Annotated in this window: 109 protein-coding genes and 1 riboswitch (1 of these 110 only partly in view); of the genes, 70 read left to right on the top strand and 39 right to left on the bottom strand. The window is 73.6% G+C overall.

Annotated features, from left to right (window positions below):
• Both ACILQ5_RS08360 and ACILQ5_RS08355 read left to right on the top strand, forming a co-directional pair.
• Positions 1 to 859 carry the 3' portion of a methionine synthase gene (locus ACILQ5_RS08360; protein WP_395657527.1) on the top strand. 143 nt of this gene lie to the left of the window's left edge, so 859 of the gene's 1,002 nt are visible here — the last part of the coding sequence; the start codon falls outside the window, past its left edge; the stop codon is at positions 857 to 859.
• Between the two features lie 36 nt (positions 860 to 895).
• Positions 896 to 1,432: a type 1 glutamine amidotransferase domain-containing protein gene (locus ACILQ5_RS08355; protein ID WP_395657526.1), complete on the top strand. Its 537-nt coding sequence runs from the start codon at positions 896 to 898 to the stop codon at positions 1,430 to 1,432.
• A gap of 101 nt (positions 1,433 to 1,533) precedes the next feature.
• Here ACILQ5_RS08355 and ACILQ5_RS08350 read toward each other — a convergent pair whose 3' ends face one another.
• The gene (locus tag ACILQ5_RS08350) at positions 1,534 to 3,102 is read right to left on the bottom strand and encodes an MFS transporter (protein ID WP_395657525.1); all 1,569 of its coding nucleotides are present in this window, start codon (positions 3,100 to 3,102) and stop codon (positions 1,534 to 1,536) included.
• A 10-nt stretch (positions 3,103 to 3,112) separates the two neighbouring features.
• A complete protein-coding gene (locus tag ACILQ5_RS08345) occupies positions 3,113 to 3,724 on the bottom strand; it encodes a TetR/AcrR family transcriptional regulator (protein WP_395657524.1) in 612 nt (203 codons plus the stop codon).
• A 185-nt stretch (positions 3,725 to 3,909) separates the two neighbouring features.
• On the opposite strand from ACILQ5_RS08345, the gene ligA reads away from it, so the two are divergent.
• Positions 3,910 to 5,973: an NAD-dependent DNA ligase LigA gene (ligA, locus tag ACILQ5_RS08340; RefSeq protein ID WP_395657523.1), complete on the top strand. Its 2,064-nt coding sequence runs from the start codon at positions 3,910 to 3,912 to the stop codon at positions 5,971 to 5,973.
• Positions 5,974 to 6,083: 110 nt separating this feature from the next.
• Complete coding sequence (locus tag ACILQ5_RS08335) at positions 6,084 to 6,374, top strand: hypothetical protein (RefSeq protein ID WP_395657522.1); 291 nt, start codon at positions 6,084 to 6,086, stop codon at positions 6,372 to 6,374.
• Between the two features lie 11 nt (positions 6,375 to 6,385).
• On the opposite strand, the gene ACILQ5_RS08330 is transcribed toward ACILQ5_RS08335, so the two are convergent.
• From ACILQ5_RS08330 to ACILQ5_RS08310, 5 genes are all read right to left on the bottom strand, one after another.
• Entirely contained in the window at positions 6,386 to 6,883 is a 498-nt protein-coding gene (locus tag ACILQ5_RS08330; protein ID WP_395657521.1) for a DinB family protein, read from the bottom strand.
• A gap of 10 nt (positions 6,884 to 6,893) precedes the next feature.
• Positions 6,894 to 8,006 (bottom strand): WD40 repeat domain-containing protein, encoded by a 1,113-nt coding sequence (locus ACILQ5_RS08325; RefSeq protein ID WP_395657520.1) that lies wholly within the window; start codon positions 8,004 to 8,006, stop codon positions 6,894 to 6,896.
• Positions 7,999 to 8,517, bottom strand: coding sequence for a SigE family RNA polymerase sigma factor (locus ACILQ5_RS08320; RefSeq protein ID WP_395657519.1), 519 nt, complete (start codon positions 8,515 to 8,517; stop codon positions 7,999 to 8,001). Before ACILQ5_RS08320 ends, ACILQ5_RS08325 begins: the two co-directional genes overlap by 8 nt.
• 61 nt (positions 8,518 to 8,578) lie before the next feature.
• Positions 8,579 to 9,586 carry a B12-binding domain-containing protein gene (locus ACILQ5_RS08315; RefSeq protein WP_395657518.1) on the bottom strand — a complete coding sequence of 336 codons (1,008 nt, stop codon included), beginning with the start codon at positions 9,584 to 9,586 and terminating at the stop codon, positions 8,579 to 8,581.
• Positions 9,583 to 10,929 carry a PP2C family protein-serine/threonine phosphatase gene (locus tag ACILQ5_RS08310; RefSeq protein WP_395657517.1) on the bottom strand — a complete coding sequence of 449 codons (1,347 nt, stop codon included), beginning with the start codon at positions 10,927 to 10,929 and terminating at the stop codon, positions 9,583 to 9,585. The genes ACILQ5_RS08315 and ACILQ5_RS08310 overlap by 4 nt, the downstream gene beginning before the upstream one ends.
• A 104-nt stretch (positions 10,930 to 11,033) precedes the next feature.
• Here ACILQ5_RS08310 and gatC point away from each other — a divergent pair, with 104 nt between their 5' ends.
• The 8 genes from gatC (at position 11,034) to ACILQ5_RS08270 (ending at position 20,648) form a co-directional block, all read left to right on the top strand.
• Positions 11,034 to 11,333, top strand: coding sequence for an Asp-tRNA(Asn)/Glu-tRNA(Gln) amidotransferase subunit GatC (gene gatC, locus ACILQ5_RS08305; RefSeq protein WP_395657516.1), 300 nt, complete (start codon positions 11,034 to 11,036; stop codon positions 11,331 to 11,333).
• Complete coding sequence (gene gatA / locus ACILQ5_RS08300) at positions 11,330 to 12,856, top strand: Asp-tRNA(Asn)/Glu-tRNA(Gln) amidotransferase subunit GatA (protein ID WP_395657515.1); 1,527 nt, start codon at positions 11,330 to 11,332, stop codon at positions 12,854 to 12,856. The genes gatC and gatA overlap by 4 nt, the downstream gene beginning before the upstream one ends.
• Complete coding sequence (gene gatB, locus ACILQ5_RS08295; protein ID WP_395657514.1) at positions 12,853 to 14,346, top strand: Asp-tRNA(Asn)/Glu-tRNA(Gln) amidotransferase subunit GatB; 1,494 nt, start codon at positions 12,853 to 12,855, stop codon at positions 14,344 to 14,346. Before gatA ends, gatB begins: the two co-directional genes overlap by 4 nt.
• A gap of 52 nt (positions 14,347 to 14,398) precedes the next feature.
• Positions 14,399 to 14,518, top strand: a riboswitch (cobalamin riboswitch).
• Between the two features lie 36 nt (positions 14,519 to 14,554).
• Complete coding sequence (locus ACILQ5_RS08290) at positions 14,555 to 16,210, top strand: hypothetical protein (protein WP_395657513.1); 1,656 nt, start codon at positions 14,555 to 14,557, stop codon at positions 16,208 to 16,210.
• Position 16,211: 1 nt separating this feature from the next.
• On the top strand, positions 16,212 to 17,111 hold the full coding sequence (locus ACILQ5_RS08285; protein WP_395657512.1) for a hypothetical protein: 900 nt from the start codon (positions 16,212 to 16,214) through the stop codon (positions 17,109 to 17,111).
• Positions 17,108 to 18,196 carry an energy-coupling factor transporter transmembrane component T gene (locus tag ACILQ5_RS08280; RefSeq protein WP_395657511.1) on the top strand — a complete coding sequence of 363 codons (1,089 nt, stop codon included), beginning with the start codon at positions 17,108 to 17,110 and terminating at the stop codon, positions 18,194 to 18,196. Before ACILQ5_RS08285 ends, ACILQ5_RS08280 begins: the two co-directional genes overlap by 4 nt.
• A complete protein-coding gene (locus tag ACILQ5_RS08275) occupies positions 18,193 to 19,788 on the top strand; it encodes an ABC transporter ATP-binding protein (protein WP_395657510.1) in 1,596 nt (531 codons plus the stop codon). The genes ACILQ5_RS08280 and ACILQ5_RS08275 overlap by 4 nt, the downstream gene beginning before the upstream one ends.
• Positions 19,785 to 20,648: an ECF transporter S component gene (locus ACILQ5_RS08270; protein ID WP_395657509.1), complete on the top strand. Its 864-nt coding sequence runs from the start codon at positions 19,785 to 19,787 to the stop codon at positions 20,646 to 20,648. Before ACILQ5_RS08275 ends, ACILQ5_RS08270 begins: the two co-directional genes overlap by 4 nt.
• Here ACILQ5_RS08270 and ACILQ5_RS08265 read toward each other — a convergent pair.
• From ACILQ5_RS08265 to ACILQ5_RS08240, 6 genes are all read right to left on the bottom strand, one after another.
• Entirely contained in the window at positions 20,635 to 21,813 is a 1,179-nt protein-coding gene (locus tag ACILQ5_RS08265; RefSeq protein ID WP_395657508.1) for a PQQ-dependent sugar dehydrogenase, read from the bottom strand. The genes ACILQ5_RS08270 and ACILQ5_RS08265 overlap by 14 nt on opposite strands.
• Positions 21,813 to 22,727 (bottom strand): alpha/beta fold hydrolase, encoded by a 915-nt coding sequence (locus ACILQ5_RS08260; protein ID WP_395657507.1) that lies wholly within the window; start codon positions 22,725 to 22,727, stop codon positions 21,813 to 21,815. Before ACILQ5_RS08260 ends, ACILQ5_RS08265 begins: the two co-directional genes overlap by 1 nt.
• A gap of 93 nt (positions 22,728 to 22,820) precedes the next feature.
• On the bottom strand, positions 22,821 to 23,027 hold the full coding sequence (locus tag ACILQ5_RS08255) for a hypothetical protein (protein ID WP_395657506.1): 207 nt from the start codon (positions 23,025 to 23,027) through the stop codon (positions 22,821 to 22,823).
• Positions 23,028 to 23,152: 125 nt separating this feature from the next.
• Complete coding sequence (locus ACILQ5_RS08250) at positions 23,153 to 24,490, bottom strand: hypothetical protein (RefSeq protein ID WP_395657505.1); 1,338 nt, start codon at positions 24,488 to 24,490, stop codon at positions 23,153 to 23,155.
• Entirely contained in the window at positions 24,484 to 25,026 is a 543-nt protein-coding gene (locus ACILQ5_RS08245; protein ID WP_395657504.1) for a SigE family RNA polymerase sigma factor, read from the bottom strand. The genes ACILQ5_RS08250 and ACILQ5_RS08245 overlap by 7 nt, the downstream gene beginning before the upstream one ends.
• A 16-nt stretch (positions 25,027 to 25,042) precedes the next feature.
• The gene (locus ACILQ5_RS08240) at positions 25,043 to 25,921 is read right to left on the bottom strand and encodes an EamA family transporter (RefSeq protein ID WP_395657503.1); all 879 of its coding nucleotides are present in this window, start codon (positions 25,919 to 25,921) and stop codon (positions 25,043 to 25,045) included.
• A 45-nt stretch (positions 25,922 to 25,966) separates the two neighbouring features.
• On the opposite strand from ACILQ5_RS08240, the gene ACILQ5_RS08235 reads away from it, so the two are divergent.
• Both ACILQ5_RS08235 and ACILQ5_RS08230 read left to right on the top strand, forming a co-directional pair.
• Positions 25,967 to 27,055: a WD40/YVTN/BNR-like repeat-containing protein gene (locus ACILQ5_RS08235; protein ID WP_395657502.1), complete on the top strand. Its 1,089-nt coding sequence runs from the start codon at positions 25,967 to 25,969 to the stop codon at positions 27,053 to 27,055.
• Between the two features lie 15 nt (positions 27,056 to 27,070).
• Complete coding sequence (locus ACILQ5_RS08230) at positions 27,071 to 27,529, top strand: SRPBCC family protein (protein ID WP_395657501.1); 459 nt, start codon at positions 27,071 to 27,073, stop codon at positions 27,527 to 27,529.
• Positions 27,530 to 27,532: 3 nt separating this feature from the next.
• Here the strand turns inward: ACILQ5_RS08230 and ACILQ5_RS08225 are convergent, their stop codons facing one another.
• The 4 genes from ACILQ5_RS08225 to ACILQ5_RS08210 are packed head-to-tail and all read right to left on the bottom strand — an operon-like array spanning position 27,533 to position 33,054.
• On the bottom strand, positions 27,533 to 30,115 hold the full coding sequence (locus ACILQ5_RS08225) for a glycoside hydrolase family 65 protein (protein WP_395657500.1): 2,583 nt from the start codon (positions 30,113 to 30,115) through the stop codon (positions 27,533 to 27,535).
• The gene (locus ACILQ5_RS08220) at positions 30,112 to 30,852 is read right to left on the bottom strand and encodes an HAD family hydrolase (RefSeq protein WP_395657499.1); all 741 of its coding nucleotides are present in this window, start codon (positions 30,850 to 30,852) and stop codon (positions 30,112 to 30,114) included. Before ACILQ5_RS08220 ends, ACILQ5_RS08225 begins: the two co-directional genes overlap by 4 nt.
• Before the next feature lie 11 nt (positions 30,853 to 30,863).
• The gene (locus ACILQ5_RS08215) at positions 30,864 to 32,591 is read right to left on the bottom strand and encodes a hypothetical protein (protein WP_395657498.1); all 1,728 of its coding nucleotides are present in this window, start codon (positions 32,589 to 32,591) and stop codon (positions 30,864 to 30,866) included.
• A gap of 28 nt (positions 32,592 to 32,619) precedes the next feature.
• Positions 32,620 to 33,054: a hypothetical protein gene (locus ACILQ5_RS08210; protein ID WP_395657497.1), complete on the bottom strand. Its 435-nt coding sequence runs from the start codon at positions 33,052 to 33,054 to the stop codon at positions 32,620 to 32,622.
• A gap of 79 nt (positions 33,055 to 33,133) precedes the next feature.
• On the opposite strand from ACILQ5_RS08210, the gene ilvD reads away from it, so the two are divergent.
• Both ilvD and ACILQ5_RS08200 read left to right on the top strand, forming a co-directional pair.
• On the top strand, positions 33,134 to 34,816 hold the full coding sequence (ilvD, locus tag ACILQ5_RS08205; RefSeq protein WP_395657496.1) for a dihydroxy-acid dehydratase: 1,683 nt from the start codon (positions 33,134 to 33,136) through the stop codon (positions 34,814 to 34,816).
• A gap of 17 nt (positions 34,817 to 34,833) precedes the next feature.
• Positions 34,834 to 35,895 carry a hypothetical protein gene (locus ACILQ5_RS08200; RefSeq protein WP_395657495.1) on the top strand — a complete coding sequence of 354 codons (1,062 nt, stop codon included), beginning with the start codon at positions 34,834 to 34,836 and terminating at the stop codon, positions 35,893 to 35,895.
• On the opposite strand, the gene ACILQ5_RS08195 is transcribed toward ACILQ5_RS08200, so the two are convergent.
• Positions 35,882 to 36,778, bottom strand: a complete 897-nt coding sequence (locus ACILQ5_RS08195; protein WP_395657494.1) for an aldose 1-epimerase family protein — start codon at positions 36,776 to 36,778, stop codon at positions 35,882 to 35,884. The two genes, ACILQ5_RS08200 and ACILQ5_RS08195, sit on opposite strands and share 14 nt — an antisense overlap.
• Before the next feature lie 26 nt (positions 36,779 to 36,804).
• Here ACILQ5_RS08195 and xylB point away from each other — a divergent pair, with 26 nt between their 5' ends.
• Genes xylB through ACILQ5_RS08175 form a run of 4 tightly spaced genes read left to right on the top strand, consistent with a single transcriptional unit; the run spans position 36,805 to position 41,497 of the window.
• On the top strand, positions 36,805 to 38,214 hold the full coding sequence (gene xylB / locus ACILQ5_RS08190; protein ID WP_395657493.1) for a xylulokinase: 1,410 nt from the start codon (positions 36,805 to 36,807) through the stop codon (positions 38,212 to 38,214).
• Positions 38,211 to 39,437, top strand: coding sequence for a kynureninase (locus tag ACILQ5_RS08185; protein ID WP_395657492.1), 1,227 nt, complete (start codon positions 38,211 to 38,213; stop codon positions 39,435 to 39,437). The genes xylB and ACILQ5_RS08185 overlap by 4 nt, the downstream gene beginning before the upstream one ends.
• Before the next feature lie 3 nt (positions 39,438 to 39,440).
• Entirely contained in the window at positions 39,441 to 40,475 is a 1,035-nt protein-coding gene (locus ACILQ5_RS08180; protein ID WP_395657491.1) for a S66 peptidase family protein, read from the top strand.
• A gap of 17 nt (positions 40,476 to 40,492) precedes the next feature.
• A complete protein-coding gene (locus tag ACILQ5_RS08175; protein WP_395657490.1) occupies positions 40,493 to 41,497 on the top strand; it encodes a beta-ketoacyl-ACP synthase III in 1,005 nt (334 codons plus the stop codon).
• A gap of 10 nt (positions 41,498 to 41,507) precedes the next feature.
• Here the strand turns inward: ACILQ5_RS08175 and ACILQ5_RS08170 are convergent, their stop codons facing one another.
• Together ACILQ5_RS08170 and ACILQ5_RS08165 are read right to left on the bottom strand one after the other, a co-directional pair.
• Positions 41,508 to 41,855, bottom strand: a complete 348-nt coding sequence (locus tag ACILQ5_RS08170; RefSeq protein WP_395657489.1) for a UBP-type zinc finger domain-containing protein — start codon at positions 41,853 to 41,855, stop codon at positions 41,508 to 41,510.
• A complete protein-coding gene (locus tag ACILQ5_RS08165) occupies positions 41,852 to 42,838 on the bottom strand; it encodes a DMT family transporter (RefSeq protein ID WP_395657488.1) in 987 nt (328 codons plus the stop codon). The genes ACILQ5_RS08170 and ACILQ5_RS08165 overlap by 4 nt, the downstream gene beginning before the upstream one ends.
• Positions 42,839 to 43,043: 205 nt before the next feature.
• Between ACILQ5_RS08165 and ACILQ5_RS08160 the strand changes: the two genes are divergently transcribed.
• From ACILQ5_RS08160 to efeB, 12 genes are all read left to right on the top strand, one after another.
• A complete protein-coding gene (locus ACILQ5_RS08160; protein WP_395657487.1) occupies positions 43,044 to 44,030 on the top strand; it encodes a GlxA family transcriptional regulator in 987 nt (328 codons plus the stop codon).
• Between the two features lie 46 nt (positions 44,031 to 44,076).
• Positions 44,077 to 44,493, top strand: coding sequence for a VOC family protein (locus ACILQ5_RS08155; RefSeq protein ID WP_395657486.1), 417 nt, complete (start codon positions 44,077 to 44,079; stop codon positions 44,491 to 44,493).
• Positions 44,490 to 45,161 (top strand): 4a-hydroxytetrahydrobiopterin dehydratase, encoded by a 672-nt coding sequence (locus tag ACILQ5_RS08150; RefSeq protein ID WP_395657485.1) that lies wholly within the window; start codon positions 44,490 to 44,492, stop codon positions 45,159 to 45,161. Before ACILQ5_RS08155 ends, ACILQ5_RS08150 begins: the two co-directional genes overlap by 4 nt.
• Before the next feature lie 270 nt (positions 45,162 to 45,431).
• On the top strand, positions 45,432 to 47,189 hold the full coding sequence (locus tag ACILQ5_RS08145) for an acetolactate synthase large subunit (protein WP_407077005.1): 1,758 nt from the start codon (positions 45,432 to 45,434) through the stop codon (positions 47,187 to 47,189).
• Positions 47,186 to 47,740, top strand: coding sequence for an acetolactate synthase small subunit (gene ilvN / locus ACILQ5_RS08140; RefSeq protein ID WP_395657484.1), 555 nt, complete (start codon positions 47,186 to 47,188; stop codon positions 47,738 to 47,740). The genes ACILQ5_RS08145 and ilvN overlap by 4 nt, the downstream gene beginning before the upstream one ends.
• Before the next feature lie 26 nt (positions 47,741 to 47,766).
• Positions 47,767 to 48,795 (top strand): ketol-acid reductoisomerase, encoded by a 1,029-nt coding sequence (gene ilvC, locus ACILQ5_RS08135; protein WP_395657483.1) that lies wholly within the window; start codon positions 47,767 to 47,769, stop codon positions 48,793 to 48,795.
• A gap of 161 nt (positions 48,796 to 48,956) precedes the next feature.
• A complete protein-coding gene (locus ACILQ5_RS08130; RefSeq protein WP_395657482.1) occupies positions 48,957 to 50,618 on the top strand; it encodes an APC family permease in 1,662 nt (553 codons plus the stop codon).
• Between the two features lie 27 nt (positions 50,619 to 50,645).
• Positions 50,646 to 52,451 (top strand): sensor histidine kinase, encoded by a 1,806-nt coding sequence (locus ACILQ5_RS08125; RefSeq protein WP_395657481.1) that lies wholly within the window; start codon positions 50,646 to 50,648, stop codon positions 52,449 to 52,451.
• Positions 52,452 to 52,479: 28 nt separating this feature from the next.
• Positions 52,480 to 53,139 (top strand): DsbA family oxidoreductase, encoded by a 660-nt coding sequence (locus ACILQ5_RS08120; RefSeq protein WP_395657480.1) that lies wholly within the window; start codon positions 52,480 to 52,482, stop codon positions 53,137 to 53,139.
• Positions 53,140 to 53,192: 53 nt separating this feature from the next.
• Positions 53,193 to 54,056, top strand: coding sequence for an iron uptake transporter permease EfeU (gene efeU / locus ACILQ5_RS08115; protein WP_395657479.1), 864 nt, complete (start codon positions 53,193 to 53,195; stop codon positions 54,054 to 54,056).
• 32 nt (positions 54,057 to 54,088) lie between these two features.
• Positions 54,089 to 55,249 (top strand): iron uptake system protein EfeO, encoded by a 1,161-nt coding sequence (efeO, locus tag ACILQ5_RS08110; protein ID WP_395657478.1) that lies wholly within the window; start codon positions 54,089 to 54,091, stop codon positions 55,247 to 55,249.
• A complete protein-coding gene (efeB, locus tag ACILQ5_RS08105) occupies positions 55,246 to 56,511 on the top strand; it encodes an iron uptake transporter deferrochelatase/peroxidase subunit (protein WP_395657477.1) in 1,266 nt (421 codons plus the stop codon). The genes efeO and efeB overlap by 4 nt, the downstream gene beginning before the upstream one ends.
• Here the strand turns inward: efeB and ACILQ5_RS08100 are convergent.
• Positions 56,504 to 58,048 carry an ABC-F family ATP-binding cassette domain-containing protein gene (locus ACILQ5_RS08100; protein ID WP_395657476.1) on the bottom strand — a complete coding sequence of 515 codons (1,545 nt, stop codon included), beginning with the start codon at positions 58,046 to 58,048 and terminating at the stop codon, positions 56,504 to 56,506. The two genes, efeB and ACILQ5_RS08100, sit on opposite strands and share 8 nt — an antisense overlap.
• A gap of 209 nt (positions 58,049 to 58,257) precedes the next feature.
• Between ACILQ5_RS08100 and serA the strand changes: the two genes are divergently transcribed.
• The 4 genes from serA to ACILQ5_RS08080 all read left to right on the top strand — a co-directional run bounded on the left by serA (position 58,258) and on the right by ACILQ5_RS08080 (position 61,862).
• Positions 58,258 to 59,838, top strand: a complete 1,581-nt coding sequence (gene serA, locus ACILQ5_RS08095) for a phosphoglycerate dehydrogenase (protein ID WP_395657475.1) — start codon at positions 58,258 to 58,260, stop codon at positions 59,836 to 59,838.
• Between the two features lie 54 nt (positions 59,839 to 59,892).
• On the top strand, positions 59,893 to 60,531 hold the full coding sequence (locus tag ACILQ5_RS08090) for a hypothetical protein (RefSeq protein ID WP_395657474.1): 639 nt from the start codon (positions 59,893 to 59,895) through the stop codon (positions 60,529 to 60,531).
• 106 nt (positions 60,532 to 60,637) lie between these two features.
• Entirely contained in the window at positions 60,638 to 61,153 is a 516-nt protein-coding gene (locus ACILQ5_RS08085; RefSeq protein WP_395657473.1) for a SigE family RNA polymerase sigma factor, read from the top strand.
• A complete protein-coding gene (locus ACILQ5_RS08080; protein WP_395657472.1) occupies positions 61,143 to 61,862 on the top strand; it encodes a hypothetical protein in 720 nt (239 codons plus the stop codon). Before ACILQ5_RS08085 ends, ACILQ5_RS08080 begins: the two co-directional genes overlap by 11 nt.
• Here ACILQ5_RS08080 and ACILQ5_RS08075 read toward each other — a convergent pair.
• Entirely contained in the window at positions 61,843 to 62,427 is a 585-nt protein-coding gene (locus ACILQ5_RS08075) for a GNAT family N-acetyltransferase (RefSeq protein ID WP_395657471.1), read from the bottom strand. The two genes, ACILQ5_RS08080 and ACILQ5_RS08075, sit on opposite strands and share 20 nt — an antisense overlap.
• A 127-nt stretch (positions 62,428 to 62,554) precedes the next feature.
• On the opposite strand from ACILQ5_RS08075, the gene ACILQ5_RS08070 reads away from it, so the two are divergent.
• Positions 62,555 to 63,346, top strand: a complete 792-nt coding sequence (locus tag ACILQ5_RS08070; RefSeq protein ID WP_395657470.1) for a response regulator transcription factor — start codon at positions 62,555 to 62,557, stop codon at positions 63,344 to 63,346.
• Between the two features lie 113 nt (positions 63,347 to 63,459).
• Here the strand turns inward: ACILQ5_RS08070 and ACILQ5_RS08065 are convergent, their stop codons facing one another.
• Positions 63,460 to 64,221, bottom strand: a complete 762-nt coding sequence (locus ACILQ5_RS08065) for a hypothetical protein (RefSeq protein ID WP_395657469.1) — start codon at positions 64,219 to 64,221, stop codon at positions 63,460 to 63,462.
• 238 nt (positions 64,222 to 64,459) lie between these two features.
• Here ACILQ5_RS08065 and ACILQ5_RS08060 point away from each other — a divergent pair, with 238 nt between their 5' ends.
• The 3 genes from ACILQ5_RS08060 to ACILQ5_RS08050 are packed head-to-tail and all read left to right on the top strand — an operon-like array spanning position 64,460 to position 66,814.
• On the top strand, positions 64,460 to 65,821 hold the full coding sequence (locus ACILQ5_RS08060; protein WP_395657468.1) for a hypothetical protein: 1,362 nt from the start codon (positions 64,460 to 64,462) through the stop codon (positions 65,819 to 65,821).
• A 33-nt stretch (positions 65,822 to 65,854) separates the two neighbouring features.
• Positions 65,855 to 66,208, top strand: a complete 354-nt coding sequence (locus tag ACILQ5_RS08055; RefSeq protein ID WP_395657467.1) for an iron chaperone — start codon at positions 65,855 to 65,857, stop codon at positions 66,206 to 66,208.
• Between the two features lie 36 nt (positions 66,209 to 66,244).
• Positions 66,245 to 66,814: a dihydrofolate reductase family protein gene (locus tag ACILQ5_RS08050; RefSeq protein WP_395657466.1), complete on the top strand. Its 570-nt coding sequence runs from the start codon at positions 66,245 to 66,247 to the stop codon at positions 66,812 to 66,814.
• A gap of 4 nt (positions 66,815 to 66,818) precedes the next feature.
• Here ACILQ5_RS08050 and ACILQ5_RS08045 read toward each other — a convergent pair whose 3' ends face one another.
• Entirely contained in the window at positions 66,819 to 67,268 is a 450-nt protein-coding gene (locus tag ACILQ5_RS08045) for a YdeI/OmpD-associated family protein (protein WP_395657465.1), read from the bottom strand.
• Between the two features lie 76 nt (positions 67,269 to 67,344).
• On the opposite strand from ACILQ5_RS08045, the gene ACILQ5_RS08040 reads away from it, so the two are divergent.
• Positions 67,345 to 68,271, top strand: a complete 927-nt coding sequence (locus ACILQ5_RS08040; protein ID WP_395657464.1) for an NAD-dependent epimerase/dehydratase family protein — start codon at positions 67,345 to 67,347, stop codon at positions 68,269 to 68,271.
• Here ACILQ5_RS08040 and ACILQ5_RS08035 read toward each other — a convergent pair.
• The gene (locus tag ACILQ5_RS08035) at positions 68,253 to 68,816 is read right to left on the bottom strand and encodes a dihydrofolate reductase family protein (RefSeq protein ID WP_395657463.1); all 564 of its coding nucleotides are present in this window, start codon (positions 68,814 to 68,816) and stop codon (positions 68,253 to 68,255) included. The two genes, ACILQ5_RS08040 and ACILQ5_RS08035, sit on opposite strands and share 19 nt — an antisense overlap.
• A gap of 94 nt (positions 68,817 to 68,910) precedes the next feature.
• On the opposite strand from ACILQ5_RS08035, the gene ACILQ5_RS08030 reads away from it, so the two are divergent.
• Positions 68,911 to 69,372 carry an SRPBCC family protein gene (locus tag ACILQ5_RS08030; RefSeq protein ID WP_395657462.1) on the top strand — a complete coding sequence of 154 codons (462 nt, stop codon included), beginning with the start codon at positions 68,911 to 68,913 and terminating at the stop codon, positions 69,370 to 69,372.
• 36 nt (positions 69,373 to 69,408) lie between these two features.
• Here ACILQ5_RS08030 and ACILQ5_RS08025 read toward each other — a convergent pair whose 3' ends face one another.
• A complete protein-coding gene (locus tag ACILQ5_RS08025) occupies positions 69,409 to 69,762 on the bottom strand; it encodes an MmcQ/YjbR family DNA-binding protein (RefSeq protein ID WP_395657461.1) in 354 nt (117 codons plus the stop codon).
• A gap of 62 nt (positions 69,763 to 69,824) precedes the next feature.
• Here ACILQ5_RS08025 and ACILQ5_RS08020 point away from each other — a divergent pair, with 62 nt between their 5' ends.
• On the top strand, positions 69,825 to 70,133 hold the full coding sequence (locus tag ACILQ5_RS08020; protein WP_395657460.1) for a hypothetical protein: 309 nt from the start codon (positions 69,825 to 69,827) through the stop codon (positions 70,131 to 70,133).
• The gene (locus ACILQ5_RS08015; protein ID WP_395657459.1) at positions 70,133 to 71,170 is read left to right on the top strand and encodes an alcohol dehydrogenase catalytic domain-containing protein; all 1,038 of its coding nucleotides are present in this window, start codon (positions 70,133 to 70,135) and stop codon (positions 71,168 to 71,170) included. The genes ACILQ5_RS08020 and ACILQ5_RS08015 overlap by 1 nt, the downstream gene beginning before the upstream one ends.
• Before the next feature lie 2 nt (positions 71,171 to 71,172).
• Here ACILQ5_RS08015 and ACILQ5_RS08010 read toward each other — a convergent pair whose 3' ends face one another.
• The 4 genes from ACILQ5_RS08010 to ACILQ5_RS07995 all read right to left on the bottom strand — a co-directional run bounded on the left by ACILQ5_RS08010 (position 71,173) and on the right by ACILQ5_RS07995 (position 75,562).
• Positions 71,173 to 73,536, bottom strand: coding sequence for an ATP-binding cassette domain-containing protein (locus ACILQ5_RS08010; RefSeq protein WP_395657458.1), 2,364 nt, complete (start codon positions 73,534 to 73,536; stop codon positions 71,173 to 71,175).
• Positions 73,537 to 73,638: 102 nt separating this feature from the next.
• Complete coding sequence (locus tag ACILQ5_RS08005; protein WP_395657457.1) at positions 73,639 to 74,484, bottom strand: hypothetical protein; 846 nt, start codon at positions 74,482 to 74,484, stop codon at positions 73,639 to 73,641.
• The gene (locus ACILQ5_RS08000) at positions 74,484 to 75,122 is read right to left on the bottom strand and encodes a hypothetical protein (protein ID WP_395657456.1); all 639 of its coding nucleotides are present in this window, start codon (positions 75,120 to 75,122) and stop codon (positions 74,484 to 74,486) included. The genes ACILQ5_RS08005 and ACILQ5_RS08000 overlap by 1 nt, the downstream gene beginning before the upstream one ends.
• Before the next feature lie 80 nt (positions 75,123 to 75,202).
• A complete protein-coding gene (locus ACILQ5_RS07995; protein WP_395657455.1) occupies positions 75,203 to 75,562 on the bottom strand; it encodes a DUF2200 domain-containing protein in 360 nt (119 codons plus the stop codon).
• 38 nt (positions 75,563 to 75,600) lie between these two features.
• On the opposite strand from ACILQ5_RS07995, the gene ACILQ5_RS07990 reads away from it, so the two are divergent.
• A complete protein-coding gene (locus ACILQ5_RS07990; RefSeq protein WP_395657454.1) occupies positions 75,601 to 76,830 on the top strand; it encodes a hypothetical protein in 1,230 nt (409 codons plus the stop codon).
• Positions 76,831 to 76,854: 24 nt separating this feature from the next.
• Here the strand turns inward: ACILQ5_RS07990 and ACILQ5_RS07985 are convergent, their stop codons facing one another.
• Complete coding sequence (locus ACILQ5_RS07985; protein WP_395657453.1) at positions 76,855 to 78,288, bottom strand: PLP-dependent aminotransferase family protein; 1,434 nt, start codon at positions 78,286 to 78,288, stop codon at positions 76,855 to 76,857.
• A 60-nt stretch (positions 78,289 to 78,348) separates the two neighbouring features.
• Between ACILQ5_RS07985 and ACILQ5_RS07980 the strand changes: the two genes are divergently transcribed.
• Genes ACILQ5_RS07980 through ACILQ5_RS07930 form a run of 11 tightly spaced genes read left to right on the top strand, consistent with a single transcriptional unit; the run spans position 78,349 to position 91,378 of the window.
• On the top strand, positions 78,349 to 79,011 hold the full coding sequence (locus ACILQ5_RS07980; protein ID WP_395657452.1) for a YitT family protein: 663 nt from the start codon (positions 78,349 to 78,351) through the stop codon (positions 79,009 to 79,011).
• A gap of 53 nt (positions 79,012 to 79,064) precedes the next feature.
• Positions 79,065 to 80,315, top strand: a complete 1,251-nt coding sequence (locus ACILQ5_RS07975) for a toxic anion resistance protein (RefSeq protein ID WP_395657451.1) — start codon at positions 79,065 to 79,067, stop codon at positions 80,313 to 80,315.
• Between the two features lies 1 nt (position 80,316).
• Positions 80,317 to 80,829, top strand: a complete 513-nt coding sequence (locus ACILQ5_RS07970) for a hypothetical protein (protein ID WP_395657450.1) — start codon at positions 80,317 to 80,319, stop codon at positions 80,827 to 80,829.
• The gene (locus tag ACILQ5_RS07965) at positions 80,826 to 82,289 is read left to right on the top strand and encodes an AAA family ATPase (protein ID WP_395657449.1); all 1,464 of its coding nucleotides are present in this window, start codon (positions 80,826 to 80,828) and stop codon (positions 82,287 to 82,289) included. Before ACILQ5_RS07970 ends, ACILQ5_RS07965 begins: the two co-directional genes overlap by 4 nt.
• Positions 82,286 to 83,623, top strand: a complete 1,338-nt coding sequence (locus ACILQ5_RS07960; protein WP_395657448.1) for a hypothetical protein — start codon at positions 82,286 to 82,288, stop codon at positions 83,621 to 83,623. The genes ACILQ5_RS07965 and ACILQ5_RS07960 overlap by 4 nt, the downstream gene beginning before the upstream one ends.
• Positions 83,620 to 84,588: a glutamate ABC transporter substrate-binding protein gene (locus ACILQ5_RS07955; RefSeq protein WP_395657447.1), complete on the top strand. Its 969-nt coding sequence runs from the start codon at positions 83,620 to 83,622 to the stop codon at positions 84,586 to 84,588. Before ACILQ5_RS07960 ends, ACILQ5_RS07955 begins: the two co-directional genes overlap by 4 nt.
• A complete protein-coding gene (locus ACILQ5_RS07950; protein ID WP_395657446.1) occupies positions 84,585 to 85,733 on the top strand; it encodes a hypothetical protein in 1,149 nt (382 codons plus the stop codon). The genes ACILQ5_RS07955 and ACILQ5_RS07950 overlap by 4 nt, the downstream gene beginning before the upstream one ends.
• Positions 85,730 to 88,114: a tetratricopeptide repeat protein gene (locus tag ACILQ5_RS07945; protein ID WP_395657445.1), complete on the top strand. Its 2,385-nt coding sequence runs from the start codon at positions 85,730 to 85,732 to the stop codon at positions 88,112 to 88,114. Before ACILQ5_RS07950 ends, ACILQ5_RS07945 begins: the two co-directional genes overlap by 4 nt.
• Positions 88,111 to 89,343 carry a PP2C family serine/threonine-protein phosphatase gene (locus tag ACILQ5_RS07940; protein ID WP_395657444.1) on the top strand — a complete coding sequence of 411 codons (1,233 nt, stop codon included), beginning with the start codon at positions 88,111 to 88,113 and terminating at the stop codon, positions 89,341 to 89,343. Before ACILQ5_RS07945 ends, ACILQ5_RS07940 begins: the two co-directional genes overlap by 4 nt.
• Positions 89,343 to 90,620, top strand: coding sequence for a VWA domain-containing protein (locus ACILQ5_RS07935; RefSeq protein WP_395657443.1), 1,278 nt, complete (start codon positions 89,343 to 89,345; stop codon positions 90,618 to 90,620). The genes ACILQ5_RS07940 and ACILQ5_RS07935 overlap by 1 nt, the downstream gene beginning before the upstream one ends.
• A complete protein-coding gene (locus ACILQ5_RS07930; RefSeq protein WP_395657442.1) occupies positions 90,617 to 91,378 on the top strand; it encodes an FHA domain-containing protein in 762 nt (253 codons plus the stop codon). The genes ACILQ5_RS07935 and ACILQ5_RS07930 overlap by 4 nt, the downstream gene beginning before the upstream one ends.
• A 7-nt stretch (positions 91,379 to 91,385) precedes the next feature.
• Here ACILQ5_RS07930 and ACILQ5_RS07925 read toward each other — a convergent pair whose 3' ends face one another.
• Complete coding sequence (locus ACILQ5_RS07925) at positions 91,386 to 91,952, bottom strand: O-methyltransferase (protein WP_395657441.1); 567 nt, start codon at positions 91,950 to 91,952, stop codon at positions 91,386 to 91,388.
• Positions 91,953 to 92,339: 387 nt separating this feature from the next.
• Between ACILQ5_RS07925 and ACILQ5_RS07920 the strand changes: the two genes are divergently transcribed.
• The 5 genes from ACILQ5_RS07920 (at position 92,340) to ACILQ5_RS07900 (ending at position 95,942) form a co-directional block, all read left to right on the top strand.
• Positions 92,340 to 92,477, top strand: coding sequence for a hypothetical protein (locus ACILQ5_RS07920; protein ID WP_395657440.1), 138 nt, complete (start codon positions 92,340 to 92,342; stop codon positions 92,475 to 92,477).
• 10 nt (positions 92,478 to 92,487) lie between these two features.
• Entirely contained in the window at positions 92,488 to 93,570 is a 1,083-nt protein-coding gene (locus ACILQ5_RS07915; RefSeq protein ID WP_395657439.1) for a 3-isopropylmalate dehydrogenase, read from the top strand.
• 96 nt (positions 93,571 to 93,666) lie between these two features.
• On the top strand, positions 93,667 to 94,740 hold the full coding sequence (locus tag ACILQ5_RS07910) for a branched-chain amino acid aminotransferase (RefSeq protein WP_395657438.1): 1,074 nt from the start codon (positions 93,667 to 93,669) through the stop codon (positions 94,738 to 94,740).
• A 5-nt stretch (positions 94,741 to 94,745) separates the two neighbouring features.
• Positions 94,746 to 95,666, top strand: a complete 921-nt coding sequence (locus ACILQ5_RS07905; RefSeq protein ID WP_395657437.1) for an MBL fold metallo-hydrolase — start codon at positions 94,746 to 94,748, stop codon at positions 95,664 to 95,666.
• Between the two features lie 60 nt (positions 95,667 to 95,726).
• Positions 95,727 to 95,942: an amphi-Trp domain-containing protein gene (locus ACILQ5_RS07900; protein WP_395657436.1), complete on the top strand. Its 216-nt coding sequence runs from the start codon at positions 95,727 to 95,729 to the stop codon at positions 95,940 to 95,942.
• A gap of 10 nt (positions 95,943 to 95,952) precedes the next feature.
• Here ACILQ5_RS07900 and ACILQ5_RS07895 read toward each other — a convergent pair whose 3' ends face one another.
• Positions 95,953 to 97,632: a formate--tetrahydrofolate ligase gene (locus ACILQ5_RS07895; protein ID WP_395657435.1), complete on the bottom strand. Its 1,680-nt coding sequence runs from the start codon at positions 97,630 to 97,632 to the stop codon at positions 95,953 to 95,955.
• 174 nt (positions 97,633 to 97,806) lie between these two features.
• Here ACILQ5_RS07895 and ACILQ5_RS07890 point away from each other — a divergent pair, with 174 nt between their 5' ends.
• On the top strand, positions 97,807 to 99,381 hold the full coding sequence (locus ACILQ5_RS07890; RefSeq protein ID WP_395657434.1) for a serine/threonine-protein kinase: 1,575 nt from the start codon (positions 97,807 to 97,809) through the stop codon (positions 99,379 to 99,381).
• Here ACILQ5_RS07890 and ACILQ5_RS07885 read toward each other — a convergent pair.
• Entirely contained in the window at positions 99,366 to 101,537 is a 2,172-nt protein-coding gene (locus tag ACILQ5_RS07885) for a GH92 family glycosyl hydrolase (RefSeq protein ID WP_395657433.1), read from the bottom strand. The genes ACILQ5_RS07890 and ACILQ5_RS07885 overlap by 16 nt on opposite strands.
• A gap of 218 nt (positions 101,538 to 101,755) precedes the next feature.
• Here ACILQ5_RS07885 and cimA point away from each other — a divergent pair, with 218 nt between their 5' ends.
• Positions 101,756 to 103,348 carry a citramalate synthase gene (cimA, locus tag ACILQ5_RS07880; RefSeq protein WP_395657432.1) on the top strand — a complete coding sequence of 531 codons (1,593 nt, stop codon included), beginning with the start codon at positions 101,756 to 101,758 and terminating at the stop codon, positions 103,346 to 103,348.
• Positions 103,349 to 103,360: 12 nt separating this feature from the next.
• On the opposite strand, the gene ACILQ5_RS07875 is transcribed toward cimA, so the two are convergent.
• Positions 103,361 to 103,957 carry a TetR/AcrR family transcriptional regulator gene (locus ACILQ5_RS07875; RefSeq protein ID WP_395657431.1) on the bottom strand — a complete coding sequence of 199 codons (597 nt, stop codon included), beginning with the start codon at positions 103,955 to 103,957 and terminating at the stop codon, positions 103,361 to 103,363.
• Between the two features lie 107 nt (positions 103,958 to 104,064).
• Between ACILQ5_RS07875 and ACILQ5_RS07870 the strand changes: the two genes are divergently transcribed.
• The 4 genes from ACILQ5_RS07870 to ACILQ5_RS07855 all read left to right on the top strand — a co-directional run bounded on the left by ACILQ5_RS07870 (position 104,065) and on the right by ACILQ5_RS07855 (position 107,270).
• Positions 104,065 to 104,616 (top strand): NAD(P)H-dependent oxidoreductase, encoded by a 552-nt coding sequence (locus tag ACILQ5_RS07870; protein WP_395657430.1) that lies wholly within the window; start codon positions 104,065 to 104,067, stop codon positions 104,614 to 104,616.
• Between the two features lie 40 nt (positions 104,617 to 104,656).
• Positions 104,657 to 106,057 carry an amidase gene (locus ACILQ5_RS07865; protein WP_395657429.1) on the top strand — a complete coding sequence of 467 codons (1,401 nt, stop codon included), beginning with the start codon at positions 104,657 to 104,659 and terminating at the stop codon, positions 106,055 to 106,057.
• 103 nt (positions 106,058 to 106,160) lie between these two features.
• Positions 106,161 to 106,595: a DUF5994 family protein gene (locus ACILQ5_RS07860; RefSeq protein WP_395657428.1), complete on the top strand. Its 435-nt coding sequence runs from the start codon at positions 106,161 to 106,163 to the stop codon at positions 106,593 to 106,595.
• A gap of 18 nt (positions 106,596 to 106,613) precedes the next feature.
• On the top strand, positions 106,614 to 107,270 hold the full coding sequence (locus tag ACILQ5_RS07855) for an SDR family oxidoreductase (RefSeq protein ID WP_395657427.1): 657 nt from the start codon (positions 106,614 to 106,616) through the stop codon (positions 107,268 to 107,270).
• Here the strand turns inward: ACILQ5_RS07855 and ACILQ5_RS07850 are convergent.
• Positions 107,258 to 107,932 carry an alpha/beta fold hydrolase gene (locus tag ACILQ5_RS07850; protein ID WP_395657426.1) on the bottom strand — a complete coding sequence of 225 codons (675 nt, stop codon included), beginning with the start codon at positions 107,930 to 107,932 and terminating at the stop codon, positions 107,258 to 107,260. The genes ACILQ5_RS07855 and ACILQ5_RS07850 overlap by 13 nt on opposite strands.
• Before the next feature lie 17 nt (positions 107,933 to 107,949).
• Here ACILQ5_RS07850 and ACILQ5_RS07845 point away from each other — a divergent pair, with 17 nt between their 5' ends.
• Positions 107,950 to 108,357 carry an MmcQ/YjbR family DNA-binding protein gene (locus tag ACILQ5_RS07845; RefSeq protein WP_395657425.1) on the top strand — a complete coding sequence of 136 codons (408 nt, stop codon included), beginning with the start codon at positions 107,950 to 107,952 and terminating at the stop codon, positions 108,355 to 108,357.
• Between the two features lie 3 nt (positions 108,358 to 108,360).
• Here the strand turns inward: ACILQ5_RS07845 and ACILQ5_RS07840 are convergent, their stop codons facing one another.
• Genes ACILQ5_RS07840 through ACILQ5_RS07830 form a run of 3 tightly spaced genes read right to left on the bottom strand, consistent with a single transcriptional unit; the run spans position 108,361 to position 110,280 of the window.
• Positions 108,361 to 108,972: an energy-coupling factor transporter transmembrane component T family protein gene (locus ACILQ5_RS07840; protein ID WP_395657424.1), complete on the bottom strand. Its 612-nt coding sequence runs from the start codon at positions 108,970 to 108,972 to the stop codon at positions 108,361 to 108,363.
• Entirely contained in the window at positions 108,969 to 109,664 is a 696-nt protein-coding gene (locus ACILQ5_RS07835; RefSeq protein ID WP_395657423.1) for an energy-coupling factor ABC transporter ATP-binding protein, read from the bottom strand. The genes ACILQ5_RS07840 and ACILQ5_RS07835 overlap by 4 nt, the downstream gene beginning before the upstream one ends.
• Before the next feature lies 1 nt (position 109,665).
• The gene (locus tag ACILQ5_RS07830) at positions 109,666 to 110,280 is read right to left on the bottom strand and encodes a biotin transporter BioY (RefSeq protein ID WP_395657422.1); all 615 of its coding nucleotides are present in this window, start codon (positions 110,278 to 110,280) and stop codon (positions 109,666 to 109,668) included.
• Positions 110,281 to 110,443: 163 nt separating this feature from the next.
• On the opposite strand from ACILQ5_RS07830, the gene ACILQ5_RS07825 reads away from it, so the two are divergent.
• Complete coding sequence (locus ACILQ5_RS07825) at positions 110,444 to 111,037, top strand: TetR/AcrR family transcriptional regulator C-terminal domain-containing protein (protein ID WP_395657421.1); 594 nt, start codon at positions 110,444 to 110,446, stop codon at positions 111,035 to 111,037.
• 9 nt (positions 111,038 to 111,046) lie between these two features.
• Entirely contained in the window at positions 111,047 to 111,475 is a 429-nt protein-coding gene (locus ACILQ5_RS07820) for an iron chaperone (RefSeq protein ID WP_395657420.1), read from the top strand.
• Positions 111,476 to 111,513: the final 38 nt, after the last annotated feature.

The raw sequence follows: 111,513 nt of genomic DNA, 5'->3' as shown, positions 1-111,513 counted from the left end.
GACCGGGCGCGCCCTGGCGCTGGTCGCCGAGCTCGGCGCGGACCTCCAGCCGGCCGGCTGGCGGCTCACCGGCGGTGGTGGGGGTGTCGACCAGCGGCGCGCCCGCAGCCTGCTCGCCCAGGACCTCGACGCGCTCGAGGAGCGGGCCCAGGGCGCGACCGGCACGTTCAAGGTCCAGGTCGCCGGCCCCTGGACGCTCGCGGCCACCGTCGAGCGCCCGCGCGGCGACAAGGTGCTCGCCGACCACGGCGCCCGCCGTGAGCTCGCCCAGGCGCTGGCCGAAGGGCTGCGCGAGCACGTCGCCGACGTGCGACGCCGGCTCCCGGGCGTGGACCGCCTGGTCGTGCAGGTGGACGAGCCGGTGCTGCCGGCGGTCCTCGGGGGCCGGGTCCCCACCGCGTCGGGCTTCGGACGGCACCGCACGGTGCACCCCCCGGAGGCGTCGGCCGCCCTGGCGTGGGCGCTCGAGGCGATCGCCGGAGCGGGTGCGGAGCCCTGGGTGCACGGCTGCGCCGCCGGCCTGCCGGTCCGCCTGCTGCGGGGCGCCGGCGCGCAGGGGATCTCCGTGGACCTCGCCCAGCTCGGCGCCGCCGACCACGACGCGCTCGCCGAGGTCCTCGAGGAGGGCGGGACGGTCGCGCTCGGCGTGCTGCCCGCGACGGACCCGCCGGTCGCGCCGACCGACACCGAGGTCACCGAGTCGGCGCTGCGCTGGCTCGACATGCTCGGGCTCGACCCGGAGGAGACGGGTCAGCGGCTGGTGCTCACCCCGGCGTGCGGGCTCGCCGGTGCCTCGCCGGCCTGGGCCCGGCAGGCGCTCGGGCTGCTGAGCAGCGCCGCCGGTCACCTCTCCGGGTGAGGAATCGGGGGAGCCGAGGCCGGGTACCGGCCCGCCATGACCCACCTGACCGGCAAGACCGTGGCCATCATCGCGACCGACTTCGTCGAGGAGCCGGAGCTCGTCGAGCCCCGTGACGCGCTGCGCGAAGCGGGCGCGACCGTGAAGATCTACTCCTCCTCGACCGACCCGATCCAGGCGGTGCAGGGCGACACCGACCCGAGCGGGACGATCGACGTGGACGGCACCTTCGACGACCTCGACGCCGGTGCGATCCACGCCCTGGTCGTCCCCGGCGGCACCGTCAACGCCGACCGGATCCGGGTCGACCACCGGGCGCAGGACATCGTGCGCCGGGTGATGGAGGACCGCAGGCCGCTGGCGGCCATCTGCCACGGCCCCTGGTTGCTGGTCTCCGCCGGCCTGGTCCGCGGCCGCAGCCTCACCAGCTACCACAGCCTCGCCGACGACGTCCGCAACGCGGGTGGCACCTGGACCGACGAGGAGGTCGTCGTCGACGGCAACCTCATCACCAGCCGCGACCCGGACGACCTGCCCGCCTTCATCAAGGCGCTCGAGGACGCCCTGACCTGACGGGGACACCCCCGCTCGGGTCCCGCGACGTCATACGCCCTGGCTGCCGGAGCAGCCAGGGCGTATGACGTTGCGCGGGATCGGCCGTCAGCCGACGCGGCTCAGCAGACGTGGACGGGTGCCTCCGGCCCGTCGGTGGCCAGCTCCTGGTGCTTCACGTTGAGGAAGACCCAGGTGACCAGGGACGCGACCAGCATCAGCGCGGCCCCGAGCAGGAACGCGTCGGTCGCACCAGCGGTGAAGATCTGGTGGGCGGCGACCGTCTGCTGAGCCTCGGTGGCCTGCGCCCCCGCCTTCTGGGCCGCGGTGGCGAAGTCGGTGCCGAGGTCGGTCATCGTCTGCGTCGCGATGGTGGCGAGCAGCGAGAGACCGAGCGCCCCACCGACCTGCTGCATGGTGTTGAGGACGCCCGAGCCGATGCCGGAGTCCTCGGCGCGCAGGTGGTGCACCGCGGTGAGGGTCAGCGGCACGAAGGTCATCCCCATGCCGAACGACATCATCAGGATGTAGGGGAGGATGTCGGTCCAGTAGCCGGCCTGGACGTCGGCGGGCGGGAACGTCGTGCTGTGCGGGATCCGGGAGAACCCGAACAGAGCGACCGCCGCCAGCAGCGTGCCGAACCCGGCGAGGTAGCGCGGGTCGATCCGGTTGATGAGGTTCGAGGACAGGCCGGCCGCGAAGACCAGGCCGAAGCAGAACGGCAGGAAAGCGACGCCGGCCTGGATCGGGCTGTAGCCCATGACCTCCTGGATGTACTGGCTGAGGTAGAAGAACATCGCGAACATCGCGGCCGGGGCGAAGAACATCGCCACGAAGCTGGCCGCCCGGGTGCGGTTCATGAAGACCCGCACCGGGAGCAGCGGGTGCTCGACGCGGCGCTCGATGAGCAGGAAGCTCACCAGGAGCAGCAGGCCGGCGGCCAGGCTGGCGACGGTCCAGGTGTCGGTCCAGCCGTCGGTGCCCGCGCGGCTGATGCCGTAGACGATGCCGAGCAGGCCGAGGGTGCCGGTGACGGCGCCGGGCAGGTCGAGCTGGCCGGGGTGCGACTCGGACTCGGCCAGCAGGCGCGGGGCGAGCAGCGCGGTGACGATGCCGATCGGCACGTTGATCAGCAGGGTGAGCCGCCAGCCCTCGACGTCGAGGCCGAAGATGCTGTCGAGACCGGTCAGCCAGCCGCCGAGCAGCAGGCCGACGGCCGCGCCGACGCCCGACATCGCGGCGTAGACGGCGAAGGCGCGGTTGCGCAGCGGTCCGGCCGGGAACGTGGTCGTGATCAGGGCCAGGGCGGCCGGGGACGCCAGCGCGGCACCGAAGCCCTGGAGCGCCCGGGCCGCGAGCAGCAGGCCCTCGCTGGTGGCGAGGCCGCCGAGCAGGGACGCGACGCTGAAGACGATCAGGCCGGTCATGAAGATCTTGCGGCGGCCGTAGAGGTCGCCGAGCCGGCCGCCGAGCAGCAGCAGGCTGCCGAACGCCAGTGCGTAGCCGGTGACGACCCAGCGCAGGTTGGCCGGGGCGATGTCGAGGTCGTGCTGGATGAACGGCAGCGCGATGTTCACGATGGTGCCGTCGAGCACCACCATGAGCTGCGCCACCGAGATGAGCACCAGGGCCCATGCCAGGTGCTGCTTGGTGCCGGAGCTGGTGCCCTCGGCGTTGGCCACGTCGGTCATCGGGTCTTCCTTACTGGTGGGTGTGGGTCCGGGGACGGGCGACGGCGCAGGGAGTCGCCGCCGGCAGGATGATCTGGTCGATCACGCGGGTGATCAGGTCGGGCGTCGGCTCCTCGCCCATGACGAAGACCCGGTGCAGCACGATCCCGGCCAGGGCCGGCTCGAGCAGGGACAGGTCGATGTCGTCGCGCAGCTCACCGCGCTCGCGGGCCCGCTCCCAGATCTGCTGGGAGACGGCGATCTTGGGGCCGACGACCTCGGTGCGGAAGGCCTCGGCGAAGTCCGCGTCGCGGGCGATCGCGGTCAGCACGCTGGCGAACATCGCCACCGTGTCCGGGTCGACGAGGCCGCCCAGGCCGCAGAAGACGCCCATCAGGTCGCCGCGCAGGGAGCCGGTGTCGGGGAGCTCGGTCGGGCCCTTGCTGTGCTGGAGGGCGTCGATGACCAGGCTGACCTTGTTGGTCCAGCGGCGGTAGAGCGTCGCCTTCGAGGCCTTCGCCCGCGCGGCCACGGCGTCCATGGTGAGCCGGTCGTAGCCGACGTCCGCGAGGACCTCGAGGGTCGCCGACAGGATCTCGAGCTCGCGGTCGCCCTCGACGCGGGGCCGCTCGACGGGAGACATGCTCCGTCCTCCTCTGCGTAACACGGATGAAACGAAACGGTTTCGTTTCATCGCCGACAACACGCTACTGCGCGCCTCCATTCCGCCCAAGCCGATATTTCTCGGATCTTCTTCTCCACCGATCCTTGCGATGACCACCGACAGTCGCCGGTGGTGTTGTCGGCGGCTGCGGGCAGAATCGCCCCATGACGGACGCGCGTGAGGAGCACCGGCGGATCGCGGAGCAGGTCGAGGACGCGCGCTGGCGCTACTACGTCCTGGACAGCCCCACCATCGACGACGCCGAGTTCGACCGGCTGATGCGGCGGCTCGAGGAGCTCGAGGCGGAGCTGCCCGAGCTGCGCACCCCGGACTCGCCGACCCAGAAGGTCGGCGGCGCCGTCTCCACCGACTTCACCCCGGTCGACCACCTCCAGCGGATGGAGAGCCTCGACAACGCCTTCTCCTTCGAGGAGCTCGCGGCCTGGCACGCCCGGCTGGCCCGCGACGGGGTGACCGACCCGGCGCTGCTGTGCGAGCTCAAGGTCGACGGGCTCGCGATCAACCTGCTCTACGAGGGCGGTCGCCTGGTCCGCGCGCTGACCCGCGGCGACGGGACCACCGGCGAGGACGTCACCCCGAACGTCCGCACGATCGACAGCGTCCCGCACCGGCTGACCGGCACCGACGAGTTCCCCGTCCCCGAGCTGCTGGAGGTCCGGGGCGAGGTGTTCCTGCCCGTGACGTCCTTCGAGCGGCTCAACGAGGCGATGACGGAGGCCGGCAAGCCGGTCTTCGCCAACCCCCGCAACGCCGCCGCCGGGTCGCTGCGGCAGAAGGACCCGCGGGTGACCGCCAGCCGGGCGCTCGGGATGGTCTGCCACGGCATCGGCGCCCGGCGCGGCTTCGAGCCGGAGGCCCAGTCGCACGCCTACGAGGCGCTCGCCGCCTGGGGCCTGGCGACCTCCGACCAGGTCCGGGTGCTGCCCACCCTGGCGGACGTGGAGAAGTACGTCGAGAACGCCGGCGAGCACCGGCACACGATCGTCCCCTACGAGATCGACGGGGTCGTCATCAAGGTCGACGACGTGACGCTCCAGCGCCGGCTCGGCTCGACCAGCCGGGCACCCCGCTGGGCGATCGCCTTCAAGTACCCGCCCGAGGAGGTCAACGCCCGGCTCCTCGAGATCCGGGTCAACGTCGGCCGGACCGGCCGGGTGACGCCGTACGGCGTGATGGAGCCGACCAAGGTCGCCGGCTCGACCGTCGAGAACGCCACCTTGCACAACGCCCACGAGGTGAAGCGCAAGGACGTGCGCCCCGGCGACACCGTGGTGCTCCGCAAGGCCGGCGACGTCATCCCCGAGATCCTCGGCCCGGTGCTGCCGCTGCGCCCCGAGGGGCTCGCGGAGTGGGTGATGCCCACCGAGTGCCCCGCGTGCGGCACGCCGTTGGCCCAGCAGAAGGAGGGCGACAAGGACCTGCGCTGCCCCAACCACCGGCACTGCCCGGCCCAGGTGCGCGAGCGGGTCTTCCACGTCGCCGGCCGCGGCGCCTTCGACATCGAGGGCCTCGGCTACGAGGCCGCCGCGGCGCTGCTCGACGCGCAGGTGATCGCCAACGAGGGTGACGTCTTCGACCTCGACGCCGCGACGCTGGTGCAGGCGCCGCTGTTCACCCGCGCCCCCAAGAAGGGCGAGGACGGTCCGCAGCTCAGCGCCAACGGCCAGCGGCTGCTCGACAACCTCGCCCGCGCCAAGCAGGTGCCGCTCTGGCGGGTGCTGGTCGCGCTCTCGATCCGCCACGTCGGCCCCACCGCCGCCCGGGCGCTGGCCTCGGAGTTCGGCTCCATGGACGCGATCCGGGCCGCCACGGAGGAGCAGCTCGCGGCCGCCGAGGGCGTCGGACCGACCATCGCCGAGGCCGTCATCGAGTGGTTCGCCGAGGACTGGCACGTCGAGATCGTCGAGAAGTGGAAGGCGGCCGGCGTCTCCCTGGAGGACGAGCGCGACGAGTCGGTGCCGCGCACCCTCGAGGGGCTCACGGTCGTGGTGACCGGGTCCCTGGTCGACTACAGCCGTGACTCCGCCAAGGAGGCGATCCTGGCCCGCGGCGGCAAGGCGGCCGGGTCGGTGTCGAAGAAGACCGACTACGTCGTCGTCGGCGACAACGCCGGCTCCAAGGCCGACAAGGCCGAGCAGCTCGGCGTCCCGATCCTCGACGAGGCCGGCTTCACGGCCCTCCTGGAGGGCGGCCCGGCCGCCCTCTGACCGGGCGCGGGACCAGTGGCCCGGCAGGGGGGACGTAGGCCCCTCCCCGGCGCCGCTCCCCGGCGCGCATGCTCGGGGCATCGGAGAGGGTCACGACGGAGGAGGCCGAGATGTTCCTCGCACTGATGATCGCGGGCGGGATCCTGGTGGTGACCGTGTTCGTGGTCCTGGTCCTGCGCGACTGGGGCCAGGGCGTCAGCCGCACCGAGGCCGAGCTCCACGAGCCCGGCGCCCGGACCGTCGCGTTCGACGTCCCGCCCGGCCGCGACCCGGCCGAGCTGATGGCCGTGCTCTCGCACGCCGGCTACCGGGCCATCGAGGAGAACCCCGGCCGGCTGCTCGTCGCCTGCCCGCAGGTCGACGACCCGGTCAAGGTGCGGATGCTGCTCGCCGGGGGGTGACCAGGGGGGAGTCATCCCTCGGCGAGGACCTGCTCGCGCAGGATGTCGCCGTGACCGGCGTGCCGGGCCAGCTCCTCGACCAGGTGCAGGTAGATCCACCGCAGCGTGAGCGGCCCGCGCCGGTTGTGCTGCGCGAGGTCGTCGAGCCCGTGCGCCGCCGCGATCTCGTCCGCCTCCGCCCAGGCCGCCCGGTACGACGCCCGCACCGACTCGACCGTGTCGTCGTCGGTGAGCAGCCAGCTGTCCTCGGCGGCCTCCGGCAGGCCGAGCTCGGCCCGGCTGCGCCCCGCCAGCGAGACGTGGAACCACACCTTCTCGACGAAGACCGCGTGCTTGACGATCGCCAGCGGGGAGGTCAGCGACGGCACCAGCCGCCGTCGCGCCTGCTCGTCGGTGAGCCCGTCGAGCACGCCGAGGATCTCGAGCCGGTTGTCGTGGAGGAACGCCTCGAGCTGCTCGCGCTCGGTGCCGGTCAGGGTGGCTTCGCTGCGGTAGTCGTCGGAGGACACGGGCTGGATCCTAGGGTCCACCGGTCGGAGCGTTGAGGCCGGAGTTGACCGACCCGCGCACGACGGTGACGCGATCACCCACGGGCGTGCCGGTGTCGTCGCACGCGCCGGTGGTCGGGCTGCACACGAGGACCGTGTCACGGTCGGCGCTGGGCGCCACCAGGTCCCCGTCCGGCGTCCAGCCGACCTCGGTCGGGTGCGCCGGCAGCTCGAGCGGCAGCCGGGCGCCGGTGGCGACGTCGTACACCCTGACCACGTCCTCGCTGCCGGTCTCGAGGTAGCGACCGTCCGGGGACACCGAGGCCGCCTGCGCGCCGTCGTCGGGGAACGACCCCACCAGTCTCCCGTCCGGGAGGGACCGCACCAACCACTCCGTGACGTGCTCGGGCGAGGCCTCGGACGAGGTGAGGTAGCCAGCGGGCCCGAAGGACTGGTCGAGGGTGAGCCCGATGTCCTGCTGAGGAAGGGACCCGGTCTCCCCGGTGTGCCGGTCCATCGTCAGCATCCGCTGGCCGCGCAGGAACACCACGTAGGGATCGCTCATGCCGAGTGCCACGGACGTCGAGCGGCCGCTCTCGAACGGCTCGCCCAGCGGTCGCTGCTCGTCGGTGGCCAGGTCCCACGTCACCAGCTGCCACGTGTGGTCGCCGGTGGACCGGGCGAAGACGATCTCGGGGGAGCGGGGGTCCGCCGCGACCCCTCCGAGGTGCCCGAGGTCCCGCGTCCTCCCGTCCGGCGTCACCAGCGTCACCACCTGCTGGGAGGTGTCGCCGTCGAGCGACCCGACGAGCACCCCCTGCGCCGTGTACAGCATCCCGACGGCGTCCGGGATCCGCACCGTGTGCCCGGCGATGTGGAGCCTGTCGTCGACGATCCAGGCACCCTGCTCCCGGTAGGCGGTTCGGTCCGCGGGGGAGATCGCGTCGCCGCCACCGGTCCAGCGGTCGACGGCGACGGTGGCCGCGACGGCCACGAGCGCCGCGGCGACCGCGCCGGCGAGCGCGGTGCGGGTCCGGCGCCGGCGCACCTCGCGGCGGCCCGCGGCGAGGACCCCGCCGGGCGCCGGCGGCACCGGGATCCCCCCGGCCTCGTCGTGGAGCAGGGTCGAGAGTCGGTCAGTCATGGGGGACTCCCTCGGTGGACGGGACGACGTCGTCACCCAGGACGATCCTGAGCCGGGTGAGCGCGTCGGAGGTCTGGCTCTTGACGGTGCCCTCGGAGATGCCGAGGGCGCGGGCGACCTCGCGCACGGGGAGGTCGTCGTAGTAGCGCAGCACGACCACGGCCCGCTGCCGGGGAGCGAGCGTGGCGAGCGCGTCGAGCAGGGCGGTCCGGGCCGTCGGGTCCTCCTCGACGCCGTGCTCGGGGAGCGTCTCGGTCGGGCGCTCGTTGCGCCAGGACCGCGTGCGGAACCAGCTGGCCGCGGTGTTCGCCAGCACCACCCGGGCGTACGCCGGAGCGGCGGCCCGGTCCCGCACCTTGCGCCACGAGGCGTAGGTCTTGGCCAGGGCCGTCTGGGCCAGGTCCTCGGCGAGCTGGTGGTCGCCCAGCATCAGGTACGCCGTGCGGTACAGACCCGGCCACGCCGCGTGGACGAGCTCGGTGAACTCGTCGTCCGTCAGCTGTCGTGCCATGGAACCCTCCTCGAGCGGTCAGCAGTCAAGACGCTGCGTCGCCCGGATCGGTTGGGTGCGGTCAGGACAGGACCCTGGCCGCCCCCGGGTACTCGCGCAGCCGCGCCGCCAGGGCCACCCAGACCGCGTCGACCGCACGCGGGTCGCCGTGCCGGTGGGCGACCACCTCCTCGAGCCAGGCCCGTTCGCCGCTCACGACACCGGGGTCCTCGACCAGCAGCGCGCCCACCACGCAGTCGACGACGTGCGGCACGAAGGTCGAGAGCACCGTGGTCCAGTCGTCCGGCGACCCGTCGTGGTTGCCCAGGGCGGCGGTGACCGTCGGCGCGGCCAGGACGTCGCGGACGACCTCGTCGGCGATCGCGCTGATGCTGCGGGCCTCCTGGGCGGCGGCGCCCCGCAGCGGCGCGGCCGCGGGCACGTGGTGGGGGAGCGTACCGATCATCCGGAGCACGTCGGCCGGCGTCGCGGCGCACGCCGTCGCGCCGAGCCGCTGCGCCCGCACCGGGTCGCCCCCGAACGCACGCCCGCCGACGACGACCGGCGTGCCGGTGCCGCGGACCGCCTCGACCTGGCGACGGACCCGGGGGAGCGAGGAGGCGACCGAGGCGCTGAGCAGCACCAGTCGCGGGCCGGTGTCGAGGATCCGGGCGACCACCTGGTCCCGCGACGCGCTCGCCCCGACGAACTCGGCGCGGAGCCCGGCCGCCCGCAGGGTGTGGGTGACCACCAGCGCAGGCAGGGCGTGCCACTCGCGCTCCGCGCAGGCGACGAGGACCCGCGGTCCGCCGGGCTCGGCGGCCAGCGGCGCGAGCCGGGCGACGACCGCCTCGCTGACCGCGGTCGCGGCGTGCTCCTGGGCGACGGTGAACCCGTTGGCCTCCCACAGGTCACCGACCCGCGCCTGGCTCCCGGCGACCAGGCCGTCCAGGACCGTGGGCAGCGGGACTCCCCGCGCGAGGCAGTCGGTGGCGACGGCGTACGCCGCCTGCTCGTCGCCGTCGAGCACGGCGGCCCAGTAGGCGTCCTGGTCGGGCAGGCCGACGCCGGCGACGTCGGTGACGCTCATCGGGGCCCCGACCCGGGTCGGTGCTGGACGGCGACCAGGGCGATGTCGTCGTGGGCGCGGTCACCGAGGTGGTCGGTGACCGCGATCGCGATCGCCTCGACGACGGTGCGGGCCGGGAGCCCCGCCATCCCGGTGAGCGCCTTCCGCAGCCGCTGCTCGCCGAACATCTCGTCCGCGCCCCGGGCCTCGGTGACCCCGTCGGTGTGCATCAGCAGGGTGTCGCCGGGGGCGAGGCGGACCGTCGTCTCGTCGTACGCGCTGTCCTGGAGGAGGCCGATCGCGATGCCGGAGGCGCTCACCTCCTCGACGGCGCCGTCGGCGCGGAGCAGGAGCGCCGGAGGGTGCCCGGCGTTGGCGAGGTCGACCTCGAAGACGTCTCCGGCGCGGTGCAGCCGCATGCAGGTCGCGGTGGCCAGGCCCTCGTCCTCCGGTGCGGCCTCGTCGACGACGACCCGGTTCACCAGCCCGAGGATCCACGAGGGCCGGCGGTCGACGAGGGCGGCGGTGCGGGCGGCGTTGCTGATGCGCTTGGCGTGCACCGCCGCCTCGACGCCCTTGCCGGCGACGTCGCCGCACAGCACCAGGACGTCCTCGTCGAGCACGTGCACGCCGAGGAAGTCGCCGCCGACGTCCTCGGACTCGTGGGCGACGCGGTAGAAGCTCGCGAGGTCCAGGTCCTCCACGTCGGGCAGCTCGGCCGGCGCGAGCGAGCGGCGCAGCACCCCGGCGACGTACCGGCTCTCGGCGACGACGAGCGTCGCGTCCAGCCCGACGGCGACGCGCTCGGCGAGGTCCTCGAGGAAGGAGTGCGAGCCGCCGAAGCCGAACCCCTGGCCGCGGCCGAGCACCAGGACGCCGAAGGTGCGCCCGCGGGCGGTCAGCGGCAGCGCCACGACCTGCTCGACGCCGAGCTCGTCGACCGCGAGCAACGACTCCTCGTCGGCGACCAGCGAGCGCAGCACCCGGCCCCGGGCCGCGCCGTCGGCCGGCAGCGCCACCTCCTCCGTCACCGCCCGGGTCAGGACCTGCTCGAGCGCGGACGGCGACCCGTCGACCACCCAGCGGGTGGTGTCGCTGCGGAGGCTGCTGCCCTGGGTGCCGACCCCGGTCAGCTGCCACGGGCCGGTGCGGACGACGACCTGGGCGAGGTCGACGAGGTCCTCGAGCAGCAGCGACACCAGGGCCTCGAGCGCGCGCTGCGGGTTCTGGACGGCCGAGACGGTGCGCGAGGCCCGCAGCAGGAACTCGGCGCGGCTCACCGCCTGGGCCAGCCGGGCGCGCGGCTCAGCCGCTCGGGAGTCGGCCAGCAGACGTGCGTGCCGCTCCCGCACCGAGATCGACACCGAGGCCCGCCTCTCACTGGGGTGCGCCGAGTCTAGAGGGGGCCGGGTCCCGCCCGGACTCCCCCGAAAGGAGGTGGCGGCCGCCGGCTCCTAGGATTGCCCTCATGCCCGAGATATCCCGTGCCGAGGTCGCGCACCTGGCGACCCTCGCCCGGATCGACCTGTCCGACGCCGAGCTGGAGCACCTGGCCCCGCAGCTGAGCGTGATCCTGGAGTCGGTCGCCTCCATCACCGGCGTGGCCGGTGAGGACGTGCCACCCACCTCGCACGCCCTGCCGCTGACGAACGTCTTCCGCGAGGACGTCGTCACGCCGTGCCTCACGCCGGAGCAGGCGCTGTCGGGCGCGCCCGCCGTCGAGGAGCAGCGCTTCTCGGTGCCGCGGATCCTGGGGGACGAGCAGTGACCGCCGACCGACCCACGGCCACCGCCGCCGAGATCGCGGACGCGCTCGCCGCCGGCGAGACCACGTCCGTCGAGGTGACCCGGGCGCACCTCGACCGGATCGCCGCCGTCGACGACGCCGTCCACGCCTTCCTGCACGTGGACGCCGAGGGCGCGCTCGCCCAGGCGGCCGCCTCGGACGCCCGCCGCGCGGCGGGCACCCCGGCGTCGTACCTCGACGGCGTGCCGATCGCGGTCAAGGACGTGCTGGCCACCGAGGGCCTGCCGACCACCTGCGGCTCGCGGATCCTCGAGGGCTGGGTGCCGCCGTACGACGCGACGGTCGTGCGCCGGCTCCGGGCGGCTGGGCTGCCGATCCTCGGCAAGACCAACATGGACGAGTTCGCGATGGGCTCGTCGACCGAGCACTCGGCCTACGGCCCCACCCACAACCCGTGGGACCTCGACCGGATCCCGGGCGGCTCCGGTGGTGGCTCCGCCGCCGCGGTCGCCGCCTTCGAGGCGCCGCTCGCGATCGGCACCGACACCGGCGGCTCGATCCGCCAGCCCGGCGCGGTGACCGGCACGGTCGGCGTGAAGCCGACGTACGGCGGGGTGTCCCGCTACGGCCTCGTCGCGCTCGCCAACTCCCTCGACCAGGCCGGCCCGGTGACCCGCACGGTCCTCGACGCGGCGCTGCTCCACGAGGTGATCGGCGGCCACGACCCGCTCGACTCCACCTCGATCGACCAGCCGCTCCCGGCGCTGGTCGACGCGGCCCGCCAGGGTGCGACCGGCGACCTGACCGGCCTCAAGGTCGGCGTCGTGACCGAGATGGCGGGCGACGGGTGGCAGCCGGGCGTGATGGCCCGGTTCCAGGAGTCGGTCGACCTGCTGGTCAAGGCCGGCGCCGAGGTCGTCGAGGTGTCCTGCCCGACCTTCGTGCACGCCCTCGCGACGTACTACCTGATCCTCCCGGCGGAGGCCTCGAGCAACCTCGCCAAGTTCGACGCGATGCGCTACGGGCTGCGGGTGTGGCCCGAGGGCCGGCCGGACGCCAGCGCGGAGGACGTCATGCGCGCCACCCGCGACGCCGGCTTCGGCGACGAGGTCAAGCGCCGCATCATCCTCGGCACCTACGCGCTGTCGAGCGGCTACTACGACGCCTACTACGGCCAGGCGCAGAAGGTGCGCACGCTGATCTCGCGCGACTTCGACGCGGCGTTCGCGCAGGCCGACGTCCTGGTCTCGCCCACCGCTCCGACCACGGCCTTCAAGCTCGGCGAGAAGCTCGACGACCCGATCGCGATGTACCTCAACGACCTCGCGACCATCCCGGCGAACCTCGCCGGCGTGCCGGGCATCTCGGTGCCCAGCGGCCTCGCCGACGAGGACGGGCTGCCGGCCGGCATCCAGGTGCTGGCCCCGGCGCTGGCCGACGACCGCCTCTACCGGGTCGGAGCGGCCCTCGAGGCCGCGCTCCTGGCCCAGTGGGGCGCCCCGCTGCTCTCGAAGGCCCCGTCCCTGGAAGGACCGCGCGCATGAGCGAGACCCTGGTGGCGTTCGAGGACGTCCTCGCGTCGTACGACCCGGCGATGGGCCTGGAGGTCCACGTCGAGCTCAACACCGCGTCCAAGATGTTCTGCGGCTGCCCGACCGAGTTCGGCGCGGACCCCAACACCCAGGTCTGCCCGACCTGCCTGGGGCTGCCCGGCGCGATGCCGGTCGTCAACGGCAAGGCCGTGGAGTCGGCGATCCGGATCGGGCTGGCGCTCAACTGCCAGATCGCGGAGTGGTGCCGGTTCGCGCGGAAGAACTACTTCTACCCGGACATGCCGAAGAACTTCCAGACCTCGCAGTACGACGAGCCGATCTGCTTCGAGGGCTACATGGACGTCGAGGTCGACGGGGAGACCTTCCGGGTCGAGATCGAGCGGGCCCACATGGAGGAGGACACCGGCAAGTCGCTGCACGTGGGCGGCGCCACCGGCCGGATCCACGGCGCCGACCACTCGCTGGTCGACTACAACCGGGCCGGCATCCCGCTGATCGAGATCGTCACGAAGCCCATCCTCGGGGCCGGGGCGCGGGCACCGGAGGTGGCGCGGGCCTACGTCGCCCAGCTGCGCGACCTGATCGTGGCGCTCGGGGTCTCCGACGCGCGCATGGACCAGGGCTCGATCCGCGCCGACGTGAACCTGTCGCTCTCGCCGAAGGGCAGCGGGGTGCTCGGCACCCGCACCGAGACCAAGAACGTCAACTCGCTGCGCTCCGTGGAGCGCGCGGTCCGCTACGAGATGTCGCGGCACGCCGCGGTGCTCGACAGCGGCCGGACGATCCTCCAGGAGACCCGGCACTGGCACGAGGACACCGGGGTCACCACGAGCGGCCGCGAGAAGTCCGACGCCGAGGACTACCGCTACTTCCCCGAGCCCGACCTGGTCCCGGTCGCGCCGAGCCGCGAGTGGGTCGAGGAGCTGCGCGGCACCCTGCCGGAGAACCCGACCGCCCGGCGGGCCCGGCTCCAGGCGGAGTGGGGCTTCTCCGACCTGGAGATGCGCGACACCGTCGGCGCCGGTGCGCTGAACGCCATCGAGGAGACCATCGCGCTCGGCACCGCCCCGCAGGCCGCCCGCAAGTGGTGGCTCGGCGAGCTCGCCCGGCGCGCGAACGAGCAGGGCGTCGAGGTGACCGCGCTGCCCGTCGGCCCGGCCGAGATCGCCCGGGTGCAGGTGCTCGTCGACGAGGGGACGCTCAACGACAAGCTCGCGCGGCAGGTCTTCGACGGCCTGTTCGCCGGCGAGGGCACCCCCGACGAGATCGTCGCGGCCCGCGGCCTCGCCATCGTCTCCGACGACGGCGCGCTGTCGTCGGCCGTCGACGACGCGATCGCCGCCAACCCCGACGTCGCGGACAAGATCCGGGACGGCAAGGTCGCCGCAGCCGGTGCGCTGATCGGTGCGGTGATGAAGCAGATGAAGGGCCAGGCCGACGCCGGCCGGGTCCGCGAGCTGATCCTCGAGAAGCTGCAGTAGCCGCGCCGACCAGGTCGTGGCCGGGGCGGGTTATGCTGCGCCGGCACAACTCAATCTCGTTCACGCCCGCAGTGGGGGAAGCCGGTCAGAGTCCGGCGCTGTCCCGCAACCGTAGGCACCCGGCGACCGCCGGGTGCGAGCCGGAACGCCTGCTGCGGAGCGTCCCGAATTCGCGCTGTCGTGGAAAGCAGCTGCGGGAAGGAACTCCATGCGACCGAGCTCGCGCCGTACCGCCTCCCTCCTGGCGGTCCCCACCCTCCTCATCGCCGGCCTGGTCGTCAGCGGCGGACCTGCGTCCGCCGCACCGGCCGCCGCACCCGACCCGGCACCCCGAGCGGCGGGCGCCGACTGGCTGGAGCACCAGCTGACCGACGGGCTGGTCCACAACGACCAGTTCGACATCGACGACTACGGCCTCAGCATCGACGTCGGCCTCGCGCTGGACGCCGTCGGCGGTCACGACGACACCGTCCAGGCGGTCGGCGACGCGGTCGCCGCCCACCTCGGCGACTACATCACCGGCGACGCGTTCGGGGACACCGGCAGCCACTACGCCGGGGCGGCGGCCAAGGCGCTCTGGTACGCCGAGGTCACCGGCGCGGACCCGCACTCCTACGGCGGTGTCGATCTCCAGCAGACGGTCGAGGACCTCGTCGCCACCGACGCCCCGCTCACCGGCCGGATCCAGGACGTCAGCCAGTACGGCGACAGCGCCAACGTCGTCGGCCAGGTGTTCGCCGCCGAGGCGCTGACGGCCCTCGGCTCCGACCGCGCCGCGGACGTGCGCTCCTTCCTGCTCCAGCAGCAGTGCAGCGACGGCTACTTCCGGCTGCGGTTCACCAAGAACACCGCCCGGGAGGACCAGTCCTGCGACGGCGGGTCCGCGACCGCGAGCGCGCCGGACACCGACGTCACCGCGACCTTCGTGCTCGCGATGCACCCCTTCGACGCCGACCCCGCGGTCGCCTCGGCCGTCGACGAGGCGGTCGCGTGGCTGTCCGACCAGCAGCGGCCCAACGGGTCGTTCGGCGGCGGGCCGACCACCGAGGCGCCGAACGCCAACAGCACCGGCCTCGCCGGCTGGGCGCTCGCCGAGACCGGGGACACCGCGGGTGCCGCCGACGCCGCCGCCTGGGTCCGGGCGCACCAGGCCGCGAACGTCGGCGACTGCACGGCGTTCCGCGCGGCCGACCTCGGCGCGGTCGCCTACGACAACGCGGCCCGCGCCGCCCTGGTGGACAGCCGGATCGAGCCGGCCACCCAGGACCAGTTCCGGCGCTCGACCGCCCAGGCCGTCCCCGTGCTCGCCTGGGCCGAGGAGGCCGGGGAGACCCACCTCCTCGCCAGCCCCGAGTACGTGAAGGCGGGTGGCCGGGCCACCGTCGGCGTGATCGGGGCCGCCCCCGGCGAGGCCCTGTGCGCGCGCCGGCTCCCCTCCGGCGCCACCGGCGTCGGCTGGGCCGACGAGGACGGCGAGGGCCAGCTGGCCGTGGCGCTCCCGGACCGGTCCGGCACCTACCGGGTCCGGGCCTGGGACGCCACCGGCGACATCGGCACGGTGCAGGTGAACGCGCTGGCCGCGACCGACCTGCGGATCGGCCTGAAGCGCAAGCGCATCGCCCCCGGCCGCACCCAGGTGCTGACCGTCCGCGGCCTCGCCCCCGCCGAGGTGGCGACCGTCTCGATCACCTGGCCCGAGCGCGGCTCCAGCGCCTCGGGTGACGGCGTGGCCGGACAGGCCGACGACGACGGCGTCCTCCGGGTCACCGTCAAGGTCCCGCGCCGCCCGGGAACCGCGAAGGTCGAGGCGACCGGCGCGTTCCGCAACCGCGCCGGCGCCACCTCGTTCCGCGTCACCCGCTGACATGACGGCCATCGGACCCCTCGTCCGGCTCGTCGCCGCGGCCGCACTGGCCGCGGCGGCGTACGCCGTCGTGCCGGCCGCCCCCGCGGCGGCCGCGTCCTGCGGGACCGACCACGGCGTCACCGTCGTCGTCGACTTCCACGCCCTCGGGGGCGGCGTGCAGACCGCCTGCGTCGCCGACGGCGGCGGCGACTCCGCCTCCTCGCTGCTGCCGGCCGCCGGTTTCCCCCTGACCTACGTGCAGCGGCAGCCCGGTTTCGTGTGCCGGGTCAAGGGCCTCCCGGACGACGACCCGTGCGTGAACACCCCGCCGGCCGACGCCTACTGGGGGCTCTTCTGGTCCGACGGTGAGTCGGGCAGCTGGAGCTACGCCACGACGAGCGCCGCGAGCCTGCACGTGCCCGACGGCGGCTACGTGGCGTTCTCCTGGCAGGGCAGCGACGACCGGAGCGCCCCCGGCTACCGGCCGTCCCCGCACCCCAGCGCGACCCCCGATCCGGAGCCGAGCCAGGAGCCCACCCACGCTCCGACGCACGACCCGTCGCACGACCCGTCTACGGCACCGTCCTCGGCCCCGTCGGGCGCGACGTCCGCGTCGAGCCCGACCGGGTCGGCGAGCGCCGACGGCGAGCGAGGCGACGGGGACGGCGGCGGGGCAGGTCGTGACGAGAAGGGCGAGGACCCGACGGACGAGCCGGAGGACACGGGGTCCGCCTCACCCACCCCGGACGAGACGGAGCCCGGCACGCCGACCTCGTCACCATCGGTCGCTGCGGCGTCCGCCGAGCCGGCCGACCCGGACGGCGGCCTGCCCGGCTGGGTCGCGCCCGCCGTCGTCGCGGTCCTGTTCGGTGCGGCCGGTGCGGTCGCGGTCGTCCGACGCCGGCGGGGTCCTGCGTGAGCAACGACCGGCTGCCGCGCGACCTGCACCCCGTCGCCTGGTGGATCTGGGCGCTGGGGCTGGCCGTCGCGGCGTCGCTCACGACCAACCCGTTCGTGCTGCTCATGCTCGTCGGGGTGGCCGCGCTGGTCGTCTCGCTGCGGCGCTCGGACCAGCCGTGGGGCCGGTCGTTCCGGCTCTACGTCTGGCTCGGGGTGGCCATCGTCGGTGTCCGGGTGGCCTTCTGGGTCCTGTTCGGCGGCTGGACCGGCGGCCGGGTGCTGCTCGACCTGCCGACCGTGCCGCTGCCGGACTGGGTCGCCGGGGTCACCCTGCTCGGGCCGCTCTACGCCGAGGCGCTGCTCTTCGCCCTGTACGACGGGCTGCGGCTCGCGACGATCGTCATCTGCGTCGGCGCCGCGAACTCGCTGGCCAACCCCAAGCGGCTGCTCCGCTCGGTGCCGCCCGCTCTCTACGAGGTCGGCACCGCGCTCGTGGTGGCCGTGACCGTGCTCCCGCAGTTCGCCGACAGCGCCCGCCGGGTCCGGGCCGCCCAGGCGCTGCGCGCCGGCGAGACCGGCCGCGTGCGCCGGCTGCGCCGGTTCCTGGTGCCGGTGCTCGAGGACGCGCTCGAGCGCTCGCTGGCGCTGGCCGCCGGCATGGACGCCCGCGGCTACGGCCGGGCCGGCGCGGCGACACCGGTGCAGCGGCGTACGACCGGGGCCCTGATGCTGGCCGGCCTTGGCGGCATCTGCGTCGGCACCTACGCCGTCCTCGACACGACCGCCCCCCGCGTGCTGGCGCTGCCGATGCTCGCGCTCGGCGTGGCTGCGGCCGTCGCGGGCCTGTTCAGCTCGGGCCGCCGGGTCGACCGGACCCGCTACCGCCCCGACCCCTGGCGCTGGCCCGAGCTCGCGGTCGTCGCCTCCGGCGTGGCCGTCGGCACGCTGGGCTGGTGGCTCTCCGGCCACGAGCCGACCGTCGCCTACCCGGCGCTCGACGCGCTGCCGCCGGTGAGCGGCGCCGGCCTGCTGCTCGCGGGCCTGGCGCTGCTCGGCCCCCTGTGCTCGCCGCCGCCCCGCCTCGCCATGGAGGTGACGGCGTGATCGAGCTGCGCGGCATCGGCTTCCGCTACGACGACGGGTCCGCCCCGGTCCTCGCCGGCGTCGACCTCGCGATCGAGGAGGGCGAGCTGGTGCTCGTCTCCGGGCCGACCGGCGTGGGGAAGTCGACGCTGCTCGGGGTCGTCACCGGCCTGGTGCCGCGGTTCAGCGGCGGCGTGCTCGAGGGCGACGTCCTGCTCGACGGCGTGAGCATCGTGCGGACGCCGCCGCGCGACCGCGCCCACGTCATCGGGTACGTCGGCCAGGACCCGGCCGCCGGCTTCGTCACCGACACGGTGGAGGAGGAGCTGGCCTACGGCATGGAGCAGCTCGGGCTGCCGCCGGACACCATGCGCCGCCGGGTCGAGGAGACCCTCGACCTGCTCGGCATCGCCGACCTCCGGGCCCGTGACCTGCGCACGCTCTCCGGAGGCCAGCAGCAGCGGGTCGCGATCGGCGCGGTGCTCACCATGCACCCGCGGCTGCTCGTGCTCGACGAGCCGACCTCGGCGCTCGACCCGACCGCGGCCGAGGAGGTGCTCGCGACGCTGACCCGGCTCGTGCACGACCTCGGTGTCTCGGTGCTGCTCGCCGAGCACCGGCTGGAGCGGGTCGTGCCGTTCGCGGACCGGATGTGCCTGATGACCGGCGCCGGTCGGGTGCACGTGGGCGAGCCCGGCGAGCTGCTCGTCGACTCACCCGTCGTACCCCCGATCGTCGAGCTCGGCCGGCTCGCCGGGTGGCACCCGCTGCCGCTGAGCGTCCGCGACGCCCGCCGCCGCGCCCGCGGGCTCGCCGACCGGCTCCGTCCCCCCGCCGAGCCGGTGCTGGTCCCGGCCGGACCGCCGGCGGTCGAGGTGCGCGGCCTGTCGGTCGCGCACGGGCGGGCGGTCGCCCTCCGCCAGGTCGACCTGGCGCTCGGCTCCAGCCGGGTCACCGCCCTGATGGGGCGCAACGGTGCGGGCAAGTCCTCGCTGCTGTGGGCCCTCCAGGGCAGCGGGCGGCGCTCGGGCGGGTCCGTGACGGCGAGCGGGTCGGACCCGGCGGCGCTCAGCCCGGCGCAGCGTCGCGACCTGGTCGGCCTGGTCCCGCAGAACGCCGCCGACCTGCTCTACCTCGAGACCGTCGAGGAGGAGTGCATCGCCGCCGACGGCGGCTCCGGCGTGTGCCGGTCGCTGCTGGACCGGCTGACGCCGGGCATCCCCGACGACCACCACCCCCGCGACCTGTCCGAGGGCCAGCGGCTGGCGCTGGCGCTCGCGCTGGTGCTCGCGTCGCGACCGCGCGTGCTGCTGCTCGACGAGCCGACCCGGGGGCTCGACTACGCCGCCAAGCGGGTGCTGGCCGGGGTGCTGCGCGGTCTCGCGGCCGAGGGCCACGCGGTGCTGGTGGCGACCCACGACGTGGAGTTCGTCGCGCAGGCCGCCGACGACGTGGTGGTGCTCGCCGACGGCGACGTCGTCTCGTCGGGGCCGGTGCGCCGCGTGGTGGCCGAGTCGCCGTCCTTCGCCCCCCAGGTCACCAAGGTGCTCGGCCCGCCGTGGCTGCGCGTCGACGAGGTGGCCGCGGAGCTCGCCCGGCTGGACGCGTCGTGACCGCCGCGGTCCGGATCTCCCCACGGTCGGTCGTGGTGCTGGTCGTGGCGTCGGTCGCCGGGCTGGCGATGCTCTGCTGGCCGCTGCTGCTGCGCGTGCACGGCACCACCCGGGTCGACCCGCCGTTCCTGTTCCTCGCCCTGCTGCCGGTGGTGCTCGCGGTGGTGCTCGCCGAGCTCAACGAGGGCGGCCTGGACGCACGGGTGCTCGCGGTCCTCGGGGTGCTGAGCGCCGCGAACGCCATCCTGCGCGGCATCTCGCCGGGGACCGGCGGCATCGAGCTGACCTTCTTCCTGCTGATCCTCGCGGGACGCGTGTTCGGGCCGGGCTTCGGCTTCGTGCTCGGCTGCACGTCGCTGTTCGCCTCCGCGCTGATGACCGCGGGCGTCGGCCCGTGGCTGCCCTACCAGATGCTCTGCGCCGCCTGGGTCGGGATGGGCGCCGGGCTGCTGCCGCGCCGGTTCACCGGCCGCTCCGAGCTCGCGCTGCTGGCGGCGTACGGCGTCGCGTCGGCCTACCTCTACGGCATCTTCATGAACCTGTCCGGCTGGCCGTTCATCGCCGGCATCGTGGTCCAGGGCCACGAGGGGTCCCTGGCCTACGTCGCGGGGGCGCCGGTGCTGGACAACCTGCACACGTTCCTCGTCTACACGCTGCTCACGTCCACCGGGAGCTGGGACACCGCGCGGGCGGTCACCAACGCCGTCGCGATCGTGGTGCTCGGGCCGGCGATTCTGACGACGCTGCGGCGCGCGGCCCGGCGCGCCACCGTGACCGGCACGGTCGGGACGTCGGTGCCGGCTGCGCCCGCCGAGCCGCCTGAGCACGCCGAGCCCGCCGGGACCGTCACGGGTCGATGAGCAGGATCCGGTCGTCCCCGGACCGGGGGTCGCCGCGGCCGTCGCGGTTGCTGGTCGTGACCCACAGCCGGCCCTCGGGCGTGACGACGACGGTGCGCATCCGGCCGTACTCGCCGACGAAGTAGTCGACCGGGTGCACGGCCCGGTCGCCGTGCACGTCGACGCGCCACAGCCGCTCGCCCCGGAGCGAGGCCATCCAGAGGTGGCCGTCGAGGTAGGCCAGGCCGGACGGCGAGTTGTCGTCGGTCGCCCAGACGACCTGCGGGTTGGTCAGGCGGCCGCCGTCGGTGTCGCCGCGGCCCTCGACCATCGGCCAGCCGTAGTCGCGGCCCTTCTCGATCAGGTTGAGCTCGTCGTAGGTGTCCTGGCCGAACTCGGAGGCCCACAGCCGGTCGGCGTCGTCGAAGGCGAGGCCCTGGACGTTGCGGTGGCCGTAGGTCCAGATCTGCGAGCCCGGGAACGGGTTGCCCGGGGCCGGCTCGCCGTCGGTGGTCATCCGCAGGACCTTGCCGGCGAGCGTGCCCTTGTCCTGGGCGAGCTCGGGCTGGCCGGTCTCGCCGGTGGAGGCGTAGAGGTAGCCGTCCGGACCGAACGCGAGCCGGCCGCCGTCGTGGATGAACCCGTTGGGGATGCCGTCGAGGATGACGGTGGTGGGGCCGAGCCGGTCGTCGTCCAAGCGGGCCTTGACGATCCGGTTGTCGGAGGCGGTGCTCACGTAGAAGTAGAGGAGGTGGTCGCGCTCGAAGTCGGGGGAGACGGCGACGCCGAGCAGCCCGGCCTCGCCGCCCTGGTCACCCAGGGGCACGGCCGCGCTGATCGTGCCGACCTGGCGGACGTCGTACGACGGCGCGCGGAGGAGCAGTACCCGGCGGGTGTCGCGCTCGGTGACGACCGCGTCGCCGTCCGGGAGGAACCCGATGCCCCACGGCGCCGCGAGGTCGGTGGCGATGGTGCCGACGACCTTCGGCGGCGTCGTGTCGGCGCTCGGGCTCTCCTCGGTGGGCTCGGCCGTGGGGGTCGGGCTGGTCGGCGCACTGCTCGCCGGGGACGACTGCGGGCTCGCGGTGACGGTGTCGTCCGGCGCGGACTCCGGGTCGTCGCTGCTGCACGAGGCCGTCGTGGCCGCCAGCAGGACGGCGGTGACCAGGGCGGCGCGGCGTCGCATCACCCCACCCTACGGACGAACTCCACGAGCCGGCGGTGCACCTCGTCGGGGTGCTCCATCTGGAGGAAGTGGGTGCCCCGGAGCTCGGTGTAGGTCGCGTCGGCCATCCGGGACGCGGCCGTCGCCATCGCGCGGGGCCCGGCGAGCAGGTCCCAGGTGCCGGCGACGAAGACGGCAGGCGCCGCGATCCGGCTGAGCCGGATGCGGGGGTGGTAGGAGGTGTGGATCGCGACGTGGAAGTACCACTCGACCGGGGTCTGCAGGAACGCCGCCACCGCCTTCCGGGCCATCTCGGGGTCGGCCACCGGCAGCATGAAGCCGCTGTGGCTGAGGACGTCGATCGCGCGGCGGCCGACGGGCAGCCGGCTGGTCACCGGGGTCACCAGGTGGCCGACCCGCTCCAGCACCCGGGCGGCGCCCACGGCGATCGCGCGCGTCGGGGCGGGCGGCAGGCGCAGCGGTCCGAGCATGGTGGCGAAGGTGTCGCCGGGGACCCCGGCGACCGCGAACAGCCCGGCCACCCGCTCGGGGTGGTCGACGGCGATCTCGAAGGCGGTGTTGACGCCCATCGACCAGCCGACCAGCACCGCCTTGTCGATGCCGAAGTGGTCCATCACCGAGACGCCGTCCTCGGCGAACTGCTCGATGCCCACCCGCTCGGGGTCGACCGGCCGGTCGGAGCCGCCGGTGCCGCGGTGGTTCCACGAGACGACCCGGACGTCGCAGTCGGGGGCGAGGAAGGCCGGCCAGGCCCAGGCGCTGGTGCCGAGCCCGTTGCACAGCACGACCGTGGGCCCGTCGATCACGCCGTCCGGGTCGTTGGTCCACGCGCGCAGGCGGGTGCCGTCGTCGGAGAGCACCTCGTGGAAGGCGAGGCGGGGAGCGGCCGTCGTGGGGGCGGGCGAGGCGGGCATGACCACGATTGTGCCTGGCGGCACCCGCCGTTGCGGGGAGGTGTGGCTGAGCCCACCGGACGGCCAGGGAGAGGCAGGTCCCGCCCGGTGGGCTCAGCCGTGCGCAGCCTGAGCTGCTGCCTCCGGGGCCGGAGCCCTGCCGAGGGCGGCGAGGAACTCCTCGACCTCGTCGAGCTCCGCACGTCGTTGTGCGAGAGCGGTGGAGGCGACCATGGCGTTGCGGCGCGAGCGCTGCTGCGACTCGACCGGCCAACGGCGTACCGCGCCGATCGGGCGGCGAAGGAGGTGGGTGACGACCATCGGGGGCTCCCCAGGGCGCAGGTTCCGAGAGTGGGTGTGCGTCCCAACCTAGGAGCCGGGCGCTTCCCCCCGGTCAACGTCGTGTGACGGTTGCGTGAACTCGGGCGCGACCCGGCCCGAGCACCTCAGCGCAGCAGCTCCCCGAGCCACTGCGTGCTGCCGTGCCCGTGGTTGACCGGGGTCGACCAGAGGAACTGCCCGGCGGGCACCGGGCCGCCCAGGCTGAACCGCGCGACGGCATCGCTGAGCCGCAGCAGCCGGTCCCGGTCGAGGTCGTAGAGGTAGGTGCCCCCGGCTTCCCTCGAGTACGACGTCAGCACCAGGGCGTCGCCGCTGCCGCTGCGGCCGGCCAGGACGCCGTCGACGCCGTCGTCCTGGACGGTGACGACCTGGTCGCCGTCCGTGGTCAGGACCTGGACCCGGTCGTCCCGGCCGTCGTCGTAGGTGCCGCAGTACTGGCTCATCACGATCCGGTCGCCGGTCGCACCGAAGGCGAGCAGGTTGCAGCGCTCGCCGGAGTGCGGGTCGAAGGAGTGCTCCTCGCCGCTCGCGAGGTCGCGCACGTGCACCTGGCCGGCGGCGCCGTTGCTCGAGTCGGTCCACACCATCGCGGAGTCGGTGAAGGCGACGTCGCCCACGGTCAGCCCCTCGTCGCGGACGTCGCCGACGTCGGTCAGCGACACCGACCAGAGCCGGTAGGTGTCGCCCTCGGCGTCCGCGTCCTCAGCGTCACCGCCGGGCTGGGTCGGCCAGCCGCCCTCCGGGATCTTGCCCTGGGTGAAGGGGACGGACACGTAGAGACGGCCGTCGGGCCCGGCGACGGCATGGAACGGGTCGGCGTCGGGCAGCCCGGGCCACGTGATCGTCGACCACGCGCCGGCGGTGCGGTCGAAGACGTGCGCGACCAGCGTCCCTCCGTCGCCGGTGTCGTTCCGCAGGCCGAGGAGCACCAGCCGCTCGCGGCCGAGCGAGACCGGCCAGGTCTGGTTCTGCCCGACGTGCGGCCGCGGCAGCCAGTCCTTCGCCCCGGTCCCCGGGTCCATCAGCGCGAACCGCGGGTACAGCTGGTCGGACCGCGGGCCGTCGCGGAAGAGCACCAGGCCGTCGTCGGTGACCCCGTCGAGGTACTGCCCGTTGTCGCGGTCCAGGTTGTCGTTCGTGTACGACGTCAGGACGCGGTAGTCGCGCCCCGCGACCGCGTCCGCCGCCCCTGCCAGGCGCACCGTCGGCGCGTCCGGCGCCGGCCGGTGGTCCGCCGGCGTCGCCTGCTGGCCGCCGTGGGGGAGCAGCGTGACGGCGACCGTGACGACCGCGGCGGTGGCGAGCGCGGCGGCACCGGCACCGGCGCTGCGGCGTACCCGGACCCGGCGCCGGCCGGCGCCCAGGACCGCCTGCAGGTCGAGGTCGTCGGGCGGCGGGGAGGCGACGTTCTGCCGCATCAGCTCCTTGAGCTCGTTCACCACGGCAGGCTCCTCTCTCCGGCCACGACGAGCTCGTCGCGGGATGCCTCGTCGAACATGGCCCGCAGCGACGCGAGCGCGCGCGAGGTCTGGCTCTTCACCGTGCCCTCGCTGCACCCCAGCGCGGCGGCGGTCTCGCGCACGTCCAGCTCCTCGAAGTAGCGGAGCACGACGCACGCGCGCTGCCGCTCGGCCAGCCGGGCGAGCGCGGCCATCAGGGCCGCGCGGTCGGCGACCGCGGCGGCGACGTCCTCGCCGGACTCCCGGTCCGGGTGCTGGGAGGCGGGCCGCTCGGTGCTGGACCGCTTGCGGCTGCTGTCGAGGAACGCGCTGACGACCGCCTTGCGGGCGTACGCGAGCTCACCCCCGCGCCGGACCAGCCGCGGCCAGGCGACGTACACCCGGATCAGGCCCTCCTGCACGTGGTCCGACGCCCGGTCCCAGTCGCCGCACAGCAGGTAGGCCGTGCTGCGCAACCGGCTCCGGCTCGCGACCGCGAACTCGGTGAAGGCGGCCTCGTCTGCCGCATCTCGCCCCATGCCCACTCCAACGAGGTCAGTCGGGGATCGGTTGCATGACGGCCCGGGACGAGCGCGTGGCGCCGACCGACGCGACCACGACGCAGGCCATCGCGACCCACTGCTCGGCGGTGAGGCACTCGCCGAGGACGACCATCCCGGCCAGCGCCGCCGCGGCCGGCTCGAGGCTCATCAGGATCGAGAACACCGACGGTCGCAGCGAGCGGAGCGCGACCAGCTCGCAGCTGTAGGGGATGACCGAGGACAGCAGCCCCACCAGGGCGCCGAGCAGCAGGATCCGGCCGTCGAGCAGGTCGCTGCCGCCGACCGCGACGGCGGACGGCGTCAGCAGCAGGGTCGCGACCACCGAGGCCAGCGCCAGCCCGTCGAGCCCCGGCCAACGGCGTCCGGTCTGGGCGCTCAGCAGGATGTACGCCGCCCAGCAGCCGCCCGCGAGCAGCGCGAACAGCACGCCCGCGAGCGTCACCGACCCGTCGCCGCCGCCGAGCCCGAGGACCGCGACCCCGGCGCCCGCGAGCAGCACCCACAGCAGGTCCCGTGGCCGGCGGGAGCCGAGCACGGCGAGGGTGAGCGGCCCGACGAACTCCAGCGTCACCGCGACGCCGAGCGGGATCCGCGCGAACGCCTGGTAGATCGCCCAGTTCATCGTCCCGAGCGCGGCGCCGAAGGCGAGCACCACCATCCAGTCGGTCCGGCTCCGCCCGCGCAGGTGCGGCCGGGCGACCGCCAGCAGCACGAGGGCGCTCGTCGCGAGGCGCAGCCACACGATGGTGGTGGGCGCGACCTCGTCGAAGAGCGACTTGGCCACACCGGCGCCGAACTGCACCGAGAGGATCCCGATGAGCACCAGCCAGACCGGGGAGGCCAGGCGGAGCGATGAGTTCCTGCTGGCCACCGGGTCAACCTAGCGGCAGAGTGTCGGGGAGCAGAGGAGGGCGACATGGCAGATCGCACGGTGCTGATGGTCGGGACCCGCAAGGGGCTCTGGATCGGGACCTCGGACGAGGCACGCCTCGACTGGGAGTTCACCGGGCCGCACTTCGATATGGAGGAGGTGTACTCCTGCCTCGTCGACAAGCGGGGTGACGCCCCGCGCCTGCTCGCGGGCACGTCGTCGCCCTGGCTCGGCCCCCAGGTGCAGCGCTCCGACGACCTCGGCGCGACCTGGCAGGAGACCGCGAACGGCGCGATCCGGTTCCCCGAGGACACCGGCGCGACCGTCGAGCGGGTCTGGCAGCTGGTGCCGGGCACCGAGGACGGGGTCGTGTACGCCGGCACCGAGCCGGCCGCGATCTGGCGGTCGACCGACGGCGGCTCGTCCTTCGAGCTCGAGCGCGCGCTGTGGGACCACCCGCACCGGCCGCAGTGGAACGCCGGCTTCGGCGGGCAGGCCTTCCACACCGTCCTCCCGCACCCGACCGACCCGCTGTCCGTGACGGCGGCGCTGAGCACGGGCGGGGTCTACCAGACCGCCGACGGTGGCCGCAGCTGGGAGCCGCGCAACCAGGGGATCCGGGCCGAGTTCCTCCCCGAGGGCCAGCAGTACCCGGAGTTCGGGCAGTGCGTGCACAAGGTGACCCGCCACCCCTCGCGCCCCGAGCGGATGTACCTCCAGAACCACGGCGGGGTCTACCGCTCCGACGACCACGGCGGCAGCTGGACCTACATCGGCGACGGACTGCCGGCCGACTTCGGGTTCCCGGTCGTGGTGCACCCCCACGAGCCCGACACCGTCTACGTGTTCCCGATCAGCGGCGGCGACGGCCGCTACCCACCGGAGGCCAAGGCCCGGGTCTGGCGCTCCCGCGACGCCGGCGGGACCTGGGAGGAGCTCGGCGACGGGCTGCCCGACTCCTTCTACGTCGCGGTGATGCGCGACGCGATGTGCGCCGACGACCACGACCGCGCCGGCCTCTACTTCGGTGCGCGCAACGGCGCGGTCTGGGGCTCCTCCGACGAGGGCGAGACCTGGCACCAGGTCGTGTGCGACCTCCCCGACGTGATGGTGGTGCGCGCAGCGGCCCTGTGAGGCAGGATCACCCGCATGGCCGGCTACGAGGTGGTCCGCACGACGACGATCGAGGCCGACCCCGCGCGCGTCCACGACCTGCTCGACGACTTCCACGCGTGGGTCGCGTGGTCGCCGTGGGAGGACCTCGACCCCGACCTGCAACGCACCTACACCGGACCCGACCGGGGCGTCGGCGCCCACTACGCGTGGCAGGGCAACCGCAAGGCGGGCCAGGGCAGCATGGAGATCACCGGGTCGACGCCCGACCAGATCGACATCGACCTGCGCTTCCTCAAGCCGTTCGACTCGGCCAGCAAGGTCACCTTCGACCTGGTCCTCGCCGGGGAGTGCCGGACCGAGGTCACCTGGCGCCTGCGCGGGGAGCAGAAGGGGCTCTGGGGACTCGTCGGCCGGGTGTTCTCGATGGACCGGCTGATCGGCAAGGACCTCGAGAAGGGGCTGGCCCGGCTCAAGGCCGTCGCCGAGCAGTGACCCTCAGGACGTCGGCAGGTGCGGTGTCGCCGCCGGCAGGTCGAGGAGCTGGACCGGGATCTCCCCGGTGGCGTCGGCGAGCTCGTCGTGCGCGTGGATCGGCTCCGGGACGCCCGCGGTGATGGTGCTGCCGTCGGCGCGCTGACCGCCGACGATCGGCCGGTCCCCGAGCAGGCCGTCGATGCGCTCGCCCTGGTCGGGGAGCTCGACGACGACGGGGGCGTCCGGCCGCACGACGAACGACCGACCGCGGACCGACAGCGGTACGTCGGCGTCGCCGGAGACGACCTCGAACCGGATCCGCTCCTCGGTGAGGGTGACCAGCACCCGGGTGCCCTGCCAGCAGAGCCGGAAGGTCAGGCTGTCCCACGTCGCCGGGAGCCGGGGGTCGAACTGCAACGACCCGTCGTGGTCGCGCATCCCGGCGAAGCCGAAGACCAGGGCGCTCCACACGCCGCCGGTCGAGGCGACGTGCAGCCCGTCGACGGTGTTGCCGTGGAGGTTCATCAGGTCGACGTAGAGCGACTGGTGGAAGTAGTGCAGGGCCGCCTCGTGGTAGCCGACCTCCGCCGCGATGACCGACTGCACGACCGCCGAGAGCGTCGAGTCGCCGGTGGTGATCGGGTCGTAGTACTCGAAGTCGGCGCGCTTCTCCTCGAGCGTGAACCGGTCGCCCTGCAGGAAGAGGGCGAGCACCACGTCGGCCTGCTTGAGCACCTGGAACCGGTAGATCACCAGCGGGTGGTAGTGCAGCAGCAGCGGGCGCAGCTCGTCCGGGGTCTGGGAGAGGTCCCACACCTCGCGGTCGAGGAAGTAGTCGTCCTGCGGGTGGATGCCCAGGCCCTCGTCGTAGGGGATCGTCATGCCGTCCGCGCAGCGCTGCCACTCCTCGACCTCGCCCGGCTCCAGGTGCAGTCGCGCGGCCACCCGGACGTGCTCCTCGGGGTGGTGCTCGCGGATGTACTCCATCGCCTCGGCGGCCTGCTCGAGGTTGAAGCGGGCCATCACGTTGGTGAAGAGGTTGTTGTTGACGACCGTCGTGTACTCGTCGGGCCCGGTGACGCCGTGGATGTGGAACGACGGCTCGCCGTTGCTGCGCCAGAACCCGAGGTCGGCCCACATCCGGGCCGTCTCGACCAGGATGTCGATGCCCTCGCGGACGAGGAAGCCGTGGTCGCCGGTCGCGCGGACGTACTTCATCAGGGCGTACGCGACGTCGGCGTCGATGTGGACCTGGGCGGACCCGGCCGCGTAGTAGGCCGACGCCTCCTCGCCGCTGATCGTGCGCCAGGGGAACAGCGCCCCGCTCTGCGCGAGCTCGCGGGCCCGCTCCCGGGCGGCCGGGAGCATGACCGACCGGAAGTGCAGCGCGTTGCGGGCGACCTCCGGCTGCGTGTAGGTGAGGAACGGGACGACGTAGACCTCGGTGTCCCAGAAGTAGTGGCCCTCGTACCCCGACCCGGTGACGCCCTTGGCCGGGACGCCCTGGCCGTCGATGCGACCGGTTGCCTGGGCGAGGCTGAAGAGGTTGAACCGCACCGCCTGCTGCACCGCCCGGTGCTGGTCGGTGCTGCCGCCGATCTCGACGTCGGCGCCGGCCCAGAAGTCGGCGTACCACGCGCGCTGGTCCTCGACGTAGTGGTCGAGACCGTGGCGCTTGGCCCGGTCCAGGGTCCGGTCGCAGCGGTCCGACAGCTCGCGGACAGGGACGCCGCGCGAGCTGTGGTAGGTCGCGGTCTTGATCAGCCGCATCGTGCGGCCCTGCGTCGCGTCGACGCGGAAGACCACCTTGGCCTGGTCGTCGTCGGAGCGGGCCACCACCTCGTGCTCGTCCTCGGTCTCGAGCACGTGGTCGGCGGCGACCGCGAGCGTCATGCCGGAGTGGGCGCACTGGTAGCCGAGGAGCATCCGGTCGCGGTTGGCGTAGCTCATCCGCGGCAGCAGCACCCGCTCGCCGAACGCGGCCGCCTTGCGGGGGTCGACGGCGGCGAGGGCGGCGTCCTGCGGCATCCGGTACTCGTCCATGCCGTCTTGGCGGTTCAGGATCTGGGACGAGATGACGATCGGGGCGTCCCCGGTGAGCACCTCGATCTCGAGGGTCATGATCGCGAGGTGGCGCTGGGTCATCGAGACCATGCGGGTCGAGTCGATCCGCACCCGCTTGCCCGACGGCGTGCGCCAGATCAGGTGCCGGCGCAGCACGCCGTCGCGGAAGTCGAGGCACCGCTCGTAGTGCTCGAGGTCGGCCGTGCCGAACGTGAGCGGCTCGTCCTCGACGTAGACCTTGAGCACCTTGGTGTCCGGCGCGTTGACGATCGTCTGGCCGGTGCGGGCGAAGCCGAAGGCGGACTCCGCGTGCCGGATCGGCCAGGTCTCGTGGAACCCGTTGACGAAGGTGCCGTGCTCGTAGGACGGCCGCCCCTCCTCGGGGTTGCCGCGCATCCCGAGGTAGCCGTTCGCGACCGTGAACAGCGTCTCGGTCACGCCCATGTCGTCGGGCCGGTAGCTGGTCTCCACCAGGGACCAGGGGTCGACCGGGAAGCGGCCCCGGTTGAGCGGGTCCGGGCCGACCGCGGGGCGGTTCACGCCGCCCCGCCCGGGACGAGCTCGGCGAGGTCGGCGACGACGACCCCGGCCCCGGCCTCGCGCAGGACGTCGGCGCCGGCGCCGCGGTCGACCCCGACGACGAGCCCGAAGTGGCCGGCAGCCCCGGCCCGGACCCCGGAGACGGCGTCCTCGAGGACCACCGAGCGCTCGGCGGTGCCGTCGAGCTCGCGGGCCGCGTGCAGGAACGTGTCGGGTGCCGGCTTGCCGGCCAGCCCGAGCTCGTTGGCGACCCGGCCGCTCACGACGGTCCGGAACCGGTCCAGGAGGCCCGCCGCCTCGAGCACCGCGGGCGCGTTGGCCGAGGAGGAGACCACGCCCATGGGGACACCGATCCCGTCGAGGTGGTCGAGGAGCAGCACCGACCCGGGGTAGGCCACCACGCCGTCGCGGGCCAGCACCACGTTGAACGCGTCGTTCTTGCGGTTGCCCAGCCCGCACACGGTGTCGGCCTCGGGCGGGTCGTCGGGGCTGCCCTCCGGCAGCCCGATGCCCCGCGAGACGAGAAAGTCGCGCACCCCGTCGTAGCGGGGCTTGCCGTCGACGTGCGCGAAGTAGTCGGCGTCGGTGTACGGCGCAGTGTCGCCGTCGCCCTCCCAGGACCCGAGGAACGCGTTGAACATGTCCGACCAGGCCCGCATGTGCACCTCGGCGGTGGGCGTGATGACGCCGTCGAGGTCGAACAGCACGGCGTCGTAGTCCTGCCAGGTGACGGTCACGAGCACCAAGGCTAGGACGTGCCGGTCGTCCCGCTCTCCAGAACCCACCGGACGGGGCGCGCGGGGTCGGGCTCGGCGACGCACACGGTGCCGGTCCGCACGGTGTCGCGCAGCAGCCGGGCGACCGCCGGGTCGTGCCGGTCGACCCTCGCCAGCGCGGCCGCGATCGTCTTGCGCACCGCGGTCCGGGCCCGCTCCGCGGTCGCCCCGGAGCGCCGGTCGCGGCCCGCGAGCCCGGTGGCGCGGCCGAGCTCGTCGAGCAGCGCCTGGCGCTCGAGCGCGGCGCGCTCGGAGCGGCCGGTGTCGGCCCAGGCGTCCGCCTCCTCGATCTCGGCGTCCAGCTCGGCGAGCCGGGTGCGGTAGGCCCGCCGCGCGGCGTCGTCGAGGGTCGGGCCGAGGTCGCCCTCGCGCGGCCCGCCGGCACCGCCGGCCAGGTCGGCGGCCGGGACCTCGACGCCGGGCCGGCCGATCAGCAGCCGCAGGTGGTGGAGCCCACGCAGGTCCGGCAGCGTCGCGGTCGCGCCGTCCCGCCCGACCGTCCAGGTCCCGCCCGGGTCCGGGTGCAGGTGGACCACCAGCGGTGCGCCCGGCGGAGCCGGCGGCGGGGCGCCGAGCCGTTCGGCCCACCAGGTCGCGCCGATCCGCTGGTACGCCGCGAGCGCCGCCGCCCGCCGCGACGGCTCGGAGGTGACCCGGGCGAGCGCGTCGTCGACCACGCCGTCGAAGGAGACCGCGGCGGCGTTGACGACCGCGCGGCCGGCGTACGGCGCCAGCACGTCGGCGCACTCGGCCGCGAGGTCGGTGCGGCCGGTCGCGGCGGCGACGTGGGCCAGGGAGGACACGGTGAGCAGCAGGTCGACGTCCTCGGGCACCTCGGCGGGGCGGGGGAGGCGGTCGACGACGGCCCCGGCCCGGGCGGGGTCCCCGGCGTCGAGCCACAGCACCGCGGCCTCGGCGAGCACGGACACGATCCCCTCGGCGTCGCCGTAGGCCTCGTAGGCCGCGGCCTCGGCGCGCATGGCTGCGGTGTCGCCGCGTTGCCGGGCGAGGTCGGCCGCGAGGCTGTGCACGACCGCCTCGACGTCGGCCTCGGCCAGGGAACGGCCGACCTCGGTGACCTCCTCGAGGAGCGCGGCCGCGCGCTCGAGGTCGTCGACGACCAGGGCGTGCATGGCCTGCCGCGACCGCGCGTAGAACGTGACCCGCGGCGACCCGGCCTCGGCCTCGAGCAGCTCGAGCCCGCGCAGCTGGCGGCGGACGGCGACGACGTCGAGGCACTCCCACGCGGTGGTCAGCCGCCACAGGTGGGCGGTGAGCCGCGCCTCGGGGTCGACGAGGTGGGCGCTGACCTCCTCCAGCCGCGCCGCGAGCCGGACCCGCTCGGCGAAGTCGTCCGGCCCCCAGTGCGCGAGCAGGGCGGCGTCCAGGACGTCGGCCGTCAGCTCCGGGTCGGCGATGCCCGCGGCCAGCTCCTGCGCCTGCGCGGCGAAGTCCGCGGCACGAGCCGCCTCGCCGCCGTACACCCAGGCCCGCGCGAGCGCGGCCAGCAGCCGGGCCCGGGTGCGGTCGTCGCCGGCGGCCAGGAGCGCCTCGTGGAGGTACGCCGGGACCTCGCCCGGGTGCACCCCGAAGCCCTGGCCGCGCGGCAGCGCGAGCGCGGCCTCGGCCATCAGCGCAGGGTCGCCGGTCGCCCGGGCGTCCCGGAACGCCGCGACCAGCTCCGCTCGTCGGCCGGCCATGAGCCGAGTATGCCGTCGGCGCCGGCCGTCAGGGGCGCACCAGGTGCACGGCCTCGGCGTGCCGGGCCACGGTCTCCTCGTCCCAGTCGCCGGTGCAGTAGACCGAGATCTGCGAGACGACGCCGTCGGCGACGTCACAGCGCATCAGCTCGCGGCAGTACCAGCGCCGGCCGCGGTCCTCCCACTCCTCCTCGACCTCGAGCAGGAAGCCGGTACCGGTCACGTCGAGGCGGGTGCGCGGCACCCGGCCGCCGCCGGGGTGGCCGGCCCGCCGCAGCTGGACGCCGCCGTCGCGGGTGTCGGCCTGGAGCCGCCAGAGCGGCATCGTGAAGTCGGTGAACAGGTCCGGGGCGAAGAGGCCGTCGGGCGGCGTGTTGGTCTCGAGGAAGCGGACCAGCTTGCCGGCCAGCTCCTCGGCGAGCGCGGTGTCGGTCAGGGTCGTGGGTGCAGGTGTCGTGGTCATGCCCAGGAGGCGTGACCGACCGGGTCACATCGTGACCTCCGCCCCCGCGGGCCCGTGACCCGCGACTACCCTTCGGGGCATGACCGGCCCCGACATCAAGCCCCGCTCCCGCGACGTGACCGACGGTCTCGAGAAGACCGCTGCGCGAGGAATGCTCCGGGCCGTCGGCATGGGTGACGAGGACTGGGAGAAGCCGCAGATCGGCGTCGCCTCGAGCTGGAACGAGATCACCCCCTGCAACCTGTCGCTCCAGCGGCTCGCGCAGGCCGTGAAGAACGGCGTCCACGCGGCCGGGGGCTACCCGCTGGAGTTCGGCACCATCTCGGTGTCCGACGGCATCGCGATGGGCCACGAGGGCATGCACTTCTCGCTGGTCTCCCGCGAGGTCATCGCCGACTCGGTCGAGACCGTGATGATGGCCGAGCGGCTCGACGGCTCGGTCCTGCTCGCCGGGTGCGACAAGTCGCTGCCCGGCATGATGATGGCCGCCGCGCGGCTGGACCTGGCGAGCGTCTTCCTCTACGCCGGCTCGATCATGCCGGGCCAGGTCGACGGCAACGACGTGACGATCATCGACGCCTTCGAGGCGGTCGGCGCCTGCCTGGCCGGCAAGATCACCCGCGAGGAGGTCGACCGGATCGAGCGGGCGATCTGCCCGGGCGAGGGCGCGTGCGGCGGCATGTACACCGCGAACACGATGGCCGCCGTCGCCGAGGCGATCGGCATGTCCCTCCCGGGCTCCGCCGCCCCGCCGGCGGTCGACCGCCGCCGCGACGGGTTCGCGCACCGCTCCGGCGAGGCCGTCGTCAACCTGCTCCGCCACGGCATCACCGCGCGCCAGATCATGACCAAGGAGGCGTTCGAGAACGCCATCACCGTCGTGATGGCCCTCGGCGGCTCCACCAACGCGGTGCTGCACCTGCTCGCGATGGCCCGCGAGGCCGAGGTCGACCTCACCATCGACGACTTCAACCGGGTCGGCGACAAGGTGCCGCACCTCGCGGACCTCAAGCCGTTCGGGCGCTACGTGATGAACGACGTCGACAAGATCGGCGGCATCCCCGTCGTGATGAAGGCGCTGCTCGACGCCGGGCTGATGCACGGCGACTGCCTGACCGTGACCGGGCGGACGATGGCGGAGAACCTCGCCGAGCTGGCACCCCCGGGCCTCGACGACGACGTGATCCGCCGGATGGACCGGCCGATCCACGCGACCGGCGGGCTGACGATCCTCAAGGGCTCGCTGGCGCCCGAGGGCGCGGTCGTGAAGACCGCCGGCTTCGACGACTCCGTCTTCACCGGCACCGCTCGCGTCTTCGACGGCGAGCGCGCCGCGATGGACGCCCTCGAGGAGGGGCGGATCCAGCACGGCGACGTCGTGGTCATCCGCTACGAGGGTCCCAAGGGCGGCCCCGGCATGCGCGAGATGCTCGCGATCACCGGCGCGATCAAGGGCGCCGGCCTCGGCAAGGACGTGCTGCTGATCACCGACGGCCGCTTCTCGGGCGGCACGACCGGGCTCTGCGTCGGCCACATCGCGCCCGAGGCCGTCGACGCCGGCCCGATCGCCTTCGTCCGCGACGGCGACACCATCACCCTCGACGTCGCCAACCGGCTGCTCGAGGTCGAGGTCGCCGACCAGGCCGAGTGGGAGCAGCGCAAGGTCGGCTGGGAGCCGCTGCCGCCGAAGTACACCCGCGGCGTCCTGGGCAAGTACGCCAAGGTCGTGCAGTCCGCCGCCCACGGCGCGATCACGAGCTGACCGGTGGCACCCCGGAGATGACCGACGACCCGGACCACCGCGGTCCGGTCATGTTCCTGGTGCTCCTCGCGATCACCGCGCTGATCGTGGTCGCCTGGGGTGTCGAGCACCCCGGTGTCGTGGCGCGCTCGGCCGCGCCCGTGGGCGGGCCCGCGACGGTCGAGCAGGGAGGCGCGCCGGCGCTCGAGCCGTCCCCCTCGGTGGTCGAGCAGGGAGGCGCGCCGGCGCCGAGCGTCGTCGAGACCCCCGCACCGACGCAGGGCGCCGACCACCCCGATCCCGAGCGGAGCCCCGCACCGCTGCCCGACGGCGGGACCCGGGTCTTCGGAGGCGGCCACGTGCTGGTGGCCTACTACGGGACCGCCCAGACCGCGGCGATGGGCGTGCTGGGGGAGAGCGACCCGGCCACCATGGACGCCCGGCTGCGGCGTGCGGCCCGGCCCTTCGGCGGGCCCGACCGGCCGGTGCGCCACGTCTACGAGCTGATCGTCACCATCGCCGACGGCAGCCCGGGCCCGGACGGCGACTACAGCCACGACGTCCCGCGCGCCGAGGTCGAGCGGTACGTCGCCGCCGCGCACCGCCACCACGCCCTGCTCGTCCTCGACCTCCAGCCCGGGCGCAGCGGCTTCCTCGACGTGGCGAGGCGCTGGGCCTGGGCGCTGCGCGACCCGTGGGTCGGGCTGGCCCTCGACCCCGAGTGGCGGATGGCGCCGCACCAGGTCCCGGCCCGCACCATCGGTCAGGTCTCGGCGCGAGAGGTGAACCGCACCTCGGCCTGGCTCGCCGCGCTGACCCGGCGGGAGCGGCTGCCGCAGAAGCTGTTCGTCCTCCACCAGTTCCGCGTCGACATGGTCGAGCACGTCGAGGACGTCGTGCGCCGCCCGGGGCTGGCGATGGTCCAGCACGTCGACGGGTTCGGCACGCGGCAGCAGAAGCGGGCGACGTACCACGCGGTCGCGCGGCCGCGGACCTTCACGATGGGCTTCAAGCTGTTCTACGACGAGGACGTCGACCGGATGGGCGGGCCGGCCGTCCGCGCACTGCGCCCGCCGGTGCGGTTCGTCAGCTTCCAGTGACCGCGGCGATCGAGAACGCCAGCCGGTGGGACCCGCCCGGCTCGAGCACGACCAGGTCCGTGCCGGTGCGGAAGGCGTCGGGCGGGCAGCTCATCGGCTCGATCGCGACCGCCTGGCGGGCGGGCTCCTGGGTGTCGCAGGTGAAGACGTGCAGCCACCGGCAGCCCTCACCGAGGTGCACCGCCGTCGCCTGACCCGACGCCGGGTCGCGCAGCACCGCCGGCCCGCCGGTCAGGTCGCCGAAGGGGTGGTCGACCACCAGGTCCCCGATCACCCGCGGCGTGCGGAAGTCGTACGGCGTCCCGTCCACCGGCCGGCTCGGCCCCGGGAGGCCGCGCTCGTCCATCGGGCACCACGTCGCGGCGGGCACGGTCAGCTCGAGCTCGTCGGCCGGCCGGCCCAGTGTCAGGTAGGGGTGGTGGCCGGCGCCGTACGGCGCGGGCCCGTCGCCCACGTTGGTGGCCGCGACCGCGACGTGCAGCCCGTCGTCGCGCAGGTGGTAGTCGACGGTGAGGTCGAGGGCGAAGGGGTAGCCGTCGCGAGGCACCAGCTCGTGCCGGAGCACCGCCCGGGCGGCGTCGGGGTGGTGCACCTCCCAGTGGTTCCAGCCGGCGAGCCCGTGCAGGGCGTTGCTGTTCTCGGGCTCGGTGAGCGGCAGCTGGTGGGTCGCACCGTCGAAGTCGTAGCGGCCGTCGCCCACGCGGTTGGGCCACGGCTGGAGCACCCAGCCGCGGTAGTCCCGGCAGATCTCGCCGGCCGGCCAGCCCGCCACCAGGTGCCGGTCGTCGTGCGTGAGCGAGCGCAGGGCGGCGCCCACGCCGACGACCTCGGCGGCGTACGAGCCGTGCCGCAGCACCAGCGTGTGTCCGGACGGCTCGCGCATGGGCGCAGCCTGACACAATCCGCCCCATGCCCACCGACCGCACGCTCGTCGCAGGGATCGACTCCTCGACCCAGTCCTGCAAGGTCGTCGTCTGCGACGCCGAGACCGGCGAGCAGGTCCGCGCCGGCAGCGCCGCGCACCCCGACGGCACCGAGGTCAACCCCGACCACTGGTGGGCCGCGCTCGAACAGGCGTCCGCGGCGGCGGGCGGGCTCGACGACGTCGCCGCGATCGCGGTCGGCGGCCAGCAGCACGGCATGGTCTGCCTCGACGGGTCCGGTGCCGTGGTCCGGCCGGCACTGCTGTGGAACGACACCCGGTCGGCGCCGGCGGCGCTCGACCTGATCGGCGAGCTCGGCGGCCCCCAGGCCTGGGTGGACGCCGTCGGCCTGGTGCTGGTGGCGTCGTTCACCGTCACCAAGCTCCGCTGGCTGCGCGACCACGAGCCGGAGAACGCGGCCCGCACCGCGGCCGTCTGCCTGCCGCACGACTGGATCACCTGGCGGCTGGCCGGCGCCCCCGGGATCGACGCGCTGGTGACCGACCGCGGCGAGGCGAGCGGCACCGGCTACTGGTCGCCGACGACGGGGGAGTACCGCCACGACCTGCTCGAGCTCGGGCTCGGCCACGACGCCGTCGTCCCGCGGGTGCTCGGCCCGTCCGAGGTGGCCGGCCGCACCCCCGCCGGTCAGGTGCTCGGACCCGGCACCGGCGACAACGCGGCCGCCGCCCTCGGCCTGGGCGCGGTCAGCGGCGACGTGGTGATCTCGATCGGGACGTCCGGGGTGGCCTGCGCGGTCGCCGACCGGCCGGTCGGCGACGTGACCGGCGCGGTGGCAGGGTTCGCCGACGCGACCGGCCGCTACCTCCCGCTGGTCGCGACCATGAACGCCGCACGGGTGCTGGACGCGGCCGAGCGGCTGCTCGGCACCGACCACGACGGGCTCTCCGAGCTGGCCCTGTCCGCCCCCGCCGGCGCGGGCGGGCTGGTGCTCGTTCCCTACCTCGAGGGCGAGCGCACGCCGAACAAGCCCGACGCCACCGGGGCACTGCACGGGCTCCGCCTCGAGACCACGAACCCGGCGTACCTCGCCCGCGCCGCGGTGGAGGGGATGCTGTGCGGCCTCGCCGACGGCCTCGACGCGGTGCGCGCGCTGGGCACCCCGGTCGAGCGAGTCGTGATGGTGGGCGGGGCCGCCCGGTCCCGCGCCGTCCGCGAGATCGCGTCGGCCGTGCTCGGGCTGCCGGTGACCGTGCCGCCGCCGGGGGAGTACGTCGCCCGCGGCGCCGCGCGGCAGGCGGCCTGGGTGCTCTCCGGCGCCGCCGAGCCGCCGGCGTGGCCGCTCGCCGACGCGGTCGCGACGGAGGTCCCCGCGACCCCGGCCGTGCGAGCCCGGTACGCCGAGGTCCGCGACCTGACGGCGAGCCGGCCGTGAGCGCCGAGGTGGGCGTGGGCGGGGCCGGGCGGGACGCCCGCGACCCGCTGGCGGGCTACCGCGACCGCTTCGTCGGCGCCGAGTCGTCGCTGGTCTACTTCGACGGCAACTCGCTGGGGCGGCCGCTGAAGGTGACCGGCCCGCGGCTCGCGCGGTTCGTGGACGAGGAGTGGGGCGGGCGGCTGATCCGCGGCTGGGACGAGCGCTGGTTCGACCTGCCGCGCACCATCGGCGACGACCTCGGCCGGGTCGTCCTGGGCGCCGGGCCGGGGCAGACGGCGGTGGGCGACTCGACCACGGTGCTGCTCTACAAGCTGATGCGCGCCGCGGTGGCCGCCCGGCCGGGCCGCACCGAGATCGCCATCGACCGGGACAACTTCCCGACCGACCGCTACGTGGCTGCGGGCATCGCCGACGAGTGCGGGCTCACGCTGCGCTGGATCGACGTCGACCGGGCGGCGGGCGTGACCCCCGACCTGCTCGCAGCGGCCGTCGGCGAGCAGACCGCGCTGGTCGTGCTGTCCCACGTCGCCTACCGGTCGGCCTGGCTGGCCGACGTCCCGGAGCTGACCCGGATCGCGCACGACGCGGGTGCGCTGGTGCTGTGGGACGAGTGCCACTCCGCCGGTTCGGTGCCGGTCGCTCTCGACGACGCCGGCGTGGACCTCGCGGTCGGCTGCACCTACAAGTACCTCAACGGCGGGCCCGGCTCGCCCGCCTACTGCTACGTCGCGCGGCGGCACCTCGACACGCTGACCCAGCCGATCCAGGGCTGGATGGGGGCGGTCGACCCGTTCCTCATGGGGCCGACCTACGCGCCGGCCGAGGGCATCCGCCGGTTCCTGTCCGGCACGCCGCCGATCGTCGGGATGCTGGCCGTGCAGGACATGCTCGACCTCGTCGAGGAGGTCGGCATGCCTGCCGTGCGGGCCAAGTCGGTCGAGCTCACGTCGTACGCCGTCGAGGTGGCCGAGTCGCTGCTCGGCGACCACGGCGGGGTGCTGGCGTCCCCGCGCGACCCCGCGCAGCGCGGCGGGCACGTGACCCTGGACCACCCGCTGATGCGCGAGGTCACCGCGGCGCTGTGGCAGCAGGACGTCATCCCCGACTACCGCGACCCGGGCGGCCTGCGGATCGGGCTGTCGCCGCTCTCGACCTCGTTCGCGGAGGTCGAGCGCGGGCTCGAAATGGTTCGCGCCACCCTCGACGGGCTGTCAACCTGAGGCATGGAGCTGACCCTGCCGCGACTGCGCTTCCCCCGACCGCTCGAGCAGGGTGACCGGATCGGCGTCACCGCGCCCTCCAGCGGCGTGCAGCCGGAGATGCAGGCCCGCTTCGAGGTGGCGGTGCGGTCCCTGCGCGACCGCGGCTACGAGGTCGTCCTCGGTGCGTGCCTCGGCACCGACGGCGTGGTGTCGGCGCCGAAGGAGCAGCGGGCCGCGGAGCTGACCGCCATGCTGGCCGACCCGTCGATCCGCGCGGTCGTGCCGCCGTGGGGCGGCGAGCTGGCGATCGACGTGCTGGACCGCATCGGCTGGGCCGAGCTCGCCGACGCCGAGCCGACCTGGCTGGTCGGTTACAGCGACATGACGACGGTGCTGCTCCCGGTCACGCTGCGCCTGGGCTGGGCGACGCTGCACGGCGCGAACCTGATGGACAGCCCCTACGCCGCGCCCGACGGGCTCCTCCACTGGACCGAGGTGGCCTCCGGCCCGGGGCCGTTCACGCAGTCGAGCCCGGGCCGCTACCGCTCGACCGGGTGGGACGACTACGTCGGCGACCCGGGGGTCGACACGCTGCGCCTCGACGCGCCCGGCACCTGGCGGGTGGTCGGCGACGAGCCCGTCGACGTCACCGGCCGGCTGGTCGGCGGCTGCATCGACGTCCTCGGCCCGGTCGCCGCGACGCCGTACGGCGACGTGCGGTCGTTCGGGCGCCAGCACGCTGCCGAGGGACTGGTGGTCTACCTCGAGGCGTGCGAGGACAGCGCCTACTCGATCGCCCGCGTCCTGCACTCGATGCGCTACGCCGGCTGGTTCGAGCACGCCAACGCCGTCCTCGTCGGCCGCACCTCGGCCCCGGACGCGCGCGACCTCACCCAGACCGGCGCGGTCGTCGACGCCCTCGGCGACCTCGGCGTCCCGCTCGTCCTCGACGTCGAGTGCGGGCACGTCGCGCCGTACCTCCCGCTCGTCAACGGCGCCCTCGCCCGGGTCGTGGTGGACGGGGATCGTCGGGAGATCACGCAGATGCTCGCCTAGGCCGTAGCCTTCGGTCCGTGACGACCATCACCCAGCGGTCCGGCGCGACCGCGACCGCGATGCTCGGCCTCGGTGTCCACCGACCCGAGCGCATCGTGACCAACGACGAGATCTGCGAGGTGCTGGACTCCAGCGACGAGTGGATCCAGACCCGCTCGGGGATCCGGACCCGGCGGTACGCCGCCGAGGGCGAGTCGCTGCTCGACATGGCCGAGATCGCGGCGCAGCGTGCGCTCGAGGTCTCCGGCGTGGCGGCGGCCGACCTCGGCACCGTGATCGTCGCGACCTCGACGCACGTCCAGCACACCCCGGCGGCGGCGCCGGTGCTCGCCGACCGGCTCGGCTCGCGCGCAGCGGCGTTCGACGTGTCCGCGGGGTGCGCGGGCTTCTGCCACGCGCTCTCGATCGGCTCCGACCTGGTCCGGGGCGGCAACGCCGGCCACGTCCTCGTCGTCGGCGTGGAGCGGCTCAGCACCTTCATGGACCCGACCGACCGCGGGACGGCGTTCATCTTCGCCGACGGCGCCGGCGCCGTCGTGCTGGGTCCCTCCGACGACCCCGGCATCGGGCCCGTGGCGTGGGGCTCGGACGGCTCGAGGTCACACGTGATCACGCAGTCGATGCAGTGCGACACCCTCGACCACGACCACCCCCTGGTCGTGCAGATGGAGGGCACCCAGGTCTTCCGGTGGGCGCCGTTCGCGATGGTCGACGTCGCGCGCGAGGCGGTCGCGGGCGCCGGCCTCGAGCTCACCGACCTCGACGCGTTCATCCCGCACCAGGCCAACCTGCGGATCACCGAGACCCTGGCCCGCAACCTCAAGCTGCCCGAGGGCATCGCCGTCGCCCGCGACGTCCAGGACTCCGGCAACACCTCGGCCGCCTCGGTCCCGCTGGCGATCGAGGCGATGGTCCGCCAGGGCGAGGCGAAGCCGGGCGACACCGCCCTGCTGATCGCGTTCGGCGCCGGTCTCAGCTACGCCGGGCAGGTCGTCCGGGTCCCGCCGGTCGCCGGGCTGTAGCCCCGCGGCCTCAGTGGAGGTGCTGGCGCCAGTCGAGCGGCACCCGGCCCCGCGGCCCCGGCGCCGGCTGGTCCGCGGGGTGGCAGTCCGGGGAGGCCAGCGCCGGTCCCTCGAACCCCTCCTCCGTGGCGTAGTCCCAGAACCAGTCCTCGCCGGGCTCGAAGCTGGTGATCACCGGGTGGCCGGTCGCGCGGAAGTGCGCGGTCGCGTGCTGGGCGGGGGAGGTGTCGCAGCAGCCGACGTGCCCGCACTGGGCGCACCGGCGCAGGTGCACCCACCACCCGCCGGCGGCGTCGCACTCGACGCACCCGGCGCCGCTCGGCGGGACGGACGGGTCGATGCCGGCGCGCTCGCTCATGCCACGAGACTACGGTCCCGCCCCGCCCGGCCCGGGGCCTCGACACGGCCGGGGGCCGGGATGGTCCCCGCCGCCGCCGGGCGGGCCCGGCGCGACCAGAGGTTGTTGGCCACCAGGGCCGCGACGGTGAGGCCGACGCCCACCAGCTCACCCGCCTGAGGTGCGTGGCCGCGGAAGGCCTGCACGGTGAAGGTGGTGATGGGCACCAGGTTGATGAACAGCACGCCGTCCTGCGGTCCGAGCACCCGCATCGCGTGGTTCCAGCAGAGCACCGCGACCACCGCGGCGAGCACCACGACGTAGACGAGCTGCCAGGCGACCGCGGCCAGGTCGGCACCGGTCGGCACGGTCAGCACGTCCAGGGACGACAGGACCAGCGCGATCGCGACGATCACCACCGCTCCCGCGGTGGCGCTCAGCGCGGTGTAGCGCAGCGGTGACCAGTCCGGGAGGCCCGCGGCACCGGTCGTGTACACGACCCAGCAGGTCGCGCCGAGCAGCACGAGCAGGTCCCCCCGGCCGAGGCCGCCGTGCAGGACGGCGAGCGGGTCGCCGTCGCCGAGGACCGTGGCGACGCCGACGAGGGCGACGACCCCGGTGACCCAGGTCGCGGCCCGCGGTCGCACGCCGGTGCGTGCCCAGAGGACGAACGCCGTGATCATCGGCATGGTGGAGACGATCAGCGACGCGGCCTGCGGGGTGGTCCAGCGCAGACCCACGAACGCGAGGAGGTTGAAGCCTGCGAACCCGACGGTCCCGAGGACCGCCACGGTGCGGAGCTCGGGGCCGCGCGCGAACGCGCGACGACCTTCGACGAGCGCGAGCAGCGCCAGGAAGACGACGCTCGCGGCGCCGTACCGGATCGCGGTCTGCCAGACCGCGTCGACGTGCGGGAAGGCCGACTCGGCGACGACGAACATCCCACCCCACGCGAGGGTGGTGATGACGGCGGCGGCCACGCCCAGGGGGCGGTGCGAGGACATCGGGGGTCCTTTCTCTCGGGTGGGGTGCCAGCCTGGGCCGCGACCGACCACGTCGACAGTGGCCCGCAGGTCGACGATCGACTACTTCGGGCCAGTCGGGCAGGACCGGCGGACCGATGGCCCGATCTGGGTGTCAGGTGGCCCGCGGGCCATGGTGCGGAGCGGATCGGGACTTCTAGGCTGGGGTCTTCGAGAGGAGGCCCGGATGGCCGTCGTCGCCGTGGTCGCGCTGGACGAGACCCCGTTGTTCCACCTGTCCGTCCCGTGCGAGGTGCTCGGAGCCGACCGCACCGACGACGGGCTGCCGCGCCACGAGGTCCGGGTCGCGCGGGCCGGCCGCGGGCCGATCCGGTCCAGCGGCGGCGTCGTCCTCCAGGCTCCGTACGGCCTGGAGGCGCTGGAGGACGCCGACGTGGTGATCGTCCCGTGGTGGGGGCGGCTCGCCGGTCAGCCGCTGCCCACCCGCCTGCTCGAGGCGCTGCGCCGGGCGCACGCGCGCGGGGCGCGGGTCGCGGGTCTCTGCGGCGGGGCGTTCGTCCTGGCCGAGGCCGGCCTGCTCGACGGCCGGCGTGCGACGACCCACTGGAAGTACGCCGCCGACCTCGCCGCCGGCTACCCCCAGGTGCGGGTCGAGGCGCAGGTGCTCTACGTCGACGAGGGGGACGTGCTGACCTCCGCCGGGACCGCCGCCGCCATCGACCTGTGCCTGCACCTGCTGCGCTCGCTCAGCGGGGCCGAGGTCGCGAACGCGGTCGCGCGACGGATGGTGGTCCCGCCGCACCGGGCCGGGGGACAGGCCCAGTACGTCGACGTGCCGGTGCCCGAGGTCCGCGCCGACGACGGGCTGGCGGTCGCCATGCAATGGGCGCTGGAGCACCTCGACGAGCCGATGGGGGTCGAGGAGCTCGCGGCCCGGGCCGTGATGAGCCGGCGCACGTTCACGCGACAGTTCCGGCAGCGCACCGGCACCAGCGCGCTGCAGTGGCTGCTGCAGCAGCGCACGCTGCTGGCGCAGCGGCTGCTCGAGACCACCGACCTGCCGGTGGAGGTCGTCGCCCGGCGCAGCGGGTTCGGCTCGGCGGTGACGCTGCGCGCCCACTTCCAGCGCGCCCTGGGGACCTCGCCGCGCGACTACCGCGCGACGTTCTCGCGCGAGGCACACCCGGTGCTGGAGCGGATCGCGGCCGGCTGAGCCCGCGGCGGGCCGGAGTGTCGGCGGCCTGTGCCAAGGTGGAGCGATGGACCAGCGGATCAGCTTCGTGACCCTCGCCGTCCGTGACCTCGACGCGACGCGTTCCTTCTACCTCGACGGGCTCGGCTGGGAGGCCGCGCTCGACGTGCCGGGGGAGGTGCTGATGATCCAGGCCGGGCAGCACCTCGTGCTCTCGCTGTGGGCGGAGGCCGGCTTCGAGGCCGAGGTCGGGCCGATCAGGCGTGGCCCCGGCCTCGCCCCGATCACCCTCGCCCACAACGTGCCGGCGCCCGAGGAGGTCGACGCCGTGCTCGCGACCGCCCGGGCCGCGGGTGCGGAGCCCGTCACCGACGCCGTCGCGCGCGACTGGGGCGGCTACACCGGCTACTTCGGCGACCCCGACGGCTACCGCTGGGAGGTCGCGCACAATCCCGGACCGATCGGACAGGTGGTGCTCCCGTGAACGACCCGAAGACCGTGCTGCGCTACCCGCAGGTGCAGGCCGAGGCGCTGGCCGACTGGCGCTTCTTCCTCATGAAGCTGCACGCCCGGTTCCGCACCGGGAGCTTCGTGAAGGGGCTCGAGCTGGTCACCCGGATCACCGAGGCGGCGGAGGAGGCCGACCACCATCCCGACGTGGTGCTGACCTATCCGCAGGTCGACGTCGACCTGCACAGCCACGACGTGCACGGCGTGACCAGCCGCGACATCGAGCTGGCCCGCCGGATCTCCGCGATCGCGGCCGAGCTCGGCATCGAGGCGGCGCCCCGCGAGGTCTCGACGCTGGAGCTCGCCCTCGACGTCCCGGACGGGGAGGTCGTGAAGCCGTTCTGGGCCACGGTGCTGGGCTACGACGACGAGGCCTACCACCAGGTCGAGGACCCCGGCGGCCGCAACAACGCGCTCTGGTTCCAGGAGGCGCCGGACGCGACGGGGGAGGTGCAGCAGCGGTTCCACCTCGACATCGTCGTCCCGCGCGAGGTCGCCGAGGAGCGGGTGGCCGCCGCGGTCGCGGCGGGCGGGTCGCTGGTCACCGACGAGTACGCGCCGGCGTTCTGGGTGCTGGCCGACGCCCACGGCAACAAGGTCTGCGTGTGCACCGCGGACGGCCGGGAGCCCGCCGCCCAGTGACACGGGCTGAGTGACGGGCTGGGTGACACGGGCTGAGACGGGTGTCCCGGATGCTGGGACGCCTGTCACACTCGGATGCGGGCGTGAGCCCCGGGCGGCTACGGTGAGCCCATGCGCCAGGACATTCTTGTACGCACGCGACGTGTGAGCTGAGTCGGACCGACTCCGCACGCACGTCACCCCTCGCCGCCCGTCGCCGGGCCGAGGGGTTTTTTGTTGGGCTGAACCATCAGCAGGGCACGGCAGGGCAACGAGACAGGACACAGACCGATGAGCGAGCAGGTGACAGGCGCCCAGAGCCTGATCAGGTCGCTGGAGGCCGCGGGGACCACCGACATCTTCGGGATCCCGGGCGGCGCGATCCTCCCGGCGTACGACCCCCTCATGGACTCCTCCATCCGGCACGTCCTGGTGCGCCACGAGCAGGGCGCCGGGCACGCCGCGCAGGGGTACGCCGCCGCGACCGGCCGGGTCGGCGTCTGCATGGCCACCTCCGGACCCGGCGCGACCAACCTGGTCACCCCGCTGGCCGACGCCCACATGGACTCCGTCCCGATCGTCGCCGTCACCGGCCAGGTCGGCGCCGCGATGATCGGCACCGACGCCTTCCAGGAGGCCGACATCCGCGGCATCACGATGCCGATCACCAAGCACAACTTCCTGGTCACCGACCCCGCCGACATCCCGCGCACCGTCGCCGAGGCGTTCTACATCGCCTCGACCGGGCGTCCCGGCCCGGTGCTCGTCGACGTCGCGAAGTCCGCGCTGCAGGCGACCACGACGTTCCACTGGCCGACCGAGCTGAACCTGCCCGGCTACCGCCCGGTGACCAAGCCGCACTCCAAGCAGATCCGCGAGGCCGCCCGGCTCATCCTCGAGGCGCGCCGTCCGGTCCTCTACGTCGGCGGCGGCTGCATCCGCGCCGGTGCCGCTCGTGAGCTGCGGGTCCTCGCCGAGCTCACCGGGATGCCGGTGGTCACGACCCTGATGGCCCGCGGTGCGTTCCCCGACAGCCACCCGCAGCACCTCGGCATGCCGGGCATGCACGGCACGGTGGCCGCGGTCGCCGGGCTCCAGCGCAGCGACCTCATCATCAGCCTCGGTGCCCGCTTCGACGACCGGGTCACCGGCAACCTCGACTCCTTCGCGCCCGGTGCCCGGGTCATCCACGCCGACATCGACCCGGCCGAGATCGGCAAGAACCGCGCGGTCGACGTCCCGATCGTCGGCGACTGCCGCGAGGTGATCAGCGACCTCGTCGTCGCGCTGACGGCGGAGGCCGACGCCGGCCACACCGGTGACTACGAGGCGTGGGTGGAGTTCCTCGCCGGGGTGAAGCGGAAGTACGCCCTCGGCTACGACAAGCCCGCCGACGGGGGCCTCGCGCCGCAGTACGTCATCGAGCGGCTCGGCGCCATCGCCGGCCCGGAGGCGATCTACACCTCCGGTGTCGGCCAGCACCAGATGTGGGCCGCGCAGTTCATCGGCTACGAGCACCCCGGCACCTGGATCAACTCCGGCGGCCTCGGCACGATGGGCTTCTCGGTCCCGGCCGCGATGGGCGCGAAGGTCGGCATGCCCGACTCGACCGTGTGGTCGATCGACGGCGACGGCTGCTTCCAGATGACCAACCAGGAGCTGGCCACCTGCGCGATCAACGACATCCCGATCAAGGTCGCGATCATCAACAACGAGTCGCTGGGCATGGTCCGTCAGTGGCAGACGCTCTTCTACAACGAGCGCTACTCCAACACCGACCTGCACTCCAAGCGGATCCCGGACTTCGTCAAGCTCGCCGACGCCTACGGCTGCGTGGGCCTGGCCTGCGACAGCCCGGACGACGTCGACGCCACGATCGGCAAGGCGATGGAGATCAACGACGTCCCCGTGGTCGTCGACTTCCGGGTCCACCGCGACGCCATGGTGTGGCCGATGGTCGCCGCCGGCACGAGCAACGACGACATCAAGTACGCGCGCGACCTGGCCCCCCAGTTCGCCGACGACGCAGACCTGGAGCTCCGGCCATGAGCGAACGCAGCGACACCCGGCACACCCTCTCGGTCCTGGTCGAGAACAAGCCCGGCGTCCTGGCCCGGATCGCGGGCCTGTTCAGCCGTCGCGGCTTCAACATCGACTCGCTGGCCGTCGGTCCGACCGAGCACCCCGAGGTCTCCCGGATGACGATCGTGGTCAACGTGGAGGAGTCGCCGCTCGAGCAGGTGACCAAGCAGCTGAACAAGCTGGTCGAGGTGATCAAGATCGTCGAGCTCGACGGGTCCGCCTCGGTCAACCGCGAGCTGCTCCTGGTCAAGGTGCGCGCCGACGCCGCGTCCCGCGGCCAGGTCCTCGACGCCGTCCAGCTGTTCCGCGCCAAGGTCGTCGACATCGCGCCCGACGCGGTCACGATCCAGGCGGTCGGCAACGCCGACAAGCTGTCCGACCTGCTGCGCGTGCTGGAGCCGTTCGGCATCCGCGAGCTCGTGCAGTCCGGCATGGTCGCGATCGGTCGCGGCTCCCGTTCCATCTCCGAGCGCACCCTGCGCCCGGTGACCGTCCCCGCCCCGCCCGCGGCGGGCTGAGGTTCCAACCAGAAGGAGTAGCCCCCGTGGCTGAGATGTTCTACGACGACGACGCCGACCTGTCCCTGATCCAGGGCAAGAACGTGGCGGTCATCGGATACGGCAGCCAGGGCCACGCCCACGCGCTGTCGCTGCGCGACTCGGGCGTCGACGTCCGCGTCGGCCTGCAGCCGGGCTCGAAGAGCCGCGCGAAGGCCGAGGCCGAGGGCCTGCGGGTGGTCACCCCCGCGGAGGCGGCGGAGGAGGCGGACGTCGTCGTCATCCTCGCTCCCGACCAGCACCAGCGGAAGCTCTACGCCGAGGAGATCGAGCCGCAGCTGGCCCCGGGCGACACGCTCGTCTTCGGCCACGGGTTCAACATCCGCTTCGGCTACATCACCCCGCCGGCCGGCGTCGACGTCTTCATGGTCGCCCCGAAGGGCCCCGGCCACCTGGTCCGCCGCGAGTACGTCGACGGGCGCGGCGTGCCCGTGCTCGTGGCCGTCGAGAAGGACGAGTCCGGCAACGCCTGGCCGCTGGCGCTGTCGTACGCCAAGGCCATCGGCGGTCTGCGGGCCGGCGGCATCAAGACCACCTTCACCGAGGAGACCGAGACTGACCTCTTCGGTGAGCAGGCCGTGCTCTGCGGCGGCGCCTCCCAGCTGGTGATGTACGGCTTCGAGGTGCTCACCGAGGCCGGCTACCAGCCCGAGGTCGCCTACTTCGAGTGCCTGCACGAGCTGAAGCTCATCGTCGACCTGATGTACGAGGGCGGCATCGCCAAGCAGCGCTGGTCGGTGTCCGACACCGCCGAGTACGGCGACTACGTCTCCGGCCCGCGGGTGATCACCCCCGAGGTGAAGGAGAACATGAAGGCCGTCCTCGAGGACATCAAGAACGGCTCGTTCGCCCAGCGCTTCATCGACGACCAGGACGCCGGCTCGCCCGAGTTCACCGCCCTGCGTAAGAAGGGCGAGCAGCACCCGATCGAGGAGACCGGTCGCGAGCTGCGCAAGCTGATGGCCTGGGTGAAGTCGCACGACTCGGACTACACCGAGGGCACCGCCACCCGCTGACGCCCCGCGCGACGCCGGGTCGGCGCAGATGTCACGGACATCTGCGCCGACTCGCATTTCGGCCGCGGGCGTTTCGGCCGCGGACCGGGGTGGGTACGAGGTCCTGCGGTGCACGTCATCGGGGCGTGGACCGACGGCTCGGCCGCAGGAGGCACTCGGACATGACCACCGGCACGCAGGAGCGCGAGACCAAGCAGCGCAGCACCAAGCTCCTCCGCGAGGTGGGGCTGATCGGCCTGATGTGGGCCTCGATGGGCTCGATCATCGGTTCGGGGTGGCTCTTCGGCCCGCAGGAGGCGCTGATCGCCGCCGGCCCGGCCGCGATCATCTCGTGGGTGATCGGCGGCATCGCGATCGTGGTCCTCGCGCTCGTGCACGCCGAGCTCGGCGGCATGTACCCCGTCTCCGGGGGCACCGCCCGGTTCCCGCACTACGCCTTCGGGGGCGTGGCCGGTGCGTCGTTCGGCTGGTTCGCGTGGCTCAACGCGGCCACGGTGGCGCCGATCGAGGTCTCGGCGATGCTGACCTACGCCGGCCACTACGACTTCGCGAAGGGCTGGATCGACCCGGAGACGGCGGTCCTCAGCACGACCGGCATCGTCGTGGCGATCATCTTGATGGCGCTGCTGACGGCCATCAACTTCCTCGGGGTCAAGCGCCTGGCCACGACCAACAGCGCCGCGACCTGGTGGAAGATCGCGATCCCGCTGCTGACGATCCTGGTGCTGGCGATCGCCAACTTCAACCCGGGCAACCTGACGGCGGCCAACGGCTTCAGCCCGGAGGGCCTCAAGGGCATCTTCGCCGCCGTCTCCACCGGCGGCATCATCTTCAGCTACCTCGGCTTCGAGCAGGCCGACCAGCTGGCCGGCGAGTCCGCGAACCCCAAGCGCGACGTGCCGTTCGCGATCATCGGGTCGGTCATCTTCGGGACGATCCTCTACATCCTGCTCCAGATCGTGTTCCTCTTCGCGCTGCCAGCGAGCGCGATCGGCGACACCTGGGACCAGGTCGGCCCCGGGCTCTACACGACCTTCACCGGCCCGTTCGCCGAGATCGCGACCCTACTCTCGCTCGGCTGGCTGGCCGCGATCATCTACGCCGACGCCATCATCAGCCCGGGAGGAACGGGCCTCATCTACACGACCGGCTCCTCGCGCCTGGCCTACGGCCTGGCCCGCAACGGCTACGTCCCCGCCGTCTTCGAGTGGACCAACAAGCGCAGCGTGCCGTGGGCCGGGCTGATCGCCGCCTTCGTCACCGGCTGCATCTGCTTCCTGCCGTTCCCGAGCTGGCAGTCGCTGGTGGGGCTGATCACCAGCGCCTCGGTGCTGATGTACGGCGGCGCGCCCCTCTCGCTCGGCGCGTTCCGTCGTCGCCTGCCCGACGCCGAGCGCCCCTACCGGCTGCCGGCCGCCGCGGTCATCTCGCCGCTGGCCTTCATCATCGCGAACCTGATCATCCTGTGGACCGGGTGGGACACCATCTGGAAGCTCGGCGTCACGATCCTCATCGGCTACGCCATCTTGGTCGGCAACCGGGTCCTCGGCCTGAACTCCCACAAGCCGACGCTGGACTGGAAGGCCGCGTCGTGGCTGATCCCGTACCTGCTCGGCATGGGCGTGATCGTCTACATCAGCGACTTCGGGCCGAAGGGCGACGACGCCCTCATCCCGTTCGGCTGGGACGCCCTCGTCGTGGCCGGCTGGAGCCTGGTCGTCTACTACTGGGCGATGGCGGTGGCGCTGCCGACCGCGATGATCGAGGAGATGATCGGCGAGGTCGAGCTCCCGGAGGAGGGCATGGAGCCGGTCGCCCACTAAACGCCCTCCGGACGGTAGGTTGCGCGGGTGGAGACGGAGGGATCCGGGCCGTCCGCACCCGTGCCCGTGCCCGAGCTGGTCAGCCACCCCGACCACACGGGTTGGTCGGACTCGGCTGCCCGCTCGGTGCTGCAGCTGATGGTGGAGTCGGTGGCCGAGATGATCGGCTTCGAGGTCGCCGCGCTCTCGGTCGTGCTCGACGACGAGCTCGTCACCATGGCCTACACCGGCCCCGAGCAGTTCCGTGACTACCTCATCGACAACCCCGACCCGGTCTCGGTGATCGACCCGGTCGTCGAGCGCGGCGACACCTGGGGCCGGTTCCACTTCCTGCCCGCCGAGCGCTACGACGGCGACCTCGACGGTCACTGGGTCGTCACCGCCGAGGAGCCGGCGGCGCCGCTGCCCGACGCCTGGAACCCGCTCGACGTGCTCGTCGGGCGGCTGACCGACGACGACGGCCGGCTGGTGGGCGTGCTCTCGGTGGACAACCCGGTCTCGGGGCGCCGGCCCGACGAGGCCCAGCGCCGGCTGCTGGAGCGATACGCCGCGCAGGCCGAGCGGGCCGTGCTGACGGCCTTCGAGCGGGAGGAGCTGGTCCAGCAGGTCGCGCACGCCGAGGCGGCCCGGCGGTTGGTCCGCTCCGCCTCGATCTCCACGCACACCACCCTCGACGACGTGCTGCGGCACACCCACCGCTCGCTGGTGAAGGGCTTCCGCGCCAGCGGGTCGTGGATCCACGTGCTCGACGGGCGCCGTGCGGGCTTCGGCTACGCCCGGTCCCACGTGGGCGAGATGGTGCACCTCTCCGACGAGGTCGTCGCGCTCGCGGCGCAGATCGCGCCGCAGCTGTGGGACGAGCAGCGGGTGCTGGTGGTCAGCGCCGGCGAGTCGACCGAGGTCCCCGACCCCGTGCACCGCCAGCTCGCGGACCTCGAGCTCTCCTCCGTGCTGGCCGTGCCGCTCGGCGTCGGCACCGAGTGCGTCGGCTTCCTGGTGCTCACCCGGCGGGCGCAGGACCCGCCGTGGTCGACGGTCGAGACCACCTCGGCGCTCGAGATCGGACACGACCTCGGTGCCGCCCTGCTCACCTCCCGCGCCCTGGAGAGCGAGCGCGACCTCGTGGACGAGCTCCAGCAGCTCGACGCCTACCGCACCCAGCTGATCGCCACGCTCTCGCACGAGCTGCGCACCCCGCTGACCGTCATCTCCGGCAACCTCGAGCTGCTCGAGATGAACGGCGTGCCGCCGGACGCGGAGCGCTTCGTCGCGGCGATGGCGAGGGGCGCGGACCGGATGCAGAAGGTCGTCGACGACCTGCTCCTGCTGGCCCGGGTCAGCCATCCGCAGCACCCGCTGGTCCGGGCCGGTGTGGACCTGGCCGACCTGGTCGGCGACGTCACGCTGCTGGTGGAGTCCACGGTCCGTGCCAAGGAGCAGACCCTCGACGTCGTCCTCGCCGACGCGCCGCTGCTCGTCTGCGGCGACCCCGGCGAGCTCGACCGGATGCTCGGCAACCTGGTCAGCAACGCGGTCAAGTACACCCCGAGCGGCGGCCACGTCACCGTGTCCGCGGAGCGTGCCGGCAAGGACGTCGTGGTGCGGGTCTCCGACGACGGGCTCGGGATCTCCGAGGAGGACCAGGCCGGGCTCTTCGGCGCGTTCTTCCGGACGACGAACCCGGCCGCCCTCAGCGAGCCCGGCACCGGGCTGGGGCTGGCGATCGTGGCCACCATCGTCGAGCGGCACGGCGGCAAGGTCGCGGTCGAGTCGCGGCTGGGGGAGGGCGCCACGTTCACGGTGACGCTCCCCGCCGCGCGCGAGGGGGAATGAGCGTCGGGCCGCCCGACGTTCGGCCCACGTGCGTATCGAGATCTGGAGCGACGTCGTCTGCCCGTGGTGCTTCGTCGGCAAGCGTCGCCTGGAGGCCGCGCTCGCGGGCTTCGACCACGCCGACGAGGTGGAGGTCGTCCACCGCTCCTTCGAGCTGGACCCGACCGCCCCGCAGCACGGGACGGAGCTCTCGACCGGCGTGATCGCGCGCCGGTACGGCCGCACCGAGGACGAGATGCGCGACATGCAGCAGCAGCTGATCGACCTCGCGGCCGAGGACGGCCTCGAGCTGCGGCTCTTCGAGACGGTGCACACCAAGACCGTGGACGCGCACCGGCTGCTGCACCTCGCCCTGGACACCGGCGGCCCCGACATCCAGGCCCGGCTCGCCGAGGCGTTGCTGGCGGCGTACTTCCTCGACGCCGAGGACGTCGGCGACCACGCGGTGCTCGCGCGGGTCGCGACGGCGGCCGGCCTCGACCCGGCGCGGGTCGCCGAGGTGCTCGCCGGCCACGAGTACGCCGACGCGGTGGAGGCCGACGTCGCGCAGGCGCGCGCGTTCGGCGCGACCGGTGTCCCGTTCTTCGTCGTCGACCGCCGCTACGCGGTCTCCGGCGCCCAGCCGGCCGCGGTCTTCGAGCGGCTGCTCCAGCAGGCCTGGGCGGAGTCGCACCCGGTGCCGTCGTGACGAGTTCCACTTTGGTTAGGCAAACCTAACCAGGTTCGCGTAGCATCCGGACCGTGCTCGCCAACTACCTGATCGGCCTGCGCGAGGGACTGGAGGCGGCCCTCGTGGTCAGCATCCTCGTCGCGTACCTGGTCAAGACCGACCGACGGCACCTGCTGCCCCGGATCTGGCTCGGCGTCGGCATCGCCGTCGCCGTGGCGCTGGCCTTCGGCTTCGCGCTGTTCTTCGGGCCGCGGAGCCTCACCTTCGAGGCGCAGGAGGCGATCGGCGGGATCCTGTCGATCCTCGCCGTCGTCCTGGTCACCTGGATGATCTTCTGGATGGCGCGCGCCGCGCGGTCGCTCAGCGGCGAGCTGCGCGGCCAGATCGACCAGGCGGCCGAGGGCTCCTGGTGGGCGCTCGTCCTCGTCGCCGTGCTCGCCGTCGGGCGCGAGGGCCTCGAGACCGCGCTGTTCCTCTGGTCGGCGACCGAGGCCGTCACCCGCGACAGCGACGCCACCTGGCAGCCGCTGCTCGGGGCCGCGCTCGGCATCGCGACCGCGGTCGTGCTCGGCTACCTGCTCTACCGCGGCGCGATCCGCATCGACCTCGCGAAGTTCTTCACCTGGACCGGCGCGTTCCTCATCCTGGTCGCGGCCGGCGTCCTCTCCTACGGCGTCCACGACCTCCAGGAGGCCGGCATCCTGCCCGGCCTCAACACGCTGGCCTGGGACGTCTCGGACACCATCGACCCGAGCACCTGGTACGCCACGCTGCTCAAGGGTGTCTTCAACTTCTCACCGGCCACCACCGTCCTCGAGGCCGTGGTCTGGGTCCTGTACGTCGTCCCGGTGATGTTCCTGTTCCTCCGCGGCGCCCGGCGCCGCAGTGCCGCGGCCGCGTCGCCGGCCCCGGCGCCGACCCCCGTCAACCGCTGACCGGAAATCCGAGCCCAGAAAGCACCCACCTGATGCGTCTTCCCCTCCTCGTCGCGCTGCTCGCCGCGACGCCGATGGTCGCTGCCTGCACCGAGAACGCCGACGGGTCCGACACCGCCGGCTCCGACGACTCCCGGACGATCACCGTCAGCTCGACCGACGACGGCTGCGAGCTCTCCAGCACCGAGGCACCCTCCGGCACGCTGACCTTCAAGGTCACCAACGACGGCTCGCAGGTCACCGAGTTCTACCTGCTCGGCGAGGACGGCCAGCGGATCGTCGGCGAGGTCGAGAACATCGGCCCGCAGCTGTCCCGGGACCTCGTGGTCAGCGCACCTGCCGGCGACTACGTCACCGCCTGCAAGCCCGCCATGAAGGGTGAGGGCATCCGCGGCGACTTCACCGTCACCGAGTCCGACCAGGAGCCGACGGCCGCCACCGACGGTGAGGCGGTCGAGCAGGCGCTGGAGTCCTACGAGGACTACGTCGGGGAGCAGACCGAGCAGCTGGTCGCGAAGACCAGGACGTTCGTCGCGCTCTACCGGGCCGGCAAGGACGACGCCGCCCGCGCGCTCTACCCGGTGGCCCGCACGCACTGGGAGCGGATCGAGACCGTCGCGGAGTCCTTCGGCGACCTCGACCCGAAGATGGACGCCCGCGAGGCCGACCTCGAGCCCGGGCAGAGGTGGACCGGCTGGCACCGCATCGAGAAGGACCTGTGGCCGCCGGCGACCGGCTACACCGCGCTCACCCCGCAGCAGCGGAAGGTCTTCGCCGACGACCTGATGGCCAACACCGAGACCCTCGAAGGTCGGATCGACGACCTCACCTTCACCGTCGACCAGGTCGCCAACGGCTCGCGCGGCCTGCTCGAGGAGGTCGCGACCGGCAAGGTCACCGGCGAGGAGGAGATCTGGTCGCACACCGACCTGTGGGACTTCCAGGCCAACGTCGACGGCGCCCGGGTCGCCTTCGAGGGCCTGGAGCCGATCGTCGAGCAGAAGGACCCCGACCTCGCCCAGACCCTCGAGGCCCGGTTCGCGGCGCTCCAGGAGCTGCTCGACGCCCAGCGCACCGCCGACGGCTTCGTCTCCTACGACCAGCTCACCCCCGCCCAGGTGCGCGAGCTCTCGAACGCGGTGAACGCGCTCTCCGAGCCGCTCTCGCAGCTCACGGGGGCCGTGCTGTCGTGACCGAGCACGGCGTCTCCCGGCGCGGCCTGGTCGGCGGCGGTGTCGCCGTCGCCGGGGTGGCCGCGGGTGCGTTCGTGGCCGGCCGGGCGACGGCGGCCGAGGGCTCCGCGGGCCCCAGCGCCGAGGACGCGTTCGCCTTCCGCGGCGCCCACCAGGCCGGCATCACGACCCCGGCGCAGGACCGGCTGCACTTCGCGGCCTTCGACGTCACCACGGGCTCACGGGCCCAGCTGGTCGCGCTGCTGAAGGCCTGGACCGAGGCGGCCGACCGGATGACGAGCGGGCTCCCGGCCGGTGAGGTCGGCCCGACCGGCGGGGCGGCCACGATGCCGCCGGACGACACCGGCGAGGCCATCGGGCTGTCGGCCAGCGGCCTGACCATCACCTTCGGCTTCGGGCCCACCCTCTTCCGCGACGCGCACGGCCGCGACCGGTTCGGGCTCGCGGACCGCCAGCCGGACGCGCTGCGCACGCTGCCGCACTTCCCGGGCGACGCGCTCGACCCCGACCAGTCGTACGGCGACCTGTGCATCCAGGCCTGCGCGGACGACCCGCAGGTGGCCGTGCACGCGATCCGCAACCTCGCGCGGATCGGGTTCGGCACCGTCGCGGTGCGCTGGTCGCAGCTCGGCTTCGGGCGCACCTCGACGACGTCGACCGCCCAGTCCACGCCCCGCAACCTCTTCGGCTTCAAGGACGGCACGGCCAACATCAAGTCCGAGGAGACCGCGGACGTCGAGAAGCACGTCTGGGTCGGTGCGGGCGACGACGCGAGGGCGGGCTGGCTCGCCGGCGGCTCCTACCTCGTGACCCGCCGGATCAACATGACGATCGAGGTCTGGGACCGCCAGCCGCTCGGCGACCAGGAGGCCTTCGTCGGGCGGACCAAGGACTCCGGCGCCCCGCTCTCCGGTGGCACCGAGCTCACCGAGCCGGACTTCGCGATGCCCGGCAGCGACGGCCCGGTCATCCCGCGCGACGCCCACGTCCGGGTGGTGCACCCCGACACCAACGACGGCGTCCGGATGCTGCGCCGCGGCTACAACTTCGTCGACGGCTCCGACGCCCTCGGTGGGCTGAACGCGGGGCTGTTCTTCATCGCGTTCGTGCGCGACCCGGACACCCACTTCATCCCGGTCCAGAACAAGATGGCCAAGGTCGACGCGCTGATGGAGTACCTCAAGGTCACCGGCTCGGCGCTGTTCGCCGTGCCGCCCGGGATCGGCCCGGGCGAGCACGTCGGCCAGGCGCTGTTCAGCTGAGCTCGATCACCCGCTCCACGCCGACGTCCTCCAGGAAAGCCGGGTCGTGGCTGACCACGACGAGCGCGCCCCGGTAGGAGGCGAGCGCCGAGACCAGCGCGTCGTACGACGCGAAGTCGAGGTTGTTGGTCGGCTCGTCGAGCAGCAGCAGCTGGGGCGCCGGGTCGGCCAGCAGCAGCGCCGCCAGCGTCGCCCGGAACAGCTCGCCGCCGGACAGGTCGCCGACCCGCTTGTCCGCGGCCGTGCCGCGGAAGAGGAACCGCGCCAGCCGCGCCCGGACCGCGTTCGCGTCGGCCCCCGGCGCCCGCCGCGCGACGTTGCCGTAGACGCTGTCGTCGGGGTCGAGCACGTCGAGCCGCTGGGGGAGCAGCGCGACCGGCACCCGGGCGTGCTCCACGAGCCGGTGCAGCAGCGTGGTCTTGCCCGACCCGTTGGGGCCGACCACGCCGATCCGGTCCGGGCCGCTGATCGCCAGGTCGGTGCCCTCGACCTCCTCGAGCACGACCCGCCCGCGCGGCACCTCGGTGCCGGGCAGGTCGACCCGGATCTCGCGGTCCTCGCGCAGCCGCGCCTCGGCCTCCTCGAGCCGTCCGCGGGCCTGCTCGAGGCGGTCGTCGTGGACGCCCCGCAGCCCGGCCGCCGACTGCTCGGCGCGGTTCTTCTTGTAGTTGATCTGCGCCTTCCCGAGCCCGCCGCTGATCTCCGCCTTCTTCGCGACCCGGCGCCGCTGGGCGAGCTGCCGCTCGGCCTCGACCCGGTCCTGGCGCTGCCGGCGCAGGTCGGACCGCGCGGACGTGACCGCCTGTCGGGCGGCCTCCTGCTCGGCCTCGACCTGGGCGGCGTAGGACGACCAGCCGCCGCCGTACCACCGCACCGAGCCACCGCGCAGGTCGCCGATCCGGTCCATCCGCTCGAGCAGCTCGCGGTCGTGGCTGACGACGAGCAGCGAGCGGCTCCAGCCCTCGACGACCTCGTAGAGGCGCCGGCGGGCGTCGCGGTCGAGGTTGTTCGTCGGCTCGTCGAGCAGCAGCACGTCGGGACGCCGGAGCAGCAGCCGGGCCAGCCCGAGCTGGGTCACCTCGCCGCCGGAGAGCTCGCCGAGGCGACGGTCCAGCACGTCGCGGGGCAGGCCGAGCCGGCCGAGCTCCGCGACCGCGCGCTCCTCGACGTCCCAGTCGTCGCCGATGGTGTCGAGGTACGCCGCGAGCTCGGCCGGATCCGCGGTGCCGGACTCGACGGCCCGGATCGCCCGGCGCACCGCGCCGACGCCCAGGAACTCCTCGACCCGCTGGTGCACGTCGAGGGTGAGATCCTGCTGGAGGTAGGCGACCTCGCCGGCGACGCTGACGTGCCCGGCGGTGGGCTGCAGCAGGCCGGCGACGAGGCGCAGCAGGGTGGACTTCCCCGCTCCGTTGAGGCCGACCAGGCCCGAGCGGCCGGGGCCGACGAGCAGGTCGAGGTCGTGCAGGACGGGGGTGCCGTCCGGCCAGGCGAAGCCGAGGCCGGAGGCCGTGATGACAGCCGTGGTCGAGGACATGGGGGTGCTCCTGGTGAGGTGGTGTGGTTCGGGGGACACCTCAGAGCTCCACGGGGCCTGCCTCGGGTGGGGGGATGGGACCGGACGAGGGTAGGCGAGCCGCGGACCGGACGCACCCGAATTTCCCGGCTACCGTCGGGTACAGTCGCTCGGGAGCACAGTGTCGTGCCGTTCCCACCCGCACGACGTCGAGGACAGCCGCTGTGAGCATGCCCGTCGTACTCATCGCCGAAGAGCTCAGCCCCGCCACGGTGGAGGCGCTGGGCCCGGACTTCGAGGTCCGCCACTGCAACGGCGCCGACCGGGAGGACCTGCTCCGCTCGATCGTCGACGCGGACGCCGTGCTGGTGCGCTCGGCCACCCACGTCGATGCCGAGGTGCTCGCCGCCGCCCGCCGCCTCAAGGTCGTCGCCCGCGCCGGGGTCGGCCTCGACAACGTCGACGTGCGCGCCTCGACCCTGGCCGGCGTCATGGTCGTCAACGCGCCGACGTCCAACATCGTCTCCGCCGCCGAGCTCGCCGTCGCGCTGATGCTCGCCGCTGCCCGGCACGTCTCGCCGGCGCACGCCGCGCTCCGCAACGGCGAGTGGAAGCGGTCCCGCTTCACCGGCGTCGAGCTCTTCGAGAAGACCGTCGGGATCGTCGGCCTCGGCCGGATCGGGGTCCTGGTCGCCCAGCGGCTGTCCGCGTTCGGCATGCAGGTGATCGCCTACGACCCCTACGTGCAGGCCGGCCGGGCCGCCCAGATGGGCGTGAAGCTCGTCGACCTCGACACCCTCCTGGCCGAGGCGGACTTCATGTCCGTGCACCTGCCCAAGACGCCCGAGACGATCGGGCTGATCGGCACCGAGGAGCTGGCCCGGGTCAAGCCGTCGCTGATCCTGGTCAACGCCGCGCGCGGCGGGATCGTCGACGAGGTCGCTCTCTACGCCGCGCTCAAGGAGGGCCGGGTCGCGGCCGCCGGGCTGGACGTGTTCGCGCAGGAGCCGTGCACCGACAGCCCGCTCTTCGAGCTCGAGAACGTCGTCGCCACCCCGCACCTGGGCGCCTCGACCGACGAGGCCCAGGAGAAGGCCGGGATCGCCGTCGCCCGCTCGGTGCGGCTCGCGCTCTCCGGCGAGCTGGTGCCCGACGCCGTCAACGTGCAGGGCGGCGTGATCGCCGAGGACGTGCGGCCCGGGATCCCGCTGGCCGAGAAGCTCGGCCGGCTGTTCACCGGCATCGCGGGCGAGGTCGCCCAGCAGGTCGACGTCGAGGTCCGCGGCGAGATCACCGAGTACGACGTCAAGGTGCTCGAGCTCGCGGCGCTCAAGGGCCTCTTCGCCGACGTCGTCGAGGAGCAGGTCTCCTACGTCAACGCTCCGCTGCTCGCGGCCGAGCGCGGCTGCGCCGTACGCCTGGTGACGGAGTCGGAGAGCCCCGACCACCGCAACCTGGTGACGCTGCGAGGGACGCTCGCGGACGGGTCGCAGGTCTCGGTGAGCGGCACCCTGATCGGGATCGGCCAGCGCGAGCGGCTGGTGGAGGTGAACGGGTTCGACGTCGACATCGAGCCGACCGCGCACCTGGCGTTCTTCACCTACCAGGACCGGCCCGGCATGGTCGGCACCGTCGGCGGGATCCTCGGCGAGGCGGGTGTCAACATCGGCGGCATGCAGGTGTCGCGGACCGAGCCCGGCGGCAAGGCGCTGGTCGCGCTCTCGGTCGACACCGCGATCCCGCACGACGCGCTGGCCGACATCCAGCACGCGATCGAGGCGGTCTCGGTGCGCGCGGTCGACCTGGTCTGACGCGTCGCGTCGGACGTCCCCCACCTGGGCGGTGAACGGCCCTACCTTGCAGGTATGGCCGACATCCTCCTGGGCCTCCTCGCGGTCATCGCCGGGGGCGCCATGCTCGTCGCAGGGCAGTTCGTCCTGCGGTTCATGATCCCCGTCTGGGGCTTCTTCGCCGGGTTCGCGTTCGGCGCGGGCCTGGTGGCCCAGTTCGCCGACGAGCACTTCCTCGGCACGGTCCTCGGGTGGGCGCTTGGTCTGCTCTTCGCGCTCGTCTTCGCGGTCCTCGCCTACCTCTACTACTACATCGCGATCATCATCGCGATGGGCGCGGCCGGCTTCGCGATCGGCTCCGGCATCATCGTCGCCCTCGGGATCTCCTGGAACTGGCTGGCGGTCCTGGTGGGTCTGGCCCTCGGGATCGTGGTCGGCTTCGCCTGCGTGCTGGTGGACATGCCGATGATCGTGCTCGTCATCGTCGGCGCCATCGCCGGCGCGGTGAGCGTGACCTTCGGCCTGATGCTGATGTTCGGCGACCTGAACTCCCGCGAGTTCACCAACGGCGACTTCACCGACACGGTCGCGCACAGCGCCGGGTGGTCGATCCTGCTGCTGGTGCTCGCCCTGGTCGGTCTCGTCATCGGGGCGCGGCAGCGGGCCGTCATGCGCCAGAACGTCCGCGAGGTCTGGTACGCCGAGCCCTCCTGAGCGGCGGGTCTCCGTCGGCCGCGGAAGATTCTTCGCGGCCGATGGAACCCCGGAGGGGGCTCGCGGCTCTTGAATGGTCGAGGACACCCGACCGACAGGAGCTCTGGTGGGACGCACGCCGGCATGGGAGAGCGCGTACCGCGACTACTTCGTCGCGCGGCAGCGCTCGCTGATGCGCACGGCGTACGCCGTGCTGGGCAGCTGGCCGGCCGCCGAGGACGCCGTCCAGACGGCGTTCACGCAGCTCTACGTGCACTGGCCCCGGATCCAGCCGGGGGCGGTGGACACCTACGCCCGTCGTACGGTCGTGCACGCCTGCTTCCGGATGGCCAAGCAGCGCGGCCGGGAGACGGCGACCGGCCGGCTCCCCGACCGCCCCGTCCCGGGGCCTGAGGGCGGGCTCGAGCGGCTCGACCTGATGGACGCGCTCGCCGGCCTGTCGCCCCGGGACCGGGCGGTGGTCGCGCTGCGGTTCCTCGACGACCTCCCGGTCGCCGAGGTGGCGCGGGTCCTCGACCTGCCGGAGGGCACGGTCAAGAGCCGGACCGCGCGTGCCCTCGACCGTCTCCACGTGGTGCTCGCGCCACCCCAGACCACCGAAGGGAACACCCATGACCACTGAGCAGCAGCTCCGCGACCAGCTCGACCGCGCCACCACCGACGTGCCCGCGTCGCCCGACCTCGAGACCGCCGTCCGGCGGGGACGCCGCCGGCGCCAGTACCGCCGCGGTGGGCTGGCGCTGGCCGCCGTGGCCGTGGTGGGTCTCGGCTCCGCGGGTGTCGTGGCGGCCACCTCCGGGGACGACGGCGGCCCGACCGTGGCGCAGGACGCCCCGGTCGCCGCCGCCCCCGCCGCGACCACCGACTGGGTGGCGGGCACCGACATCGACACCGACCTCGCCGACCTCGTCGCCGCGCAGCTGCCCTCGCTGCCCGCGCCCGACGACGTCTACCCCAGCGACAGCCACACCGCCGGCCCGATGCCCGACGCCGACTTCGCGCAGGCCGAGGACTGGCAGGCGACGTACACCGTGGGCGACAGCACCTTCCTGGTGATGATGGCCGCGCCGAGCGAGGGCGGCGTGCGCTGTCAGGGCTGCGAGAAGAAGGAGGTGCCGGGCGGCACGCTCTACCACCAGACCTTCACCTCGCCCGGCCCGAACCACTGGTACTTCGGGGTCTACCTCGCGCGGCCGGACGGCTCGGCCGTCAGCGCCTACGAGTCCCTCACGGCGCCCGACGAGGCCACCGCGATCGCGCAGCGGCAGCTGACCGACGCCGAGGTCGAGGCGCTGGTGCAGGACCCCGGGCTCAGGTTCCCGGACTCGTGACCTGCGGCGCTCCGGCGGGGGACCCCCACTCCCGCCGGAGCAGCCCGTAGACCCAGGAGTCCGACACGTCGCCGTCCACGACGCAGTCCTCGCGCAGCGTCCCCTCGCGCACGAACCCGAGCTTCTCCAGCACCCGGGCCGACGCGATGTTGCGGGTGTCGGTCTCGGCCTGGACCCGGTTGAGGTCGAGGGTCTCGAACGCCCACCCCAGCACGGCGCCCGCCGCCTCGGTCGCGTAGCCGTGGCCCCACGCCGCCTCGTCGAGGCAGTACCCCAACGCTGCGCTCCGGTACGCCGGCACCCACCGGCTGAGGCTGCACCAGCCGAGGTACGTGTCGCTGGTGCCGCGGTCGACGACCAGCCGGACCCCGACCCCGTCCTCGGCCAGCTGCCGGCTCCTCGCCACGAACGCCTCGGCGCGGGCGGGGTCCGTCCACGGCGGTGAGTCCCAGTAGCGCAGCACGAGCGGACTGCTGTGCATCGCGTACAGCGCGTCCGCGTCGCGGTCCGTCACCGGCCGCAGCCGAAGGCGGGCGGTGGTCAGGGTGGGCGTGAAGAGCGACACGCCCACATCGTGCACCGCATGACGCGGTGGGCGTGGAACGACGACTCGGTGGAGCGAATCTCCCTTGCCCACGTGCGGGGACGAATCCAGACTGGTGGGTGATCGCTCGGGTCGATAGGGGTCGTCGATGAAGGCCATGACGGGAATGCCCTTAGACCAGTCGCTTCCCTGGCTGACCTGGGAGCTCGACGGGTTGGGTGGCTGCGACTGGTCGGTTGTCGGCGCCGCTGTCGTCGTCCTTCTGCGCGCCCTCGTTCCAGCGGACGCGATCGTCTGGAACGGATTCGACTTCGCGACGGGGGAGTGTCGGGTCCTGGGAGACCCGCCCGAGATGTTCAGCGTCGAGATCGGGCAACTGACCATGGAGCTTGATGACCACCCGATGATGCATGCCTATCTCGGTGGCGCGGCGGCGGCGACCGCCGCGCCACTGCGAATCAGCGACCTGGTGGACGAGCGGACCTTTCGCCGTACCCGCACCTGGGCCGACCTGTTCCGTCCGCTCGGACTGAAGCACCAGCTCACCACTCCGACCGGGGGCGACCTTCGCACCGTCGGCGTGGGTTGGTCCCTCAATCGAGCGCACGGGGACTTCACAGACGCCGAGGTCGAGTTGATGACCATGCTGCAGCCGGTACTGGCGGCGCTGGAGCACACGAACCGGTGGGAACCGGTGCCTGCAGTCGACCACTCAGCTGGGCTCACGCCTCGAGAACTGCAGGTGCTCGCCCTGGTGGCCGACGGGCTGACGGCTCAGGCGATCGGACACCGGCTTCGGATCTCGCCTGGGACCGTCCGGAAGCACTTGGAGCATGTCTACGAGAAGACCGGTTGCCGAGATCGTTTGCTTGCTGTCAGATTCGCTCTTGACGCTGGTCTCATCGGCGATCGGCCGACACATCCGCCAACTCACCACTGAGATCAGGCATGCGGGTGCGAGGTCCACCAGCAACCGGGCACGAGCATGGCGAGTAGTTGCTCCATGACGGCCGGGCTCATGGCCGTCGAGTGCAGCCCGCGCCTGCGAGATCATCACCAGAAGCTCCCCCATCCGCACCCGTTCTCTCCGAGGGCAGTGATGCTCACCTTGATGAGCTCGGGCGCGAACGCCGAGATGAACGCGGCCGGGATCGCGCCGGCTCCGGTGGCTCCGGCCGCAGCAACAGCCGCCATCGCGGCCGTCCCGATGATGGCTCCTGCCGCAGCCCGCTGACACATCGTCCACGGAGCGCCGAAGATGGAGGACCCCGGCTGAGTCGCGCCCCGAGGTCGGACGAGCTCAGGCGTCCGTGAGACGTGGCCGCTGGCCTCCTCGATCCGCGCGATCAGCTCGTCCATGAGCTGCCTCGCGATCTCGTCATCGCCGAAATCGATCCCTTGAAGCAGGGTGACGACCTGGGCGCCCAGATTGGGGTTGGACATCTCGTACCCGTGGAGTCGTGGGCTGAGTTCGCTCAGGATCGTGTCGAGCTGGTCGTCGACCGACCCCGGATGCGGCACAGGGTCCGTGTCGTCGCCAGGCGGGTGCGGTGGGGGAACGATCAGCGGTGCCGGACCGTGCACGAGGCTCGACCAGAACTGCACCACGGGCTGATCGTCGGGAACTTCGTCGGGGTGCGGCAGCGACAACACCTGGTTCCAGGGATTGTGGTGCCCGCCCTTGTGGTCCTGCGGCCAGTCCTGGTCCACCGGGCCGGGTAGGTCGCCGGACTGTGGCGGGGCCAGCCCCTGGCTGCGGTAGCTGGTGTTGATTGCATCCTCGAAGAAGGTCAGGTCCTCGGTCTGTGTCGGCATCGCCCGCTCCTGTCTCGAACTGTCCAGCCGGAGGTCGGCTGGCGCCGTCAACCCTGTGCCTCGGCGGAGGTGGGCGCCATTCGTAGAAGTGCGTACTTGCGGAGACGGTCAGGCACTCAATTGCCGTCACTGAGCTGTGGACAACGGCCCACGATCGTGACCTGATCGTGACCCGGATCCCTGTGCACACAGGGGATTCTCGGGCCTGGATGTCGGTGGTCGGTGCTTGACTCGTCCCATGGTCGAGCAGGCGGAGCTGGAGGCGATGACCGAGGACGAGGTCCTCGAGACAGCGACCGCGGCTGCCGACGCGATCTGGCAGGGCGAGGTCGCGATGCTCCGGATCGCCTACCAGTGGGCGGTGCTGCACTCCGCGGACCGCCTCGACCCGGCCGAGGCCGCCAAGCCGGGCCGGGAGAAGGCCCGCCGGATCGGGGGCGACGGGGTCCCGGAGGTCACCGAGTTCGCGGCTGCGCAGCTGGGGCTGCGGATCGGCCGCTCACCGTGGGCGGCGCGGCAGCTGATGGCCGATGCCCAGGACCTCCACCACCGCCACCCCCAGCTGTGGGCCAGGGTCCAGGCCGGGGAGGTCCGCGCCTCCTACGCCCGCCACGTGACCGCGAGGACCCGTGACCTGTCGAAGGCGGAGGCCGGGTTCGTCGACGCCGGGGTGGTCGAGTCCGCGGACGGGAGGATCCCCTGGTCCCGGTTCGAGACCCTGGTCGCGGCCAAGGTCGCCCAGGCCGCCCCCGAGCTGGCCCGGGAGAAGGAGGAGCGTGCCCGCCGGGCCAGCTTCGCGAGGAAGCTGCGCGGCGAGGCCCACGGGATGGCCTCGTTCCTGGTCCGCGCCGACGCCGCGACCATCGAGACCATCGAGGCCGCGGTGGCCGCGAAGGCCGACCAGGTCCGGCGGGCCTGCCCTGATGCCCCCGACCTGCAGACCGACGACCAGCGCCGGGTCCGCGCGACCCTGCTGCTGGCGACCGGCACCGACCTCGGGACCGACCTCGCCGAGGTGCTGCCGTCGGTGCAGCTGGTGGTGCACTGCTACGCCGGTGACGACCGGGAGCCGCTCATGCGGTTCGAGGGCCACGGGCCGGTCACCGAGGCGTGGGTCCGCACCGTGCTCGGACCCCGGGCCAGGTTCACCATCTTGCCGGTGCTCGACCTGGCCGGGCAGGCGCCGGTCGACTCCTACGAGATCCCGGAGCGACATCGTCAGGCCGTGCGCATGATGACGCCGGCCGACACCTTCCCCTACGCCTCCTGCACCGCACCGTCGATGCAGGTCGACCACTCGGTGCCCTACGACGAGGGCGGGATCAGCGGGATCGGGAACTACGGGCCGATGGCCACCTTCCACCACCGGGTCAAGACCCACGGTGGGGTCGAGGTGCGACAACCCTTCCCGGGCATCTACGTGTGGCGCGACCCCGGCGGCGCGTTCTTCCTCGTCGACCACACCGGCACCCGCCGACTCCCCGCCCCCGCACCCGCACCCGGCCCCGCACCCGACCCCACCGGCCGAGCACCCCGACCACCCCTCACCGTGGAGCTCTGGCACACGCCGTACGAGATCCACGTCGACCTCGCCGCCTGACGCGGCACCTCGCTTCGGCGTAGCGTCGGCGGCGTGGCGGAGGTCGGGGACTACCTGGAGACGGTCGAGGGCGCGGACCGGGTCGCGCTCGAGCGGGTGTACACCCTGGCCCGCGAGGTGGTGCCGGAGGCCGTGGAGGGCACGAGCTACGGGATGGCGGCGCTGCTCTACCGCGGCAAGGGCCTGGTCGCGACGGTGCGGACCAAGAAGTTCCTGTCCCTCTACCCCTACAGCGGCAACGTCGTCGCCGCCCTCGCGGCCGACCTCACCGGGTTCGGGACGACCAGCGGGAGCATCCACTACTCGGCCGACCACCCGCTGCCGGACGACCTGGTCCGGCGCATCGTCGAGACGCGCCGGGCCGAGATCGACGCGAAGGCACGCTAGGTACGCCCGCTCGGGCGGACGAACGGAGGAAGCGCCATGCCAGAGCTGCTCGTCGACTTCATCACGTCCCTCGACGGCTACGCGTCGGGCGAGGGGTGGCCCGGGTTCTGGGGCCTCGAGGGCCCGGAGTACCTGTCCTGGCTCGGGGAGGCCCCCGAGGCGGACTACCTCGTCCTCATGGGTGCGAACACCTATCGGCTGATGCACGGCTTCACGAAGGACGGCGAGCCGGGCACGGACACCCTGGGTGGGATGTCCAAGGCCGTCTTCTCCAGCACCCTGACCGAGCCGCTGGAGTGGGAGAACTCGGTCCTGATCTCCGGCGATCCCGTGGAGGCGGTCCGTGAGATGAAGGCGAACGGCGACCGGTCGATGCGCACCATCGGCAGCCTCTCCCTGTGTCGCGCGCTGCTCGCCGCCGGCCTGGTCGACCGCTTCCGGGTCGTGATGTTCCCGGTCATCACCGGCGCCACCGGCTCCGAGCGCATCTACGACGGCTACCCCGACGTCGCCCTCGACATGATCAGCAGCCGCACGTTCGACGGCCGGACCCAGCTGGTCGAGTACGTCCCGCGGGTCCTCGACGGACCGCCCGCCGCGGACTGAGCCGTCAGCCCCGCAGGGCCTCGATCACCTTGGCCAGGCGTCGTTCCCGGGTCGCCTCCGTCTTCGCGGACTCGACGGCCGTCGCGTGCTCCTTCTTCCTGGAGGGGCTGAGCGACTCCCAGGCCGCCTGCGCCGCCGGGTCGCCCGCCAGCGCGGCCGCCAGCGCCGGAGGCGGGGTGACGGTGCGTGGGGCGTCGTCGAGGTCGAGCCGTACCTCGACCTCGTCGCCGGCACCCCGGCCGGTCGCTGCCCGTGTGGCGGCGTTGAAGGAGATCAGGAAGCGCCCGCCCATCGACGAGATCGTGTTGGGGTAGGCGTGGTCGCCGTCGATGGTCACCAGGACCGGAACCCGCTTCCCCCGGTCGAACGCGGCGACGACCTCGTCGGGCACGACGACGGCGACGTTGTTGCCGCCCGTGGCTTCGAGCACGGTGCGGAAGGTCTGGGTCTGCATGGCTCGAGTCTGCCAAGGGAACGCCCACCGACGTCGCCGACGTCTGGATGATGACCGCCTCGGGTACGGCTCCGCCATGCGGATCTTCTTCACCGGCGGCAGCGGCAAGGCCGGCAAGCACGTGGCCCCCTACCTCGCCGAGCTCGGCCACCAGGTCACCAACGCCGACCTGCGACCGCTGGGGCACCCGGCGGTCGCGGACCTGCGGGTCGACCTCACCGACGCCGGTGAGACCTACTCGGCGCTCGCCGGGCTGGCGACCTTCGACGAGCTGGACCTGCCCGAGAAGCCCACCTACGACGCCGTCGTCCACTTCGCCGCGGTGCCGGCGATCCTGCTCACGCCCGACGCGGCGACGTACGCGACGAACGTGCTCAGCACCTACCACGTGCTCGAGGCGGCGACCCGGCTGGGCGTGCGCAAGGTCGTGTTCGCATCGTCGGAGACCACCTACGGCATCTGCTTCGCCCAGGGCGAGCGGCGCCCGCTCTACGTGCCGGTCGACGAGGAGCACCCCACGGTCCCCGAGGACTCCTACGCGATGTCCAAGGTCGCCGGCGAGGTGACGGCGCGGTCCTTCCACGCCCGCACCGGGGCGGACGTCTACGGCCTGCGGATCAACAACGTGATCGAGCCGCACGAGTACGCCGAGAAGTTCCCGGCCTTCCTCGAGGACCCGGCCCTGCGGCGTCGCAACGTGTTCGCCTACATCGACGTGCGCGACCTCGGCCACATGGTGCAGTGCTGCCTCGAGACCGACGGGCTGGGCTACGAGGTCTTCAACGTGGCCAACCCCGACATGTCGGTCGCGGCCACCACGCAGGAGGTCCGGGACCGCTTCTACGACGGCGTGGAGGTACGCCGCGAGATGGGTCGCGACGAGACCTTCTACGCCATCGACAAGGCCCGCGACCTCGTCGGCTTCGCCCCGCGCCACTCGTGGCGCGACGTGCTCGCCGACCCCGGGGCAACCAGCGCTGCAGGTCAGCCTCTGGACTCGTAGTGGGACATGGTGACGTCGTTGGGGAAGGTCCTCGTCCCCACGAGGCGCAGGTCCACCCTGGTGTCCAGCGAGCTGAAGAACGGCGTGCCGCCGCCGACCAGCACCGGGTGCGTGACCACCTGGTACTCGTTGATCAGGCCGGCCCGCATGGCCGCGCCCGCGAGCACGGCGCCGCCGATCTCCATCGGGGCCCCGTCCTCCTCCTTCAGCCGGGCGATCTCGGCTACCGCGTCGCCGGTGACCAGACGCGCGTTCCCGCTGACTTCTTGGAGGGTCGTGGAGAACACCACCTTCGGCGTCGCCTGCCAGATGCGGGCGAACTCGACCTCGACGGGCGTCGCGTCCGGCTCCTGGTCGGCGGTGGGCCAGTGCCCGTTCATCAGCTCCCACAGCCGGCGGCCGTACAGCGAGACCCCGACCTCACGGGCCCGGTCGTTGAACCACTGGTGCAGCTCGACGCTGGGCAGGCCCCAGCCGATGTCGTCGCCGGGCGCAGCGATGTAGCCGTCGAGGGTCACGTTCATGGCATAGATCAGCTTCCGCACGGAGCCAGCCTCCCACCAGTGGTGTCGTCCGTGGTCCGACGGCGGTCGGTCGTACCGTGGTGACGCCCGGACGGACGTGACGTGAGGAGGGATCGTGGACGCCCCTGACCTGGTGGACTCCGTGCACGTCGCAGCGACGCCCGATCGGGTGTGGGCGTTGGTGAGCGACGTCCGTCGCATGCCCGACTGGAGTCCGCAGGTGGACTCGACCCGCCTCCGCAGCGGGTTCGACGCCGTCGCGCTCGGGACCCAGTTCACGAACCGCAACAGTGACGGCGACCTGGTGTGGACGACGCACGCCGAGGTCGTGCGCTTCGAGCCCGAGCGCGAGATTGCCTTCCGGATCGAGGAGAACTGGGTGACGTGGTCCTTCGCGATCACCCCGGAGGAGGGCGGCGTCGAGCTCGTCCAACGGCGGGAGGCCCCCGACGGGATCTCGGACCTGTCCCTGGAGCTCACCGACGGGTTCATGGGCGGCGTGGAGGCCTTCACGGCCTCGATGCGCGCCGGCATGCGGCTGACCCTGGAGCGGATCAAGGCCGAGGCGGAGTCGTGACCGGGCACCTCGCACCGCCCGGCCGGCGTGGAGCGGTCACGTCGGCAACCGGTCGCCCCGCTGCTCGAGCAGGTCACCGGGCGCGGTGAGCCGCCACGCCTCGAAGACGAGCTCGGCGAGCTCGTCGCGCTCGACGCCCTCGAGGCGGACCACGACCCACCCGTGCGCCGTGGTGGTGAACTGCACCTCGAACGTCTCCGGACGCTCGGCCACCAGGGCGAGCTGCTCGGCGATGGTCTGCTTGAGGCCGACGGTGCGGGTGGGCTCCCAGAGGTAGCCGAAGGTCTGGCCGCGGACGGCGATCCGCCAGTAGCGGCCGTTGTCGTCGCGGGTGACCTCGGGGAGCTGGTCGGCCAGCTCGGCGAGGTCGGTGATGCGGCAACCGGTCACCGGGTCATGCTGGCAGGAAGCGCCGACGTAGGCTCCGCAGGCCGAGACGACAGGGGTGGGACATGGTGGCGAGCCGATCCGCACGCGAGCGGAAGGCGGCCGTCGAGGCCGGCCCGCTCGCGAGGGTCACGATCGACCTCGGCGCGGACAAGCAGTTCCTCTACAAGATCTCGTGCCGCGAGTGCGTCGTGCGGGGCGACCGACGCTGGTCGGCGTACCGCCCCGGTGGTGACAACTCCTTCATGGCGGCGATGGACCGGTGGATCTTCCACCTCGACCAGAAGCACCCGGGAGCCGAGGCGCCGTGCCTGGCCTATCGTGCGGCCGCCCAGCAGCGCCTGCACGAGCGACGCGAGCAGCGGGACGCCTGATGCGCGCCGTCGTCGTCGACGCCGCCCGGGCCCGGCCCGAGGTCCGGGACGTGCCGGAGCCGTCGGCCCCGCCGGGCGGCGTGGTCGTCCGGGTCGCCGCCACCGGCGTGTGCCGCAGCGACTGGCACGCCTGGGCCGGGCACGACGACATCGCGTTCCCGCACGTGCCGGGCCACGAGCTGGCCGGCGACGTGGTGGAGGTCGGCGACGGGGTCTCCCGGTGGCAGGTGGGAGACCGGGTCACCGTCCCGTTCGTCTGCGGCTGTGGCCGCTGCGCGTGGTGCCGGTCCGGCAACGCCCAGGTCTGCCCCGACCAGGAGCAGCCCGGGTTCACCCACTGGGGCTCGTTCGCCGAGCTCGTCGCCCTGCACGCCGCGGACACCAACCTGGTCGCCGTCCCCGAGCAGGTCGACTCCGCGACCGCGGCCGGGCTCGGGTGCCGGTTCGCCACGGCGTACCGCGCCCTCGTCGGCCGGGCCCGGATCGCCGAGGGCGAGACGGTCACCGTGGTCGGAGCCGGTGGGGTCGGTCTCAGCGTGGTGATGATCGCCCGCGCGCTCGGCGCCCGGGTCGTCGCGGTCGACCGCAACCCGGAGGCGCTCGGCGTGGCCACCGGGCTCGGCGCGGAGCACACGGTCCTCGCCGACGGGGCCGACGTGCCGTCCAGGATCGCCGACCTCCTCGGCGGCGGCAGCCACGTCGCCGTCGACGCCGTCGGCAGCGAGCAGACCTGTGCCGACGCCGTCCTCAGCCTGCGCCGGCGCGGTCGCCTCGTGCAGGTCGGGCTGCTCCCCCCGGTCGACGGACACCCGCGGGTGCCGATGGACCGGGTGATCGCCTGGGAGCTCGACGTCCTCGGGAGCCACGGGATGGCCGCGGCCGACTACCCCGCCCTGCTGGCGATGGTCGAGGCGGGCACGCTGCAGCCGCAGCGCCTGGTCGAGCGCACCATCGGTCTCGACGAGGCCGCGGACCTGCTGCCCGGCTTCGACCGGGCGACCGTGGCCGGGATGACGATCGTCGACCCGACCCGCTGACCTCAGCGGGCGAGCCGCCGCGCGAGGTACGGCGCCGTGGCGCTCCCGTCGGTCGTGGCGACGTCGGCCGGCGTGCCGGTGGCGACCACCTGGCCGCCCGCGTCGCCGCCGCCCGGACCGAGGTCGACGACCCAGTCGGCGGTCGCGATGGCGTCGAGGTCGTGCTCGACCAGGACCACCGTGTTGCCGGCGTCGACGAGCCGGTGCAGTTGGCGGAGCAGGAGGGCGGTGTCGGACGGGTGCAGGCCGGAGGTCGGCTCGTCGAGCAGGTAGAGCGCATGGCCACGGTGGGCTCGCTGGAGCTCGGTCGCGAGCTTGATCCGCTGCGCCTCGCCACCGCTGAGCTCGGTCGCCGGCTGCCCCAGACGGAGGTAGCCCAGGCCGACGTCCTGCAGCGTCCGGAGGCTGCGGGCGGCGGACGGCACGTCGGCGAGGAACACCGCGGCCTCGTCCACCGACAGGGCGAGGACCTCCGCGACGTTCTTCTCCCGGTGGGTGATCTCGAGCGTCTCGTCGTTGTAGCGCGCGCCGTGGCAGTCCGGGCACGGCGCGTAGGTGCCGGGCAGGAAGAGCAGCTCGACGGCGACGAAACCCTCGCCCTGGCAGGTCTCGCAGCGCCCCTCGGCGACGTTGAAGGAGAACCGGCCGGCGCCGTAACCACGTCGGCGTGCCTCGTCGGTCGCGGCGAAGAGCTTGCGCACGGCGTCGAACATCCCGGTGTACGTCGCGAGGTTCGACCTGGGCGTCCGTCCGATCGGGCGCTGGTCGACGAGCACGAGGCGGTCGAAGGACTCGAGGACGGCCGGGTCCTCGGCGAGCACCTGGCTGACCAGCGTCGACTTGCCCGAGCCCGAGACCCCGGTGACGGCGGTGAGCACGCACCGGGGGATGTCGACGGACAGCTCGCGCAGGTTGTGCCTCGAGACCCCGGTCAGCTCCAGCCAGCCCTGCGGCTCGCGGACGTCGTGCTCGAGCCGCTCGGCGCGGCCGAACAGGTGGGCGCTGGTGGCGGACTCGGCCACGTCCTCGAGACCCGCGACCGGGCCGCTGTAGAGCACCCGGCCACCGGCCTCGCCCGCGCCCGGCCCGATGTCGACGACCCAGTCGGCCCGGCGGACCACGTCCAGGTCGTGCTCGACCACGAAGAGGGAGTTGCCGGAGGCCTTGAGCCGGTCCAGCACGTCGAGCAGCGGCTCGGCATCGGCCGGGTGCAGACCCGCGGAGGGCTCGTCGAGGACGTAGACGACCCCGAACAGTCCCGACCGCAGCTGGGTGGCGATCCGCAGCCGTTGCGCCTCGCCGGGCGAGAGGGTCGTCGAGCTGCGCCCGAGGCTCAGGTAGCCCAGCCCCAGGTCGAGGAGCACCTCCAGGCGGGTGACCAGGTCGGCGCAGATCCGGACGGCGACCTCGTTGGTCGCCTCCGGGAGCGCGGCGACGGGGCGCAGCAGGGCGACGAGCTCCGCGAGCGGCAGCGCGTTGACCTCGGCGATCGAGCGGCCGGCGAAGGTCACAGCGAGCGCCTCCGGCCGGAGCCCGCTGCCGTGGCAGTCGGGGCAGGGCGCATCCTCGACGAAGCGCAGCGCACGCTCGCGCATCCGCTCGCTCTTGGAGTCGGCCAGCACGTGCATGACGTGCTTCCTCGCGCTCCAGAACGTGCCGTGGTAGCCGTAGTCGATGCGGTCGCGCTCCGGCTTGATGAGCACCGACGGCTGCTCGTCGGTGAACAGGAGCCAGTCGCGGTCCTTCTTCCGCAGCCTCTTCCACGGCCGGTCGATGTCGATGCCCAGGCCGGTGACGATGCTGCGCAGGTTGGCGCCCTGCCAGGCACCGGGCCAGGCGGCGATCGCGCCCTCGCGGATGCTCAGCGACGGGTCCGGGACCACCAGCTCCTCGGTGACGTCGTGCACGACCCCCAGGCCGTGGCAGCGCGGGCAGGCGCCCGCGACGGTGTTCGGCGAGAAGGCCTCGGCGGCGAGGTGGTCGGCGCCGGCGGGGTAGTCGCCGGCCCGCGAGTAGAGCATGCGCAGCAGGTTGGACAGCGTGGTGATGGTGCCGACCGACGAGCGCGAGGTCGCCGCCCCGCGCCGCTGCTGCAGGGCCACCGCAGGCGGGAGCCCGGTGATCTCCTGCACGTGCGGCGCACCGACCTGCTGCAGCAACCGGCGCGCGTACGGCGCCACCGACTCGAAGTAGCGGCGCTGCGCCTCCGCGTAGAGCGTGCCGAACGCCAGTGACGACTTCCCCGAGCCGGACACCCCGGTGAAGGCGACCAGCGCGTCACGGGGGATGTCGACGTCGACGGTGCGCAGGTTGTGCTCGCTGGCGCCGCGGACGCGGACGAACGGGTCGATGTCGTGGGGGATCACGACCCCGTCGTACCCGGTGCCCCGCCCGGTTCAGGCATCGCACGTCCCGGGGTCCCGCACCACCGTCGGTCGAGGACCGCTACGAGCACGGCCGCCCGGCCGTCACGGCGCCTGGTTCACGAACCGGAACCGGACCCGCACCTCGGTCATGTCGACGACCACCGTCGAGTCGCTGGGGTCCCACCTCTCCGGCACGAGGAACATCAGGTCGCCCGCCTGGATCAGCAACCGCAGGCCGTAGTACCGGTACCGGAACGGGTGTCCCTCGGACTCCTGGTCCGGCGGTGGCTGCGGCAGGGTCTTCTGCGTGGTGACGGTGTCGCCGAGGTAGAGCGGCTCACGGGTGTCGAGCACCACCGCCGGCAGGTCGCCGAGGTGACGCGCAGTGCGCATGGCGACGCCGCGGCCGGTCCACTGCGCCAGCGTCGCCGTCGCCCAGAAGGTCGCCAGGGCCGCCACCAGCGCCAGCATCACCGTGACCGACGGCGGGAACCCCCGCGCCCGGCCGACGACGGCGAGCAGCCCGGCGCCGGCGGTGACCAGCAGCGGTGTCACGAGCGCGTACGCCGTCCAGCGGCCCGCCCAGGGGTAGAGCAAGACGGCCACCAGGCCGATGCCGCCGAGCACCGCGCCGCCGTACACGAGCAGCCGGACCGCGCGCGGCCCGAGCCGTCCCGACCGCACGCCGGCCAGGAGGGCGGCGGTGGCGGTGCCGACCACGAGCAGGAGCAGGGCCGGCACCAGCAGGGCCTGGGGGCTGCGGGTGACGTAGTCGCGGGTGCTGAGCCCGGTCGTGTCGACGTCGACGCCGAAGTAGGCGTACTGCGACCTCGCGGAGACGTACCCGAAGTAGAAGAGCACCGCGCCGACGAAGGTCGCCGGCGCCACGAAGGTCGTGGCGACCGTGTACCAGCGGCCCCAGGTGTCGGCCGGGGTCTCGTCGGTCATCAGGAGCTCTCGGTGGGCGACGCCGACTCCGGCTCGGTCGTCTCGGACCCGGTGCTCCCGGACCCGGTGTCGACCTCCGGGAAGGTGACCAGCGCCGAGCCGCCGTTCGACGCGGCCTCGGCCGCGAGCTGGTCGCAGGCCTCCTGGCTCGCGCACACCGCCGTCCCGGCGGCGGTGATCGACGTGTCGTCCGCCGCAGGCGGGGTGCCGTCCCAGACCAGGGCCACGCTGCACGTGCCCTCGTCGGGGGTGAAGCTGTCCGCCCCCAGGCAGGGCCGCCCGTCGCACGTGGCGCCGGAGTCCTCGCCCACTCCGGCCGGGTAGCCCAGGTCGGTGATCCGGACGACCACGCCGTCGGGGATGGTGCCGTTCCACGCGATGAACGCACAGGTCGTGGTGGTGCCGGCGTCGAACACCACGCTGCCACCGATCGGCAGGCCGGGCAGGTCGACGGCGGGCTGGTCCCCGCCTTCGGCCGGGCCGTCCACGTCGCCGATGTCGGTGCCGGCGCCGCCGGCCTCGGCCGTCTGGTCGTCCACGGTCTGCTCCGCGCCGGGGGTGCCGGGGTCCTCCGACGACCCGCACGAGACCAGCCCGAGACAGGCAGCGCCGAGAACGGCTGCGATCCAGGTCCGCATCGTTGCCTCCTCCGAGACGGACCGGACCTCGGTCCGTCAGCAGGAGGAGGGGCCGGCGACGACCCCAGATACCCCGCGGCTCAGGCTGACGGGCCCGGGTCGACGCGCAGGACCTTCTCCATCGGCCGGCCCTTGGCCAGCTCGTCGACGAGCTTGTCGAGGTAGCGGATCCGCTGCATCAACGGGTCGTCGAGCGACTCGACGCGCACCCCGCAGACGACGCCCGTGATGAGCGACGCGTTCGGGTTGAGGTCGGCCTCGGCGAAGAGGTCCTCGAAGGTCGTCCCCGCCGCGAGGTGGCGCTCGAGGGTGGCCTCGTCGAAGCCGGTCAGCCAGCAGACGACCTGGTCGACCTCGTCCTTGCTCCGGCCCTTCTTCTCCGCCTTCGCGACGTAGAGCGGGTAGACCGAGGCGAAGGGGACGGTGAAGATCCGGCTCACTCCACGAGCGTAGTGACGTCGTGTGCCACGCTCCCTCCGTGAGGCGGATGGGGTGGGTCTGCGCGGTGCTGCTGGTCGTGCTCGTCGGCACCTCGCTCGAGCGGGCCGGCGACCTCGGCGCGGCCGACCCCGCCGGCGCGTCCGTCCCCGCCTCGGCGCACGACAGCTTCACGGTCACCCGGGCGATGACCATGAACGACCCGACGCGGCACCGGGGGACGATCGCCCGGCAGCTGCGCACCTACATCGAGCACACGCCCTCGGGGGCGACGATCTCGATCCTGTCGTTCTACCTGTCGTCGTCGATCACCTGGCCGGCGCTCCGGGCGGCGTACCAGCGCGGGGTCCACGTCCGAGCGGTCCTCTACGGCGGTCCGGCGGGCACGCCGATGGCGGGGGTCTCGAGCGAGGGCGTGAAGCTGGCCGAGCTGATCAGGCAGGGACGCGACCACGGCCGCCGCGGGTCGTGGGTGGTGTGGACCCGGCGCACCGCCCGGGGCGTGGACGCCACCGGCACGGTGATGCACGCCAAGGTCTGGCAGTTCTCGCGGGTCGGCCGCACCCGCAAGGTCACGATGATCGGCTCGTACAACAACGGCGATCCTCCGGACGCACGTGCCTACTCCGCGATGGTGACGCTGACCGACCCGAGGCTGTACGCCGACGCGCAGTCGATGTTCGTCGCGGCCGCGAAGGACCGGCGCGACGGCCGGAACCCGCAGCGCCGGTTCTCCGGTGACGGATGGGACCTGTACTACTTCCCCTCCACCCCGATCACCCCCGAGAACGACCCCGTGCTGGAACGGCTGCAGTCGATCCCGGGCAACGCGGACACGCGGATGGTCATCTCGATGTACTCGATGCAGGGACGTCGCGGGGCGTGGCTGGCCCGTCGGCTCGCGGCGATGGTGGAGCGCGGCGCCCACCTGACCCTCGTGGTCGGTCCCGACGTCTCCGGCTCGGTCGTCCGCACGCTGGGCCGCGCCGGCGCCACCCTCGAGGACGGCTGCTGGAGGACCGGGCGGAAGCGGTCGCCGTACGCCTACACCCACGACAAGGAGATGACGGCGACCTGGGTCGCGGACGGCGTGCGCCACCACGCGGCCTGGATCGGCTCGGACGACTGGGGCAACGGCTCCGGCGGGTCGCAGTCGGACCAGGCCACGATCGGCCTCTACTCCACCTGGGCCTACCAGCGCCTCACGAGGCTCCTCGCGCCCCAGATCGCCCACGAGCCCGACCGGCTCGGCCGGTGCGACCCGCTCTGACAGCAGCGCCCGGCAGGACCAGGGTCAGGCCACCATCACCCGCCGCCCCGTCGTCGTCCGACGGGAGGGACGGTCCCGCACCACGGCCCACGCCGCGGCGATCCGTCGCACGGCCTCGCGCATCTCGTCGGGCGGCCGGCTCCAGGGGATCCGGACGAACGTGTCGAGGCCGCCCTCGGCGGCGAACACCGGTCCGGGCGCGATGATCGCGCCGCGCTGCTCGGCCTCGTCCGCGACCGCGGTCCCGAGCGGGGCGGGCAGCCGGCACCAGAGCGCGAGCCCGCCGGTGGGGACCCGGAAGGACCACTCCGGCAGCTCGGACGCGACCCCGTCCACGAGCGCGTCGCGCTGCTCGCGCAGCCGCGTCCGGTTCGCGGCGAGCACGTGGTCGTCCTCGAGGAGCCGGGCCAGGACCAGCTGCTCGAGCACCGGCGCACCCAGGTCGAGGCTGACCCGGGCCCGGGACAGCCGCTCCATCGCCGCGTGCGGGGCGCGGATCCAGCCCAGCCGCAGACCGCCCCAGTAGGCCTTGCTCCCGCTGCCGATCGTGATCGTGTCGGCGGCGTACGACGCGAAGGGTCGGGGCATCTCCTGGCCCTCCAGGGCCAGCGCCTGGTGCGCCTCGTCGACGACGGCGGTCGTCCGCGCGCGGCGCAGGTGCGTGGCGTACTCCTCGCGCTGCTCGTCGGTCATCAGGTGGCCCGTGGGGTTCTGGAAGTCGGGGACGAGGAAGGCCAGCCGGGGTGCGGACTGCCGCACCGCGGCCCCCACCGCCGCGAGGTCCCAGCTCTCCGGGTCGACGTCGGCCGGCACCAGCCGCGCGCCCGCGTGCCGCAGGGCGTCGGTCGCGTTGGGGTAGGCCGGCGACTCGACCAGCACCCGGTCGCCGGGGGCGCTGAACGCCCGCGCGACGATCGACGCCGCAGCGAGCGCACCCGGGGTCACCATCACCTGGTCGGGGTCGGTCGGCAGCCCGCGCGCGTCGTAGGCCGCCGCCACCGCCTGCTGGAGCTGTGGCAGCCCGGCGGGGAAGTAGCCGTGGCCGCCGAGGTACGCCGGCAGCTCGGCCACTGCGGCGGCGTACGCCGGTGCGATCCCCGGCGGCGCGGACGGCGCCGCGCAGTTGAGGTCGATCGCGTCGGTGTCGCCGGGTCGGGGGAGCAGCGCGCGGTCGTGCGCCCGTGCCCGGCCGCCCGGTACCCGCGTGAACGTCCCGGCACCCTGTCGGGCCACGGTGTAGCCGGCGTCGCGCAGCTCGGCGTACGCCCGGGTGACGGTGGTCCGCGACACCCCGAGCGCCTCGGTGAGCTCCCGCTCGCTGGGCAGCCGGGTGTCGACGGCGATCCGGCCGTCGCCGATGAGGAGGACCAGGGCCTCGGCGAGGCCGGCGTAGGCGGGCGACCGGTCGAAGTCGCCCACGAGGCCGGCCACCCGGGCGGCGCTGACGGTGCGGGTCATGGGTCCACTGTTCCACGATTGGCTATCCCGGAGAAGGCCAATTCCCCGCACCATGGTCTGGTGCTCCTCGTCGACCTCGGGCCCATCGCCCAGCTCCGCGCCGGCCGGCTCGGCCGGCGGCTGCCGCAGCTGTACGTCGGCCTGGTGGCCTACGGCGTCTCGCTGGCCATGATGTACCGCGGCGACCTGGGGCTGGCGCCGTGGGACGTCCTGCACTCCGGACTGATCCAGCACCTGCCGATCACGATCGGCGAGGCCGTCGTGCTGATGAGCTTCGTGGTGCTGCTGCTGTGGATCCCGCTGCGGGAGACCCCCGGTCTCGGCACGATCTCCAACGCGCTCGTCGTCGGCTTCTCCGCCGACCTCACGCTCGCGCTCGTCGACCCGCCCGACGCCATCGTGCTGCGGGTCGGCCTCATGGTCGGCGGGGTCGTGCTCTGCGGCCTGGCGAGCGCCCTCTACATCGGCGCCCAGCTCGGCCGCGGACCGCGCGACGGGCTGATGACCGGGTTCGCCCGGCACACGGGCCACTCGCTCCGCCTGGTCCGCACCGCCCTCGAGGTCACCGTGGTCGTCATCGGCGTGCTGCTCGGCGGCACCATCGGCCTCGGCACCGTGCTCTACGCGCTGGCGATCGGGCCGCTGACCCAGCTGTGGCTGCCCGCGTGGACCATCGACGTGGGTCCGGGGCCGGATCGGTCACCAGACGCCGCCGGAGCGTGACAGACTCGGGCCGACGGCTCGACGGAGCCGCTCGGACCGCCCGGAGGACGCACATGACGACAGCAGCCGGAGACCCCGGCGCGGGCGCAGCCGCGGTCGCGCCCCTCACCCCGCCCGATGCCGCGTTGACGCTGGTGGCCCCCGAGGCGCCACCGGCCGTGACGACCACGCAGGCGCCCCGGATGGCGCCGCAGGTCCCCGAGTCCGCCCTGCCGGAGCTGGACGCCAAGGTCGACGGCTTCATGGCCGCGCTCAGCGCGACGGCCGTCAACAGCCCGGAGTTCGCGGCGCAGGCCGAGAGCGTCCGCACCATGGGCGACGGCGACATCCGCAAGGCCGCCGAGACGTCGAACCGCCTGCTCCAGCAGCCTGTCCGCGCCCTCCAGGAGGGCGGGATCAGCCAGGGCTCGGCCGTCGGCAAGACGCTGCTCGAGCTGCGGCGCACCGTCGAGGACCTCGACCCGAGCCAGGCGACCGGTGCCCGGCGCTGGCTGGACATGCTGCCGTTCACCGACAAGGTCACCGACTACTTCCGCAAGTACCAGTCCGCGCAGAGCCAGCTCAACGGGATCCTGCACAGCCTGCGCAGCGGCCAGGACGAGCTGACCAAGGACAACGTCGCCCTCAACCTGGAGAAGACCAACCTCTGGGCGTCGATGGGCCGGCTCAACCAGTACGTCTACGTCGCCGAGCGGCTCGACACGAAGCTCGCGGCCAAGATCGCCGAGCTCGAGCTCACCGACCCGGAGGCCGCGAAGTCGCTGTCGCAGGACGTGCTCTTCTACGTGCGCCAGAAGCACCAGGACCTGCTCACCCAGCTCGCGGTCTCGATCCAGTCCTACCTGGCGATCGACATCATCATCAAGAACAACATCGAGCTCATCAAGGGCGTCGACCGCGCCTCGACGACGACCATCTCCGCGCTGCGGACCGCCGTCATCGTGGCGCAGGCGCTGGGCAACCAGGAGCTGGTCCTCGACCAGATCTCCGCGCTCAACACCACGACGTCCGGGATGATCCAGCGCACCTCCGAGATGCTCCGCGAGAACTCGGCGAACATCCAGCAGCAGGCGGCGTCCTCGAGCATCGGGATCGAGCAGCTGCAGGCGGCGTTCACCAACATCTACGCGACGATGGACTCCATCGACGAGTTCAAGCTCAAGGCGCTGGACTCGATGTCGGCGACGATCGGCGTGCTCGAGACCGAGGTCGAGAAGTCGAAGGCCTACCTCGACCGGGTCCAGGCCCACGACGCGCGCAACACCGGCGGGACCCTCGACCTCTCGACGTTGCCGACCACCTGACGTGGGCCTGAAGTCGTGGTTGGGACGGCTGCGCGGTGAGGACGAGGCGGCCGGTGCTGCCGTCCCGGCCCCACCGACCGAGCAGGACATCCTGGCTGCGCTCAACCGGGTCAACGCGATGCTCGTCGAGGGCAACGCGCCGCCGGTCGTCACCTCCCGGGTGCAGCGGATCGCCCGCACCATCAAGGACACGCTGCCCCAGCTGCGCAACCTCGGCGTCGGCACCATGGAGAGCTACTCGGTGATGGCGACCGCGACCGACTACCTCCCCGAGGCCGTCGGCGGCTACCTCCGGCTGCCGCGGGACTGGGCCGACACCCGCCCCGTCGACGGCTACAAGACCTCGCTGATGGTCCTCGTCGACCAGCTCGAGCTGCTCGCGACCACGATGGACAAGATCCTCGACGCCGCCAACCACGCCGACGCCCAGGCCCTGGTCGCGCACGGCATGTTCCTGCAGGCGAAGTTCGGCACGCCCGCCGGGCCCGACCTCACCCTGGGGCCGCCGTCATGACCGACGTGCTCTCGCTCGCCGCCGCCCTGGAGGCGCTGGACGCCGTCGCGGTCGCCGCCGACGTCGACCGCGGCGCCGCCCGCCTCGAGGGCGAGCGGCTCGCGGCCACCGTCGCCGAGCCGGCCCGCGGGGCGTACGTCGACTGGTCGGAGCAGACCGGTCACCCCACCTCGGCCGAGGCGTTCATGAACGCGGCCTCGCGCGGGCGCCGCTACCGCTCCGCACCCACGCCGACGATGAGCGCGCTCGCGCTGGCCGGCTCGTCCCACGCGCCGGCGTACGCCCGCGCGCTCGCCGACGTCGCGCTGGCCGCGACCGGCCTGGGGGAGGAGAACCCGCGCACCGTCGGCAACGCCGCCACCGCCGGCGCCGCCCAGCTCGGCGAGGCGGCGCCGCCCGCCGTGCCGCCGGGGCCCGCGGGGCCGGGCGCCGACCCCTTCTCCGGCGCGCCGGTGCCGGTCGGTGCCACCCCGACCCAGGCCGCCCCGCCGTCGGACGGCGCTCCCGCGGCCGCCGCCGAGCCCGAGCCCGCGCCGAAGACCGTCGAGGAGCTGCTCGCGGAGCTCGACGAGCTGGTCGGCCTGGCCGCGGTGAAGGCCGAGATCCACCGTCAGGCCGCGGTCCTGCGCGTCGAGGGGCTGCGCGCCGACGCGGGGCTGAAGTCGCCGACCATCACCCGGCACATGATCTTCAACGGCAACCCGGGCACCGGCAAGACCACCGTCGCCCGGCTGGTCGCCGGCATCTACCGGGCCCTCGGCCTGCTCTCGAAGGGCCAGCTGGTCGAGGTCGATCGCTCCGAGCTGGTGGCCGGCTACCTCGGCCAGACCGCGATGAAGACCGCGGACGTCGTGAAGTCCGCCGTCGGTGGCGTCCTGTTCATCGACGAGGCCTACTCGCTCGCCGGCGACCAGTACGGCACCGAGGCGATCGACACCCTGGTCAAGGAGATGGAGGACCGGCGCGACGACCTCGTCGTCATCGTCGCGGGGTACCCGCTCCCGATGGCGGTCTTCATCGCGCAGAACCCCGGGCTCGAGAGCCGGTTCCGCACCACCATCGACTTCGCCGACTACACCGACGACGAGCTCGCCGCGATCTTCGAGGTGATGGCGAAGGACGCGGAGTACGACGTCGACGACACGGTGCTCGCCCGGCTGCGTGAAATCCTCGGAACCGTGACCCGCGGCCCGACCTTCGGCAATGCTCGCTACGTGCGCAACCTGCTCGAGGCAGCGATCGGCCGCCAGGCCTGGCGGCTGCGCGACGTGAAGACCCCGACCGTGGAGCAGCTGCGGGCGATCCTCGCCGAGGACCTCGAGCCCGTGGAGCCCGAGCCGGCCGACGACCCGCCCGTCGACGCCACGCCGGTCGACGCGCTGCGGGTCGACGCCCCGCCTGTCGAGCCCGAGCCCACGCCCGAGCCGACGCCCGAGCCGACGGAGGTGCAGGCGCCGTGACGACGAAGGCACCGCGGAAGACCACGAGGAAGCCCCGGAAGCGGGCGGCGACGCCGCCGACACCCGCAGCCGCCGCAGCCGCTCCGGCCGCCGGTCCGGCGGTCCCGGCCGCCGGCGCGCCGGGCGCGCCGGCGAGCACCGAGGACGTGCCGCGGCTCCTCAACCGCTGGCAGGTCGTGGCCGTGCTGGCGTGCCTGCTGTTCGCCGCGCTGACCGCCGGCCTCCAGGTGATGTCCTGGCACGCCAACCGGGCCGCGGCCGACAACACCGAGCAGCTGGTGCGGGTGCAGAACATCCAGTCCACGCTGTTCCGCGCGGACGCGCTCGCCACGACGGCGTTCCTCACCGGTGGCCTCGAGCCGCCCGAGCAGCGGGCGGCGTACGACGACGCGATCGAGTCGATCACCCGCCAGATCGCCGACGCCGCGGAGGCCCAGCCGGCCGACCGCGAGGCGCTCGCCGACCTCAACGCCGCCGTCACCGACTACAACGCCACGATCGCGCAGGCCCGGGCCAACAACCGCCAGGGCTTCCCGGTCGGTGCGGAGTACCTGCGGACCGCGTCCACCGGACTGCGCGACACCACCGTCCAGGGCTCGGCGATCCCGATCGCGAAGGCGCTGGTCGCGGCGAACGCCGACCGGGCGGAGTCCGAGCTCGGCGCCCAGCACCCCTTCCTCGTCCTGCTGCCCGGCCTGGTCGCCCTCGGGCTGCTGTGGTGGGTCAACCACCAGCTCGCACGGCGGTTCCGGCGGCGGATCAACGTCGGGGTCGCCCTCGCCGCGCTCACCGTCGCCGTCCTGACGCTCGTCGCCTTCGCGGTCGCCGCCGTCCAGTCCAGCCACAACAGCGACCTGCGGGCGGGCAGCTACGACACGTCGTACCGCGAGTCGACCGCACGGACCGCGGGCAACGACGCCAAGGCGAACGAGAGCCTGCGGCTGATCTCCCGCGGGTCGGGGCAGGTCTACGAGGACCGGTGGGAGGTCGCGTCGCAGGTCGTGCAGGACAACGCGTCCGACGAGACCGCGTCGCTCTGGGACGACTACGTCTCGGTCCACCAGCAGGTCGTCGACCTCGACAACGGCGGGACCTACGAGAGGGCCGTGGCGCTCGCGACCACCACCGACAGCAGCGGATCGACGGCGGCGCTCGACGCCTTCGACAGCCGCTCGAAGGAGATCGTCAGCGAGTCCGGCGCCCAGACGACCGACGCGCTGCGGAGCGGCAACACCGGCATCCTGGTGCTCGCCGTCATCACGCTGCTGCTCGGCATCGCCGCCGCCGGCCTCGCCGTGTGGGGCATCGCCCAACGCCGCAGGGAGTACGCATGAGCACCGCACGTCGAGGGACGCTCCTCGCGATCGTCGCCGCGCTGGTCCTCGCGGTGCTGGCCGGCTGCGGCTACTCGGCCACGCCGGTCCCGGAGGCCGTCCCGGCGACACCGGCCTCCGCCGCCCCGGCCGCGCCGTGCGACAACACCGGCGCCACGAGGTCCTACGAGCCGCTGCCGGGAGGAGTGCCCGCGCCCGGCGACCTCCCGTCCGGCTCGACGATGGCGAAGATCCGCGACCGCGGCTACCTCATCGCCGGGGTCTCCGGCGACAGCTACCTGCTCGCCTCCCGCAACCCGTTCACCGGCAAGGTCGAGGGCTTCGACATCGACATGGTCGACCAGGTCGCCGCCGCCATCTTCGGCACGGCCGAGGGCCACGTCCAGCTGCGCGTCATCTCGGCGGCCGACCGGATCCCGCTTCTGCAGTCCGGCGACATCGACATCGTGGCGCGCAACATGACGATCAACTGCTCGCGGTGGGACCAGATCGCGTTCTCGGCCGAGTACTTCCACGCCGGGCAGAAGGTGCTGGTCGCGAAGGACTCGGGCATCACCCGCGTCGAGGACCTCGCCGGCAAGCGGGTCTGCGCCCCCGCCGGCACCACGAGCCTCGACAACATCCAGCAGATCGCACCGGACGCGATCCCGGTCGCTGCCGTCAACCACACCGGCTGCCTGCTGAAGTTCCAGAACGGCGAGGCCGACGCCATCACCGGCGACGACACCGTGCTCGCCGGCCTGGTCGCCCAGGACCCGTACGCCGAGGTGCTGGCCGGCAAGGCGCTCACCGACGAGCCCTACGGGATCGGCGTCAACGCCGACAACGTCGACCTGGTGCGCTACATCAACGCCGTCCTCGAGCGGATGCACGACGACGGGTCGTGGGACGCGTCGTACCAGAAGTGGCTCCGGCCGTCCCTGCACGTGCCGGCCACCCAGCCGACCCCGGTCTACGGGCGATGACCGCCGCTCCGACCCCGCCGGGCGCGATCGGCACCGCGCCCGAGCCGGCCGACCTCCAGACCTACCTCGGCGCGCTCGACGACTGGGTGCGAGGCCGCCGGACCGAGCTCGACGAGCTCGACGCCGCCGCGCTCTCCGCGCAGCGCGGCGGCGACGTCGCGGCCGACATGGCGCTCTCGCTCGCGCTCTGGAAGGCGGTCGCGGACCGCTGGCAGCTGATGTGGGCGACCTGGGACGGCGGCCGCGTCGGCGTCGAGGAGCGCACCCGGATCGCCACCTTGATCTGGGGCCGCCTCGACAGCACCTCCGGTGCCCCGTCGGTCTCGCTGCCCGAGGCCTGCCGGCTCTCCGACGCCCTGGCCGGACAGCTGCGCGCCACGCTCGCGCTCACCCCGGGCGCTGATGCGGCGGCGGGCCGCATCAAGGAGCTGCGCGCGCAGCTCGAGCGGATCCGCGACCAGGTCGGCCTCGAGCCCGCGCTCTCGCGCACCGCCGCGGTCGACCGGCTCGCCGGCCTGATGCAACGTCTCGACGACGTCACCGAGCGCGCCCGGCGCGGCGCGGACGTGGGCGGCCTGCTCGGGCCGCTGGAGAGCGACGCCTCGACGATGGAGCGCGACCTGATCGTCGGCAACGCCCGCCGCCGCGAGGCCCGCGACCAGCTGCGCACCGTGCGCGAGCTGCGCACCGACCTGACCGCCCGCGCCCAGGCGCTGCGTCGGCTCCAGGACATCTGCGTGCGGACCGTCGACCCGGCGCCGCGCTATGCGGTCCCCGACGTCGACGCCCTCGGCCCCGTCCCCAACACCCCCGAGGCCCTCGACCCCTACCTGCACCGGCTGCACCGGGTCTCCGAGGCGCTCACGCTCGCCCAGCGCTCGTACGCCGACGCGCTGGCCGAGCGCACGCAGCTCGCCGACCTCCTCGACGCCTACGTTGCGAAAGCCCGCGCGCTGGGCGTCGCCGGCCGGCCCGACCTGCAGGACAGCGAGCGGCAGGCCCGCGAGGTGCTCGGCCGCGAGCCTGCCCCGATGCCGGTCTGCCGCCAGCTGGTCGGCACCTACCAGGCCTGGCTCACCCAGCTCGCGGCTGCCGGCCCCGCCGGCGGCCCGTCGGCGGCCGCCCCGTCCAAGGAGTCCGCATGAAGTGCACCCAGCCCGGCTGCAGCGGCACGATCACCGACGGCTACTGCGACGTCTGCGGGATGGCCGCGGCGACCACGCCCGCGACCGGGGCCGCATCCTCCGGGGCCGCACCGTCCGGGGCCGCCGCGAGCGCCGCCGCAGCCTTCGTCGCCGCCGACGGCGCACCCTGCGCGCAGCCGGCCTGCACCGGCACCATCCTCGACGGCTACTGCGACGTGTGCGGGTCCCCGGCAGCGGCCCCGGCCGCCGCGGTGACCCCGGGGCCTGCTCCCGGCACCGCGACCGAGGTGTCCGTGGCGACCTCGTCCAGCCGCGTCGGCTCGGCGGCCATCGGTTCGCGGCTCGCGCAGACCAGCGGCACGACCTCCACGCGGCGTACCCGGACCGGCTCGCAAAGGGTGCGCGCGGCGCGGCTCGGCGCCGGCCTGACCGTCGTCCCGCCCGCGCCGGCCGTCGACGCGAGCAAGGCGATCAACCCCGACCCGCAGGTCCCCGAGGACAAGCGGACCTGCTCGAAGTGCGGCAACGCCGTCGGCCGCAGCATCGACGGCCACCCCGGCCGCACCGAGGGCTTCTGCCCCCAGTGCGGGCAGGAGTTCTCGTTCTCGCCCAAGCTGCAGCCCGGCGACCTGGTGGCCGGCCAGTACGAGGTGGCCGGCGCGCTCGCCCACGGCGGCCTCGGGTGGATCTACCTCGCGCGGGACCGCAACGTCTCGGACCGCTGGGTGGTGCTCAAGGGCCTGCTCAACTCCGGCGACCCCGACGCGCTCACCGCGGCCATCGCGGAACGGCAGTTCCTCGCCCAGGTCGAGCACCCGCTGATCGTCGAGATCTACAACTTCGTCACGCACGAGGGTGCGGGCTACATCGTGATGGAGTACGTCGGCGGCAAGTCGCTCAAGCAGATCCTCAAGGAGCGGATGCGCGCCAACAACGGCGCCTACGACCCGCTGCCGGTGGACCAGGCGCTGGCGTTCCTGCTCGAGGTGCTGCCGGCGTTCCAGTACCTCCACGACCTCGGGCTCGTCTACTGCGACTTCAAGCCCGACAACCTGATCCAGGTCGGCGACGCGGTCAAGCTCATCGACCTCGGCGGCGTGCGCCGCATCGACGACCAGGACTCCGCGATCTACGGCACGGTCGGCTACCAGGCTCCCGAGGTCGCCGAGGTGGGGCCGAGCGTCGCCAGCGACATCTACACGATCGGCCGCACGCTGGTCGTGCTGTGCATGGAGTTCCGCGGCTACCAGGACGCCTACCTGCACACGCTGCCGCCGCCGGAGTCGACGCCGCTGTTCGCGCAGCACGACTCGCTCTACCACCTGATCGCCAAGTGCTGCGCGCCCGACCCGGCCGACCGGTTCGCCTCGGCCGACGAGCTGCGCGGCCAGCTGCTCGGCGTGCTGCGCGAGGTGGTCGCCGACCGCACGACGGGCACCGCGCTCACGTCGGCGGCCTCGGTGCTCTTCGAGCCGCCGGCCGCCTCCGCGTCGGTCGTCGGCTGGTCCGACCTGCCGGCGCTGCGCCCGGACACCACCGACGCCCAGCACGCCTGGCTGAGCAGCGTCGGGACCGACGACCCCGCCCAGCGGCTCCAGGACCTGGAGGCCGCGCCCGAGGCGAGCGCCGAGGTGCTGCTCGCCCGGGCCCACGCGGCCCTCGAGCTCTCCGACGCCGCTCGCGCCGAGGGGTACGCCGCCCAGCTCCTCGCCGACGACCCCTGGGACTGGCGCGCGCTGTGGATCGACGGGCTCGCGGCGATGCAGAAGCAGGACTGGGCCTCGGCGCAGTCCGCGTTCAACGCGGTCTACCAGCAGGTGCCCGGCGAGCTCGCCCCCAAGCTGGCGCTGGCCGTGGCCTGCGAGCGCGGCGGCCTGCCCGACGTGGCCGAGGGCCTCTACAGCACCTGCGCGGCCACGGACGCGACGTACGTCCCGCCCGCGGCCTTCGGCCTCTCCCGGGTGCGCGCCCACCGCGGTGACACGGCTGGCGCGGTCGCGGCGCTCGACAAGGTGCCGTCGACCAGCCGCGGCTACCCCGAGAGCCGACAGCTGCGGGCCGAGGTCCTCCTCGCCGGCGGCAGCAGCGACCTCGCGGTCCTCGACCAGGCGATGCGCAGCATCGAGTCGGTGCAGATGGACGGCGGGGCCCGGCAGCGCTACACGGTGCGGATCCTCGGTCACGCGCTCGAGGTCGTGACGGCCGGGCCGGCGCAGGGGCGCTCGGTGCCGACCGTCGGCAGCGTCCCGGCGACCGAGCCGGGCATCCGGGACGGGCTCGAGAAGGCGTACCGGGCGCTGGCCCGCGAGGCCCCGCTGCTCGAGGACCGGATCGTGCTGGTCAACCAGGCCAACGCCGTCCGCAGCTGGACGCTGACATGAGCGAGACCACCGCCCCGACCATCACCTGCCCCTCGTGCGGCGCGCCGGCCGCGGCAGGGGCGCGTTTCTGCGAGGGCTGCGGGAAGCCGTTCGCCGCCGACGGGTCGACCCCGCCCCCGCCGCCCGCGGCTCCCGCGGGGTCCTCGCCGGCCGACGACCTCGGCAGCGGACCGATCAGCGCGCCGACCCACCGCAAGGTGACCGACCCGCCGGTCGACGCGGCCGCTGCGGCGCCCCGGCGGTGCCTGGCCTGCCAGGGCACCGTCGGTCCGGACGGCTACTGCGAGACGTGCGGCACCAAGGCACCGAGCGAGCGCGACCACTTCGAGGAGACGCCCGCCTCCTGGGTCGCCGGCGTCTGCGACCGGGGCCTGGTCCACTCGCGCAACGAGGACGCGATGGCGCTGGTCGCCTCGGAGACCGCGGGGGAGCGGGCCGTCCTCGTCGTGCTCGACGGAGTCTCCAACTCGACCGACTCCGACGTCGCGTCCCTGGCCGGCGCGAAGGCGGCCCGGGAGGTGCTGCGCTCACCGTTCCCGCAGGGGATGGGCACACCGGCGAGCCGGGCCGGGGCGATCGCTGCGGTGCTGGCCGACGCCGCCAAGGCCGCGAACGACGCGGTCGTCGCGGTCACGGACCCGGCGTCGACCAACCCGGCCTCGGCCACCTTCGCCGTCGCCGTGCTCGAGGGAGACCTGCTGGCCTACGCCAACATCGGCGACTCCCGGGTCTACTGGCTGCCCGACGGCGGCCCCGCTGTCCAGCTCACCGTCGACGACTCGGCGGCCGAGCAGCAGATCGAGGCCGGCGTACCGCGGGCGGTCGCGGAGACCTCGCCGCAGGCCCACGCGATCACCAAGTGGCTTGGGCGCGACGCGCCCGACATCGCGCCGCGGGTCGGCCAGCAGAGCGTCGTTGGGCCCGGGTGGCTGCTCGCCTGCTCCGACGGCCTGTGGAACTACGCCTCCGAGCCGGACGCCGTCGCCGCCCAGGTCGCGGCCGCGCAGACCGCCGAGCCGCTCGCCCTCGCCCGCGCCCTGGTCGCCTTCGCGAACGCCCAGGGCGGCCGGGACAACATCACCGCGGCGCTCGCCCGGGTGGGCGGTCGGGCGACCGGGGCCGCACCCGGGGCCGCCCCGGCAGGGCAGAATGCACCCGGACCCACCGCACCTGGACCCACCGCACCTGGACCCACCGCACCCGGACCCGCGCAACAGGAGAACGCCTGATGGCTGAGTTCACCGCGACCGTCTACCAGAACGAGTTCCTCCCGGACGGGGGGACCGACGTCAACGCGATCGTCACCGTGACCTGCACCGGTGCCGGCACCGCCGGTCAGACGGGGGCGGGCGCGGCGGGCGAGATCATCATCGTCGACACGTCCGGCTCGATGGGCCGCGAGACGATGCAGGCCGCCCGGGCCGCCGCCCAGGCGGCGCTGGCCGAGATCGTGGACGGGACCTGGTTCGCCGTCATCTCCGGCTCCGACCACGCCGAGCTCGCCTTCCCGCACGTGACCTCCGGGCCCGGCATGGTCCCGATGGACTCCCGGGTCCGGGAGCAGGCCAGCGCCGCGATCGAGCAGTTCCGGGCCGGGGGCGGGACGGCGATCAGCACCTGGCTCGACCTCGCCGGCACCCTCTTCTCCTCGGTGCCGCAGGTGACCCAGCGGCACGCGATCTTGCTGACCGACGGCGAGGACCGAGAGGGGCCCGGGTTCCTCGAAGCCGCCCTCGGTCGCGCCACCGGCTACTTCCAGTGCGACTGCCGCGGTGCGGGCACCGACTGGCGGGTCGAGGAGCTGCGCCAGATCGCCCAGGCGCTGCTCGGGACCGTCGACATCATCCCGGAGCCGTCGATGATGCAGGCCCAGTTCCAGGAGATGATGCGCGCGTCGATGGCCCGGGGCGTCGCCGACGCCCAGCTGCGGGTGTGGACCCCCCAGGGCGCCCAGATCCTCTTCGTGCGCCAGGTCTCGCCCACCGTCGAGGACCTCACCGCCCGGCGGGTCGAGATCAACCCGCTCACCGGCGGGTACCCGACCGGGGCCTGGTCGGACGAGTCCCGCGACTACCACGTCGCCGTGCGCGTGGCCGCCAAGGCGATCGGCCAGGAGCAGCTCGCCGCCCGCGTGCAGCTCGCGATCGGCGACGAGGTCGTCACCCAGGGACTGGTCAAGGCGACCTGGTCCGGCGACTCCGAGCTGACCGCCCGCATCGACCAGCAGGTCGCGCACTACACCGGACAGACCGAGCTCGCCGCGATGATCCAGGAGGGGCTCGCCGCCAAGGCGGCCGGTGACGAGGCCACCGCCACGACCAAGCTCGGCCGGGCCGTCCAGCTCGCGGCCGAGACCGGCAACGACGAGGCGACGTCCAAGCTGCGGAAGGTGGTCGAGATCGACGACGAGAAGGAAGGCACCGTGCGGCTCAAGGCGGCGGTCGCCAAGGCGGACGAGATGGCACTCGACACCGCCTCGACCAAGACCACCCGGATCAAGAAGTGAGCACCTGCCCGGCCGGTCACGAGACCACGGCCACCGACTACTGCGACGTCTGCGGCCTCGCGCTGGGCGACGCCCCGGCCGATGCGGCCGCCCCGGCGGACGCGGCGGCCCCGGACGCGTCGGCACCCTCCGGGACCGCGAGCGGCACCTGCCCGAACTGCTCGGCGACCAACCCCGCGAACGCGCTCTTCTGCGAGGCGTGCGGCTACGACTTCACCACCGGCACGCTGCCCCGGCCGCTCACGCCGCCGCCGGCCGCGACTCCCGAGCCGGCTGCCGACGCCCCTGCCGCCGTACCGGCGGACGCCGCGGCTGCTCCGGCCGCGGCGGGCGCGAACCCGTCCCCGCCGCTGACCGAGCCGTGGGTGGCGGAGGTCTGGATCGACCCGGACTGGTACGCCGACCAGGAGTCGACCGACCCGCTGCCCTCACCCGGGCTGCCGCGGGTGGTCGCGCTCAAGAACACCTCGGTGCTCATCGGCCGGGCCTCGCGCAGCCGCAACATCACCCCCGACATCGACCTGTCCTCGGACAACGGGATCAGCCGGCGGCACGCGCAGCTCACCACCGACGGCACCCGCTGGTGGGTCGAGGACCTCGGGTCGTCCAACGGCACCTACGTCGGCGGCAACGTCGGCGCGCTGCCGAAGACCCCGATCCCGCCGGGTCAGAAGCAGGAGATCTCCGAGGACGACCGGATCTACCTCGGCGCCTGGACCCGCATCGTCGTGCGCCGCGCCGCCGAGGGCGAGGTCTGAGCGGGCGTCAGCGCTTGGTCGCGATGAGCGCCGACGCGTCCGGGGCGACCATCACCTCGACCGCGGTGAACCGCTCGTCGACCAGCCACTGCTCGCGCAGGGAGTCGACCCGGCCGTAGGCGATCGGCGGCCACACCTCGCACGGGGTGAAGTCGTCCAGCACGACGATCCCGCCCTCCTCGACCAGGTCGGCGACCGAGTCGACGCCGACCTCGGTGGGCTCCCCGGAGTCGAGGAACAGCAGCGAGAACGGGCCCTTGTCGAGCAGCGTCGACCAGTCCGCCGAGAGCACCTCGACCTGCGGGTCGTCGACGAAGATCTCCGCGGCGGCGTCCGCGAGGCGGGCGTCGAGCTCGGCGGTCACGATCCGCGCGTCGCCGCGCACGCCCGAGCGCAGCCAGGCGGTCCCCACCCCGCAGCCGGTCCCGAACTCCGCCATCGTGCCCGCGCGGGTCGCGGCGAGGGTCGCGAGCAGGCGGCCGGTCTCGTTGCGGCAGAACGACACGTACCCGGCCTTGCGGGACACGTCGAACGCGCGCGCCACGATCTCGGGCAGCACGGGGGGAGCACTCATGCTGTGAGTCTTCCATTTCGGACAACCTGTCTCGTCAGGTGGACAGTCCGTGGAATGCCGTGGCCGGCGGCCGGATCCTCCCTTACCGTTGTCCCACCATGCGGAGCGTCTTCGTACTCATCGACTGCCGCGGCGGGGCCTGACAGAGAGGCCACCTCGCCGCGGTGTTCGGCGTTGACGGTCTCTCGGCACATCTGGATCGAAGATGTCCCCGCGGGATCGAGCGCCCAGCAGCACGGCGTGATCCGCATCCTCTGGTCTCTCCCTCGGACTCGTGCGACCCACGAGCCGATCGCTCTCTCCGGCGAAGGGCCATCTTCGTTCCAGGTGTACCGGGACCGCACGGGCACCACGAAGGATCCACTTCCCACAGAGAGAGACAGACCGATGTACGACATGTACCCCGACTGGGGTCCCGCCAGCCACCACCCCGACAACCCGCGCAGCCACGAGAACGTCCAGGCGGCGCTGCAGGCCTCGCTCGACCTGCGGGACAACGGCGGCCTGCGCCCCGACGACAACTAGCCTTCGGCCCATGACCTCCACGCAGACCGGCACCCCGGGGCCAGGCACCCTCACGCTCGCCGTCATCCCCGGCGACGGGATCGGTCAGGAGGTGACCGCGGAGGCCCTCAAGGTGCTCGAGGTCGCCTCGCCGGACGGCGTGAAGTTCGAGCAGACCCGCTACGACCTCGGCGCCGAGCGCTACCTCGCCACCGGCGAGGTGCTGCCCGACTCCGTGCTCGGTGAGATCCGCGAGCACGACGCCATCCTCCTCGGCGCGGTCGGCGGCAAGCCGAACGACCCGAACCTGCCGCCGGGCATCCTCGAGCGCGGGCTGCTGCTGCGGCTGCGCTTCGAGCTCGACCACTACGTGAACCTGCGGCCGTCCCGGATCTTCCCGGGCGTGGCCTCGCCCCTGGCCGACCCCGGGGACGTGGACTTCGTGGTGGTGCGTGAGGGCACCGAGGGTCCCTACACCGGCAACGGCGGCGCGCTGCGCGTCGGCACGCCGCACGAGGTCGCCACCGAGGTGTCGGTCAACACCGCGTTCGGGGTCGAGCGCGTCGTCCGCGACGCCTTCGCCCGCGCTCAGCGGCGGCCCCGCAAGAAGCTCACCCTGGTCCACAAGACCAACGTGCTCGTGAACGCCGGCTCCGTGTGGTGGCGGCTGTTCCGGTCGGTCGCCTCGGAGTACCCCGACGTGACGACCGACTACATGCACATCGACGCGGCGATGATCTTCATGACCACCGACCCCGCGCGCTTCGACGTGATCGTCACCGACAACCTCTTCGGCGACATCATCACCGACCTCGCCGCCGCCATCACCGGCGGCATCGGCCTGGCGGCCTCCGGCAACGTCAACCCCGACCGGACGGCCCCCTCCATGTTCGAGCCGGTGCACGGCTCGGCGCCCGACATCGCGGGCCAGCAGAAGGCCGACCCCACCGCCGCGATCCTGTCCACGTCGCTGCTGCTCGACCACCTCGGGCACCCCGACGCGGCGGCCGTGATCGAGGCGGCCGTCATCGACGACCTGGCCGCCCGGGAGCCGGGCACCACCCGCCGTACCTCCGAGGTCGGCGACGCGATCGCCGCTCGGGTAGCGGGCTAGGACCGCCCCTCTCCAGCGTCCTCCGGGAGAGCCGGGCACACCCTCGTGTGCCCGGCTCCCTCTCATTTGCCAGGAAGGCCTACTAAGTTGTCCGCCATGGAGATCAGCACCACCCGTTCGAGCGCCCCGGTCTCCGACGAGCGCCTCGACGAGATCCTCGCGAACCCGGGCTTCGGCCTGCACTTCGCCGACCACATGTTCACCGTCGAGTGGACGCCCGACGAGGGGTGGCACCACGCCCGGATCGAGCCCTACGGCCCGCTGGTGCTGGACCCGGCCACGGCCGTCCTGCACTACGCGCAGGAGACCTTCGAGGGGATGAAGGCCTACCGGCACGGCGACGGGTCGATCTGGTCGTTCCGGCCCGAGGAGAACGCCGCCCGCATGGTGCGCTCCAGCCACCGCCTCGCGTTCCCCGTGCTGGAGGTCCCCGACTTCCTGCAGGCCGTGGACGCGCTGGTCGAGGTCGACCAGCGGTGGGTGCCGGACCCGGCAGGGGAGAAGAGCCTCTACATCCGGCCGTTCATGATCGCGACCGAGAAGTTCCTCGGCGTGCGGCCGAGCCAGCACGTGACGTTCATGGTGATCACCAGCCCGGCCGGTTCCTACTTCAAGGGCGGCGTCAAGCCGGTCACGCTCTGGCTGACCGAGGAGTACACCCGCGCCGGCCGCGGCGGCATGGGCGCGGCGAAGACCGGCGGCAACTACGCCTCCTCGCTGGTCGCCCAGCAGGAGGCGATCGCGCAGGGCTGCGACCAGGTGGTCTTCCTCGACGGCCAGGAGGGCCGCTACGTCGAGGAGCTCGGCGGGATGAACATGTACTTCGTCCACGACGACGGGACCATCGTCACCCCCGCGACCGGCACCATCCTCGAGGGCATCACCCGCTCGAGCATCATGGAGCTCGCCGGCAAGCTCGGCCACCAGGTCGAGGAGCGCAAGTTCTCCATCGACGAGTGGCGCGACGGCGTCAGGAGCGGCCGGATCACCGAGATCTTCGCCTGCGGCACCGCTGCGGTGGTCACCCCGGTCGGGGAGCTGCGGTGGGAGGGCGGCTCGGCTCCCGCTCCCGCGAGCACCGACCTCACGATGCGGATCCGGCAGGCGCTCGTCGACATCCAGTACGGCCGCGCCGAGGACACCTTCGGCTGGATGCACCGGATCGTCTGACGGGCGTGCGCCTCAAGCCCGGTCGGCCGGACCTCGGGCGGTACGCCGACCGGTTCGACGTCCCCCTGGCCGACGGCTCCTGGGGCGTGACCTTCCTCGGCGTCGCGAGCCTGCTGCTCGACGACGGGGAGACCCGGGTGCTGACCGACGGCTTCTTCTCCCGGCCGTCGCTGGCGCGGGTGCTGCTCGGGAGGATCGCCCCGGACCCCGCGCGGATCGACGCCGCCCTCGCGCGGGTCGGCGTCGACCGGCTGGCCGCCGTCGTCCCGGTGCACACCCACTACGACCACGCGCTGGACTCCGCCGTCGTCGCCGACCGGACCGGTGCCGTGCTCGTGGGCGGCCAGTCCACGGCATACGTCGGCCGCGGGCACGGCCTGCCGGCCGACCGGATCCGCGTGGTGACGCCGGGCGAGCCGCTGGCGTTCGGCGCCTTCACGCTCACGCTCGTCGAGTCGCACCACTGCCCGCCCGACCGCTACCCCGGCGAGATCACGGCGCCCGTCGTACCTCCGGTGCGCGTCGGCGCCTACCGCTGCGGGGAGGCCTGGTCGATCCTGGTCGAGCACGCCGGCGGCGCGACCGCGCTGCTGCAGGGGAGCGCCGGGTACGTCGCCGGGTCGCTCGCCGGACGCCGCGCGGACGTCGCCTACCTCGGTGTCGGCCAGCTCGGGGTGCAGAGCGAGGACTACCTGCGCACCTACTGGGCCGAGACCGTCGAGGCCGTCGGCGCGAAGGTCGTCGTGCTGACCCACTGGGACGACTTCTTCCGCCCGCTGGACCGCCCGCTGCGGGCCCTGCCCTACCTCGGCGACGACCTCGACGTGACGGTGCGGGTGCTCGACGAGCTCGCCGCCGCGTCGGGGGTCAGCGTCCACCTGCCGACGGTGTGGCGGCGCGAGGACCCCTGGCGGCTCCTGCCGTAGTCGCCCGACCGGTGCGCCCGCCCCCTAGGCTGGCCGGACCGACCCACGGAGGAGAGCGCGATGGAGCTGCTGGAGCTGGACGAGACCCGCCGGATGAAGCGCGAGGAGGCCGCCGAGCGGCTGCGCGAGCTCGCCGACCAGCTGTCCCGCAACAACTCCGTCGAGTTCGCCCGCGACTCCGGTCGGGTCACGGTCCGCGTCCCCGACGAGGTCAACCTCAAGGTCGAGGTCGAGCTCGGCGACGAGAACGAGCTGGAGATCGAGCTCACCTGGTGAGCTCCGACCGTCAGGACAGGCCCAGAATCGTCCCGTCGTCGGCGAGGTCGATGCGGGTGGCCGCGGGGGAGCGGGGGAGCCCGGGCATCGTCATCAGGTCGCCACAGACCGCCACGACGAAGCCCGCGCCGGCGGCCAGCCGGACCTCGCGGACGTGCAGGTCGTGCCCGGTCGGCGCGCCGAGGAGCCTCTGGTCGGTCGAGAACGAGTACGGCGTCTTGGCGACGCACACCGGCAGCGACTCGTACCCGTCGCGGGTGATCCGGTCGAGCTGGCGCTTGGCCTTCGCGTCCCAGCTCACCTCGGCGGCGCCGTACACGCGGGTCGCGACGGCCTCGACCTTCGCGACCAGCGGCAGGTCGTCAGGGTAGGTGAAGGAGAACGTCCCCGGCCCGGGCTCGTCGAGGGTCTGCAGGACGGCCTTCGCGAGGTCCTGCGCGCCCGCGCCGCCGTCGGAGAAGTGCGTGGCCGGGCAGGCGCTGGCGCCGGCTGCCTCGACCAGCTCGACGACCTTCGCGACCTCGAGGTCGGTGTCGGTGGGGAACCGGTTGATCGCGACCACGCACGGGATGCCGTTGACCTCGCGCAGGTTGTCGAGGTGGCGGCGCAGGTTGGCCATCCCGGCCTCGACGGCGCCCAGGTCCTCGTGGTCCAGGTCGGCCACGGCGACGCCGCCGTGGTACTTCAGGGCGCGGACGGTGGCCACGACGACGGCCACGTCGGGCCGCAGGCTGGAGAGCCGACACTTGATGTCGACGAACTTCTCGGCGCCGAGGTCGGCTCCGAACCCGGCCTCGGTGACGACGACGTCGGCCAGCCGGAGGGCGGAGCGGGTCGCGACCACCGAGCTGCACCCGTGCGCGATGTTCGCGAAGGGTCCGCCGTGCACGAAGGCCGGGGCGCCCTCGAGGGTCTGCACCAGGTTCGGGGCGAGCGCGTCGCGGAGCAGGACGGCCATCGAGCCCGCTGCGTGCAGGTCGCCGGCGGTGACCGGCGTCCCCGCCCGGGAGTAGCCGATGACGATCGCGGCGAGGCGGCGCTTGAGGTCCGCCCAGGACTCGGTGAGGCAGAGGATCGCCATCAGCTCGGAGGCCACGACGATGTCGAAGCCGTCCTCGCGGGGGAACCCGTTGATCCGGCCGCCGAGCCCGACGACGGTCTCGCGGAGCGCGCGGTCGTTGGTGTCCAGCACCCGCTTCCAGGTCACGGTCCGGACGTCGATGTCGAGCTCGTTGCCGTGGTGGACGTGGTTGTCGACGAGGGCGGCCAGCAGGTTGTTCGCGGCGGTGAGCGCCGCGAAGTCGCCGGTGAAGTGCAGGTTGATGTCGGTCATCGGCACGACCTGGCTGTAGCCGCCGCCGGCGGCGCCGCCCTTCATCCCGAAGACCGGCCCCATCGAGGGCTCGCGCAGGCAGGCGACGACGCGGCGACCGAGCCCGTGCAGCGCGTCGGTCAGGCCGATCACCGTCGTGGTCTTGCCCTCCCCGGCGGGGGTCGGCGACATGGCGGTGACCAGCACCAGCCGCCCCGGCGGACGGTCGGCGAGGGACGCCAGGTAGCCCAGGTCCACCTTCGCCTTGTCGTGGCCGTAGGGCACCAGGTGCCGCTCCTCGATGTTGAGCGACTCGGCCGCCACCTCGCGGATCGGCCGCACGACGGCGGCGCTCGCGATCTCGATGTCCGACAGCACGGCCGGCTCCCTCCCTGCGGTCTCGCCTGCTCCCCGCGTTCGGCAGGCTACCGAGGTCGCCGGTGGTTGGGACGGGGCTTCCGGCCGTCCCGGGCGGGACCTTCGTAGATCACGATCTCGACTCGGCGCGACCGGCTGCCGGGCTCGCGGGCCGCCCGCAGGTAGCCTCGAGCGGTGACGACTTCGCAGTCGGCCGCCGAGAAGCCCACGGTCGGCGGCTACACGCTGCTGACCCGGCTCGGCGAGGGCGGCATGGGCGTCGTCCACCTCGCCCGCCGCGGCCCGACCGGTCCGCGGGTCGCGCTCAAGGTGCTGCGGCCGCACATCATCGGCGACCAGGAGGCGCGCCGCCGGCTCGAGCGCGAGGTCGGCTCGCTGAGCCGGGTGCGCAGCCGGTGGGTCGCCGAGATCGTCGACGCCGACCCGTGGGCCGAGATCCCCTACGTCGCGACCCGCTACGTCCCCGGCCTCTCGCTCCACGACCTGGTGGTCGAGGAGGGCCCGGTCCAGGGCGACGACCTCTACTGGCTGGCCGGCTGCCTCGCCGAGGGCATCGCCTCGGTGCACGCCGTCGGGGTGCTGCACCGCGACGTGAAGCCCTCCAACGTGCTGATGGAGGGCCGCACCCCGATCCTCATCGACTTCGGCCTCGCCCGGGTCGCCGACGACCCCAAGCTCACCCACACCGGCTGGCTGCTGGGCACGCCCGGCTACCTCCCGCCCGAGATCCTGTACGGCGAGGACGCGACCGCCGCCAGCGACGTGCACTCCTGGGCGGCGACGGTGGCCTACGCCGGCACCGGCCACCCGCCGTTCGGCCGCGGCCCCTCGATGGCGATCATGGACCGGGTCCGGCGCGGCCAGATGGACCTCGACGGGCTGCCGCCCGACCTGGGCCGGGTGGTCGCCGCCGCGCTCGACCCGGAGCCGCGCAACCGGCCCACCCTCGACCAGCTGCTGGCCTGGCTGCGCCCGCTCACCACCCGGCGCGGCGACCGGCCGCCCGCCCCGTCGACGCCGCCGCCGACCGCCCCGCCGCACGACCCCTACACGGTGCCGCTGGCGCTGGCCTCCCAGGCCGCCGCCGACGACGAGACCGACGTCTGGCCCGGGCACGACGCCGCGGAGCCGCACACGCTGGCCATCACGTCGTACGAGCCGCCGGCGCCGCCGAAGCCCTCCGCCGCGGAGCGGTTCCGACGGGGTACCCTGCTGACGGCCGGCGCACTGGTCATCGGCGCCGCGCTCGCGGCCTTCCCCTGGCTCACCGCCGCCCTGGTGCTGACCGCCGTCTGGGTGCTGCGCAGCGGCTCCCACGCCGGCTCCGCGCGCGACCAGCGCCGCGAGTACCGCGGCCGCAAGTGGTACGACGGCGTGCAGCTCCTGGTCGCGGCTCCGTGGCACCTGGTGCAGTCGATCCCCGGCACCGCGCTGCTGGCGCTCTGGAGCCTGGGGATCGCCGTCGCCGCGGCGCTGGTCTGCTACGCGGTGTCGACCGGCCTGGACCTGGCACTGTTCGTGTGCGGGGTGGTGCTCGCGGTCTCGCTGTGGCTCGGGCCGGGCGGCTCCCGCGTGCGCGGGCCGGTGGCGCGGGTGGTCAACCCGCTGGCGGCCTCGCTGCGGAGCTGGGCGGTCGCCCTGCTCGTGCTCGTCGTGGTCGCCGTCGGGCTCGGCCTGCGGGCCGACCTCTCGGGCCCCGACTGGACCCCGGCCGGCAGCCGGCCGCACGCACCTCAGCTGCCGGGGTAGGACGGCGGCCGGTCACCGGGCGCCGTGCCCCAGGAGCCGGCCTCCGGGGTCGTCGTGACGACGACCTGCCGCGGTCGGCCCGGTCCGAGGTCGAGCCAGGACGCGCTGCGGTCCGTGCCGTCGACGGTCACCCCGCCGACGTGGGCGCCGGTGCCGACCCGGGTGATCCGCAGCGCCGGCCCGTCGGAGGGGCGGACCACGACCCGGTCGAAGGCGGGCACGCCGACGGCGACGTTCGGCGTGCCGGGCGTGAGCGGGTAGAGGCCCAGCGAGGTCCACACGTACCAGGCGGACATCGCGCCGAGGTCGTCGTTGCCGGGGATGCCCTCCGGGGTCAGCGACCAGAGCTCGGCGCGCGCCCGGTCGACCACGTCCTGGGTGCGCCCCGGCTCCCCGAGCCACTGGTAGGCCCACGGCGAGACGAACGACGGCTCGTTGCCGAGCCAGGCGTGCGGCTCGCCCCCGGCGTCGAGCTCGGTGAAGAAGTCGTCGAGCCGGGTGCGGACGGCCTCGGGCGACCCCAGCGAGCCGAGCAGCCCCGCCATGTCCTGCGGGACGCCGCCGAAGGTGTACTGCAGCGCGTTGCCCTCCTGGAAGCCGGTGCAGCACCCGTCCGCCTCGCCCGCGGGCGGGAACGACCCGTCAGCGGCGCGGGGCACCAGCAGCCCGCGGTCGGCGTCGAGGAGGTGCCGCCACGAGCCGCTCCGGGCGAGGTAGCGCCGCGCGACGCCGTCTCGCCCGGCCGCTCGGGCGAGGCGCGAGATAGCGAAGTCGTCGACGGCGTACTCGAGCGTCGTCGACGCCCCGAACCGCACGTCGGGCACCGGGACCCAGCCGGCGGAGAGGTAGGCGGCGAGTCCCTCGCGCGGGCCGTCGGTGCGGTCGCCCTGGCGCACCAGCCCGGCGACCACGTCGTCGAGCGGGAAGTCACGGGCACCGAACGCCCAGGAGGCGGCCGCGATCGGCCCGGCCGAGTCGCCGTTCATCACGCCGGTCTCCTCGGCGACCAGCGGCCAGCGCGGGAACCAGCCACCCTGGACGGCGTCGCGGTGCAGCGACCGCACGACCTGCGCGGCGACGTCGGGCCGCAGCAGCGCCAGCAGCGGGACCTGCGTGCGGTAGACGTCCCACCCGGAGACCGAGCTCAGCTGCACCTCGCCCGCGGGCAGCCGGTGCACCCGGCCGTCGAAGCCGGGGTAGCGGCCGTCGGCGTCGCTGACCGGCGTCGGCGCCACCAGCACGTGGTAGAGCGCGGTGCGGAACAGGCGCCGCTGGTCCGGGTCACCGCCGGTGACCTCGACCCGTGCGAGCTCGGCCTCCCACACCTGCCGGGCCCGCTCCGCGAGGCGGTCGACCGACCAGCCGGGCCGCTCGAGGTCGAGGTTGCGCCGCGCACCGGCGGCGTCGACGTACGAGACCGCGACCTGCGCGCGGACGACCGCCCGGCGGCCGAAGCCCACCCAGGCGCCGTCCGGGCCGGTCCCGTGGGAGCGGATCCGGCGGTCGAAGCGGTAGAGCACGTGCACGACGTAGTGGTTGTGCATCCCGCAGAAGCCGCCGCCACGGGCGCGGACGGCGACCTCGTGGTCGGAGGGGAAGGTGACGCGACCGCCGCCCTTGACGACGACGAAGGCGCGCTCGCCCGCGGGGTAGGCGAAGCGCAGCAGCCCGGTGCGCACGCTGGCGGCGAGGTCCACGGCGACGCCGCTGCCCAGCGTGACCGAGTAGCGGCCGGGGACCGCCCGCTCGGTCGACCGGTCCAGCTCGGACGTGGCCGCCTCGGGGCGGCCCGGGACGGCACCCGGCACCGGCAGCACGGGTACGTCGGCGAAGGCTCGACAGCCCGCGCCGGACAGGTGCGTGGGGGAGAAGCCGCGCACGAAGCGGTCGGTGGCGGCGTACCCCGACGGGTTGGCGGACGGCGTCGCGTCGGCCGCGTCGTCGGTGGTGTCCGGTCCGAGCTGCACCATCCCGAACGGCAGCGTCGCGGCCGGCGTCGTGCCGCCGCTGCGCCACGGCGGGGGACCGCCGGTGCCGACGAACGGGTCGACGTCCACGGTCACGCCGTCGCGTGCGGCCGCCGGCCGCTCGCCCGCGCCCACCAGCACGAGCGCGGCGGCCAGGACGGACGCCGAACGCCAGCGGGGTCGGGTCACCCCTCCAATCTAGGCCGCGGAGGGGTCCCAGATCCCGAGATCGGCGCTCCTGCCCGGGGCCGCGTGGCAGGATGGTCGTCGTGCAGCACCAGCAGATCATCATTGCGTAGCGCGTCGCCGATCCCACCCGGGGATCCACGACGCGCAGACCTCTCGTTCCCGAGAGGTTTTTTTGTTGTCCGGGCACGACCAGCAGCTGATCGACAGAGAGAACCCCGATGGACCTCCAGGGCGCGTTCCACGTCTACGACACCACCCTGCGCGACGGCGCGCAGCAGGAGGGGCTGAACCTCTCCGTCGCCGACAAGCTGACCATCGCGCGTCAGCTCGACGGGCTCGGCGTGGGCTACATCGAGGGCGGCTGGCCGGGCGCCAACCCCAAGGACACCGAGTTCTTCCGCCGGGCCGCGGCCGAGCTCGACCTGCGGCACGCGCGGCTCGCGGCGTTCGGCGCCACCCGCCGGGCCGGGCTCAAGGCCGCCGACGACCCGCTGGTCGCGGCACTGCGCGACAGCGGCGCGAGCGTCGTCACCCTGGTCGCGAAGTCCCACGACCGGCACGTCGAGCTGGCGCTGCGGACCACGCTCGAGGAGAACCTCGCGATGGTCCGCGACACGGTCAGCCACCTCACGGCCGAGGGCCAGACGGTGTTCCTGGACGCCGAGCACTTCTTCGACGGCTACCGCGCGAACCGGGACTACGCCCTCGAGGTGCTGCGCACGGCGTACGACGCCGGGGCCGAGGTGGTCGCGCTGTGCGACACCAACGGGGGGATGCTGCCGGGCTGGGTCTCCGACGTCGTCCACGACGTGCGCGAGACCGCGCAGGTGCGGGTCGGCATCCACTGCCACAACGACACCGGCTGCGCGGTCGCGAACACGCTGGCCGCGGTCGACGCGGGCGCGACCCACGTCCAGGGCACGATCAACGGCTACGGCGAGCGCACCGGCAACGCCGACCTGGTCTCGGTCGTGGCCAACCTCGAGCTGAAGCTCGACCGGACCGTGCTGCCCCCCGGCCTGCTCAAGGAGGCCACCCGGATCGCGCACGCGGTCGCCGAAGTCACGAACTTCCCGCCCGCCTCGCGGCAGCCGTACGTCGGCTCATCGGCGTTCACGCACAAGGCCGGCCTGCACGCCAGCGCGATCAAGGTCGACCCGGACCTGTACCAGCACATGGACCCCGCCGGCGTGGGCAACGACATGCGGCTGCTCGTCTCCGACATGGCCGGCCGCGCCTCGATCGAGCTCAAGGGCCGCGAGCTCGGGTTCGACCTCTCGGGCGACCGCGACCTGGTCACCCGGATCACCGACCGGGTCAAGGTGCTCGAGAGCCGCGGGCACACCTTCGAGGCCGCCGACGCCTCGTTCGAGCTGCTGCTGCTCGAGGAGGTCGAGGGGGCCCGGCCGACCTACTTCGAGGTCGAGTCCTGGCGGGTCATCACCGAGACGCTCGACCGGCGCACGGTCGGCGAGGAGGCGGTGTCCGAGGCGACCGTCAAGCTCAAGGCCGACGGGGTCCGCTACGTCGTCACGGGCGAGGGCAACGGTCCGGTCAACGCGCTCGACCACGCCCTGCGGCTGGCGATCGAACGGGCCTACCCGGCGGTCTCGAAGTTCGAGCTCATCGACTACAAGGTCCGCATCCTCGACCAGGGGCACGGCACCGACGCGATCACCCGGGTGCTGATCGAGACCACGGACGGCGAGTCGTCGTGGGTCACCGTCGGCGTCGGCGCCAACGTCATCGAGGCCTCGTGGGGCGCGTTGGTCGACGGGATGACCTTCGGCCTGCGACGGCACGGGGTCTGACCGGAACGGCGGCTACCGTCGCGTGATGCGGCGGGCCAGGTCGACCCAGCCGTGGTAGACGCGGTCGACCGGGAACCCGTCGACCTGGACCTGCTGCTCGAGGATCGGGCCCTCCAGCGGGGCCAGCAGGGCGACGGCCAGGATCGGCAGGTCGCCGGTGACGCCGAGCTCGCCCAGCAGGTAGCGCACGTGCATCGCGGCGAACGAGTAGGCGGCGTACGACCGGGTGCCGGCCCGGCCGGCGGCCCGGATGAGCTCGGCGTGCAGCAGCGTGGTCTCGAGCCGCGACCGACCGAACGCCAGCAGCCGGTCCCACGGCTCGGCTCCCGGTCCGAGCGGCGGCGGGCCGCTCATGACCAGGCCCTGCCACTCCGTCTCGGAGTGGTCGAGCAGCGCGGCCATCAGGCCCTCCCGCGACTCGAAGCGCCGGAAGACGGTGCCCTTGCCGACCCCGGCGGCCGCCGCGACGGCGTCCATCGTCACGCCCCGCGTGCCGCACCGCTCGACCAGGGACTGCGCGGCGTCGAGCAGCCGCTCGCGGTTGCGCGCCGCGTCACGGCGCTCCGGCGGGCGGGCGCCGATGATCGGCAGCAGGTGTGGCTCGGTCATCTCGGGAGACATCTCGGGGTCACCCTAGGGCGGGGTGCGACGTCGCGCTCGCGAGTTCTGGACCGGCCGGCGGGAATGAAAACGGACTGGAGTCCGTTTTGCCTGGCATGACTGACACCACCATCGCCGTCCTGGTCGGCAGCCTGCGCTCCGACTCCGTGAACCGCAAGCTCGCCGAGCTGCTGGCCGCGCGGGCCCCCGAGGGCGTCACCGTCGAGATCGTCGACGGCCTGGGCCAGATCCCGTTCTACAACGAGGACATCGACAACCCGTCCGACATCCCGGCCTCGGCCGCCGCCCTGCGCGAGCAGGTCGGCTCCGCGGACCGCGTGCTCGCGGTCACCCCCGAGTACAACGGCACCATGCCGGCCGTGCTCAACAACGCGATCGACTGGCTCTCGCGCCCCTACGGCGCCGGCGCCATGGTCGGCAAGCCGTTCGGCGTGGTGGGCGCCACCCCGACGCCGTACGGCGGCAAGTGGGCGCACGAGGACACCGCCCGGTCCGCGCGGATCGCCGGTGCCACGGTGGTCGAGGACGTCACCGTCTCGCAGTCGGCGGTCGACGTCGACGTGCTGACCGACCCCGACGTGCTCGAGCGGCTGGCCCGCGCGGTGCGCACGCTGGTGGAGCACGACACCGCCGCGGCCGCCGCCTGACCCGGCTCCGTCCGGCCGCCGTCCCGCTACCGTCGGGTCCGTGGCCGAACTCCATGACCTGACCGCGCTGGAGCAGGGCGGGCTCGTGCAGCGACGCGAGGTGTCGCCGCGCGAGCTCGTCGAGCACTACCTCGGACGCGCCGACCGGCTCGACTCGGTCGGCGCGTTCGTCACGCTCACCCCCGACCTGGCCCGGGCGCGGTCCGGCGCCCTGGGCGTCCCCGGCCCGGAGCGGTCGCCGCTGTTCGGCGTGCCGACGGCGATCAAGGACCTGAACCTGACGGCGGGGGTGCGGACCACGTTCGGATCGGCTGCGTTCGCGGACTTCGTGCCGGAGGTCTCCGACCACGTCACCCTCGCGCTCGAGGCGGCCGGGATGGTGAGCCTGGGCAAGACCAACACCCCGGAGTTCGGCTCGCCCTGCTACACCGAGCCGGAGATCGCGCCGCCGGCCGTGACCCCGTGGGACCGCACCCGGACCGCCGGCGGGTCGTCCGGGGGAGCAGCGGCTGCCGTCGCCGCCGGGCTGGTGCCGGTCGCCCAGGGCTCCGACGGCGGCGGCTCGATCCGGATCCCGGCGTCCTGCTGCGGGCTGGTCGGGCTCAAGCCGAGCCGGGGCCGGATCAGCGGGCACCCGATGTACGGCGACCCGGTCGGCCTGGCCACCGCCGGCCCGATCGCCCGGACCGTGCGCGACGCCGCGGCGCTGCTCGACGTGCTCGCCGGCCGCCGGCCGGGGGACCCGTCCTGGGCGCCTCCGCCGTCCGGGTCGTTCCTGTCCGCCTGCGACCGCGACCCGGGCCGGCTCCGCGTCGCGCGGTTCGTCGACCCCGTCATCACCGACACCCCGGTCGACCCCGAGTGCGTGCGGGCCTGGGAGGACGCCTCCCGCCTGCTGGAGTCGCTCGGCCACGAGGTCGTCGACGTGCCGGTGCCGCTGCCGCGGGAGGCGGTCGCGACCTTCGAGACCTGCTGGGCGGTGCTGACCGCGCTGTCCGTCGTACCGCCCGAGAAGGAGCACCTGCTGCGTCCGCTCACCCGGTGGCTCGCCGAGCGCGGTCGCGCGGTGAGCGGTCCGGAGTTCGGGCTCGCCATCGGTGCGATGCGCCGCTACGCCGCGGGCGCGCTCGAGGCGCTGGCGCCCTACGACGTGGTCCTGACCCCGACCCTCGCGACCCCGCCGCTGCCGGTCGGCGCGATGCGCGACGACGCCGACCCCGCCGCCGACTTCGAGGCGCAGAAGGCCTTCACCCCCTGGACCTCGGCATGGAACGTCACCGGCAGCCCGGCCGTCTCGCTCCCGCTGCACTGGACCGACGGCGGCCTCCCGGTCGGCGTCATGCTCGCGGCCCGCCCGGCCGAGGAGGAGCTGCTGCTCTCCCTCGCCGCCCAGGTCGAGGCCGCCGCACCGTGGGCGCACCGGCGGCCGCCGGGCTGGTGAGCCCGCCGTCTGGGTGACCGACGCCACACCGGCGTACGCTGGAGGCAACCGACCTGCCGGGCCAGCTCGCCGAGCTGCAGGACAGGACTGAAGGGTGGACGTCATGACGACGTCACCGACCTCTGCTGCACCCCCGACCAGCGCGCCCACCGGCGACCGCCCGCCGCTGCGGCTCGAGCTGCACGCCGGCGCGAAGGGATCCACCGACGGCACCTGGTGGCCGCGGTCCCGCGACCTCCCCACGGAGGCCGCCGACCTGCTCGACCACTTCCCCGAGTCCGCGGGCCGCATCAACCGGCTGCTCTTCTCGCGCCCCGACTGGGACAACGCGACCGAGGACGGCCACAGCCTGCACCGCGTCATCGCCCGGCGCGGACCGGTGAAGATCGGCTCGTTCCCGAGCGACGACACCCACCTGATGATCCTGTCGATGGCGTCGGGACAGCGGCTGCGGCTCGACGTCGTGCCCAGCGACGTCGACGAGGCCGAGGGGGAGCGCCGGATGCGGGCCTCCGCGGAGGGCACCGACCTGGGCTGACCCCCCTAGGCTGATCCCATGAGCAGACCGGTGGTCGTGGTCGTGGGTGCAGGTCCGGGCGTGAGCGGCTCGGTCGCGCGCCGCTTCGCGCGCGAGGGGTACGACGTGGGGCTGCTCGGCCGCGAGGAGGAGCCGCTGCGCGTCCTGGCGACCGAGCTCGAGGAGGTCGGGGCGACCGTCGGGCACGCGGTCGTCGACATCACCGACGCCGAGGCCACCACGGCGGCGATCCAGCGGATCGGCGACCACACCGACCGCATCGACGTGCTGCACTTCAACCCCAGCGCGTTCCGCGAGAAGGACCCGCTCGAGCTCACCGTCCCCGAGCTCCTCGAGGACGTCGCGCTCGGCGTCGGCGCACTGCTGACCGTCGTCCAGGCGGCCCGGCCCTACCTGTCCTCGGGCGGGCGCGTCACCGCGACCGGCAGCCTCGCGGCCGACCAGCCGTGGCACCGCGCCGCGTCGCTCGGCGTTCAGAAGGCGGGCCTGCGCAACCTGGTCCACAGCCTCGACGCGACGCTCGCGCCCGACGGCATCCGCGCGGTGTCGGTGACCGTCCGCGGCACGCTCGCGCAGCACGGGTCGTTCACCCCCGACCGGGTCGCGGACGCGATCTGGGCGGCCGTCCACCAGGACGAGGGGGAGTGGCGGACCGAGGTGCCCTACTCCGGCTGAAGGAAGGCGAGCACCGCCTCGGCGAACTCCGCGGGCCGGGTCGCGTGCACGAGGTGTCCTGCCTCGACGGTGACCATCCGTGCCCGCGGGACCCGGCGCACCAGCTCCTCCACGCGGTCGCGCGGCATCGGGCTCGGCGCGCCGCCGTACACGACCAGGGTGTCGGCGGTGATCCGGGAGAGCCCGGCGAGCCAGGCCGGGTCCGGGGCGTCGATCTGGGGGCGCACGGCGAGGACCATGTCCCAGTCGAACCCGAGCTCGCCCGGCGGCCGCGCCAGTGGCGGTCCGACCCGCGGGAGCGGCGCGGTCACGTCCTCGAGCACGAGGCGGTCGACGCGGTCGGGCGCGTGCTGGGCGAGGAGGAGGGCGACCAGCCCACCGAGCGAGTGCCCGACCAGGTCCACCGTCGCCAGGTCGAGGGCGTCCAGCAGGCCGAGGACGTCGTCGCGCATGAGCTCGAGGGAGTAGGTCCCCGGCCAGTCGCTCGCGCCGTGCCCGCGCAGGTCCACCGCCAGCACCCGGCGCCCGGGCGCCATCGACGGGACGACGACGTCCCAGTCCGCGGCGCTCTCCCCGAGCGCGTGCAGCAGCACGACCGGCCGGCCGCCGGGCGTCCCGGCCTCGCGGACCGCGAGCTCGATGCCGTTGGTGGGGACGCGCACCCGGCTACCGTAACGAGGTGGCCACGGTCGAGGACGTGCACGAGCTCGCGCTGGCGATGCCGCACGTCACGGTCGTGCACGGCCAGCGGGCCCGCAACCCCGTCTACCAGGTGGGCGGCAAGTCGTTCGTCTTCTTCCGCACGCCCCGGCCGGACGCGTTCGACCCCGAGACGGGGGAGCGGTACGACGACGTGATCGTGCTCTGGTGCAGCGCCGAGGACAAGGAGGCGCTGGTGCAGGACGAGGGCACGCCGTTCTTCACGACCCCGCACTTCGACGGACACCCGTCGGTGCTGGTCCGGGCCAGCCGCCTCGGCGAGGTCTCCCGCGAGGAGCTCGCCGAGATCGTCCAGGACGCCTGGCTCTCCCGCGCCTCCGCCGCGCGCTGCCGGGCCTGGCTGGCGTCACGGGGCGGGACCGGCTGAGGGTCAGTCGTCCCCGATCCCTCGGGCCTGCAGCGCGTCGCCGGTCTCGTGCGCGCGGGCGACGACGCGGATCACGAACGGGGTGAGGAACGCCCGGGGGTGGCGCACGCCGCGGGCCCGGGCCGCGTCGCGGGTCTCGACCGCGAGCGCGATGGTGCCGGGCAGGGCCTGGATGGCGAGCCCGAAGGTGAGGGCCACCCGGTCCGGCTTCACGCCGATCCGGCGCAGCGGCGTGATCCAGCGGATGAGCGCGTCGAGCATCGCGTTGACCGGCGTGGTGGCCGTGACGACCACCGCCGCCAGCGACAGCGCGACCAGGTCGACGAAGGTCTCGATCGCCTTGTCGCGGCCGTACCAGTACCACTGGAACGCGCTCACGAAGAGCGCCAGCACGAGCACCGCCCGCGCCGCACGGGCCAGGGTCAGCACCCGCACCCGGGCGACCAGGGCGAGCAGCAGCGTGACGCCGAGGAAGACCCAGGACGCCGGCATGCTGCGCACCAGCACGATGGACAGGCTCAGCGCGCAGAGGCCGGCCAGCTTCACGCCGACCGGCAGCCGGTGGAGCAGCGTCGAACCCGGCTGGTAGACGCCGACCAGGCCGGTGGAGCTCACGACGCCACCGACGCGAGGTAGTCCGCGACGGCCGCGTCGGGCGCACCGTCGAACCGGACCCGTCCGTCCTCGACGACCACGACGCGGTCGCAGCGCCGGACCAGGTCCAGGTCGTGGGTCACCAGGACCAGCTGCTGGTCGAGCCCGAACAGCAGGTCGCCGACCCGACGGGTGTTCGCCAGGTCGAGCAGCGTGGTCGGCTCGTCGGCGACCAGGACAGCGGGGTCGACGGCGAGCACGCCGGCCAGCGCGAGCAGCTGCTTCTGGCCGCCGGACAGCGTGTGCACGCTGGAGTCCGCGTGCTCACCGAGCCCGTTGCGCTCGAGCACACCCCGGGCGAGCTCGTTGCGGCGCTTCGGGTCCTTCTCGCTGCGGCGCAGCGACAGCTCGACGTCCTCGACGCAGGTCGGCATCACCAGCTGCGCGGCCGGGTCGGTGAAGGCGAACCCCACCCGCCGTCGTACGGCGGCCCCGTGCCGCGCGACGTCGACCCCGTCGACCAGCACCCGGCCGGTGGTCGCCTCGACGAGGCCGTTCACCAGGCGGGCGAGGGTCGACTTGCCGGAGCCGTTCGCCCCGATGACGCCGACCCGCTGCTCGGTCAGCTCGAGGGTGGTCGGCTCGAGCACGACCCGGGTGCCGCCGGGGACCGGGACGGTGACCCCGGCGGCCTCGAAGCTGATCGTGGGCAAGTCAGCGACGCGCGAGCAGCTGCGGGAACGCCCGGTGCACCTCGGCGGCGACCAGCGCGACCAGCGTGGTCTTGAGCAGGTCGCCGATCCAGAACGGAGTGTCGTAGGTGAAGGCCTGGTGCCAGGAGACGTCGAGGTAGAGCTTCATGCCGATGATGCCGAGCGGGTGGATCACCAGCACGCTGCCCGCCAGCGAGCAGAAGAAGACGTAGATCGCGCGGGTGCGGTTCTCGCGGGCGACGTACTTCACCAGGAAGCCGGCCAGGGCGGCCGCCAGCGGGAAGGCGAACAGGTAGCCGGCGCTCACGCCGGTGAACACCGCGATGCCCGAGGAGTGCTCGGCGAACACCGGGAGCCCGATCGCGCCGAGCAGCAGGTAGAGCGAGACCGCGAGGAAGCCACGGACCGGGCCCAGGACGCAGCCGGCCAGCATCACGCCGAAGGTCTGGAGGGTGATCGGCACGCCGGCGCCGCCGACCGGGATCGAGCCGATGTAGGCGCAGGCGCTGATCAGTGCCGCGAACCCGGCGATCAGCGCGAGGTCGGTCGTGACGGACGTGCGCCGCCGCGGGGTCGCCTCGGGGGTGGTGGGGTCGGCGGTCTCGGCCATGGCCATGCTCGGTTCCTCTGCTCTGCCCGTCTCGGGGTCCGTCGTCGGGGTCGATCCTGGGGGGTCCATCTCGGGAGCGCACCTGAACGGTGGTCAGGTGAACGGCGTTCAGGTTAGGGTTCGGGTCCGCGCGCGGTCAACGGTGACCGACGAGTACGAGGAGTGTGACGTGCGTTACCACCGCGAGGACGTCGTCGAGCGGGCGCTCGGCGTGCTCGACACCTACGGGCTGGCCGACCTCACCATGCGCCGGCTCGGGACCGAGCTCGGCATCCAGCCCAGCGCGCTCTACCACCACTTCGCCACCAAGCAGCTGCTGCTCGCCGCCGTCGCTGACGAGATCCTGGCCCGCGGTCCGCACGGTCCGCGCCCGGCGCGCTGGGACGACCGCGTCGCCGCCACCTGCGAGGAGCTGCGCGACGCGATGCTCGCCTACCGCGACGGCGCCGAGGTGGTCGCGACGTCGTACTCCTTCGGGCTCGGCGCGGCGGCGCCGTACGACGACCTGGTCGGTGCGCTCGCCGAGGGTGGTCTGCCGGCGGACCTGGTGCCGACCGCGGCGCGGACCCTGCTGCACTTCGTCTTCGGCCACGTCAGCGACGAGCAGACCCACCTGCAGGCCGGCAGCGCCGGTGCGATCGACGACGACCCGCTGCCCGCGTCGGACTTCGCGGCCGGCCTGGGGCTGGTGCTCGACGGCATCCGGGTCCGGGTCGCCGACCGGTCAGGAATCGAGAAGCGCGGCGCGCGACCGGTCACCTAGCGTGACGCCATGACCAAGAACACCGGATTCACCGACGCCGAGCGCGCCGCCATGAAGGACCGCGCCGCCGAGCTCAAGGCCGAGGGCCGCAAGGGCGCCAAGAAGGCAGACGACCTCGAGGCGCTGCTCGCCAAGGTCGCCGAGATGCCCGACGACGAGCGGGTGATGGCCGAGCGCGTCCACGCGATCGTCACCAGGGTCGCGCCGCAGCTGGACCCGAAGACCTGGTACGGCATGCCCGCCTGGGCCCGGGACGGCAAGGTGGTCTGCTTCTTCAAGCCGGCCTCGAAGTTCGGCAACCGCTACTCCAACCTCGGGTTCAACGACCCCGCGCACCTCGACGACGGCAACATGTGGCCGACGGAGTACGCCCTGCTCGAGATCGGCGACGCCGAGGCGAAGCGGATCGAGGCGCTCGTGGGCCAGGCGGCCGGCTGACCGACCCGGTCAGGTCGGGTCGACGACGGCGCCGTGCT

Source organism: Nocardioides sp. (assembly GCF_044226305.1).
GTDB lineage: Bacteria > Actinomycetota > Actinomycetes > Propionibacteriales > Nocardioidaceae > Nocardioides.
Note: the sequence above shows the minus strand (reverse complement) of the source record. Positions and strands in the feature narration are given on the sequence as shown.

Excerpts from the sequence above, each read along its gene's own strand:
- ACILQ5_RS08355 (WP_395657526.1), top strand. The coding sequence starts at position 896 with ATGACCCACCTGACCGGCAAGACCGTGGCCATCATCGCGACCGACTTC.
- ACILQ5_RS08350 (WP_395657525.1), bottom strand. The coding sequence starts at position 3,102 with ATGACCGACGTGGCCAACGCCGAGGGCACCAGCTCCGGCACCAAGCAG.
- ACILQ5_RS08345 (WP_395657524.1), bottom strand. The coding sequence starts at position 3,724 with ATGTCTCCCGTCGAGCGGCCCCGCGTCGAGGGCGACCGCGAGCTCGAG.
- ligA (WP_395657523.1), top strand. The coding sequence starts at position 3,910 with ATGACGGACGCGCGTGAGGAGCACCGGCGGATCGCGGAGCAGGTCGAG.
- ACILQ5_RS08335 (WP_395657522.1), top strand. The coding sequence starts at position 6,084 with ATGTTCCTCGCACTGATGATCGCGGGCGGGATCCTGGTGGTGACCGTG.
- ACILQ5_RS08325 (WP_395657520.1), bottom strand. The coding sequence starts at position 8,006 with ATGACTGACCGACTCTCGACCCTGCTCCACGACGAGGCCGGGGGGATC.
- ACILQ5_RS08320 (WP_395657519.1), bottom strand. The coding sequence starts at position 8,517 with ATGGCACGACAGCTGACGGACGACGAGTTCACCGAGCTCGTCCACGCG.
- ACILQ5_RS08315 (WP_395657518.1), bottom strand. The coding sequence starts at position 9,586 with ATGAGCGTCACCGACGTCGCCGGCGTCGGCCTGCCCGACCAGGACGCC.
- gatC (WP_395657516.1), top strand. The coding sequence starts at position 11,034 with ATGCCCGAGATATCCCGTGCCGAGGTCGCGCACCTGGCGACCCTCGCC.
- gatB (WP_395657514.1), top strand. The coding sequence starts at position 12,853 with ATGAGCGAGACCCTGGTGGCGTTCGAGGACGTCCTCGCGTCGTACGAC.
- ACILQ5_RS08290 (WP_395657513.1), top strand. The coding sequence starts at position 14,555 with ATGCGACCGAGCTCGCGCCGTACCGCCTCCCTCCTGGCGGTCCCCACC.
- ACILQ5_RS08285 (WP_395657512.1), top strand. The coding sequence starts at position 16,212 with ATGACGGCCATCGGACCCCTCGTCCGGCTCGTCGCCGCGGCCGCACTG.
- ACILQ5_RS08265 (WP_395657508.1), bottom strand. The coding sequence starts at position 21,813 with ATGCGACGCCGCGCCGCCCTGGTCACCGCCGTCCTGCTGGCGGCCACG.
- ACILQ5_RS08260 (WP_395657507.1), bottom strand. The coding sequence starts at position 22,727 with ATGCCCGCCTCGCCCGCCCCCACGACGGCCGCTCCCCGCCTCGCCTTC.
- ACILQ5_RS08255 (WP_395657506.1), bottom strand. The coding sequence starts at position 23,027 with ATGGTCGTCACCCACCTCCTTCGCCGCCCGATCGGCGCGGTACGCCGT.
- ACILQ5_RS08245 (WP_395657504.1), bottom strand. The coding sequence starts at position 25,026 with ATGGGGCGAGATGCGGCAGACGAGGCCGCCTTCACCGAGTTCGCGGTC.
- ACILQ5_RS08235 (WP_395657502.1), top strand. The coding sequence starts at position 25,967 with ATGGCAGATCGCACGGTGCTGATGGTCGGGACCCGCAAGGGGCTCTGG.
- ACILQ5_RS08230 (WP_395657501.1), top strand. The coding sequence starts at position 27,071 with ATGGCCGGCTACGAGGTGGTCCGCACGACGACGATCGAGGCCGACCCC.
- ACILQ5_RS08215 (WP_395657498.1), bottom strand. The coding sequence starts at position 32,591 with ATGGCCGGCCGACGAGCGGAGCTGGTCGCGGCGTTCCGGGACGCCCGG.
- ACILQ5_RS08210 (WP_395657497.1), bottom strand. The coding sequence starts at position 33,054 with ATGACCACGACACCTGCACCCACGACCCTGACCGACACCGCGCTCGCC.
- ilvD (WP_395657496.1), top strand. The coding sequence starts at position 33,134 with ATGACCGGCCCCGACATCAAGCCCCGCTCCCGCGACGTGACCGACGGT.
- ACILQ5_RS08200 (WP_395657495.1), top strand. The coding sequence starts at position 34,834 with ATGACCGACGACCCGGACCACCGCGGTCCGGTCATGTTCCTGGTGCTC.
- ACILQ5_RS08195 (WP_395657494.1), bottom strand. The coding sequence starts at position 36,778 with ATGCGCGAGCCGTCCGGACACACGCTGGTGCTGCGGCACGGCTCGTAC.
- xylB (WP_395657493.1), top strand. The coding sequence starts at position 36,805 with ATGCCCACCGACCGCACGCTCGTCGCAGGGATCGACTCCTCGACCCAG.
- ACILQ5_RS08180 (WP_395657491.1), top strand. The coding sequence starts at position 39,441 with ATGGAGCTGACCCTGCCGCGACTGCGCTTCCCCCGACCGCTCGAGCAG.
- ACILQ5_RS08170 (WP_395657489.1), bottom strand. The coding sequence starts at position 41,855 with ATGAGCGAGCGCGCCGGCATCGACCCGTCCGTCCCGCCGAGCGGCGCC.
- ACILQ5_RS08165 (WP_395657488.1), bottom strand. The coding sequence starts at position 42,838 with ATGTCCTCGCACCGCCCCCTGGGCGTGGCCGCCGCCGTCATCACCACC.
- ACILQ5_RS08160 (WP_395657487.1), top strand. The coding sequence starts at position 43,044 with ATGGCCGTCGTCGCCGTGGTCGCGCTGGACGAGACCCCGTTGTTCCAC.
- ACILQ5_RS08155 (WP_395657486.1), top strand. The coding sequence starts at position 44,077 with ATGGACCAGCGGATCAGCTTCGTGACCCTCGCCGTCCGTGACCTCGAC.
- ACILQ5_RS08145 (WP_407077005.1), top strand. The coding sequence starts at position 45,432 with ATGAGCGAGCAGGTGACAGGCGCCCAGAGCCTGATCAGGTCGCTGGAG.
- ilvN (WP_395657484.1), top strand. The coding sequence starts at position 47,186 with ATGAGCGAACGCAGCGACACCCGGCACACCCTCTCGGTCCTGGTCGAG.
- ACILQ5_RS08130 (WP_395657482.1), top strand. The coding sequence starts at position 48,957 with ATGACCACCGGCACGCAGGAGCGCGAGACCAAGCAGCGCAGCACCAAG.
- efeO (WP_395657478.1), top strand. The coding sequence starts at position 54,089 with ATGCGTCTTCCCCTCCTCGTCGCGCTGCTCGCCGCGACGCCGATGGTC.
- ACILQ5_RS08100 (WP_395657476.1), bottom strand. The coding sequence starts at position 58,048 with ATGTCCTCGACCACGGCTGTCATCACGGCCTCCGGCCTCGGCTTCGCC.
- serA (WP_395657475.1), top strand. The coding sequence starts at position 58,258 with ATGCCCGTCGTACTCATCGCCGAAGAGCTCAGCCCCGCCACGGTGGAG.
- ACILQ5_RS08090 (WP_395657474.1), top strand. The coding sequence starts at position 59,893 with ATGGCCGACATCCTCCTGGGCCTCCTCGCGGTCATCGCCGGGGGCGCC.
- ACILQ5_RS08080 (WP_395657472.1), top strand. The coding sequence starts at position 61,143 with ATGACCACTGAGCAGCAGCTCCGCGACCAGCTCGACCGCGCCACCACC.
- ACILQ5_RS08070 (WP_395657470.1), top strand. The coding sequence starts at position 62,555 with ATGAAGGCCATGACGGGAATGCCCTTAGACCAGTCGCTTCCCTGGCTG.
- ACILQ5_RS08065 (WP_395657469.1), bottom strand. The coding sequence starts at position 64,221 with ATGCCGACACAGACCGAGGACCTGACCTTCTTCGAGGATGCAATCAAC.
- ACILQ5_RS08060 (WP_395657468.1), top strand. The coding sequence starts at position 64,460 with ATGGTCGAGCAGGCGGAGCTGGAGGCGATGACCGAGGACGAGGTCCTC.
- ACILQ5_RS08050 (WP_395657466.1), top strand. The coding sequence starts at position 66,245 with ATGCCAGAGCTGCTCGTCGACTTCATCACGTCCCTCGACGGCTACGCG.
- ACILQ5_RS08045 (WP_395657465.1), bottom strand. The coding sequence starts at position 67,268 with ATGCAGACCCAGACCTTCCGCACCGTGCTCGAAGCCACGGGCGGCAAC.
- ACILQ5_RS08040 (WP_395657464.1), top strand. The coding sequence starts at position 67,345 with ATGCGGATCTTCTTCACCGGCGGCAGCGGCAAGGCCGGCAAGCACGTG.
- ACILQ5_RS08020 (WP_395657460.1), top strand. The coding sequence starts at position 69,825 with ATGGTGGCGAGCCGATCCGCACGCGAGCGGAAGGCGGCCGTCGAGGCC.
- ACILQ5_RS08015 (WP_395657459.1), top strand. The coding sequence starts at position 70,133 with ATGCGCGCCGTCGTCGTCGACGCCGCCCGGGCCCGGCCCGAGGTCCGG.
- ACILQ5_RS08005 (WP_395657457.1), bottom strand. The coding sequence starts at position 74,484 with ATGACCGACGAGACCCCGGCCGACACCTGGGGCCGCTGGTACACGGTC.
- ACILQ5_RS08000 (WP_395657456.1), bottom strand. The coding sequence starts at position 75,122 with ATGCGGACCTGGATCGCAGCCGTTCTCGGCGCTGCCTGTCTCGGGCTG.
- ACILQ5_RS07985 (WP_395657453.1), bottom strand. The coding sequence starts at position 78,288 with ATGACCCGCACCGTCAGCGCCGCCCGGGTGGCCGGCCTCGTGGGCGAC.
- ACILQ5_RS07975 (WP_395657451.1), top strand. The coding sequence starts at position 79,065 with ATGACGACAGCAGCCGGAGACCCCGGCGCGGGCGCAGCCGCGGTCGCG.
- ACILQ5_RS07965 (WP_395657449.1), top strand. The coding sequence starts at position 80,826 with ATGACCGACGTGCTCTCGCTCGCCGCCGCCCTGGAGGCGCTGGACGCC.
- ACILQ5_RS07955 (WP_395657447.1), top strand. The coding sequence starts at position 83,620 with ATGAGCACCGCACGTCGAGGGACGCTCCTCGCGATCGTCGCCGCGCTG.
- ACILQ5_RS07950 (WP_395657446.1), top strand. The coding sequence starts at position 84,585 with ATGACCGCCGCTCCGACCCCGCCGGGCGCGATCGGCACCGCGCCCGAG.
- ACILQ5_RS07945 (WP_395657445.1), top strand. The coding sequence starts at position 85,730 with ATGAAGTGCACCCAGCCCGGCTGCAGCGGCACGATCACCGACGGCTAC.
- ACILQ5_RS07940 (WP_395657444.1), top strand. The coding sequence starts at position 88,111 with ATGAGCGAGACCACCGCCCCGACCATCACCTGCCCCTCGTGCGGCGCG.
- ACILQ5_RS07935 (WP_395657443.1), top strand. The coding sequence starts at position 89,343 with ATGGCTGAGTTCACCGCGACCGTCTACCAGAACGAGTTCCTCCCGGAC.
- ACILQ5_RS07925 (WP_395657441.1), bottom strand. The coding sequence starts at position 91,952 with ATGAGTGCTCCCCCCGTGCTGCCCGAGATCGTGGCGCGCGCGTTCGAC.
- ACILQ5_RS07920 (WP_395657440.1), top strand. The coding sequence starts at position 92,340 with ATGTACGACATGTACCCCGACTGGGGTCCCGCCAGCCACCACCCCGAC.
- ACILQ5_RS07915 (WP_395657439.1), top strand. The coding sequence starts at position 92,488 with ATGACCTCCACGCAGACCGGCACCCCGGGGCCAGGCACCCTCACGCTC.
- ACILQ5_RS07910 (WP_395657438.1), top strand. The coding sequence starts at position 93,667 with ATGGAGATCAGCACCACCCGTTCGAGCGCCCCGGTCTCCGACGAGCGC.
- ACILQ5_RS07900 (WP_395657436.1), top strand. The coding sequence starts at position 95,727 with ATGGAGCTGCTGGAGCTGGACGAGACCCGCCGGATGAAGCGCGAGGAG.
- cimA (WP_395657432.1), top strand. The coding sequence starts at position 101,756 with ATGGACCTCCAGGGCGCGTTCCACGTCTACGACACCACCCTGCGCGAC.
- ACILQ5_RS07875 (WP_395657431.1), bottom strand. The coding sequence starts at position 103,957 with ATGACCGAGCCACACCTGCTGCCGATCATCGGCGCCCGCCCGCCGGAG.
- ACILQ5_RS07870 (WP_395657430.1), top strand. The coding sequence starts at position 104,065 with ATGACTGACACCACCATCGCCGTCCTGGTCGGCAGCCTGCGCTCCGAC.
- ACILQ5_RS07860 (WP_395657428.1), top strand. The coding sequence starts at position 106,161 with ATGACGACGTCACCGACCTCTGCTGCACCCCCGACCAGCGCGCCCACC.
- ACILQ5_RS07855 (WP_395657427.1), top strand. The coding sequence starts at position 106,614 with ATGAGCAGACCGGTGGTCGTGGTCGTGGGTGCAGGTCCGGGCGTGAGC.
- ACILQ5_RS07830 (WP_395657422.1), bottom strand. The coding sequence starts at position 110,280 with ATGGCCATGGCCGAGACCGCCGACCCCACCACCCCCGAGGCGACCCCG.
- ACILQ5_RS07820 (WP_395657420.1), top strand. The coding sequence starts at position 111,047 with ATGACCAAGAACACCGGATTCACCGACGCCGAGCGCGCCGCCATGAAG.